This window comes from Aquimarina litoralis (assembly GCF_039523995.1).
Taxonomy (GTDB): Bacteria; Bacteroidota; Bacteroidia; order Flavobacteriales; family Flavobacteriaceae; genus Aquimarina; species Aquimarina litoralis.
On sequence record NZ_BAAAGE010000001.1, the window covers coordinates 1194713 to 1310055 of the forward strand.

A 115343-nucleotide genomic window follows, 5' to 3' on the forward strand; every position below is an offset into this window, starting at 1 on the left:
TACAATACAAGGATTGATCATAGCTAAAACTAGCATCATCAAGTTCAGTTATATTTACGTTTGCTTGACTGGAGTTAGGACAAGTTCCAGTTGTGGTATAGGTTACTACATAATCACCCGGATCACTGTTAGTGATATCAATAACTCCTGAATCAGGATCAATATTCAATCCAGTTGTACTAGCGAATACTCCGCCTGTTAATCCTGTAATAGCAGGTGTTGTTTCGGATTGATCTTTACAGTACAAGGATTGATCATAGCTAAAGCTAGCATCGTCGAGTTCAGTTATATTTACATTTACTTGACTGGAGTTAGGACAAGTTCCAGTTGTGGTATAGGTTACTGCATAATCTCCCGGATCACTATTTGTAATATCAATAACTCCTGAATCAGGATCAATATTCAATCCAGTTGTACTAGCGAATACTCCGCCTGTTAATCCTGTAATAGCAGGTGTTGCCTCAGATTGATCTTTACAATACAAGGATTGATCATAGCTAAAACTAGCATCATCCAGGGGATTCACGTTTATTGTAATGGTTAAGCAATTAGCTGTTGTTTCATCGATACAGCTAATGTTGCCATCTTCAGCTCTTATATAATAGGTGGTACTGGGTGCTGTTGGAATTACTTCAAATGCTGAAGTATTTGTTTTGGTAGTGCCCAATAAATTTCCTCCACAGGAATCAGTGTAAATAGACCAGGTAGAGGCAATGTTTAAGTCACCAGTTATAGTGATAGTAGTTGTTTCTCCTTCACATACTTCAGTAGCTGCAGAAATATTTGGTGTACTTGGAGCTATACATACAGGAATTTGTTTAAACCATGCAAATCTTGCTACATTGAAACTACCTAAAATAGCATCTTTTAAACCATCTCCATCCACATCTCCAAAGTCTATAGTAGGAAAACTTCCTATTTCACCACGAGTTAATTCTCCGTTGAAAGTATTTTGAATGGAGGCAAAGTTTGGAGCTGTAGGTGTTCCAGTATTTTCTAACCATCTAACAAAACCTGTATCAATCATAAAAAACATATCAAGATCCCCATCTTTATCAAAATCTTCGAATACAGGTATTGGAACATCCATATTATTAAACGCACTTTCGTCATCCCATGGACTATCCGCTTCGGATTGGCGTTCGAAGATAGGATTGTTTATGGTTCCGATATTTTTAAAATAAGTTAGTTTGTCGCTACCAAGTGCCACAAGATCTAAATCTAAATCATTATCAAGATCAACAAAACCTAAACCGGGAAATTCAGCTATCTCTTGATCATGGAGCCCTGGCAATCCATCGGGTATATATTCAAATACTGGAGTTTCTGGAGTTCCTATATTTCTGTAAAAAAGAACATCATTATTTCTATCTCGTTCATAATCATAATCAGTACCAATAAACAAGTCTAGATCTCCGTCGTCATCAATATCTGCAAGTTGCGGTCTGTTTTGATTTCTTACTGTAAGTGTTCTTTCTATCCAAATAGTATCTAAAGTAGGAATGGATGCTGATACCCAATTAGGGGTTGTAATTGTACCATTGTTTTCAAAATAATGTACGGTTCCTCCTTGACTACCAGAAATGAAATCTAAATCACCGTCATTATCCAAGTCACCCAATATAGCAGATCGTAGACGACCTCTGGTAATGGAAGTATTAGGTATTGTTGCTACATCTAGTCCGGCTGGCACGGGTCCTGGTCCAGTCGATGTTCCATCAGGGTTATTGAGAAGACTTCCTCCTCTAAATTCCCAACTTATATAATCTGCTTGGGAGAATAGTAATTGATTCCCCAATAAAAGAAGTAGATAGATAGAAATTAATTTTTTTATCATTTTATTCCAGATATAGCTGATTAGTTCTGTAAACAGAATTTAACCATAAAAGCTTTTTATACAATTTTTAAACAGTACTATTTTTACAAGTAATAATTATGTGCTATAAAGTTCATAATTGAGAATTGTTCTTATCTCATTATCTTGATTTAAAATAGTATTATAATTATCTAGAGGAGGGGATGTTAGATAATTTTTTCCTTTCTTACTTTTTGGCAAAACTAGTAATTAAGTTTTTCTCTGGCAACATAAAGTAATATTAATGACTTATATTAGAGTAATGTAGAATAGTGATTGAATTTTAATTAAATATTCTGATAAAAGCCTAATGATGAAGAAGATCATCAAACTAATACCAGTTCTTTATATCACAATATTGAGCTTACAATGTTGCAAAAAACAATTAGATCCCAAAGAGATTGTGTTAAAATCAATTGAAGCACATGGAGGTATTAATAAGTGGAAGTCTGCAAAAGAACTTTCTTATGTAAAAACAACTATTTTATATGATAGCCTGGGAAGAGTAGAGCAAAAAACTATTCAAACTCATAAGAATATATTTGGTGCTAAACTTACTGCCGAAATGAAATGGATAGAAGATAGTATTAGCAAAATCGTATTGCTTAAAAACGATAACATTTCGATCTATTTTAATGGCGTTGAACAAAAAGAACTAAAACTTAAAGAAAAATACCATAGTGCCATAACTGGAGCGAATTACGTGATTTGGCAGCCTTTTAAATTATTAGACGAAGGATTGTATCTATTTTATGAAGGAGAAGATGTTGTGGATAATAAAAATGTATATACTGTGAAGGTAATTTATTTTAAAGAAGATGGTTCTCCTGACAACATATGGTGGTATTATTTTGATCAGAGAACCTATAAACTTTTAAGTACTATGGTGCACCATGGTGATACTTATAGTTATATAGAAAATACCAAATATGAAACTGTAACAGGGTTATCCTTGAATAAGGAACGAAAAAGTTATAGAGTAGATAGCTTAAGAAATAAAAAGTTCTTAAGAGCCGATTATTTTTATAAAATTTTAGAATTCAATTGATTTCCTTTTTAAACTCTCTAGTTTATTAGGACAAACAATATCTTCCAGGTTCTGGCATGGCTGCTGTTGGTGGTACGTGAATAAAATTTTCACATTGTCCTGCACTATAATCTGTACCTCCATTTACTTTCGATAACTCTTGCCGAGTTAATTTTCTAAATTTTTTCAAAGTCTTCATTTTACTATGTTTTGGTTCTTTAATAAAGTTAATAAATTTTAGAATAGAGAGAAAAAAGAGTCTGTAAAAGATGAAAACCTATTTAAAAACAAAAAAATCGATTAGTATTTTCCAAGTTGTAGTTTTGTTTGTTATTTTCTAATTAAAATTTATTGATGAGTTCTAAATATTAAAAAGAAGATGTTGAAAGTAATTTCTAATCAATAGCCTTTCTTTCTTCCAGATATCGGTGTATTTGACTAATAGCCATAGAACCTTCTCCAACAGCTGAAGCAACTCTTTTTACGGAACCCTTTCGAACATCACCGACCGCAAAAAAACCTGGTACACTTGTTTCCAAGGATTGTGGTTTTCTTTGTTCAAAAATCGCACACTTAGTCAAAGCGTTTTCAGTAACATCTGATCCCGTATAAATAAAACCTTTTGAATCGGTTGCAATTACTTCTCCAAGCCATTCTGTGCAAGGTTTTGCTCCTATAAAAGTAAAAAGATTAGAAATGGATATAGTTTCCTTTTTACCATTAGTTTGCAGCGTAACGGATTCTAAATGATGTGTTCCATATAAGTCAACTACATTGGTTTCCTTATGCAGTATGATATTAGGCTCTGTAATTATTCTTTGTACTAAATAGTCGCTCATTTTCGCTCCAATATTAGTACCGCGAATTATGATATGAACTTCCTTTGCATGTTCAGCTAGAAAAAGAGCGGCTTGTCCGGCAGAATTACCTCCACCAACAACACCTACTATTTCATTTTTACAAGAAGAGGCGTTCATCACTGTTGCGGAATAGAAAACTCCGCTGCCTTCAAACTTTTCAATAGTATCTATAGGTAATTGTCGGTATTGTGCTCCTGTGGCTGCTATTACTGCTTTAGCTTTTATCGTCTTTCCATTGGTAGCACAAATAGTAAAGTAATTTTGATTGTATTCTAATGTCTTAGCTCGATGTGGAATAGAAATATTACATCCAAATTTTTGAGCCTGAATATAAGCCTTATTGGCTAGATCATTTCCTGAGATGCCTGTTGGAAATCCTAGATAATTTTCAATTTTTGAACTTTTTCCAGCTTGTCCTCCCGGAGCATTACTATCTATAGTTACTACGCTTAACCCTTCAGAAGCAGCATATACACTTGCCGCTAGTCCAGATGGGCCTGCTCCAACGATTAAAACATCATAAAGCTCATCGCCAAAGTCCATTAAAACACCTGCTTGCTTAGCAAGTTCTGGAATACTTGGTTTTCTGCAAATCTCTCCGGCAGGGTTTAACAGTATTGGTAATTCATTTTCCTTAACACCAAAGCTTTCTAATAACTGCTGTGCTTCTTCAGAAGTATCTATATTTAAAAAAGTACACCAAATATGGTTTTTTTCCATAAAATCACGAAGTGCATATGTTTCTTTAGAGGATAACGAACCAATTAATTTTATCCCTCCTTCGAATTCATGTAACATGGTTTCCTGTCGTTGAACAAAAGCACTTAAAAGAATGTCGCTAATATCGCTATGAGTTGAGATTACGTTACGAAGTTTATTGGCTTTTACACGTAATAAGGTAGAACCTTTTGAAGCATATCCATTGAATTGAGCTTTTCTATCAGACAGCATGCTATTATCTCCAGTAAATTCATTAATACCGTGAGTAACTATGATCTTTTCTGCTCCGCTTTCATCCTTTATATATACTTCTCCCTTAATAACAATGAAAAAATCATAATCCTTATCTCCAACGTTAAATATTGGTGTTTCGGTTTCAAAGTCTAGAAAGGTTCCATATTCTTTGAAAATATGAATTTGTTTTTGAGTTAATACAGGAAATCGTGAGTCGGTCATAAGCTGAGGTAAGTTTTTTTTAAGTTGTTTTTTATTGTATAATCATCAAGTAATTATATGCTGAAGACAAATGTCTAATAAATAATTTACTACTTGAAGGTTAATGCTCCCGATGGGCAAGCATTAATCTGATCTTTTAGTGCTTCTATTGATGCGTTTTCTGGTTTAATCCAAGGTCTATCCTTGGGATTATAAACCTTAGGTAAAGTTTTAACACAAATGCCTGAATGGATACACTTTTTAGGTTTCCATACGACTGTAAAATCTCCTTTCTTATATTCTTTTATTTTTTCCATAGTTAGGGTTTTAATACATCCTTGATATCATCGAGTTTTTTAAACATAGCATTAGCAAAGGGGCATAACGGAAGGATCTTTATATTCTTTTCTCTTGCCATTTCTACAATTTTATAAAGCAATTGCTTGCCAACACCTTTACCATTGTATTCTGGTTCTACCTCTGTATGATCGATAATTATGAAATCACTTCCTGGATCGGAATAGGTCATTAGCCCCGCTTTTTTATCGTTGTCTCGAGCAATAGCAAATCCCTTATTTTCACGTTCTTTGATTTGTATTTCCATTCGTTAGATTTTAAGATTCATATGGCATGTCTTGTATACCTAAAAGTAACTCTTTTAATTAAAAGTTTTTTTGAGAAGATTCTTAAAATACTCACAAGAATCATCAGATTTTGAATGTTCTTCAAATTGTACTTTAGATATTCTTATGTTCCGACTATTCGGATATGCTATGAGATTCTTTCGGCGTAAGAAGCGGGTTCAATTCCAGCGCCATATCGTGATGATAAAACTTTAGTAAACTCTGCACCAAAAAAAAGTATTAAACTAGAATAGGAAACCCATAATAAAATTAAAATTACAGATCCAGCTGCGCCGAAAGCAGATTGTGGGTTTACAGTTCCAAAATATATTCCTAATGCATACTTACCAATACTAAATAGCAATGTAGTTATAAATGCACCTAACCAAACATCTTTCCATTGTATCTTAACATCAGGTAAAACCTTAAATATCAATGCAAATAATACGGTAGTTAGTATAAAAGATAAAATGAAATTAATAAACTGGATAACGTAAATAATAAAGTTGGGAAAATGTTCTCCTATCCAGTCAGTAGTTGCGGTAATCAGAGCGGTTAGTACTAAAGATGTTAGAAGAAGAAAACCAATTACGAGAATTAAACCTAAAGAAAAGATACGATCTTTAATCATTTTTAGAAGCTCATTTTTTGGTTTAGGTTTTACTTTCCATATCGTATTTAGTGACTTTTGTAAGGCAATAAACATACCCGTTGCTCCGTATAATAAGGTAATAATTCCAATAATTATTACTAACGAGGTTTGTTCTATATCAATTGCATTTTGTAACATACTTTCTATGGTGCTTGCAGCGTCTCTGCCGAGAACTTCTGATATCTCTTTAATAATTTTGTTTTTAATTTGTTGCTTTTCATAAAAAATACCTGTCGTTTGAATGATGATGATAAGCAATGCTGGAAAAGAAAATAATGCATAATAGCTTACTGCAGCACTCATTTGAAAAGGTTCATTTGCATTCCAATTCTTAAAAGTTGTAATCAACGTTTTAAGAAATGACTGGATATGTTTAAATATTTTACTCACAATTTTAAAATTTATGAATCAAGAAGGTATAGCCCTTATGTAAATGAAGAAGGCTGTCCTGATTTTTTTTGCTTTGATAGTAAATATATTATTTGCCGAAGAATAATAATGCCCTGATCTCTATAAATATTAGCGCTTTAAGCGAAAGAGTTACCCTTTCTATCATATGCATCAAACTCTGGATCAAATCTGATATATCTTGCCATTATTCAAATTCGAATGTTATAAAAAGAATTAAAAAATATATCCTGCACCTAGTAGTGACATTAATACCAATAATGATTTTTTCACAAGAGATAATACATAAAAATAACAAGATAGTACCGGGCAATCTAAAGAATGAAATTCTTAAGGCGCTTTCGTATTATCCAGAGTTAAAAGAAGTAGCTATAGAGTTTAAAATACAGTCATCTCTTAATAAATCATTTATGAAGGCTCAACCAAAGTTGAGTTCATTTTTTCGATCTAAAAAAAACAGAAAATATGTAATACTAATTAGTAATTCATTTAGCCTAGATGAATTGGTATTAAAAATCGAAGATATTCCTTCTGAGGTTTTGATTGGTTGGTTTGGTCACGAACTAGGACATATAATTGATTATCAACAGAGAAGTTCAATAAACTTGGTGTGGTACGGCATTAGATATTTGTTGTCTCAAAATTACATACGAGAGGCTGAAAAAGCAGCTGATGTATATGCTTTAACCCATAATATGCAGCATTACATCCTACAGACCAAAAGATTTATTCTAGATAATGCAAGTTTACCCCAGAAATATAAGGATAGAATAAGAAGATTGTATTTATCACCAGATGAAATTCTGTTGTTGACTAAGGAGTTTGAGCAAAACTAATAGCGTTTACGCATCATCAAGGAATTTACTAACATGGAATCAATACTTAAAAAATCAGAAACATACATTTTTGAGCTCTTTAAAAAGGAGCTTTCACCTAGTTATTTGTATCATAATTATTTGCATACAAAAAGAGTAGTTACAGCTGCTTCAGAAATATTAGAGCATACTGATATTAAAGAAGAGCTGCACGAAATTGTATTGATTTCTGCTTGGTTTCATGACGCTGGCTATATAAAAGGTTCCAAAAATCACGAAGAAAGAAGTGCTGATTTAGCTAGAGACTTTTTGGAAAAGGAACAAATAAATTCAGAAAAGATCACTTTGATTACTGACTGCATTCTGGCAACAAGAATTGATCAACAACCTATCAACGAGTGTGAAGAGATTTTAAAAGATGCAGACACTTCTCATTTAGCCAAGAAATATTTTGATAAGGTTAGTAATTTATTGCTTCAGGAATTAAAATTAGAAGGCACTTATGAATATAGTACCGAAGAATGGAGAGAAGAAAATATAAAGTTGTTTACACAAGAGCATCGATATTATACAAAATATGCAGTAGAGCATTGGGAACCAGAGAAACACAAGAACTTATTATCAATTCTGAAGAAGAAAAAAAAGAGAATTAGAAAAAGAAATAAAGAAAAGCTAAAAGCAAAATTAAAAGTAAAGTATAAAAATGAAAGCCCTGAAAGAGGCATTCAAACACTATATAGAGTTACCCTTAGAAATCATATAAAGTTGAGTGATATAGCAGATACAAAAGCAAATATTCTTCTTTCTGTAAATGCGATTATTATTTCTCTTGCGTTGGCAAACTTGATTCCTAAGCTAGATGCACCTTCTAACCGACATTTAATGATTCCTAGTCTTATACTAATCTTGTTTAGTGTGGCATCCATTATTCTTTCTATAAGATCAACACAACCTAAAGTAACGGGCGGTGAGTTCACAAAAGAACAAGTGAAAAATAGAAAAGTGAACCTTTTGTTTTTTGGGAATTTTTTCAAAATGCCATATGACCGCTACCAAGAGGCTATAGATGAGGTGATTAATGATAAAAAATATGTCTATAAAATGCTCACAAAAGATCTCTACCTATTAGGGATTGTTTTAAAAAAGAAATACAGACTACTGAAGGTAACTTATATAGTATTTACAATCGGAATCATTCTTTCTGTTATCGCATTTATTGTGGCTTTTGCTGATATGAGTTTTGCGGAGCAGGTTGCTAAACCAATAATAACAAAATAGAAGTTTATGGAAATTGTAGGATCATTAATTAAAGGAGCCATTGATTTAAAAGGAGCATTATCAAATGAACCTAATCACATAGAATCCCAGAAAAAAGTACTCATCGATTTATTACGTAAGGCAGAAAAAACAGAATTTGGAGAAAAGTATGATTTTAATTCTCTAGCTAAATCAGAAGAGGTTCAGAAAGATTTTGCGAAAAGAGTTCCTTATAGTGATTATCATCAAATACATAATGATTTTTGGAAAAGAGTGGTAGAAGGAGAAGAGAATGTGACATGGCCGGGAAATCCAGATTATTTCGCATTAAGCTCTGGAACTACTGGTAAAAAAAGTAAGCGAATTCCTGTAACCGAAGATATGATTACTGCAATTCGTAAAGCAGGAATTAAGCAGGTAGAAGCACTTGCAAATTTTGATTTACCACCCGCTTTTTTTGAGAAAGAAATCTTGATGTTAGGAAGTTCCACAGATTTAAAACAGAAAGATGGTCATTTAGAAGGAGAAATTAGTGGAATTAGTGCTAGTAATATTCCTTTTTGGTTCGAAGGGTATTATAAACCAGGAAAAGAAATTGCTAGAATCGATGACTGGGACCAAAGGGTAAAACATATTGTCAAGCATGCAAAAGAATGGGATATAGGAGCGCTAAGTGGAATCCCTTCATGGATGGAGTTATTATTGCAGGAAATTATACGGTATTACAGGCTCAATAACATACACCAAATATGGCCAAATTTACAGGTGTATACCTCTGGAGGAGTAGCTTTTGGACCCTATGAAAAAAGCTTCAATAAATTACTTGCACAACCGATCACTGTTATTGACACTTATTTGGCTTCTGAAGGATTTATAGCCTACCAAGAGAGACCGGAAACCGATGCTATGAAGTTAATTACTGATAATGGTATTTATTTCGAATTTGTCCCGTTTAAACCCGAATATATCAATCCAGATGGATCCCTTAAACAGAATGCGCCTTCCATCACAATTAATGAGGTGGAAACAGATCAAGATTATGTGTTAATCATTAGTACGGTTTCTGGAGCATGGAGGTATATCATCGGCGATACTATTGAGTTTACAGATATTGACAGAGCTGAAATAAGAATCACAGGAAGAACTAAGTTTTTCTTAAATGTCGTGGGATCTCAGTTATCAGTCAACAAAATGAATACAGCACTTCGGGAGTTAGAAGAAAAATTTAATACAGAAATACCTGAATTTACTCTATCCGCAAAAAGAATTGATGGCGAATTTTATCACTGTTGGTATTTAGGTATAGAGACAGAGATTAATGATCAAGAGTTAGCTGAAGCTTTAGACCAATCTTTAAAAAATAGTAACAAAAACTATAAAGTTGCTAGAAGTAAATCTCTCAAAGGAGTCAAAGTTACAACAGTTCCTGTATCCATTTTCTCAGAATGGAGCGGAACTCAAAAGAAAAAAGGGGGACAGGTAAAAATGGAAAGAGTCATGTCTGAAGAGAAATTTTTGGAATGGGAATCCTTTGTCTCAGAAAAAATATCAAAATAGAAATCGTTTTATGAATTTTAAAAATACATGTTATAGTCTTATTCTTTTCATTGTTTGCAGTTGTGCAACATATGAGCCTAAATATCGAGAGCCTTTCGATGAATCTGGGGTTTTAGTTGCTGAAAAGACAGTAGACAAAACTTTTTATTTAATAGGTGATGCAGGATATGCTAAGCCCAATCAAAGTACCTTAGGATTAACAGCCTTAAAAAAGTACATAGCGGAGCATCCGCAAGAGGGAGATTACACAATTTTTTTAGGAGACAATATTTATCCAGAAGGAATGCCTGATAAAGAAAGCAAGAAAAGAAAGTTAGCAGAGCATAGACTGGACGCACAGATTGAAGCGGTAAAGGATTTCGGTGGTAAAGTATATTTTATCCCAGGGAATCATGATTGGTACAACAAAGGGCTTAAAGGATTAAAACGAGAAGAAGATTATATAGAGGATCAATTAGATGATAATAAACTTTTTAAACCAAAGACAGGATGCGCTTTAGAAAGTATTGAGATTAGTGAAAATGTACAATTGATATTATTTGATTCGCAATGGTTTTTAGAAGATTGGGACAAACATCCTACTATAAATGATAACTGCCCGGAAATTAAGACCAGAGAAGCATTGTTCTTGGAAATAGAAAGTGAATTCAAAAAAAATCAGAACAAAACTATTCTGTTTGCCCTACATCATCCTCTTTTCACAAACGGAGTCCATGGAGGTAATTTCGCTTTAGAAAAACATCTATTTCCTTCACAAAAGAAAATACCCTTACCAGGGTTAGCATCTTTATCATTGTTGATTAGAACCAGTGGAGGTGTTTCTAGTCAGGATAATTTAAATAAGCAATATAAACAACTGGTTAATCGATTAGAGACTTTAGCAAATGCAACGACTGCGGGAAATATCATATTTGCATCAGGTCATGAACATTCCTTGCAATATATAGAAGAAGGTAGTATAAAACAGATCGTATCAGGATCTGGATCTAAAAATTCATATGCAACGCTTAGAAACAATGGATTGTTTGCCTATGGAGCGCAAGGTTTTGCGAAGCTAAATATATACACGGATGGTTCATCAGAAGTGTCATTTTTTGTGAATAAAGATGGGAAACCAGAATTAGTATATACCAAAGAAATATTTCCTGCCAATAAAAAGTTCGATACTTCTTCTCTTAAACCAATTATAAATAATAAAATAAAAGCGTCAGTTTATAATCTGGAAGGGACTAGGCGCACCGAATTTTATAAAGGAATATGGGGAGATCATTATAGAAAATTATATGGGACTAAAATCGAAACACCCGTTGTTCAATTAGACACTCTTTATGGCGGTCTTACAGTAGTTAGAAGAGGTGGAGGTCATCAAACACGATCTTTACGATTGGTGGATAAGCAAGGTAGAGAATATAATATGCGAGCACTTAGAAAAAGTAGCGTGTTGTTTCTACAGTCTACTTTATTTAAAGATAACTACGTAGGTAATTCTCTAAAAAACACGGTTTCAGAAGACATTTTGCAAGATTTCTACACGGCTGCACATCCATTTGCCTTTCTGGCAATTCCAAAATTAGCAGATGCGGTAGGTGTTTTTCACACGAATCCAAAGCTTTATTATATACCCAAACAGGAAGCTTTAAAAGACTATAATAAGAGTTATGGAGACGAATTATATATGATAGAAGAACGTCCTGAAGAAGGTCATAAAGATTTGAAATCTTTTGGAGAACCTGATGATATAGAAAGTACAAATGACCTTTTCGAAAGATTACGTAGAGATGAAAAATACAAACTCGATGAATCTGCTTACATAAGAGCGCGATTATTTGATATGTTGATAGGAGATTGGGATAGACATGAGGATCAATGGAGATGGTCAGAATACAAACTAGAAAATGGGAATAGACTTTTTAAACCGATCCCGAGAGATCGAGACCAGGTGTTTTCTAATTTCGACGGAGCTTTTTTAGGAACACTTCGTGGCTTACTTGGCTTTGCAAACCAATTTCAGGTGTATGGCGATGATATCAAAGATGAAAAGTGGATGAATATATCCGCTCTTAGAATGGATAGGTCGCTATTGAACAATAGTAGTAAAGACAATTGGGTTCAACAAGCAACATACATAAAGAACAATTTAAGTGATCAAGATATAGAGGAAGCTTTTACTCACCTTCCTATTGAAGTGCAAAATGAAACAACGACTGACATCGTCACTAAATTAAAAGGACGTAGAGATAACTTGGTAAATATAGCAGAGCGCTACTATGAGTACTTGGCAAAATTAGCAATAGTTACAGGAACGGATAAAGATGATTATATAGAAATAGAAAGGCTCCCTAAGGGTAAAACTAAAATTACCATTTCCAGAATCAAGGATGGTGAAAAAGCAGATATTGTTAATGAGAAAATATACAGTAAAGAGTATACGAAGGAAATATGGATTTATGGTTTAGATGATGATGATGTTTTTGAGGTATCAGGAAAACCAGAAAACCCTATTAAAATTAGAATAATAGGAGGTCAAAATAATGATATATATAATATCAAGAAAGGAAGAAAAATTACGGTATATGATCATAAAACAAAACCAAATACAGTTAAGAAAAAAGGCGGTGCATCTTTTAGGTTTACCGATAATTATGAAGTAAATCATTTCAATAAGGATCAACGGATTTTCAATAGTAATTCAGTTGTTCCAACTGTTGGATTTAATCCAGATGATGGAGTCAGATTAGGATTATCAAATACATACACTTATAACGGTTTTTTTAGAAATCCGTTCACACGTCAGCATCAAATAAGACTTGGATATTATTTTGCGACGCAAAGTTTCGATATTGAATATACTGGAGAATTTGCTGGGCTTTTAGGAGATTATAATGTAGAAATCTCGGGATTGTATTCCAACCCGAATTTTGCTGTCAACTTTTTTGGATTTGGTAATGATAGTCAAAATAATCAGGACGAATTAGATTTCGATTATAATCGTGTTCGATTAAGTCGATATGGAGGCCATATTGGTGTAGTAAAACGAGGAAGATTCGGAAGTTATTTTAATCATCGTATTTCTATAGAAGGTGTTGAGGCCGAACAGACTCCTGACCGATTTATTTCTGAGTCCATTTTTACAGAAGGGAATAGCCGAGTTTTTGATCGTTTATGGTTTGCAGGAGCAGAGACTACATATCGATATGAAAGTTATGATGTAGATGTGAATCCTACTCAGGGAATGAAGTTTGAAGTGAAGGCAGGTGGTAAATTAAATTTAGAAGATTCTGAGAGAGCTTACGGTTATATCAAACCTTATTTAGGGTTCTACAATTCGATTATTAGAAACAGGAAACTAGTACTTAAAACTGCAGTTTTAGGACATTTTAATGTTGGACGAAACTATGAGTTCTATCAATCTGCTCAGATTGGTGGAGAAAATCTACTAAGAGGATATCGAAATCAACGTTTTTCTGGTCAGAGTGCTCTAGCAGGAAATGTAGACCTCAGGTATAGTTTCGATCAATTTAAGACGCGTCTTCTTCCGTTACAAATTGGAGTATTCCTAGGAACTGGAACGGGTAGAGTATGGTTAGAAGGTGCAGATATCACAAACACCTGGCATAGTGATTTTGGAGGTGGATTTTGGTTGAATAGTACGGATGCTATTCAGGGTACTCTAAATTTATTTACAGGTGAAGATGGGTTGAGGTTTTCATTTGGATTTTCATTTAATTTTTAAACAAAAAAATAAATCATATGATAGTTAGAACATTTACATTAATTCTATTAACTGTTTTTTGTACAGTAAATAGTTATTCGCAAAAGGATTCACCCTATGAAACCGACTTATGGGTTGATGGAGCTTGGACAACCTTAGGTGTGGCAGGATCCGTATACGGGTTTACGCTATTGGTTAATAAGGAAGGGATTAATGAGCAAGAGCTTAATGATCTTAGTAGAGATGATATACCTTCTTTTGATAGATGGGCAGCTGGCAATTATTCTGAAAGTATAAATAAAGTAAGTGATATTCCTTTCTATACATCTTTTGCTACTCCATTTTTATTCTTGTTAAATGGAGATACTAGAGGACATGCCGGTCAATTATCAATTATGCTTGTAGAAAGTATGGCTACTACGGGAGCACTTTTTACAATAACTGCAGGTTTAGTAAATAGGCCTAGACCTTTAGTGTATTCTGAAGAAGCTCCTTTGTCCGAACGATTATCAAAAGACTCTCAGAGATCCTTTTATAGTGGTCATGCTGCTGCATCAGCAACAGCAACGTTCTTTGCGGCGAAGGTTTTTAGTGATTTTTTCCCTGATTCTAAAGCAAAACCTTTTGTATGGGCTGGAGCTGCAATTATTCCTGCCGCAGTAGGATACTTTAGAATTCAATCTGGGAAACATTTTCTTTCAGATGTAATTCTAGGGTACACAATTGGTGCATTAACAGGAGTGTTAGTTCCAGAATTACATAAAAAAAAGAATAGAAACCTAAAGATAATGCCAAGCATAGGCTTTGGAGAACAAAATCTACGTATCTCGTATCGCTTCTAGAACTATTGTTTAATACTAAACTTTTAAAAATTTATGCATAGACTTTATATCCTTTTCTTTTTATGTTCATTTACGATGTATGGCCAACTTTCTGATTTGGCTAGGATAGAATACACCTATTTTCCGCAAAGAGATAGTGATAATTCTTTTAGAAGATTCAGGACATTTATAAAGTATCCGATCAAATTAAATGATAAGGGTAGCTACCTGATTCCTGGAATTGAATACAGAAATTTTAACTTTAGGTATCGTGATGAAGTGAATTTTGATAAAACAGATTTGGAACGATTCAGCTCGTTTGAAGCAAGTTTAGGATATACTTTTAAATTAAAAAATGATTGGAGATTTGCTGCCCAATTTGGAGGAATTGTAGCGTCAAATTTTGAAAATGGAGAAATTGACAAGGATGATATCTTATTTACCGGATCAGTTTTTTTCATAAAAGACCATACAAAAAAAGAGATCCCGAAACCTTGGAGGCTTATTTTAGGAATCCGTTATTCTACCACAGCAGGAAGACCATTTCCACTGCCTTTTATTAACTATTACAAAGAATTTAAACCTAATTGGTCTTTTGTTTTGGGAGTTCCTAAGTCTAATATCAAATATCGATTTAAGAAAAAGAATGCTGTTCAGGCTTTCGCTACCTTGGATGGATTTTTTGCCAATATTCAAAATAATAGAAACTTTAATGATAGTATTACTGCAGAAGAAAAAGTTGCTAATAATATATCAATGACAATTGTATTAGCAGGCTTAGGTTATGAACGATTTATTACCAAAAATCTTGTTTTTTATACGTATGGAGGATTTACAATTTTAAATGATATTAGACTTAGGGATGAAGATCAAGAAAATGTATTAACCTTAAACGATCAAAACAGTTTCTATATCCGTGGAGGTTTAAAATTGAAACTCTAAAAATTGTATTACAATAGTGGATTAAAAAATCTAGCAATACCTTCTAATAATTTCATTTTTAGAGGCCTGTTCTTAAAGGATTCATAGTCCAATTGAGTGCTCGTATCACAATCTTCAAGAAAATGCTTAGTTAGTTCCTTAGAAACGTTTTCATCATAAATTAGCACATTGGTTTCAAAATTATGTTCAAAACTTCTGTGGTCAAAGTTTCCGGATCCTACCGAGGCAATTTTATCATCTATAATAATTAATTTGCTGTGTAAGAAGTCTTCTTTTTGTTGATATACTTCAATCCCAAGGAAAAGCAATTCTTCTAAGAAAGAAAGTACACTGTATTTAGCTAACCAGGAATCTGATTTTCTAGGAATTAATAATTTAATCTTTACACCACTTAATGCTGCTATTCTCAGAGATTCCAGCATAGCACTATTAGGTATAAAGTATGGATTAGAAATATGGATGTACTCTTCGGCTAGGTTAATCATTGTGATATACTGCTGCATTATGGACGGATGATCAGAGTCTGGACCACTAGAGACTATCTGGACAGGAACATCATCCACCTTTTTTATTTTTGGAAGATAGTAATCTGTTAGAAGTAATTCCTTATCACTGGCGAAGTAATAGTCTTTTATAAAAACTCGATGCAAATGATCAACTGCGGGTCCGTTTAGATACAAATGTGTATCATCCCAAATACCCAAATCAGATTTAGGATTAATGTATTTATCAGAAATATTTACGCCTCCCGTAAAACCAATTTCACCATCAATGATTAGTATTTTTCGATGATTTCTATAGTTCAAAGTAAACAAAAAACTACCGTAATGCAATGGCATTATAGGGAATATCTTTACACCTATGTTTTTAAACTTCGAAATAGTATTTTTTTTCAGAGAATAGCTGCCAATGGCATCGTAGAGGATGCGGACTTCTACATTTTCTTGTATTTTTTCTTTTATTACTTTATATAATTTATCTACTAATTCACCTTCTTCTAGGATATAATATTGTAGATGAATAAATTTTTTCGCTTTTTCTAGTGCTGTAAAAATGGTATCAAATGTTGTTTGTCCATCTTGTAGTATGTTAATTTCATTTCCAGAAAGTGTAGTGAAGCCTGAACTTTTGTGCATCAATTGCGATAGTTTGGAGCATATTTTATCATCGAATTGGCTTTGGTATTCTTTTATAAGTTCTTGATTAAAACTTTCGTTATAAAGACGTCTTCGTACTGTTTGCTTTAATTTGAAAAACTTAAATTTTCTTCTGTTGATTCCAAAAATGATATAAAGAATAATCCCGATAAAGGGAAAAAGTATAATAATAAGTAACCAACTTAAGGATTTTGTCGGTCTTGATCCGTACAATATGATATGTAATGTCGCTAAAAAATTTAGAAGTCCATAAAGACATAAAATATATATCATATTAACAATTCGATCTTTTAGAATAGGTTATTTATGAATATTCTAACCTAAAATATTTTCAACGATAAGATAGTGCTATGTTAGCACTTTTATAAAGTAAAAACACATAAATAAAAATAGCACTATAAAAAAGTTTATAGTGTACTTTACAATTTTTTTTAGTGGAATATTGTTCATGAGTACGTTTTTAGAATTGGTTATTTTAAAAAACAGGCAATTACCATACCCCTAGAATCACCTGTTTTTTTCTTTACAATTAATATTTAAATATTAATTGTCATCAGTAGCATCTTCCACAGCATCTCCAACTTCATCAGCTGCGTCATCTACTGCATCCGTGGTTTCTTCTACTGCATCTTCAATTTTTTCTCCAGTGGTTTTCTTTTCTCTACAACTAGTGAATCCTATAAGTAGCAGGCACACTGTTGTTATGGTTATAAATATTTTTTTCATTGTATAATTATTTAAGGTTTGGATTGGTTAGGCTTTAAATCTTTTTCCAAATATTAAGGATACTAAAAAGAGTATAATAAATAGGAAAAATAATATCTTGGCGATACTAGCTGCTCCTGCAGCGATTCCTCCAAATCCAAATATTCCTGCAACTATTGCTAAAATGACAAAAATGACGGTCCAACGTAACATAATGTGTGTTTTTAATGATTTAACTTGCTCTGTGAAGAGTGGTTTGATTTTCAAACCTTAACTGGTGTAAAGGTCTTCAAATCAAGAGGAATTGTTTAACTGTATCACTTTAGATCTTAACTCCTTTACTTTTCGGTCATAGAATCTAAAAGACTTCGTTAAATTAGATTATCTTTATATTATACAACAAATCATCTAAGTGAAAAAAAAGATTTCAGTAAAGGATCAAAAGACTCAAAATATTGTCATTGGTATGGCCAATGATTTGGGAGTGGACTATGAACAAAATAACCGAGAATATTGTATACGTATACCAGAAGAATTGGGATCTGGGTACGTTCGATCTTTTGAATTTGACTTTGGAGTTGGAGTTGTAGAAACAGACTATTTATTAAAAAAAGAATTTCAATTTCATTTACAAAAGGGAGTAGTACACCCTTTAAAATTAATTTTTAATAGAGAATCTAGTATCTTTCATAAGTTTGAAGAAGAAGAGAAATTTCAAGAAATACGAAGGTTAGAAAACATTATTGTAGCGAGTACCCCTTCGAATAATCATATTTTTAAGGTGCCGTCGGGTAATCCAATTTGTATTTTTAGTTTAGAAATTAATAGAAAACTGTTTGAGGAAAAGATAGAATCTTTCCTTCCCGATATGCATGACGATCTCAGAATGCTATTTCGCGATGTGAATGGAATCAACACATTTTACAATAAAAATAATTATAGTCTAGACATCTCGAAACTTATTTCAGAATTTACAGAATGCGAGCTTTCTGGTTTTATGCGACAGGTATATTTAGAGGGGAAAGCATATGAAATATTAACATTACTCTTAAAACAGTATTTGGATGATTTAAAAGATCCAGATAAACGCCAAATAATAAGACAAGCTACTATCGAAGCTGTTGAAAATGCAGTCACAATTATAGAAGAAGAAATAGAAGGTATTGGCAATATTGTTAATCTTGCAAAAAGAGTTGGTCTTAATCAAAATACACTTCAGAGTGGTTTTAAAAAATTATATAACACATCGGTTAATGAGTTTATCAAAAACTTTAGGATCGAAAAAGCTAAAGATCTATTAGAAGAATCAGACCTTAATATAACCGAAATCACCTATAAGGTTGGTATTAATTCTAGAAGTTATTTTTCTAAATTATTTAAGAAGAAGTACGGTGTGACTCCAAAAAATTACTTAGATAAAGTGAGAGGCAATAAAGATGATTCTAAATCCGCATAAACTACTAATGTAGAACAACTTTATTCAGTACATATAGCTTCCAATCCCTTGTTATAATTATTTTTCCTTATGCAAAACTGACCAATAGTGTTAGTATAAGTTTCAAAATTGTTAATCTGTTTAGGCTAAATCTAATTTCTTTGTACAAAAGCTAAATTACAAGTTAGATTGAGTCAAAAAATGCAGAGAATCGAAATACGAAGTATTGATGGTGCGGAAATTTTACAACAACTTAATGAATTCTTAGAAGGTAATATCGTAGAACAGTGGGGAGAGTATGTTCTAGAGTTTGATAATAAATTTGGTAAAGGATCTATAAGAAGTATCGCCTTTGATTGGGGAATTACTTTAGTAGATTATAATGTCAACTTTACCGAAGACACTAAGATTATCTTTAGTGTTGGCAATGCAAGCCCTATAGAGTTTATTTTTATATCCGAGGGTAGTTTAGAGTACCAGAATAGCTCTAGAGAAGGATCATATTCTTTCGAACGTTATCAAAACATTATCATTTCTAGTGAAAAGTTATCTAAAGAGACTTATATTTTTCCAAATAATACTAGTGTAAAAGTAAACTTCATTTATGTGTTGCCAGGCAAGTTTATAAAGAGAAGAAATAACAACCTAACTTATTTGAGCAAAGGTTTACTTTCTTTATTTAATCAAGAAGAAGATGTCTTACCGTATAAGCATTTTGGCAATTACAATTTAAAAATTGCAGATCAGATCAGGCAATTACAGGAAAGTTACGATCATGGAATTGTTAGAACCCTTTCTATAGAAGGTCAGTTAAATTTGATCATGGCTATGCAAATGTTAGAGCATTATAATTATGAGAATAATTTGGGGCTTCCAGAATCATTATCCAGATATGATATAAAAAGGATTCATAATTTATCGGGATATATTATGGATAACATTTCAGAACCGTTATCCGTTAGTGCACTGGCTACACGAGCGGGAATGAGCCCTAAGAAACTACAATTGGGTTTTAAGGTGTTGTACTCAAAATCTGTTAACGAGTATATAAGACAATTAAAGCTAGAAATTTCTAGAGATTATATCAAAAATACCAACGATTCTATATCGGAAATCGTTTATAAAATAGGCTTAAAAAGTAGAAGTTATTTTTCTAAAATCTTCTTTGAGCGCTATGGAATTCTACCAACGGAGTACAGGAAAAAAGTAAGGAAAGAGTAATAGAAAGAGCTGTTTTTGGAATACTAATACAAATTCTAAATGCGAAACCCTATCTACTAAAATGTAGTAATTATTACATTTTAAAGGATAGATATTGTCCAAATCTTAATAAATATGACCTTAACACAAAAGGAAAGAACACTAGTAAATCTAAAATTTAAAACTACGTTGCCAATCGAAGAGCTGGAAAAGATCTCTACCGAACGGAAACGTATTTTAAAAAAAACAAAGGGGTTGATATCGTTTTTCTGCTATACAAATGATGAAACCAAAACCATTGGAGGTATTTTTATTTTTGAAAGTTTGATCCTTGCAAACCAATACGTCGGAAAATTCTTAACCGATGGCTTAGGTCCAAAATATGGAGTGATTCCCATGACGCTGAAAATAGATATAGGTTCTATTAAAGAAGAAATAATTGGAGAAAATTTTGATATCCAAAATATTAGGGAATAGGAATGTCGTTGTAATAAACTGGGGCTAGCATAGATTCAAAAGAAATATCATTTTTAAAAAACTCTTTGGCAATTGGATGTGCTGTTAATTCAGATGATGTTACATTGTCTAAAAGTTCGTTAGTTTCATTAAGTGTTAATTTTGAATTTAACCATGCTTTGTAGTCTTTGTTGGTTATAATAATAGGCATTGAATTGCGAAGATTTTGGATAGTTTTTACTATTCCAGTAGCTTTTGAGGTTAACATGCTACAAGTTATAAATCCATCATCAAGTGTGTTGTAAATTCCGGCTACTAAAAATGGTTTTCGATTTTTTTGATACACATAATACGGGTAAAGATTTCCATTTCGCAAATGATATATGTAAAAGCCTGTAATGATTATTACACAATGTCTTATACCAAATGAATTCTTTATTACTACGTTTGTATGTAGTTCATCTCTGTCTAGATAAAGAGTGTTGTAAACTTTCTGAAAATCAGACCATTCGTCTTGATAATTACTTGGCAACAGGCCCCAAATACCAAAGGATATATTTTTTTGATTTTCTGAAGTAATAATGGATACCGTTGATTCATTACCGCCGTCAATAACGGAGTATGGCGTGTAGAGTTTTGGAAACTTGTATTTGATTTTAAATTCAGTTTCTATTGTATCCTTATCTGCTATGTTTGCAATTTTTTTAAACATCTCTTTTTCTTACTGTTGCAAGTAAAACAAATATGCAAAACAAAGTTATCTCGTATCATTTAATTAATAACGCATTTAAACGCTTTTTAGAAATTATTAGTAGTCGTTTATTTTTTTATGCGATAGAGTCAATCAAAAATTCAATAAAGATAAAGATTTGTTTATTTGCGGATTAAATTTGCAAATAGCACAAAATGCTAAACTTCTAAAATTCAACAAGATAAATGTTGTACATGAATACATGAAAAGTGTAAAAATGAATACTTCAAATATTCCATCAGAGTTAAAAACTCTAAATGAACTTTTTCATGGAAGTGTTCAAACAAAGTATAATATTCATACACTTGTCATTGATTCATCTATAGGGGTTGGTCATATTAGATACACAAACTTACAGAAAGGTCTGTATACGTACGATTTTGATATCAAATTGTTCAAAGATTTGATGTTACCAATAAATTCTATTACAACTAATTCTATACAATTTTTATATTGTCTGAAAGGATATTATTATCACCGATCGGATGAGTTTATTGAACAATTAAAAATAGAACAATATCATACTGCAGTTGCACACAGTAATAACTTTTCAACTAATAAGATATATATAGAAAAGAATTGTTCATTTATGTTTAATATAATTTGTATTGATAAAAATGAATATTTCGATTACTCAAACCTTCAAAACAACCTTTTTGATAAGAAAATTCAAGATTTATTATTCAATGTAAAGAATACATCAAAGTGTTTTCATCTAGGAAACTATAATTTAAAAATAGCCGAACAACTAAAATTGTTATTTAGTATAGAACATAGTATTGAGTTTTCGGAATTACTTTCTCAAAAGGGGAGATATTATCTTATCCTGGCTAAACATATAGAGCAGTTTTATACAGAAATCGAAAATGAATCAAACACTACTGGTTTACTAAAAAACGAATTAACTTCTATTTCAGCATTAGGGGAATTCATTAGAAATCATCCAGAAATTCAACATAGTATTAAATCATTATGTCTTAAATCTGGTATTTCTCCTGCAAAATTACAAGAAGGGTTTAAGTTTATTTATGAAAGAACCGTATCTGATTTTGTACGCAATGTGCGGTTAGAAAAAGCCGCAAAACTTATAAGAAATACAGATTTATCGATTTCAGAAATTGTATACTCCGTTGGGCTCACAAGTAGGAGTTATTTTTGTAAGATATTTAAAAAAAAATATCTCTGTAGTCCAAAAGAATATAAACTAAAAAAAACATCATAATCATTACTCCTCCTAATAATAAAATTCCCTTTTTTAAAATTTTAATACCTTAATTAATATGTCAATAAATAAAGTCCCCCTTACAAACCTTCATGGGATAAAAGACTTATAAGAGGAACTTTTACAACTAATTAACAGGGAATCGTAGAATTAATTTAGGTCTTCCAATCTCTTTATATTAGATAAGCCGAGTTCTATTTTTTGTTTCTGTTTTGCTAAGATAGTTTGTGTACTTGGCGGTAGTGTAGTTTCTGCAAGAACATCTTCATATTCTTCTACAGAAGCTTTTTCTCCTCTTATGGCTTCTTCTAACATAGATTCTTCATTATTACCAGATACTAAAGATTTAACATCCATCCATGTTCTGTGTAAGTTTCCTGTTATACTTCCTCCTTTATCTACTTCTTGCCCAAAGGATTTGATTTCACTTTTTAGCTCATGACCGAATTCATAACGCTCTTGAGCTTTTTGATTGAAATAGTTCTTAAGAGACGAATGTTTTACGTTTTCTGCGGCCTTCTTAAAGCCTTTTTCTGCATCATACGTCTTCTCTAATAGATCATTTAATTTACTTCCTACCTTTTCAGAATATGTTTCCATATTTATACTAAATTTTAAGTTATACGGTATGTTGTTTTAAGATGATTACCGATAAATCATCTTATATTTCTAATTTTTCTCTTAGAAAAAATATATCTGATATTAATTTTGAGAAATCCTTTGAGGACAACCAAAATTATTCCTGTTGCAAATCCACATACAAAAATTAAAAGCGCTTCTAATATCATATCATCAGGTTCTTGCCACTAAATTATTTCTGATTTAGGAAAAAGAATGGTTCAAATAGAACAAAAGTTAACTCATATGATTTTTAACTTTTTTTTAAAGTGTGAATAGTTTCAAAGAATTGTTTTGGGTTAATAAAAATCCCGTTTGAATCAAATTATAATTTTTTAAAAAAGGAAATTGTCACCAAAAAAATGATACAAAAAGGAACAATAGTTAAATGGAAATGGGGCAATGGAACGGCTGAAGGTAAAGTAGTAGAAACCTATACTGATAAAATTACCAAAACCATCAAAGGAACTGAAGTTTCACGAAACGGTGAACAAGGAAATAAAGCTTTATATATTAAACAGGAAGATGGAGATCATGTACTAAAAAGTGAAGAAGAAGTTGAGAGAGTAGAATAGTAATTCTATATAAAATTTGAAACCATGATAGAAAAAGGAATGACGGTTAAATGGAATCAAGGAAGTAAAATTTTATCTGGTACTGTTGAAGGAATACATATGTATTCCATGGGGCGAGAAGTGAAAAAGAGTATCCTTAATACGTCAAAGAAAGCAAATCTAGCTTTATACATTCGAGTTGCTGATGGCACTCATGTTTTGAAAAATGACACACAAGTTTATCTAATTGAAAAATAAAACATTATGAAGTATAATGAAGAGTTACAAGTGGTTTTGAAATCAATGTTCATTGCGGAGAGAAAATATTTTGAGGCAACCCAAAAAGTACAGGTTTTGGATTTTTTGAGATTTTTAAATCATCAAAATATTATTAGAAATAGTTATATAAACAGACTAGTTGAGGTTTTTGAAAGAAAAAACATAGGGCTAAATATATTTGAAATAGAAAAGCGAAAGTATGCTTTGGATTCTAATGATAGAAATGTTGGATGGGATATAGAAAAATATGATCAAAAAGGCTCAGTAAAAGAATGCCTAGAGCAAGATCAAGAACTTATAAAACAATGCACTAATTGTATTAACAATATAGATATATCATTAGAGATTTTGGAAATATTAACGGAAATGTGCACTGCATTAATCTTTTATAATATAGATGGTCAAAACCTAATCAAAGAACATACTAAAAAATATTATGATCAACAGTCTCTTGTAAAAAGAGCCAAAAGTATGGTGTAAAAAGTTAAGAAACAGTTTAAGTTGTTTTTACAAATGATCTTGACCGGTATGATCTGATTGGCCATATTCGGATTTATAGATTTGAACAACAATTAGAAAAAGACTAATCAATAAAGGTCCGAAAATTAACCCTATAAATCCAAAAAGCGGAACACCTACTATCACTCCTATTAAAGTGATAATTGGGTGTACATTATCCAGTCTTTTTAATACAAATAAACGAACCAAATTATCAGAAGACCCAACTACTACTAATCCGTATACTAGAATTCCCCATGCCTGAAAAGTTTCTCCGTTAGATAGCATTATCATGAAGATCGGAATAATAGCAATTAGCGTTCCTATAAACGGAATCATAGAACCTACCGTTACAATCACAAACCAAAAAAGAGGATCTGGAATTCCAAAAATAAAAAAGCCAATTAGTGCCACCAATCCTTGGATAATGGCAACCAATGGAATCCCTATGGCATTAGATCGTACCATCTTTTGACTTTCGTCTCCTATAATTTTTAGATTTCCGTCATTGATAGGAATGTATTCAAAAAGGGATTCTCTTAATTTCTTGCGGTTTGTAAGCATATAATACAATAAGAAATACATGATTCCGATAGCTATAAACACATTAAAAGTTCCACCTGCCAAGTTTTGAAGATTTTCGGCAATCCATGAAGAAACGTTATCTGGGTCGATTTGAGAACTAATATCGTATCCAATCTGATATTCCCAGGTATCTAATTGCTTTTTAACGGCGCGTATAAACTTTTCTGAGTTTTCGGTTACATTTCCGATTTTATTGCTCAACATTAAAATAAGTCCAATAATCGGAACTAATATTCCAACAAATGATATTACTAATAATACACCAGCTGCAAGATCTGGATGCCATCCTTTTCTAACCAGAAGAACCATCCATTTGCGTAGTATTACGTATATGGTAATTGCTCCAAGTATACCCGATAAATAAGGTAATATTTCTCTAAATATTAGCCCTCCTAATAATAGGATTAGCAAGAGGATAAAAATCTGCCTGATAATATTTGGGCTTATGTTTTTCATATGTTCAATATAGTGATGTTTCTATTATTGGTTTTTAGATACATCCTTTTCGTTACCAATGGTAAACTCTTTCGGGAAATCTAATGTACGGATTGGGAATGGAATATTAATATCATTTTCGTCATAAGCATCTTTTAATAACATCATAGTTTCGCTTTTTGCTTTAGCTACTTCTAACGCAGAGGTAGAATTAATCCAAAATCGCAACTCGTAATTAATAGAGCTATCACCAAATTCTCTCCATAAAAACAAAACATCTTCTTTGTTTTCTACAGCGTCAAAATTATTAACAATAGTATCTATAGTAAGTTTTTTAACAAACCTAAGGTCTGATTCATAGCCTACTCCACATTCTAAAATAACTCTGGATTGCGATGTTGTAGAGTAGTTTTTAATCGGATTTTCTACCACTAATTTGTTTGGAATGTAAACCAGGTTGTTATCTACTTGTTTTATCGTTATTGCACGCAAATCAATATCTACAACCTCTCCTTCATAATCATTTGTTTCTATCCAATCACCAAACTTTAAATTCTTTATGTAAGAGAGTACAATCCCAGAATATGTATTTGCGAGTGCTCCTTGCAATGCTAAACCTACTGCCAAACCAGCTACTCCAGCACCAGCTAAAATAGTGTTAAGTGCTTTGCTAAGATTAAGTATCCCTAAAATTAAAAAAAGACCAATTGCGATTACCAAAATAGAAATGATTTTGGATATCAAATTCTTCATAGAAGGTCTTAAGTTACTTTTATTAAGAACTCGTAATATTAATTTACTTATATACTTAGAGGCGATCAATGATAATATGAAGACGAATATAGCTATTAAGACATTAGGAAGATTAACTACAATTGTATCCATCCAAGATCCTAATTTTTCAATCATTTTATCCCAGGCGTCTATGAATTTTTTTTCCATTATTGTTATTTTTTTTGTTTTGAAATCGTTTTTATGAAGTTGGGGGTATAATTCCTAATTAAGGAGAGCATATAGTATTCAGAGGTAGAGAAATGGTCTCTAGCAATAGTACATTCATGAATCTTATCGAAATATTGATGGATAGATCCATTTTCATAAGCTGATACTAAAATTGGATGTACATAGTGTTTTTTGCATACATTCCTGGAGTTGCCCAAACCCGTTGCAGCCGCATCATAAGCTTTCAGAATATTTTTTTTGACTTGTTTTTCTTTATTAGCAATACCTAAATCTAGGAGCTCTCCAAAAAACAATTTGTTGGCAGACCAAGTCCTAAAATCCTTTGCTGTAAACATGCTTCCAGAAATATCGTGCAAGTAATTATTCACCATGCTGCTGTCTACTGTATGTTTTATTCCTTTTTGGTCATAGAATTTGAATAATTCCCATCCAGGAATTTCTTCACATCGATTTACCAATCGGATTAATTTTTTGTTTCGCAAGGTGATAGAGTGTTTTTTGCCTTTTTTACCTGTAAATTCAAATTTTAACTTATCCTTTTCTATCTGTAGGTGGCGAGATCTCATAGTAGATAATCCATATGTTTTGTTACGTTTAGCATATTGAGTATTACCTATACGGATATGAGTCTCCTCCATGAGTCTTATAATGAGTGCTAAAACCTTTTGTCGAGGCCATTCTTTTAGTTCCAGATCTTTATCTACTTGTTTACGAATTTTAGGAAGTTGTTCTCCAAAATCCGACATTTTGTAGAACTTTGTTTGACTTCGGATTTCTTTCCAAAGTGGATGATAACGGTACTGTTTTCTGTGCTTTTGATCTCTACCAGTAGCTTGTAAATGACCATTTTTTATAGAAGTTATTCGTACATTCTTCCAATTAGGCGGGATTTTAAGGTTTTCAATTCTAAGGAGTTCATTTTTTTCAGATATAAGCTCGCCAGATCTTTTGTATAGAAACCTATTCCCGTCCTTATGACGGAAAATATCTAAATCACGGTCGTTTACATACAAGAGATTAAATTTATCAATCACTTGTTCCGGATGCTTTATTAGCTGTTGTATAGAAGAGGTATTTGTAATTACTTCCTGCATAAATGAATACTATAAATCTTGGAACTATGGGTAAAAAGGGTAGGAGCATATTTTTTAAACAAAAAATGACCTCTAATTATTTATTTAATAAAAGAGATCATTTTTTGATTAACCCTAATTATAATCTATCTCGTGTAAATCACTTTTGTATTGTCTAAAGTAGATTTAAATTCAGCGATATCTTTTACATATTTATATTGATCATTAAACACTTCATCAGGCTTTTCTCCAGCAATAATATGTTTTACATTTAGATCAGGAGCGTTTAAAATTACTCTATCAGAAACGCGCATTGTTTTGTCTCCTATTTTTTGATCAGTTTCATTTAGCTCAGAAATAACATATAAATTATTATTTGTAGCTACGATTTCCTGAATTTCGATAGTATGTTCTTTATCACTTACTTCAGCTTCAACAGTTAATGTTAGTTCTTCTTTTTCTCCAGAGTTTGGCATGTCTACATCTACATAAGGTACTTCTACCTCTACTTCTTCCATCGCAATAACTACCTTAGGAACTTTTACTGTTTTGGTTTTGGTACCTACGTTTACGTCAGCCCAATCCACATCAAAAGTTGGTAATTGTCCTGATTCGGTTTCCACATCTACATCCACTTCAGGCAACTTGGCCTCTTTTTTTTGTTGTACATCACAACTACTCATTAAAAGGATAATCATAAATATCCCTATAAAATTTTTCATAATAAAAATGTTTAAAGATTAGAAATTTAAAAAAGCTATCTAGTAAGTTACATATCACATTTGCTCTAAAAATGTTTTTTTGAATTTTATATTATGGATAGCTCAATTTTATAGTTACAAAATTATAATGTGTATACGCTAAAGGTGTGCGCATTTACGATTATGATTAACTGTTTTGAAAAAGTGCACTTTTAAAATTTTTCAGAATATGTTTTGGGTTAAAAATTGTGGCGATCGCATCTAAATGGGTGAAAATGATTAGAGAAATTATGAGGCTATAATTTAAAAAAGAATATATAATGAGCGAAAAGAAAACGATGGACTATTCATCGCTAAAAGCAATCTATATCAATTGCACCTTAAAAGATTCTTCGAAGCAAAGCCATACCGAAGGTCTTATGAAAGTATCTATGGATATTATGAAATCAGAAAATGTATCGGTAGAGTATTTGCGATTGGTGGATTATGAAATAGCTTATGGATTGATGCCAGATATGAAGGAAGAAGGAAAAGAAAAGGACGATTGGCCAGAAATTTATCAAAAAATAATGGAAGCAGATATCGTCGTTATAGGAACCCCCATCTGGTTAGGAGAAAAATCATCTGTTGCAACTAAATTAATTGAAAGATTATATGGAATGAGTGGAGAAATGAATGATAAAGGGCAATATATATATTATGGTAAAGTAGGAGGATGTGTTATCACTGGAAACGAAGATGGAATTAAGCATTGTGCAATGGGAATTTTATATGCTCTGCAACATTTAGGGTTTTCAATTCCACCACAGGCGGATTGTGGATGGATAGGAGAAGCAGGCCCTGGACCAAGTTATCTAGATGAGGAGTCGAATGCAAAGAATAATGAATTTACAAATAGGAATACCACATTTATGACCTATAATCTATTAAATCTAGCCTATATTTTGAACAAAGAAAATGGATTTCCGGCTTATGGCAATTCTAGAAAAGACTGGGATAATGGTAATAGATGGAGTTTTGATAATCCCGAATACCGTTAAGAACAATTGAGATGGTATTATGAAATCTACATTAAAGTTTTTTAAAAGAATAAAGAGTACTATATTTCATAGTATTGCATTTTATCCTGTGTTGATTAGTACTGGGTTTTTGTTTCTTGCAATTGCGCTATTATTTGCAGAAAATTTAGAAGTCATCAATTCTTTTAAAAAAAAAGTTCCCTATCTTTTAGTGCAAGATAATGAGACGGCTAGAACAATTCTTTCTACCTTATTTGGTGGCATATTGTCACTAACAGTATTTAGTTTTACCATGGTAATGGTAGTTCTTAACCAAGCTTCTTCTAATTTTTCACCAAGACTGCTGCCTGGATTAATCTCCAACAAAAAACATCAAATTATTTTAGGTTTCTATATTGGAACAATTTTGTATACAATAATTGTGTTAATGTCCATGGGAGCATATGGCTCATCATCAAACTTGGTTGGTTTTTCGGTGATGGTTGCAGCGGTATTGGGAACATTTTGTATCGGGTTGTTTGTATATTTTATTCATAGCATATCACAAGCTATACAAATACATAACATTATTGATAAAATTTATATATCTAGTTCCAAATTACTAAGAAAAGAAAAAACAGAACAAGAGGATAACCTTGTTAAAAGCCACAATATATCAGATAAATATTGGAAAGTTGTATACAGTAATAAAACTGGTTATTACCGATCTTTCGATATTGAACTACTAAAAGATTCCCTAAAAAGTAAAGAAAATATAATTGAAATTATTCCATATCCAGATCAACATATCTGGAAAGGAGATCCAGTGCTTATTATCAAAGAACCTATTTCTAAAGAAGAATTAGAATCTTTACACATTTGTTTATATATTCTATCTAATCGTCACGAAGATGATAGTGGTGTGGGTGGGATGATAAAATTAACAGAAGTAGCGGTAAAAGCCTTGTCTCCAGGAATTAATGACCCTGGAACTGCTATTAATGCTATTTCTAAGTTAGGACAATTGGTAGAAAAAGCATTAAAAATTAAACCAAAAACCTTTTTTTGTGTACCTAACTGTGACATTACTGTTGTACATAATAAAATAAGCGCTTCAGAATTAATGCGTGTGGTGATCCAACCGATTCGTATGTATGCAAAAGCAGATAGTTCAGTTTCTTATGAGCTTTTAAATGCTTTGGTTTTTATAAGAGATAGTAAAGAGATTTATACAGGCTATGTAGCAGCCATACAAAATGAAATTATCTCATTAGTTAACGATTTAAACAATAATATCAGCAATGATAAGGATCTAAAACGTATCTTAGAGTTGTTATAAAATAGAACAATTCCATGCAGGCAGAACCAACATTAATTTGTATTCCGGATATCAGCGGATTTACACAATTTATGAGTACAACTGATATAGAATTAGGTTCAAAAGTAATACCTGCGCTACTAAATAGAGTGATTTATGCTAATAAATTAGATCTTAGAGTTTCAGAAATTGAAGGAGATGCAATTTTGTTTTATAAAACAGGACCATTGCCTACATTTACTGAGCTTGTCTATCAATGTCGATTGTTTTACACAGAATTCTACGAACAACTAAAAATACTTCACAAAAAGTACAAAAATGATAAGCAAGGTAAAAGCATTCCTGATATGCTTGGTCTTAAAATTGTTTTACATTATGGCCGTGAGGTAAGTTCGGTTCCTATAGGTAAAAATATAAAACTAATGGGGGAAGATGTGATTATTGCACATAGATTATTAAAAAATAAAGTGCCAATAGATGAATATATATTACTTTCAGAAAACTTACGCTCTCAATACAAAGAGAGCACCATCGAACGTAATTTTGGTTGGGGAGAACTTCACGATCGCGAAACTGAATATAAACATATAGGTGAAATTAATTATAGTTATATCGATCTGCGACCTTTATAATTAAAATACTAAGATTTTAAGATGGTCTATCTATTTTATAATTGAATTGGTATTATTTACATTTTTAAATTAAATCTTCTCAACTACTACATCACGATAATATTTCTTGTCTTACAATAGAGTTAAGATAAATGGTATATGAGCAAAAGAACCGTGCTTATACCCAATATCTTTGTACTGAGAGTAATAAGAAAGACTTATACTCACTTAAATATTACTAATTAATAATAAAATAAGACTATGAATTATTTGAATATAGAAGAAAAAAAATTGTTGCCAGTAGTACTAGAATTAAATGTTCTATTAGCAGACTATAATTTATATTATCAAAAATTAAGAGGGTTTCATTGGAATATCCTAGGAAAAAACTTTTTTGATTTGCACGTAAAATTCGAAGAGTTGTATAATGACGCGAAAACGAAAATCGACGAAATAGCAGAACGTATCTTAACATTACAACACCATCCTGCGAGTAGATTACAAGAATATTTGAAATTATCAGATATCGAAGAAGTATCCTCTTCCTCAATGAAGGATACAGAAATGATAGAAGAACTTCTAAAAGATCATGTGAAGATTCTTACACAAATGAAAGTAATATTGAAACATTCAGAAGAAGCTGGTGATGAGGGAACGATTGATATGATTGGAGCTTATATAAGAGAACTGGAGAAATTTAGTTGGATGTTAAATGCTTGGTCAAAAAGTACTTCAGATAATTTAGATACTAGTCTTATTAAGTAAGAACTAACACAACAAAATAGAATAATAATAACTAAAAATCTCAAAACATGAATATTTTAAAAACATTGATGATAGTTGTCATAAGTTTTTCTATGACAAATATGATCGCACAGAGTAACTCACAAACTGTAGAAACAAAAACAACCAAAACGTTTGAGTTTAAAAAAGACGGAAAAACGATTCCATACAGAGTAACAGTGTATAGAACAAGTAATACGCCTCTTAAACTAAAGAAGACAGATAAGAGTAAGTTGAATCAGGAAAGAAAGAGCATGAATGAGCAAGTAACTAAGCTAATTTATGTTGATAATGATCAATGGGATGATTATGACAAGTATATTGTTTTACGTTACGAAAAAGATCCTAATGATAGCTTCGAATTAAAGCCAACTGATAAAGGTTTTAAAGTGGTAGTGGATCAAAAAAATGTGGAGTACATTTTTGGAGAAGGTCTATATTTTGTAAACAATGAAGACAAAGACTTCTTTTTTGTAGACGAATTTGATACCATCTAGGAGATCATGACATATAAAAACTAATTTAAAGACTCTCGTCAATCGAGAGTCTTTAGTCGTTTTGCTAAAAAAAAGATTTTTTTATTTAACAAATATTTACAACCTTACTCTAAAATGTAAGTAAGATCGTTTGTTATTTTTGTTAAAAATGTAAACAAACCATAAAGTTCTTTCTAAATAACCCCTATTATGTATAGTTATTCTAACCAGGCATTAGAAATTAATGTCACAGCTAAAGATACTGCAGGTACTGTTAAACAAATTCAAGAAGTTATTGGAGGTACCATCGAAGAGCGATGGGGAGAGTTTACACTTACCGTAAATAACCTTAATGCCCACGGTTCTATACGATTCATTACATTTGATTGGGGAGTTAGTTTGTTAGAATATGATATTATCTTCCATAAAGAGGTTGTTCTTATTATGGATGCCTCTGAATATAATCCAATTCATTTTGCATATTGCCTCACTGGATTTTGTGGTCATCGTTTTGGTTATCAGAAGGAGATACATACGCTCGAGAAATTTCAGTCAGTTATCATAACCAGTAGAGATGGTGGTTACAACTATGGATACTTTCCTAAAGAAGAAAAGCTGGAAATTAATGTCATACAAATAGCTAGAAAAAAATACCTGAAGAAGAAGCTTAATAATGTTTCTCAATTAAACGAGAAACTATATCAGGTTTTTATGGATGAGGATCATGAAAAAGCTTTTGCCTATTTCGGCACCTATAATCTTAGATTAGCAGATAAAATATCAGCTTTGAGAAAGATAAAGCAAAAAGGGATGATTCGAATTTTGCAAATCGAAGGAATGGTATATCAAATTCTTTCAATGCATATACAGCAGCATGATAGAGCTATGAAAAAAGAGGTGTTACCTACTACCTTATTAAGAAGAGAGTTGACTATTATTCGCAGGCTCGCTAAGAAAATTATTAATAATGTATCGAAGGATTATTCTTTAGAACAATTATCCGAAGAAAGTGGATTGTCCCAGGCAAAATTACAAGAAGGTTTTAAAGTGTTATATACGAGAACAGTGACAGAATATATTCGTCACGTTCGGTTAGAAGTAGCTAGAGATCTTATTAGATCTACGGATATGAATATCTCGGAAGTTGTGTATTCTATTGGTTTTAGTAGTAGAAGTTATTTCTCTAAAATTTTTAAAGAGAAGTATAATATCAGTCCTAATGATTTTAAAAATAGTGTAGAAAGGCCAGTTGAACAAATTATGGCAAGCTAAACGCTGTTATTTAAAAATCTTACGGATTAAATATAATATTCCGTACTTTTTAACAGCACTAAGTATTGTAGAAACCCATTGATTTGGCAGTAAATCTTGTTTTAATTGATCTTTTGTTACTTTCATTTCCTCAATACAAATTTGTCGTTGTAGATTGAGAACTTTCAAGTCTTTTTGGATTTCGCTAAATGAAGTATATTCTTTTCTCATAATTTTTAGTCAAAAAATTCTTTACCTATTTTCTTGATTACTTTTTTATCGATTGATTTTCGTAGTAAGTAGCTTATTCCAGTCATGATAAAAAGGAATGTTGCTACAAGAAGACATGAAAGACTATAGCTTTCTAAAATTTCTCCTAACCATAGTACAGAAGCAACCAGTAAAAAAATAAATCCTAGAAATAGCAAGCTGCCTATGATGGCAAGCTTGCTTAAATAGGAAAATGTTCGTGTTAGTTGCTGAAATATCTTCAGTTTGAAGTATTTTTCAGAAACTTCTACATACGTTTTACTAGTATCTAAAACAGTGCTGGCACTGTTATTAATGGAATCAAAAACGCTCATTATGATGTTTTTTGTAATTTTTGAGTTTTTGATTTCAATCTTTCTAATTTCTTTTCTAAAGAGGTAATTAAATCTTCGGCCTTATGACTTGCATCAGAAACAATTAATTCTAATTGATCATCTAATGTTTCTTTCTTTGAGGATAAGGTCGTATTTATTTTATCTTGGAGCGAAATAGCCTCATTTGCGATTCTATCTTTAGCAGCGGTTGTTTCTTTTGCAATTTTTTGTCTTGTATTTGATCCTTTATCAGGAGCAAATAAAATTCCTAAGGTAGTTCCTATTACTGTACCAGCTAGAACGCCTAATATGGTATTACTTGAATTACTCATTTTAATCTTTTTTAAAGGTTAATATTTCTTTATTACAAAGATCTTCAATCAAATAAGATTGTATTAACTCAAATCATGGAGATGTTAACGGATATCAACTTTAGTAAAAGGATCAAGATTTGATGTAAATGCGTTCATACTTTACATCTTCTCCATTTAATTTTGATTCGATCTTAGAAAGTAATAGCTCATTATACCAAGAAGTAAATGAGTTTAGATTTCATTTTCACGATGTAATGAACTCTTAAAAGAATATAAAATGAAAAACAAAATTCAAACAAATTTCCCTTTTACAGGAGAAGTTTTAAATACATATGATCTTTTTACAGATGATCAAATAGAAAATGCCTTAGAAAAGTCAGCTGAGACTTTTACCTCTTGGAGAAAAGTTACTCTAAAAGAAAAAGTAGAGATGCTTGCGCGATTATCTGATATTTTAGAAGAGAATAAAAAGGTATGTGCCAATCTAATTACTTTAGAAATGGGAAAACCTTTTAAGCAAAGCATTGCAGAAATAGATAAGTGTATTTGGCTGATTGATTTTTATGCAAAAAATGCAGAACAATTTTTATCAGATGAACTTATCGAAACTGATGCAGAAGAAAGTTTTATCAGCAAGGATCCTTTGGGAATCATATTTGGAATCATGCCTTGGAATTATCCTTTTTGGCAAGCTTTACGATTTGCTATACCTACGATAACAGCAGGAAATACCATTGTACTAAAACATGCTAATAATGTTTTAGGATCTGCTTTGATGATTGAAGATATTTTTAGAAAAGCAGGATATCCTGAATATTGTTTTCAAACCATAATTGCCACTCACGACCAAGTTGAAGATATCATAGCTGATGATCGTATAAAAGGAGTAAGCTTTACTGGTAGCGAAAAGGCAGGGAAGAAAATTGCGGAGCTTGCAGGAAAATATCTTAAAAAAATAGTTCTTGAACTTGGAGGAAGTAATGCCTGTATCATATCAGAAGATGCGGATTTAGATAAGTATATAGATACCATTGTTAAAGCTAGACTTCAGAATACCGGACAAAGTTGTATCGCAGCTAAACGATATATCGTAGAAGAAAAAATTTATGATAAGTTTTTAGAATATTACAATAATGGAATTCAAAAATTAAAGTTTGGAGACCCACTACATCATGAAACAGATATTGCTACTATGGCAAGAGAAGATCTTGCAGAAGAAGTGGAACAACAGATTACTGAATCCGTAAATAAAGGAGCAAAAATTTTGATTGGTGGTAAACGAGATAAAGCTTACATAGAACCTACTATTCTAACAGATGTTACTCCTGATATGCCAGTTTTTAATGAAGAGGTATTTGGTCCGGTAGCATCGATAATCAAAGCAGAAAACCTAAAGCATGCGATACAATTAGCATCGAATTCTAAATACGGCTTAGGTACAATGGTTTTTACCGAAGACCAGCAAAAAGTAAGAGAATTAATTAGTGAGATTCCCGATGGAGCGCTATTCGTTAATGAAATGGTTAAATCGGACCCTCGATTACCTTTTGGTGGTACTAAAGCCTCTGGTTATGGTAGAGAACTTTCCAAAGAAGGAATATTAGAGTTTGTAAATAAAAAGACAGTTTATATAAAATAATTTAAAAAAGAAAAATACCTATATGAAATTTATAAAAGACGAAAATGAAGAAAGAAGAGATTACATTTTTCAAAAAAATAAGAAAACAAAACTGGGAGCTAAGTTCATACTTCTTGTATTAGCATTCTTAATTGTAGGAGTAGTTGCCTCTGGAATTTTTTTAGAATACTTGTAGTAGATTAAAATTTTCAAATGCGTCAATGTTGCTATGAAATAAGATAACATACCCTGTTTAGTCGTAGTATTTTTGATGTGAAGTTAAATGATATTGAATTTTAAAAATAAAAAATGATCAAGAAAATAATATATATGTTTTTACTAAGTCCGATGATGATGTTAGCACAGAAGACTACGGTAGAACTCGCAGCGTTTGATGAGTTAAAAGTGTATGATGCTATCAATGTTACATTAATTAAAGCGGCAGAGAATAAAGCTGTCATTACTGGTGATGATGTTGACCAAGTAGCAATAGTTTCCAAAAATGGTAGAGTAAAAGTAAAAATGGAGATTGATAATATTCTCGATGGGAAAGATACCAACATTACCATTTACCATACAGAAGATCTTGCCCTTATTGATGCAAATGAAAATTCGGTGATTACTTCAAATAGTACTATAGAATCAAAATATATAACTATTAGAGCCCAGGAAGGTGCCGAAATAGATTTAAAAGTTAATGCGAAAAACTTGGATTCGAAAGCAGTATCTGGAGGAAAGATTAGTATTTCGGGTGATGTACCAAACCAGGATGTCTTAGTACGAACAGGAGGAAAATATTTTGCAAAGAAATTATCCGCAGAACAAACAGATGTTACAGTTCTTGCTGGAGGAAAAGCTTATATAAATAGTGATGAGTACGTGGATGCGAGTGTAACCGCTGGAGGCATCATTGAAATCTATGGAAATCCCGAAAAAGTAAAACAAGATAAGACCTTAGGTGGATCGATTGTGATCCGTAAGTAATTGTGTATGTTGATTCATAATTAAGTTTGATTGATGATGATTAAAGGGAGATTGAATTTGGGGTATTCATCTCCCTTTTTTCTTGAAAAGAAGAATAATAAGGTTTATAAAGAATAAAAAAATGGCAAAAATAATAGAAGTTAAAATAGACAGAATACCAGATTTTATTGAAGTTGATGATGATAAAACAAATGAGGTGCTTATTCATACAGAACTTGAATTTCATCCACTAGATATAGAAACAAATATGGAGTATATATTACATCTTTTTGTATACGATGTACATGGTAAGAAAGATGTTCCAGTATTGATTTCTAATTGGGATGATACAAAGGTCTTAAGAGTGGCTAGAGATGATAGAAGAGATGATTTCTTATGTAAAGAGAGTGTGCTTATCAGATCAAGCGAAATCAATAAAAAAAGTGTAACCATAAAGACGCCAATGATTTTGAAATTAGGGAAACTGCAAGAAAATACTTCGGTATATACCAGAAAATTTGAAGTATTTGCGACCATGATACCTGCTGTTGACCGTGTGTCTAATTGGTCTAAACCATTTGAGTCTCAATTAGTATTTAAAAGCAAATAATAAGAATATGAACGTTTCGGAACAACTTTTATCGATATTACAAAATGAAGGAGTAAGACATATTTTTGGTGTGGCCGGAGATGCCCTAAATCCATTAGTTGATGCTATAGCAAAACAAGATGTGGTACAATGGGTAGGTGTTAATCATGAAGGAAATGGCTCATATGCAGCTTTTGCACAAGGAGAACTTGGTAATAATTTTGGAGTGTGTGCAAGTACTGTAGGACCTGGAGCATTACACCTTATTAATGGGTTGTATAATGCAAAAAAGGAGAGAACACCAGTAATTGCTATAACAGGTCAGGTTCCTGTAGAGTTCTTAGGAACAAATTATCATCAGGAAGCAGATTTACAGAAAATATTTGATGATGTATGCGAGTATCAAGCAATCGTACGATCACCAGAAGAGGCTCCAAGAGTGATTCTGAGAGCAATTAAAATTGCTATTAATCATAATTGTGTTTGCAGAATCGAACTTCCTGGTGATATAGCTCAAATGAAAGCTAAAAATCACGATTATATCCATAAAATTTTTAGATCCAAAAGTAATATCATACCACAAAATGATGAATTGATCGAAGCCGTAAATTTAATTAATGAAGCATCTACAGTAGGGATATTAGCTGGAGCGGGATGTAGAGATGCGAAGCAAGAAGTGTTAGCATTATCCAAAAAGCTAAAAGCACCAATTACCCATTCATTAAGAGCGTCTGATATTTTTGATCATTCTACACAAAATGTAGTAGGATTAACAGGCTTGATTGGAAATCCTTCGGGATATAAAGCAGTGATAGATTGTGACTTACTTTTAATGCTAGGTACCGATTTTCCATATAGCGATTTCTTACCCGAAAACACCAAAATCATTCAGGTGGATATAAGACCAGAAAATTTAGGAAATAGATGTCCTATTAATCTTGGTCTTCATGGCGATATTAAATCTACGGTAGCAAGTCTTTTACTAAATACAACTGATAAAGAAGATGATACCTTCTTAAAAAAATTGAAACAACAATTTGAAGAGTGGAAAGAAGGAAATAGAGATAAAGCAGATCCATCACGAGATATGGAACCATTACATCCACAAATATTTGCGAAAGCAATAAATGATACAGCATCTGATGATGCAATTTTTACTATAGATACAGGAACGGCGGCAATTTGGGCTTCAAACTTTATGAATTTTGATGCAGAAAGACGAGTGATAGGATCATTTAATCATGGTTCTATGGCCGTAGGATTGCCCTCAGCAATAGGAGCACAGCTTTTACATACCGATCGAGAAGTATGGAGTCTTGTTGGAGATGGAGCTTTTAATATGTCATTACAAGATTTTTCTACAGCAGTACATAATAATCTTCCTGTTAAAATTATAGTTTTTAATAATTCGCAATTGGGGTTTGTAAAAATAGAAATGGAAGAAGCAGGATTAGCTCCTAACATGGACGCATTAAAAGTCAATAACTTTAATTTTGCTGAGTATGCTAAACTATGTGGAGGAGACGGTATTAGAGTAGAAAAAGCGAAAGATATTCTTGCTGCAGTCGCATTAGCGAAAAAATCAAGTAAGCCATTTGTGATAGATGCTGTAGTTACAAATGCAGAGCTGTCATTACCACCTAAAATAGGTTTTGATGAAGTAAAAGGCTTTGGCATGTCAAAGATAAAAGAAGTGCTAAGAGCGTTTAATGGAGAAAAAGAACAATGGGAAAATATCAAAGAGGAGGTTGAAGCATATTTTGATTAAATCGATAAAAAATAAAAAATTACAGACATATGGATATAGAGAATTTGGGGTTAACAAAAGAAAATTGGGAATATTTCTTAAAATGGGTTTGGGATTTCGTGCCGAGTCTTCTATCTGCTATTGTAATTTTCTTTATAGGTATATGGGTTATTAACCTTTTTAGTAAAGGATTAAGGAAGTTTTTTCAGAAAAGAGATTATGATGAAACCTTAGAACGATTTTTATATGATCTAATTAATTTAGGCTTAAAAGTATTATTAATCATACTAGTAATAACTCAGTTAGGAGTCCAGACATCGTCTCTGGTTGCAATTTTGGGAGCTGCTGGTTTGGCTGTTGGATTAGCGCTGCAAGGTTCTCTGGCAAACTTTGCCGGTGGCGTGTTAATTTTGTTTTTTAAACCTTTTAAAATAGGTGATTTTATAGAAGCGCAAGGAACATCAGGAACAGTGAAAGAGATTACTATTTTCACTACTAAACTAAATACCTTTGGGAATCAATTAGTCATAATTCCAAACGGAAAATTATCCAATGACAACATCACAAACTATTCAGCAGAAAATAAAAGACGAAATAAAATAGACATCGGAATTTCTTATAGTAGTAATATTAAACAGGCAAAGGATATACTGTTAGAGCTGGTGAATGAGCAAGAAGCGGTAATCAAAGATCCCTTACCCGAAGTAGTAGTTTCTTCTTTAGGGGACAGTTCGGTGTCTTTATCCATACGTTATTGGGCATCAAATGAGGATTTTTGGGCGATACATTTTTACACTATGGAGCAAGCTAAAAAGAGACTTGAAGAAAATGGAATTTCTATACCTTTCCCACAACGTGAAGTTAGAATCCTGAGTACTACAGCTAATGAAATAAAATAAAAACTTTAAAATATAGTATGATGAGTGATAGACCAAGAATTAAAAACGAGGCACAGTATGAGGCGCTGCGCGAAAAAGGATATAGTAAAGAAAAATCAGCTAGAATTGCAAACACTCCAGATAGTGGTACAAAAGGAGGAAAAGCAACAAATTATGAAGACCGAACAAAAGATGAGTTATATGAACAAGCAAAGGATATCGGTATTGAAGGAAGATCAAAAATGAACAAGGAAGAACTTATTGATGCATTACGAAATAATTAAACTTGGTTTTCTATTGGAAAGAAAAACATAAGTAGAATATTTAAATTTATAGATCAGAGTTTATCTGTTATACTCTGTCCAATAGGAAATTACTTTTGGTAATTTCTCCTTCAGATCTAAATAATTTTTAGGTTTTGTAATATAGCTATTGCCTCCTAATAAATATGTTTCCTTAATCTCTTCGGGTCTTTCAGAAGAGCTTAGAATTATAACAGGTACATTTTTTATCTGTTTTTTGTTTCTTAGGTAATTCAAAACTTCTAAACCATTCATTTTAGGTAGTTTTATGTCCATAAGAATACATTTTGGAGGATGGGTAATAAATTCTGAGGACTCAAAAAACTGAATTGCAGATTCACCATCTTCTAGGTATTTTATCTCACAATCCTTCATTTCTTTTTCGACAACACGTCTCATTAATTCTATATCAGTTCGGCTATCTTCTACGGAGACTATATAAGGTCTATTCATTTTCATAACATTTTTACAAGACAGGAAGTAACATTTATTTCCTTTCTTATCATATTCTCCAAGAATTATATATTTAGTTTCCTGGATTTGATGTAATTCAATTTGGTTAAAAATACCAAAAAATATGATTTTAAAGTTTTTGATATTTCCTTACAAATAGTAACAACAAAAATAAGTAAGACTTTCTCTAATGTTATTGTAAAAAATATAGATGTTAGCTTGATTGCTAATTGTTTGTAATTGGGAAATATAATTTGAATTCTGAACCGACTCCTTTTTCGCTCATTGCGGATATAGAACCATGATGTGTTTGCATGATTTTATGGCAAATCGCTAGACCTATACCTGTTCCTTTATATTGTGTTTTTTCATGAAGACGGTGAAATAGCTTAAAAATAGACTCTTTGTGTTTTGGGTCAAAACCTATACCATTGTCTTTAAAAGTGATTTCTAAGAAATGAGATGATGAATTCTCTAGATTTTCGGATAAATTATGATGTATCCAAAGTTCAGGAATAGCATTAGTTTTTCTATATTTTATAGCATTAGAAATCAGATTTACAAATACTTGTTTGATTAGAAACGGTATTCCATATATTTCTGGAAAATTAATAGTATGAATTTGCACCTGATGTTTATTAATTTCTTCTTCTAGTTCTATGAATGCATCTTGAAGAATGGTATTCAAATCAATTTTTTCAAAAGGAAGCTGCTTTTTTCCGATGCTAGAATAGTCTAGAAGATGAAGAATAAGTTGCTGCATTCTCTCCGAAGAATCGTTTATTTTATCTAGATAGTTAAGAATTTTATCAGGAATCGTTTCTTGATCTACGTTAAGTATGCGTGAAATGAACATTCTTATTTTTCGTAACGGTTCTTGTAGGTCATGACTAGCAATATGGTTAAAAGAATCTAGTTCTTCATTTATGGTGAGAAGCTCTTGATTTTTTTCCTTTAGTAGTTTTTTGGATTTGATTTCTTCGGTAACATTTCGAATAACCCCAAGCATCATTTGGCCGTCTCTTGAAGGAATAAAATGAGCATTTAAAGAAAAATATAAAAGCGTATTATCGTTTTGTATAGAAAATTCAAACGGAGGTAATACATCCTCATACTGCAAAGTCTCAATTTGTAAACGAAGTTTAGCACTTTTTTGTTCATCCAAAAAGCAAAATACACCTTCATTTTGAAGGCATTTCGCATCAATTGTGTCTTTAAAAAGTTCTCTTATGTTTTCTGAGAAGACCCAAATGTTTTTGTTGATATTCCACCTAAAACTAGCAGTTTTTGATATCTGTTCTGAGTCATTAAGGATCGTATTTTGAAACTCTAAATGACGTAAAGAATCTCTTAATTGAGCTTCCACTTTTTTTAGTTTGCTGATATCTTTAGAGGTAACAATAATACCATTGTTTTGTTTGATCACCTTACCTTCTAACCAAACAGTCTTTTCTTCAAATTCAAATTCTCGTTCATAAGTTATCTCAAAATTTTCCTTATTGTAACAGGCAGTATATATTTCGAAAAGACCGTTTTCAAAAATTACAGGAAAAATTTCTGAAGCACTCTTGTTAATTAATAAATCAATACTTGATTTTATATATTTTTCAAAATTATTGGTGATATACACTAATTTAAAATCAACAAGTTGTTCTTGTTCAAAAATTGGGGTAAAATAACTTATAATACTTTCTGAGCGATCAATAAGTGATTGTAAAAATTCTGTAGATTCTACGTCTATAGTAAGTGCAATATGATCATTTTTATGAGTCAAAAACGTATGATTTTATGAAGCTAAAATTAATTTTAAAAAGAAGAGAACAAATTACAACATTATCGCCTAATAGTGATAAAGTTTATGTCTAAATTTTGAAGATCAGCTTTTTAAAAACATCATATTTATGCTTGATTTAGGTAAAGAAAATAAATTGACTCAATAATGATATGAATTACCTCAATACAGTTAAATATTAATCTGCAAAATATGGAATGATTAGTTATATTTGTTTAATCATTTATATTTATAGTTAAACGTTTGGCAACAAAATTAATGTTCTAATTCATGAAATTTTATCTAAAATACGATATGGATGTAATTTTCAGAAAAACTTTAGAACAACAGCTAAACAATTTGCAGGTGGCTTATAAGATCAATGGTTTAGGTGAGATAGAGTTTTTGCAATCATTGAGTGCAGAAAAGGTAAAAGAGCTTACGGTTTTACTTTCGGTTTATGGAATAGAAATCATCAATGATCATAAGAGTGAAATTGTCCAAAGAATTAAAGATGCGATTTCGGAAATGGTACTAGATACTTCTTCCGAAAAAAATCATAAGTTATCAGAGTATTTGCCGAACAAATTAGGATATTCTTATACTTATTTGTCTAGCTTATTTTCAGAAAGTACCTATACTTCTTTAGAAAATTTTTTAATTATAAAACGTATCGATAGAGTAAAGCAAATGTTGGTTCATGAAAAGTTAACACTTTCACAGATAGCATTTGAGTTAGGTTATAGCAGTAATGCTCATGTATCAGCTCAATTTAAAAAAATAACAGGATTGACTCCCACGGTTTTTCAAAAAATTATTAAAAAACGATCTGAGAACAAAACATCTTTTAAGCAATCTTAATTTTTAGTAAAATGTATCTAGATAGACTCCATATAGCATTAGTAGAAGATGACGAGGACGATAGAATGTTTTTTAAGGATGCTATAGACGAGATCCAAATGAAGACAAATCTTTTGCTTTTTGGGAATGGACAAGAGTTCTTGGATCATATTTTACTTCCTGGTCAATCTCTACCTCATTTGGTGTTTTTGGATCTCAATATGCCTATAAAAAACGGGATAGAATGTTTAGAAGAATTAAGAGCTCAAGAGCGATTCAAAAATTTATCTATAGCGATCTATTCTACTTCCTCTTCTGATCAAGATATAGAGGACACTTTTATCAAAGGTGCCAATATATATATCAATAAACCAAATGACTTTAATAAACTGAAATCTGTCATTTCAGAGGTTTTAAAGATTAATTGGCAATATCATACTTCTAATTTAAGTCGAGAAAACTTTCTTTTAAGAGTTTAATCTTTTGACTGTAAGTTGTTTATTCTTTTTGTAGTGGTAATTATATAACATTTTCCAAAAATTATATAATATTATTTTTTGTGTTGTTTAAGAAATTTACATAAAAAATAAACAAGATTCCTATGAAGACTAAACATTATGCAAGGGTAAGCAGAATCTTTAAAGATTTAAAAAATTATCCAAACAGCTCTGTTATAAATAGTGATAACAGTTCATATGATAGAACATCAGTTAAATCCGTAAAAGTCGATTTTTTATCTCATCCTGGGATTTGAATCATCTTTTTTAGAAACTCTTAAACACAATCAATCTTAAAAATTTCGAAACGTTATGAAAGCTTCAGAAAATAAATCAATCATTTCTAGTAAATATCTGGATGCGTTGGCTTCTACTTTAAACATAGATTTTCCGGGTGATCAAAATGATGTTGTATTGCCCATACATTCAGAAAAAGCATTCGGGCATGTTAATTTTTTCTCCTCTGGAAATTATAAATGGTATACTGAAATAAATATTAATTGTCATGTAGATATTAAGGTTCCGCTACTGGAGGATAGTTTAGGGTTGATTCATTTTATATATTGTTCCAAAGGAAGTGTTACACATGAATTAGATGGAAATAAGCAGATGTTGAACGAATTTCAAACAGCCATCATATACGATAAGAAATTGTCTTATCTTTCGTTCACCGAAGGTGAGGAGGCAAAGGTTGTTATCATATCAGTAGCAAAGCCTAGTAGTGTTTTGTTTTCGAATATTGCCAGGGATATTCATAACTTATTCGAAGGCAAATTGGTAAATGAAAAGTTTAGTTATTATGGATCCTCTAATCTTAAAATTTCCGAAGAGGTCGCAAAGATAAATACTACCAATAAAAAAGGGCTTGTAAAAAAATTATATGTTGAAAGTATCATCCAGATGATTTTGGCAATGGAAATTCAGCATCATCAAAAAGATTTAGATTCTCAAAATGAATTATACGGAGTGTTAACCCTTAGAGAACAAAAGATCGTTAAAGAAGTTGCAAAAGAAATACGTGAAAATTGTGATTATCCTTTCTCTATCAAATACCTAATGGATCAAACAGGACTTTCTGCTGCTAAACTACAAGATGGATTTAAGATGTTATATAATCGAACTGTTACTGATTATGTGAAAAATACGAGAATAGAAAAAGCTGAAAACTTAATAAAGACAACAGATCTCAATATATCGGAAATTGTTTATAGCATAGGATTTACGAGCAGAAGCTATTTTTCTAAAATTTTTAAAGAAAAATACAATTGTAGTCCGCGACATTATCAAGAGAGATCTAGAGATTACTCCTTTTCGAGAATTGCATAAACCATAAAGCTTATTCCAACAAAATGACCGCATGAAGATGCGGTCATTTTGTTGTATTGGACGTTAGCTAGTTAACTAGTAAGCTTTCATTCCTTCTTTTCTTCTTTCCAGTTGATCTTTTAAATCTCGTATTGTTTCATTGATAGCATCGATAAAATTATTTTCATCGGAGGAGGCATAAATTCTTGGTCCGGGAGCACTTAGTCGTATACCACAATGATGAGCTTTTTCATTATTGGAAGCATTCGTTTTCTTGAAAAAGATATCTGCTCTAATCACAAAAGGAAATTTTTCTTCGATCATATCGAGCTTATCTTTTACCTGTGTTTCTAGGCGGTCACTAGCACTAATATTAGTATATTCAAAAATGGTTTTCATTATATTATTTTTTGTAGATTATCTATTTATCTCATGATTTACTAAAGATTAGGAATTAATCATTTAGATTTTTAAGAGGCTGATCATTGTTTTGTTCTAAACCATTTTCAGATGAATATAGCCCATTAGTTATGGTGCCGTAGTTCCCATTAAACGTAAACTCTCGTTGTAACATTCGAGTTCGTTTAGAAGGATCTTCCTGATCTCTTAAATCTTCAGGAAGATCATCTGGATTTCCTCCATAATATCCCAGAGCAATGGCGGTAGCTATGTGATACTCATCAGGAAAATTAAATTCCTTTTTCGCTTTTTCATAATTTACACCTGCCATTTGGTGTAATCCTATTCCCAAATGTTGAGCCTGAGCTGTAATGTTTCCAACAAAAAGACCTAGATCATGTAGCGCATGAAAGTTCTCTTCGCCTTCATCTGTTGTTTTTTTGAAGGCAGTTAATAAAAGTACTGGCGCATTTGTTGCCCATGATTTATTAAAATCACTAAGACAGGCTTCTATTCTTTTGTAAGTTGAACTGCCTTTAATGGCCCAAATGATTCTCCATGGTTGTCTGTTATACGAACTAGGAGCCCATCTTCCTGCTTCAAAAAGAGTTCTTAATTCCAATTCGGATACCGGAGTTTCTGAGAAAACTCTTGGTGAATAGCGCTCTTTTAATATTGGTAGTATGTCAAATTTTGTTTCTTTTTCTTCTGCAATTATGTTTCCCATATGTAATGTTTTAAAATTATGTGTAACCTAGAATGGTTACGACGAGTAGTGAAGTAATAAGCCGTGTAAGAAAGGTCAAATAGCTTGATCTTTCTTACACTTATATGCTTATAAAATATGATTACAACTTTCTCGCGAGTGTTCTGTTGTTATGCATTAACAACTTGTTCTTCATGTTTACCTTCGCATAGTTCTTCGATAACTTTATCGATAAAAGCTGGTAAATCATTAGGATTTCGGCTAGTGGTAAGACCACTGTCTACAACTACAGCTTCATCTTTCCATGTAGCACCTGCATTGATAACATCATCTTTAATAGAATGGTAGGAAGTAACTTCTCTGTTTTCAATTACTCCTGCACTAATTAATAGCCAAGGAGCATGACATATAGCTGCCACTGGTTTCCCGCTTTTAAAGAAAGACCTAATAAATTCTAATGCATCATTATTTGTTCTTAAGATATCTGGATTTATAACACCACCCGGTAAAACTAGCGTATGATAATGTGATGAATTTACATCAGCTAATGTTTTATCCACTTTAATGGATTTTCCCCAATTACCGTCTTCCCAACTTTTTATCTCTCCATTCGTATCAGATATGATATGTACTTCAGCTCCTTCTTTTTTTAAAGCGTTATAAGGCTCAAATAACTCCGAAGCTTCAAATCCATTTGTAGCAAGAATAGCTACGTTTTTGTTTTCTAATTTCATAGGTTTTAATTTTTTACAGTTTATGCTATTTTCTGTAAAGGTACTTGTAACCTATTGTTATCGGGTGCTTAAAAAAGAGAGAAGTTAACTCATATGCTGGTAAGGTAATTTTTAGGTCAGATATATTTGATTTTTGAATTCAGTAAAGTGTAGGTAAGATTTTTTAAAAAATCATTACCAATAAAAATGATACTCCATATAGTATTATGGAACCTATTAGTAATAGGAATAAAGATTTAGTTAGTTTCTTTTTGAAATTGATTTTGTTCGGCATGTAAATTTTATAATTGTGGTTAACCAGTTATTACAAATAATAACCTAACGCATAATAACTTCTTTTACTGCTAGAGTCAAGAGTTTTAACAGGGTTTAACCATTTTTTGTTATAATTATGAGAATGGCTTAGTACTACTTGATTTAGAATAAAAAATGTATGACTCTTCCTTTTTTAGATGAATTAGAATTTTAGTGTCAACATAATTAATCTTTATACATCAAAATTTGATCTTAATCAATAATTACTAGGATTGATGTAGTACAGGAAACTTATCTAAAACAAAAAAGTCCAACATTTCTGTTGGACTTTTGCTCCCCCTCTTGGGCTCGAACCAAGGACCCTTTGATTAACAGTCAAATGCTCTAACCAACTGAGCTAAGGAGGAATATGCTTTTGCAAATGTAGAGTGTTTTTCTCTTTTGCGAGTGCAAATATATACTAATTTTTGATACTCAAAAAGTTTTTTTTAATTTTTTATCATTTTCCGAAAATTGCACGATAAATATCGTTACCATTTGCGAAAAGAAGTAAAGCGATTAAGATTACAAAACCTACTAGTTGCGCATACTCCATAAATTTGTCATTTGGCTTTCTTCCTGCTATGATTTCATATAATAAAAACATTACATGTCCACCATCCAAAGCAGGAATTGGCAGAATATTCATAAATGCTAAAATAATCGAAATAAAAGCGGTTGTACTCCAAAAAGCTGCCCAATCCCAAACAGGAGGGAATAAATTACCGATAGCAGCGAAACCACCTATTTGCGTAGCTCCTTTTTTTGTAAATACATATTTAAATTGTGCGATATAGTCATGTAATTTCCAATAACTATAATCGAATCCTTTTCCAATACTTTCTACAAAAGAATATTGTTCTCTATTAATTTTATAAAAAACGGGTAGAACACCAATTGTTCCTTCTTCATCAGTTTTAACAGAAATTGTTTGCTCAGATCCATCTCTAAGAAAAGCAATTTTAATTTCTTGTTCTTTTTTTGGCTTTACTTCATTCTGAAATTCATGCCACCAAGTAATTTTCTTATCATTTACAGACAATATTTGATCTCCATTTCTCAGACCTGCTTCATAGGCTGGTCTATCTGCCACTACCGTATCAAGTATAGGTTTAAGTCTAATTCCAAAAGGTTCCATAACTCCCTCCTGGAACATGGTTTTACCAATATCTTCAGGAAGATCGATAGTTTTGGTGCTTCCATCTGCTGATAAAACAGTTATGTTTTGTACATCTCTTAAGAAGAGATACATATTAATATCCGTAGCGTCTTTAAAATCTTCACCATTTACTTTTAAAATTCTATCTCCATCTTGAAAACCATATCCTTTAAAAATTTCAGCTACTTCATAACCATCAGGAATATCTTCTGTAGAAACATAAGAAGTTCCCCAAGTAAATATGATAGCCATATAGATTAAGAATCCTAGAATAATATTTACCGTTACTCCACCAAGCATTATGATCAAACGTTGCCAAGCTGGTTTAGATCTAAATTCCCAAGGTTGCGGAGGACCAGCCATTTGCTCTTTATCCATGCTCTCATCGATCATTCCGGAAATTTTAACATATCCACCTAAAGGCAGCCATCCAATACCATAAACGGTTTCACCAATTTTTTTCTTGAATAATGAATACTTTACATCAAAAAACAAGTAGAATTTTTCTACTCGAGTTTTGAATAATTTAGCAGGAATAAAGTGTCCTAATTCGTGTAAAACGATTAAAATAGACAAACTTAATAATAGCTGTAATGCTTTTACAATTATTGGACTCATAGGGTCTAATTCAAAATTAAATCACGCAAAAGTAACCTTTTAGACCTGTTTATAAAAGAAATCAGGTCTACAGATGTAGGTTTTAGTATTTTTTTAGCGAAAACAATAATTTCTTATACGATAAACCTCGTAATTTTGTTGTTCTTAAAAAAACAGGTATGCTTCGCTTTTTTTCCAAGTACAAATTCTTTGCCATTGTACTATTTGTATTATCTGCAATTATAATTTCCATTATTTATTCTATTCTAAAACCTAAACGCGTTCTTAGAGTGTATGAACCAGATATGGTAGCTACTGAATTAGTAGATAGCACCGTACAGCACGTTCGTAAATATCATAAAATTGCAGATTTTAGTTTATGGAATCAAAATGGTAAGAATGTTACACAAGATGATTATCATAATAAAATTTATGTAGCAGATTTCTTTTTTACAACCTGTCAGACAATTTGTCCAATTATGACAGATCACATGAAGTTAATTCAGAATAGATTAAAAAAAGACTCTGAAGTAAAACTATTATCGCATACCGTAATTCCAGAAACAGATGATGTGCCGCAATTGAAGGAGTATGCAAAACGAAAAGGTGTTGATGATACCAGATGGAACCTAGTTACCGGAGATAAAAAGCAAATTTATGATCTGGCGCGCAAATCTTACTTAGTTGCCAAATCATATGGAGATGGTGGACCTTATGATATGATTCATACCGAAAACTTTGTATTGGTTGACAAAAAGAAGCGAATAAGAGGGTTTTATGATGGTACAGATTTAGAGGAAATAGAACGTTTGTTAGAAGATATAGAGGTTTTAAAAGAAGAAAACGTAAAATAACACAGCCGCCATATGTTATTGGTAAGCCTGACAGCTGTGTTTCTAGGGATTATTTTAAGTTTTAGGAAATGCATACGCTTGCATACTTAAGACAGTGATGGTAGCAGATTTCTGTCATTACCATTCTGGTTCTAAACCAATAGTGAATGAAGTAGGAGTGCATCTAGTATATGAAACAAGAACCCCATCTTCATTTACATAACAGATTAGTTTTTCATCCCAACCATCAGGGCAATCTGGTCTCCAAGGTGGTAAATTTCCTGCAGTGGGGATGACTAGTTTGTCGAAGACATCAACCCTTCCATCTACCGAAGAAATTGTAAAACTTGTAATAAAAGCATTACGCAATCTATAAGATAGTTTACTTCCTGTTTTTTCGTTTTTAGCTACGAGGTATTCACCATCTTTCTTTGGTATTCTAACAGTATATTCATCATACTTCTCAATTTTGTTGGTTTTATCATCATTTAATAAATTGATATTTTCTGAATCCGCACTATTCTTTTCACAGGAAGAGATAACTACAACGAAGCAAATTGAGAATGCTTGAAGTAATAGATTTTTAAGATTTTTCATTGTTATAGGTTTTAATTACGAATAGAATTTTTTCTTACTCTATTGAAGGCTTTTCAGTTTCCGCCTGTTTCTAAATTTAGATAGGTTGAAAGTAATTTCGATTTTTCGAATCAGTGTCCGAGAATTTTGAATTTCAAGGATTTCGGACTGTTTTTGGGGTAATACACCTTTTTCTAATAGGATATAGACCCTTTAATGAAAGTATTCCAAAAAATATCATAAAACCTTATATTAATTATCAGCATAGTTTTTTCAATAGAGTTTTTTCCATTACTTTTGCCTTGTTTAAAATTATTCTAAATAAAGCTTGAAAGTCACCATAGCACATCTCAAAAAAGGTCAACGAGGATTGATTAAAGAAATTACTTCGGATATGATTCCTCTTAAGTTGCTGGAAATGGGTTGTTTGCCTGGTAACGAAGTGCAGTTGGTTCAAACAGCTCCCTTTCAATGCCCAATGTATCTTACAATTAATGGTAGTCACCTAGCCATTCGAAAAGAGATCGCTTCACAAATAGAAATTGAAATTATTTAACCAGATTACTTTTTATGGCTAAGCAGATTAAAGTTTCACTTATAGGAAACCCTAATACGGGTAAAACTTCTGTTTTTAATTTGCTTACAGGGTTAAACCAACAAGTTGGTAATTATCCGGGTATCACAGTTGAAAAAAAAGAAGGGATTTGTAAACTACCAAGAGGAGTAAAAGCTCATATCTTAGATTTACCTGGTACTTATAGTCTTAATGCATCTTCTTTAGATGAGAATGTGGTGATAGAAATATTACTCAATAGAAAGGACAAAGATTTTCCTGATGTAGCCGTCGTAGTAACTGATGTAGAAAACCTGAAAAGAAATTTATTGCTATTTACTCAAATTAAGGATTTAGAAATCCCAACGATTCTGGTCATTAATATGGCAGATCGTATGAGTAAAACAGGTATTTCCTTGGATATTCCATTGTTAGAAAAAGAGTTGAATACAAAGATTGCATTAATAAGTGCTAGAAAAAATCAAGGTATAGATGAGCTTAAGGAATTAATTTTATCTTATAAAACACTCCCTGTAAAACCTTGTCTAAATGCCTTAAGTTTTGATCCGGATTATTTTGGAAGACTTCAGAAGGCATTTCCAGATCAGTCTTTGTATAAACTATGGTTGGTAATTACTCAGGATGTAAATTTCAGGAAAGTAGAAAAAAAGAAACTATCTATATCTCCAGATTTTGAAATTAAATCAGAGAGTGAATTAAAACGGTTTCAGCAAAAAGAAACTATAAAGAGATATCAGTTTATTAATCAGGTGCTTAAAAAGGGTCTTTTTGTAGATGAAAAATCAGCTACTGGATTACGTGCTCGACTGGATAGAGTGCTAACGCACAGATTTTGGGGTTATTTTATATTTTTTGCAATACTATTACTAATATTTCAAGCTATCTATGATTGGTCTTCTTATCCAATGGATCTAATAGATGAGGGATTTGCTTGGTTAAGTGAGAGTACTAAATCTTTATTACCAGCAGGACCTTTTGTAGATCTTATTACAGATGGGATTATTCCGGGATTAGGGGGAATTGTCATTTTCATTCCGCAAATAGCATTTTTATTTCTCTTTATTTCCATTTTGGAGGAAAGTGGTTACATGAGTCGTGTTGTTTTTCTTATGGATAGAGTAATGCGAAAATTTGGACTCAGTGGAAAAAGTGTTGTCCCCTTAGTATCGGGAACGGCTTGTGCAATTCCGGCCGTTATGGCAACAAGAAATATTGAAAACTGGAAAGAAAGATTAATAACCATTTTGGTTGTCCCATTTACAACCTGTTCAGCGAGATTACCAGTTTATCTAATTATTATTTCGTTGGTAATTCCTGATAAAAAAGTAGGATGGGTGTTTAGTTATCAAAGCTTAACGCTTATGTTATTGTATTTTATTGGATTTGGAGGAGCTGTAGGAGCAGCCTGGATATTGAATAAGGTGCTTAAAACAAAAAGTAAAAACTACTTTGTAATAGAAATGCCTAGTTACAAAGTACCTTTATTAAAGAATGTACTTATTAACGTTGTAGAAAAGACGAAAGCATTTGTTTTTGGTGCTGGAAAGATCATTATGGCACTTTCTATTATTCTATGGGTATTTGCGAGTTTTGGGCCTAATGATCAATTTAGTAATGCAGAAGAAATTGTTACAGCTGAATATCCAAACTTATCCCAAGAAGAATTAGATCAGAAAATTGCAGCTCACAAACTAGAATATTCATTTATAGGTTATGCTGGAAAGGCTATTGAACCTATTGTAGCGCCTTTAGGGTATGATTGGAAAATAGGTATTGGAATTATTAGTTCTTTTGCGGCTCGTGAAGTTTTTGTGGGAACACTAGCTACTATTTATAGTGTAGGAAGTGATGAAGATGAAACTATAAAAAATAGAATGGCTGCCGAGGTACATCCCGTTACTGGTACTCCATTATTTAATTTAGCAAGTGGAATTTCATTATTATTATTCTATGCCTTTGCGATGCAATGTATGAGTACTTTAGCAATTGTAAAAAGGGAAACTAACGGTTGGAAATGGCCAATGACACAGTTGGTCTTCATGAGTGTCTTAGCATATAGCATTGCACTTATTGCATATCAAGTATTAAAATAGTGTATTTTCTGCTAGATTAACCGAATTTCAGATATGAAGACGATAAGTTTTTGTATTTTTAAACGACTAAAAAACTATGAATTTACTCATTCAAAATATACTAGTGATTATTATTGTTGCTTTGGCAATAGGTTTTTTGGTGAAAAAGTTCTTTTGGAAGCCTCAAACCTCTTCAGTAAGTAAAAAATCTAGTGCTTGTGGTAATAATGGTTGTGGTTGTCATTAGAAAGATTACCACGTATCTGATATGCCAAGAACAATTTTCAAAAATATCGTAATACAACATTTTGAAAAAGTGACCACGTTGGCATTTTGCCAATATACTCCTATTCGATTTTTTGAAATATTATGTATCAAGGAAGGTTCAGGTACACTTGTTATTAATAAACATAGAGTTACATATCAGAAGAATCAAATTTTTATTTTGATACCAAACGATCGTTATAATTTTGAAATAGAAAAACCAACGACAGTTTCTGCAATAAAATTCCTTAACAGTTTTTTTGGTGATATGTTATCCGATGAATATGAGATTCAACGGAAACAATGGTTCAAGAAGGTAGAAACCATATTACATGGTGCTGATAGAACTTCCAATTTAAATTTTAAATCGGAAACAGATGAGAGTAGTGTATATCTATTATTTACTGTTTTAAGAAATGAATATAGTGATGATAATTTGGTTAGTGAAGCTGTCTTAAAATCTACTTTGCATTCCATACTCGATATTATTTCAAGAAATATAAACTTTGTTCATACTCCAGTTAACGACTCTAAGATTCAGAATATTATTAATTATATCCATTACCATATTCATGATTCCGAAAAACTGTCAAAAAAAGCATTATCTGATAATTTTTTTATTTCCGAAAATTACATCAGTCAATATTTTAAAAGTCAAATGGGTATTGGGCTGAAAAAATATATTCTTAACTACAAATTAAAGTTGGCAGAAACACGTCTCAAATACACTAATTTGACCGTTTCTGAAATTGCTCAAGAGTTAGGTTTTACCGATAGTAGTCATTTGGATAAAACATTTATGTCATATAAAGGAATGGCTGCGAGAACATTTCAAACAAACCTAAAAGGCTCTAAATAATTTTTCCTCGTTTTTTACTAAAACCTCTTTTTTTCTTACCGAATAATAGATCGCTTTCCAAAATAACTTTGCAGTGTAAAGTTTAACAAACATCTATTATGAAAAACCCTCAACATGTGTTTGAAAGCCATATAAAGGCTGTAGATACGTTAGATCCGATTGAAGTACTGGAAGATTATGCAGATGATGCATTGTTTATTACTCCAGATCTCACCTATAAAGGATATTAAGAAATATTGGGCTTTTATAAAGAATTTCTTCCAAAGTTCGAAAACTTTGAATTTAAAACTATCAATCAACAGACCAATGATAATATCGTTTATTTCGTTTGGAACGGAAGAAACGAAAACATTCATGTGCAGTTAGCAACAGACACTTATGTCATAGTTGATGGAAAAATAAAACAACACACTTTCGCAGGAATCATTAATTAAAAATTTAAATACATCATGGATTACAAGAATTTTCAAACGTTCACAGCAGAACAAAAAGGAGGAATTTTATACGTAACAATTAATTTCGGACCGGTAAATGTGCAAGGGCAAGAAATGTTGGCAGATCTAAGTAGTCTTTGTTTGCGTTTGGAGCGTGACCGAAGTGTAAAAGTAGTAGTGTTTCAATCTTCTAATGAAGGATATTGGGTATGCCACTATGATACAAATCTATTAAGAGATATGTCTCAAGAAGCTGTAGCGAGAAACGAGGTTAAACTCCTAGATTTACAAGCTGTTCTAGAAAGATTAAGTAACGTACCGCAAGCTACGATTGCAAAAATTGAAGGTTTTGCAAGAGGAGGAGGACATGAAATGGCGCTAGCTTTAGACATGCGTTTTGCAGCTAGGGGAAAGGCAAAATTTATGCAAATGGAAGTTGGAATGGGAATTTTACCCTGTGGAGGAGGAGCTTCTCGTATGGCTAGACAAGCAGGATTGGGTAAAGCTCTAGAAATCATTTTAGGGGCACGAGATTGGGATGCCGATGAAGCAGAAAAATTTGGAACTATAAATAAAGCATTAGATGCGGACGAGATAGGAGCTTATGTAGATGCTCTTGCTGAGCGTATTGCAAAGTTTCCGGCAGAGTCGATAGAAGCATGCAAAAGAGCAGTATATGCTTCTATTGATTTACCGATTAAAGAAGCACTAACAGAAGAAGCATATCAGTTATATCAGGCTACTAGTAAAACACCAGCAATAAAGCGTTTTACCGTGGCAGACGAAAATGGAGCTCAATTTGATCACAAAAACCAAAAAAATTGGGAGAATATGTTAATGGATATTCAAGACATTAAATAAAATTTGATATACTTGAAAAAGATGCTCTTCTTATGTTGAGCATCTTTTCGGTTGTTAGAAATATTATCGTTTGATAACTGATGTATTCAAATTCTTTATGTCTGAATTACTTTTTTCTACGCAAAGAAGGGTTACTACTAATTAAATATACTCCTACAAAAATAAATGCACAACATAGTAATTTTGGGAGTGTGATATCTCCCTTGTATTGACTATCGGCAATGAAGTATGCTATACTACCCACTAATAACATAGCTACAGCAGGCTGTACATAGATATAACTGCTGGATACTGTAGGTTTCACATATTGTAGCGCAAACATATTAAGCAGGTATGCTAAAAATGTTGGCCCGATAATTACATAAAATAAGGATGTCCAATTGCTAGCGGTATATGTAGTAAAGTCTGTTTCTAGTAATTGGCCAATACAAAATGGAAACATGAAAATGAAACCAAAAAAGAAAGTCCATACGATTACCGTTAGTGGTTGGTATTTAACCATCATTGGTTTTATCAGAACAAGGTAAAAGGCAAATGATAAGGCGTTTAAGCCAATAAATATGTTTCCTTTTAACGAACCTGTTCCTATTCCCGAATTGCCCAAGTAAATTAATAAAATAGCCCCACTACCTCCTATAAAGATTCCGAGAATTCTGGACAATGTCAAAGGTTCTTTTAATAAAAAATAACTAATAACTACTGTAAATATTGGCATTGCAGTAACAATAATAGCTGCATCAACAGGAGAGGTTAGACTAAGACCATTCATGGAAAAGTATTGGTTCGTTGCCACTCCTAAAATACCACAGAGTAATAATCTGGGTATATCTTTTTTTTCCACTTTTTCTTTTACGAAGGACTTTAGAAGTAGGAATAATAGCCCAGCTCCACTAATTCTCAAAAATACAAGCGCAGATGCTCCAATTTTATTGGGCATTAATCCCTTTGCTATTAGGTAGTTCGCTCCATAGATCATATTGAGACTGAGCAAAGCAATATGAGCTTTAGCTTTGTTTGAAACCATTGAATAAAGAAACTAAATATAAATTGATTATTTTACAAGTAATTCTAAATAATAACTAGAAGGATCAATTTTCTGCCCGTTTGCTGGATAAGGACTTAAGTTGTAACCAAAAATCGTTTTTTTATCCGATTGTAATAGTTCTTGTGGTTTTATGGGATTAATTCCACTGGCGCTTATGATATATTCTTTTTCTTCTACCAAGATGTCATTTTCATAAATTCCTATAATCACCTTTGCTTGCCCAGCCCAGACACAACTTACACCTGTTGGACATCGCGAGTCTTCCACTACATTTATAAAGTGAATACTCTTATTTCCAAACAAAGCTTTTTTACCAGCTTTTAGTTTTGTTATGATCTGTGGAGATTCTTTCTTCTCCTGAGAACTTTGAGCATCAATTTTTGAAAAAGAAAAGAATAGGAATAAAAAAATCAAAAGGTATTTCATCATAAAAGCTTTAAGGTTAAAGGTATGTGAAAACTTATTATTAATTACCGAATTTATGAACAGTTTATAAATTTTCATAATATCTTTATGCTCTTATATGTCCAAAAAAAAAGTCATCATTATTGGATCTGGAATAGCTGGATTGGCTGCGGCTATACGCTTGAGCAATCAGGGGTATGAAGTAGTAGTTTTTGAAACCAATTCATATCCTGGCGGAAAGCTCACAGAAATTTATGAAAATGGCTATCGATTTGATTGTGGTCCATCTCTTTTTACAATGCCGCAGTTTGTAGAGACGCTTTTTGAAATCTCTAATAAAAATATTTCCGGATATTTTGATTATACAAAGAAAGATGTTGTTTGTAACTATTTCTATGAAGATGGAACAAAATTCACCGCATTATCAGATATACATAAATTTGCTCAAGAAGCAGCACAAATTTTTGATGTGAAGAGCGATCAGATTCTCAAATATTTTAAACGAAGTAAACTGAAATATGATCTCACATCTTCCTTATTTCTGGAAAAATCATTACATAAGTTATCTACATACTTGTCGAAAGATACATTGATAGCTATTGCAAGAATTAATAGTTTAGGAATTAATAAAAAACTGCATGACCAAAATACTGAGGTGTTTAAAGATCCAAGATTAGTTCAGTTTTTTGATAGGTTTGCTACCTACAATGGATCATCACCTTATCTTACACCAGGGATAATGTCTATGATTCCTCACCTAGAACAGCATTATGGAACCTTTTTTCCAAAAGGAGGGATGCATAGTATTACAAAAGCATTGTATCAGTTATCAGTAGATTTAGGAGTTCTATTTCATTTTGATACGAAAGTAGAAGAAATCTTAATCGAAAATAATATGGCAGTAGGTGTAATAGCAAACAACAATAGAGTGTCTGGCGATATTGTTATATCTAATATGGATGTTGTGCCAACATACAAGAAGTTATTACCACATCAAAAAGCACCTGGTAAAACCCTAAAACAACCAAGATCTAGTAGTGCCTTAATTTTTTATTGGGGGATCAAAAAAGAATTCCCAGAGTTAGATTTACATAACATCTTTTTTTCTGAAAATTATAAAGAGGAGTTTGAACATATTTTTGAAAAAAAAGATGTCTATAAAGACCCTACTATTTATGTAAATATAACTGCAAAAAATGAACCTAATGATGCTCCAAAAGGATGTGAAAATTGGTTTGTGATGATCAATGTTCCAGGTAATGAAGGACAGAACTGGGATGCAATTATAAAGCGTTCTAGAAAACAAATTATAGAAAAGCTTACAAGATTATTGAATGTACCAATTAAGGATTATATAGAAACTGAAATAATTTTAGATCCTAGAAGCATAGAAACAAAAACACAATCATATCAGGGATCTTTATATGGATCTAGTAGTAATAATAAGTTTGCAGCGTTTTTGAGACATCCTAATTTTTCTAAAAAAATTAAAAATCTGTTTTTCTGTGGAGGAAGTGTACATCCTGGAGGAGGTATTCCATTATGTTTATTGTCTGGAAAGATAGTTGCCGAATTAATTCAAAAAGAGCACAAACATTGATAAACTATGATAGTGGAAAGAAAGCAAATTATATCATTTGTTGTAATCTGGTTATTTACTGTTTCTGGGATTATTGGTATTCTATGTGGTTACGAAGATTGGTTCTTACCTCTCACTCCATTGAATTTGTCAGTTTATACCGTGCTGATCTTTTGGATGTCTAAAACAAGAAAACAATTAATTATTGCAATGTTAATTCCTTTTTCTATTGGTATGATAACGGAATATCTAGGAGTTAATCATGGATTGATTTTTGGAAATTATCAATATGGTAATAATCTAGGTAGTAAAATTTTAGGTGTTCCCTGGATAATAGGGGTTAATTGGGCTCTTTTAGTGTATACTTCTGCAGCAATTGCAAAAAAAATACATTCTAATATATTTATTACCTCAAGTTTGGGGGCATTACTCATGGTGGCACTGGACGTAATTATAGAGGTTTCTGCTCCAAGGTTTGATTTCTGGGAGTTTGATAAAGGTGTAGTGCCTGTACAAAATTATACAGGTTGGCTGGTTACTGCATTTATTGCTCAAGTTTTGTTTCAAAAAACCTATAAAACCTTGGAATACGCATTGTCAATTCATATTTTCATAGCGATATTTATATTTTTTACTACATTTTTGTTTTTCTAGATGCAAAGATATGATTACATCATAATGGGTTCTGGAGCTTCCGGATTAATGCTTGCTTATCATATGGCAATGGATCCGTTTTTTGAAAAAAAACAGATTCTCCTAATCGATAAAGAAGAAAAAAATCAAAATGACCGTACTTGGTGTTTTTGGGAAAAGGATGGTGGTATTTGGGATGCGATAGTTAGCAAAAAATGGGAAAAGGTTTTTTTTGGGAGTACACATTTTTCGGATACGATTAAAATCACACCGTATATCTATAAATTGATAAGAAGTAAGGATTTTTATCAGTTCGTGTTCTCATTTTTGAAAAATAAACCGAATATAGAAATAGTATTGGAAACCGTTGAAGGGTTTTTGGATGAAGGAGATATCGTTGAAGTAGAAACAGATCAAGGATTTTATTTAGGTTCCACAGTTTTTAATAGTATCCTTTTCTCTGAAGAGTATAAAAATCAAAACAAGTATCCGTTGTTAAATCAGCATTTTATAGGTTGGTTTGTAAAAATCGATACACCCGAATTTGATCATTCAACTGCTACATTTATGGATTTCGAGGTAGAACAGAAAGGAAATACTAGATTTATGTATGTTTTACCATTTTCTAAAACTGAAGCTTTATTTGAATATACTCTTTTTTCAAAAGACCTTCTTTCCGATTCCGCGTATGAAAAAGAAATAGAATTATATCTAAAAGAAAAGGGAATTCAGACATATGAGATTATCGAGAAAGAAAAAGGGTGTATTCCGATGACCTGTTATCGGTTTAACAAACAAAACTCCAGGAATGTGATTCATATTGGAACCGCTGGTGGATGGACCAAGGCGAGTACCGGTTTTACATTTCGAAATACAGAAAAAAAAGTCAGTCAATTAATCAGAAATATAAAAGCTGGAAGAGAACTATCTAAATTTGATAAGCGAACTAAGTTCTGGTACTATGATTTGTTACTTTTAGGGGTTTTGTCAAAAGAAAATCATAAAGGTTCTGAGTTGTTTTCTAGATTATTCAGAAAAAATGATACGGAAAAGATTTTCAAATTTTTAGATGAAGAAACTTCGTTCCTAGAAGATTTGAAAATAATGTCTTCTATGCCTTCCGGAAAGTTTTTAAAAACAATCTGGACTCGATTAACTTCTTAATTAAAATCCTTTGCAATTTTAAAACCTACCATAGGAATTTCATTTATAAATACTATAAGTTCCTTTGGATTAGGTTCTGAAATAGTTACTTCAAACCGAATTATTCCATTTTCAGGTTTGATATTACCTTGGTAATTAAACTGTCGGTTATTTATCGTGTAAATAATTGAATTTATAGCTTCATTATATGTTATTTCAAATTTTACTTTTTGAGAAGTATTAACATCTAGAATTCCAGTTGATGGAGAAATTAAACCAAAATCTTTTGCTTTTTCATGTTGATAGAAAAGCGGAGCATCCAAAAATTCTTTTTTACTGATCGTTTCCGGCAATAAGCTGTTTTCGTAGAAATCTGGATAATGACCTTTTATAAAAAGTTCCGCAGACATACCGAAATAATCATAATTTGTTTCCTCTATAAACTCTTGTTTTTGGACATTATAATAACCTGTGCTGCCCCAAGTGGCATCAATGAGATATTTTTTGAAATCAATTTCTATAATATTCCAGGCATGATCAACACGATAATCTCTTCCTATATGCGGTATTTGGTTTTTAGCAGTTCCCAATACATAAAAGCAAGTAATACCAAGGTGGTCACAAATATCCTTAAAGAGTTGTGTATATCCTTCACAAACAGCAATTCCCGTAGAAATAACTCTTTTCGAAATTTTCTTGCGATATTTTCTCTCTGTTTTTAGATGTTTTTTAGAACCAGATTTGGTTTTGTCATATTCTATGTAATTAGACGATCTAAAACTTGGAAAAGGATTATAACTTACAGATTTATACGAGTTAGCATAATCAGCATAAAACTTTCCTGATTCATTATAATCATAGGAGATATTCTTTGTAATCCAGGAGTAAATAGCTTTTGCCTGATCTAGTTCTGTACTAAAGTCTTTTGCTATTAGATCAGCAAGTTTTTTAGGGGTTTTGAATGTAGTAGGGTATTTATGTACTATAGCCTCTATTTTGTCAAAATCCTGACCATAGATATTAATCGCCGAAAATAGGCTTAGTAGGAAGAAAATTAGTGGCTTATACATACAATAAATGTAGCATCAAAAATTAAACCAATTAAAATACAATTATTCATTATATTTTAAAAGAGATTGTTTAATTATGTTAGGCCTCGTTCTTTTTGGATTTGTTCGTAGGCTTTTTGTACTTCTTTAAACTTTTCTTCTGCGCCTTTTATATGCACTGGATCCATATGCTGTACTTTGTCTGGATGATATTTTTTTACCATGGTTCTGTAAGCCTTTTTTACTTCGGCATCCGTTGCATTCTTATCAATTTCTAAAATTTTGTACGCATGATTACCTGTTTTAAAAAACATGGCTTTAATGCTTTCAAAATCACTAAAATTAATCCGCATAAAACCAGCCATTTTCTGAATTTCTCTGGCTTCGGCTTCGCTTACATTACCATCAGCATTGGCAATTCCAAAAAGAAAATGAAGAATTTGTAATCGTGCCGCATAACGAGTGCGTTGCGTTAAAAACATACAAATACGCTGAGCAGAAATCTCTCTGTTCTTAATGATTTCATTAAATGTTCTAAACGTAGCATTAGCACGTTCTTTTCCGTAGGCACTAACGAAATATTGACGAACGTAATCTAATTCTGTTTGATTTACACGACCATCGGCTTTGATTACAATCGAAGAAAGAGAAAGTAAATTAAGTTCAAAATCTCCCGGGCTAACTTGTTTGTCTTGGGTAAAAACATTTGTAAAACTCCCTGTACTTTTACTGGTTCTTCCATCCAAAAGACTACCTAGTATAAAACCAAGTATGGCTCCGGGAACTTTAAAAAATATTCCTCCTAATATAGCCGCAAACCATTTAATCATTCATGAAAAATTTAGGTGTGTAAAGATAGTTGAATTATTTACACGATTTTTAAGTATACACTATTAGTATTACCACGGAGAATTTTGTTACGAAAAGTTAGTTTTTGTTTGCTTTTCCGACTACTTGGCAGTCATAGAGATATGGTACATTATTTGTATCTTTGTCTTAAATTTTAAAATAAAAAATAGTAAAGAAATATGTATCCAGCAGATTTAGTAAAGCCAATGCGCGAAGACCTAACTAATATAGGTTTTGATGAATTACAAACGGCTGCAGATGTTGATGCCGCGATAGCAAAAGAAGGTACTACATTAGTAGTAGTAAATTCTGTTTGTGGTTGTGCAGCTGCAAATGCAAGACCAGGTGCAAAAGCATCTTTGGCAAATGATAAAAAACCTGATAATTTAGTAACAGTATTTGCAGGAGTGGATAGAGAAGCCACTGATAAGGCTCGTGGATATATGATTCCATTTCCTCCATCTTCTCCGTCAATGGCATTGTTCAAAAATGGAGAATTGGTGCATATGCTAGAACGACATCATATAGAAGGAAGACCTGCAGAGATGATTGCAGAAAATCTTAAAGATGCTTACAACGAGCACTGTTAAGAGTTAGGTATATAAAATCAAAGAAAACCGTCTGTATAGCAGACGGTTTTCTTTTTAAGGGGTATTTTTTTGGAATAATTTTCTAGAATTTTAGACATCGTAATTTTATGCGTTAAAGAATTGGCGGTCTAAAAATAATATCAGACCTTGCACAACTGTAACACAAATCAAAATCATTAATTGCTAAGAGAAGTTATGGGGGCATTAAAAAGGATCGTTTCGTATCCGCTTTCAGTAGTTTTCTATCTGTTTTTTGGACTTACCCTATTAGTTTTCCAACCACTACAATGGTTAGGACTTAAACTTGGAGGGGCAAAAGGACATAGAGGAGTTGTCAATCTAATGAATCTTTGTTTATTGAGGTGTTTACACTTTTTAGGAGTAACATTTAGTTTTAAGAATATACATAAGTTACCAGAAGATCGTTCTTTAATTATTGTTTCTAACCATCAGAGTATGTTTGATATTCCGTTAATATCTTGGTACCTGCGTAGACATAAACCAAAATTTATTTCGAAAATTGAACTAGGAAAAGGAATACCAAGTATTTCTTTTAATTTGAAATATGGTGGTCATGCATTGATAGATCGGAAAAATGCAAAACAGTCGATTCCAGAGATTTCAAGATTTGGTAAGGCTATTGCTAAAAATAAATTTGCTGCCGTTATTTTTCCAGAAGGTACAAGAAGTAGAACTGGGAAACCCAAAGAGTTTGCATCTACTGGATTAAAAATATTGTTCAAAAATGCACCAGATGCGTTAGTGGTTCCAGTGACTATTAACAATAGCTGGAGATTAGTAGAGCATGGTAATTTTCCGATGGGAATAGGTTTACATCTTACGTTAGAAGTAAAAGAACCTGTTGCTGAAGAAGGATTGACAAAAGAAGAAATATTAGATATTACTGAAAAAAGAGTAATCTCTACGATAAAAACCCAAATAACATAATCATGGCTATAGATAATATTAGATTAGAAGTGATGCAATTATTGGAAAAAAAGATAGAATCTTTTATAGATACTTATCTAATTCCAATTGATCAGGTATGGCAGCCTACAGACTTTTTGCCTGATTCTCAGAATGAGGACACCTTTTTTGATGAGGTAAAAGAGTTAAGAGAATTGGCGAAAGAACTTCCATATGATTTTTGGGTAGTTTTGGTAGGAGATACTATTACTGAAGAAGCGCTTCCGACTTATGAGTCTTGGTTAATGGATGTAGAAGGAATTAATCAACACGAAGGAGAAGGTGGAAATGGTTGGTCTCGTTGGGTGCGTTATTGGACAAGTGAAGAAAATCGTCATGGAGACGTACTGAATAAATATTTGTATTTATCAGGAAGAGTAAATATGATTGAAGTCGAACGTACAACTCAGCATTTAATAAACGATGGTTTTGATATCGGAACGGATAGAGATCCTTATAAGAACTTTATCTACACTAGTTTTCAGGAATTGGCAACCAATATTTCTCATAGTCGTGTAGCTAAAATTGCCAAAGGCTATTCTAACAAGTCTTTAGCTAGAATGTGCAAGATTATTGCAGGAGATGAGATGCGTCATTTTAATGCTTACAGTGATTTTGTGAAAAATATATTTGAGGTAGATCCTAGTCAGATGATGGTGGCGTTTAAAGATATGATGAAGCATAAAATTGTAATGCCAGCAGTATTTTTAAGAGAATCTGGAAATTCTATTGGTAGTGCTTTTGAGGAATTTTCGAATGCGGCTCAGAGATTAGGAGTATATACTTCTCAGGATTATATAGATATTATGCAACGTTTAATCAATAAATGGGAGATTGATAAATTAGTAGATCTAACGGATGAAGCTGAAAAAGCACGTGATTTTGTGATGAGGTTACCTGCTCGTATGCAACGTATCAATGAAAGATTGGTAGTTCCTGAAGAAGTATTTAAATTTAAATGGGTAGAACCAGCTATGGTAAAATAAGATAGCGTATGAATAATGATGAAATTATACAGAAAACTGTTGATTTTGTAAAACATACACTGCGTAATGCCGAAGGAGGCCATGACTGGTTCCACATAGAACGAGTTTTTAAAACATCTACAACCATAGCTAAATCTGAAAATGTGGATGTTTTGGTGGTTTCCTTAGGTGCTTTATTACATGATATTGCCGATTCTAAGTTTTATAATGGCGATGAAACTATAGGACCAAGAGTAGCAAAAGATTTTTTAGAAAGTATAAACGTAGATAAAAGCGTTACTGATCATGTGATCAATATTATCGAAAACATCTCTTTTAAAGGAGGAAACGTAATACAAAAATTTAAATCTCCAGAATTAGATGTAGTTCAGGATGCTGATCGTTTAGATGCTATTGGTGCAATTGGTGTTGCACGATGCTTTAATTATGGAGGTTTTAAAAATCGAGCACTTTACAATCCTGATATTAAACCAAATCTTCAGATGAGCAAAGAGGAATATAAAAAATCCGAAGCTCCGACTATTAATCATTTTTACGAAAAATTATTATTACTTAAAGATCGAATGAATACTGAAACAGGTAAAAAGATGGCAGAAAAGAGGCATCTTTTTATGGAACAGTTTTTAGATCAGTTTTATCTGGAGTGGGAAGGTAAATCTTAAGTTGTACTCTAAAAAAGAGTCTAAATATTGCTATTTAGACTCATCATTGTACAATAGTTTAAAGCTTGTTATTGCTTTAGGGTTTGGTTATTATTTTTTGAATATTTTTATCCTTTTTTGAACATTATCTTTTTCTAGTTGTAGAATATAAAAACCGGTATTTAGGTTCGGCGCAAGAATTTTTATGTCGTCTCCATCCCTATTGGTTTTGACTTTTTGAATTTTTCCATCAGTTCCAAAGAGTTTTATAGAACGTACTGCTTGTTTAGAGCTAATTCCTTTAACAATAATTTCATCTTTAAAAGGAATAGGATATACCTTAATTCCTTCAAAATTATAAGCATCTACTATTGGTGGAGTAGGGGCCGTATTAGCTGTATTATATGTTGTTGGAGTATTGTTAGTAGCAGAGGGAAGGTATCTCACCGTAAGTTCGGCAACGGAAGCCCAACGTTTCTCATCGACTTCAGAAAGTGCTCTAAAATAGATATAACGAGTGTTAAAAGAATCAAATTCTACGGTTTGTTTTAAGCTTGATTTTTGAAAACTTCCAGCAGAGAGCTCCTTCCAGTCATTGCCATCCCAACCAAATAATATATAATCTTTTACCATCCCGGTAGTTCCGGTTTGTCTTCCTTGATAGGAAAATCCTACTAATTCTTTTGCTTGTCCTAAGTCTATGGCAATAAAATGAGGGTGTGATGTATTGTCATCGTACCAGTTGCTATGCCAATAAGTGTTTGGATCTCCGTCGGTAGCTTTTTCTTTGGAATGATCTGCATTAGTAGTTTCTTCACTATTGGTATCATAGACAATACAGCCTTTACAATCTTCGACTACATCATTAATTGCTATTGCAACAGTATTTGAAAACTCAGAATAACTGTCCGCATCGTAGGCTCTAACACGATAAGAATAGGAACCATTGGGAACGTTTTGATCTGTAAATGTCTCTACTCCGGATCCAACAAAGTCGATACGTTCAAATCCATTACCATCATTTCTTTGAATGGTAAACCCATTTTCATTATTCGAGTTATCTTTCCAGTTTAGCGTAACATCATTTTGATTTGCTTGAGCAGTGAGATCACTTGGTGGAGTAATTTCATCGGGATCTGTATTTCCTATTGTTACCGTAGCAACATTAGAAAATTCAGAATAGTTGTTGGCATCATATGCTCTTACACGATAAGAATACGATCCATCTTGGAGGTTTTTATCTGTATAAGTTTCTATTCCGGTTCCAACAAAATCAATCCGTTCAAAACCGTTTCCATCATTTCTTTGGATAGTAAATCCATTCTCATTATTAGAATTATCTTCCCAAGTCAGAGTAACATCTGTTTGATTTGCTAGTGAAGTAAGATTTGTAGGCGGGTTAATTTCATTAGGATTAGAGTCTTCATTATAAAGATCAGATTCCCAAATTCCACGGCCATATGTGGATACTCGTATTTTTCTTGTAGGATAATGGATTTCGAGTTCTGTGGTTTGTACTCTAGGAAGATTGGTAGAAAAAGGAACCCAGGAATTAAGATTATCGTTTGTATAATACACTCCGGATTGCATCCCTACATACAGACCATTTGCACTGGTATCATCAAAAACAAGACATTGTGCTGCTATTTGAGGAAGATTTCCTCTAATATTTGTCCAAGAACTTCCTGCATTGTTAGAGACGTAGACTCTAGAACCTGTTGCAGCTAGCGCCACTCGTTCAGGATTGTTTGGATCTACAGCGATGAAATTTACATTTCCGCTAAAATTGCTTACTTCAGTCCAATTTGGAGTGTTACTTTGACCGTTTTTGGTTCTCCATACTCTTCCTTCTTGCGCAATGTAGATATAGTTGTTGTTGGATGCAGCTATTGCCATCTCATCAAGATTACCTCCAACATTTATGCTCGAAGTAACATTTCTCCAACTTCCATTGCTGCCACCGTTGTTACTTCTATACAGATTTCTGTAACCTACATAGATTTTGTTATTATTAATTGGATCCATCATGAATGGAGTAACCCATTCACCACTAAAGTTTCCTGGTTTACTAATATTTCCTATGCTATTCCCTCCATTGGTACTTTTATATAAAGATCCAAATTGAACAGTTCCGTAAACAATATTTTTGTTTTTATGGTCTATAAAACACTCCATACCATCTGCTCCAAGCCATTCTTTAAATTGTCGATTTGCTCCATTCATGATATTGGTACCATTGTCTTGTGCTCCTCCAACGATCATGTTAGCATCGGTAAAGGCACCTCCAAATCGATAATATTGTCTAATTGCGAGTCCACCTTGAGTAAGATCTGCCATATTGTTTCCCCGATCTCTACTTCTAAAAATTCCACCATCACTACCAACATAAATAGTTCCATCTACATATTGCATTACTTCGATGTCGGCATGGACATAAGATCGATCTCCTGGATTACTCCATGTTGCTAGTGTAGAAAATGTGACTCCACCGTCTAAAGATCTAGAATAATTCATACCTCCTACATGCACCTCATTAGCATTAGTGTCTGACACAGCAATAGCCATATCACGCGAAGCCTGAGTGAAGTATACTTGATTGGTACTGCTAGATGTTGCTCGAGTAGTAAAACTAGAACCTCCATTTAAGGAACGATATAGGTTACCAAAACCACTTCCTCTTTTTTGTACGAGATATATAGCATTTGGATTTGCAGGAGTTACAGCCATTTTCATTCGTTCACTTCTATCTATACCATTAGTAATTCTGCTAAATGAACTACCTCCATTGGTTGATCGGTAAAAGCTGTTTCCACAGCTATATACAATATCCGTATTACCAGGTTTAAATTCTACATCTTCGGCTCTGGTATTTAGTACGATACTAAAACTTGATCCACTGTTGTTAGATCTGTACAAAGCTTTAGTGGTACCTACAAATATTCTGCTACTATTAGGGTGAATAAGAATCCTTCTTGGAGTTCCACTTACTCTTTGAATTTCTGACCAGGAAGATCCTCCGTTTGTTGATTTTAGAATTTGACCAGCAGAATTTCCAAGATATACAATATTCGAGTTGTTGGGGTCAATAGCAATGGACCAAATAGACATACTAAACATTTGATCTCCTATTGGATTCCAGCTTTGTCCAGCGTTTGTGGATTTCCAGATTCCTCCTCCTGGAGATCCTGCATACATTAGTTTTTGCTGAGAAGGTTCGACTGCAAATGCAGTTACCCTCCCTAAACCCGGAGTCCAGCTTGAGGTGCGTGTCCAATTAAAAGGTCCAAGTTCCTGCCAACCACTGTTTCTCTGATTATTTTGGATGCTGGTTTTAGAATTATTCTGAAAGGATTCATAGAATTTTCGGGATTCATCAAGAACTTTAGCATCACTAATAATTCGTCCTTTGGAATCTGCATTTCTTTTTGCCCAGTATAGGCTTCGCATGTATAATTTATATCCACTTCCTTTACCTTTGTCCTTATTCCTATAATATGTATTACCTATACGTTCTAGTTTGGATACTTTAAGGTTTTCTTCTTCAAGAAGTTCATAAAATTCTTGAGCAGAACTTTGATAAAATACAGTGTTAATAATTAGAAATACTAATATGTATTTCCATTGTTGTAAAATGAATGAGTTACTTAGTTGAGTCATTTTTTTGGGTTTTAAGAAGAGGTGTTTGATGGTATATCAAACACCTCAGAATTTGTTGAATAGATTTTATTGTACTTCGAGTTTTTTAGTGGTTATTTCGCCTCCGCTAATAATTTGTATAAAATATACACCAGTGTTTAGAGTATCAATATTGATTGTCTCCTTTAAGTGTTGGATGGACGATTTTTGTTGAATAGTTTTTGTGAAAACGTTTCTTCCTTGTAAACTGTTAATGTTAATTTTAATAAGATTGTTTTTAGGTCTTTTTATTTCTAGGGTAATAAAACCCTTTGCCGGATTCGGATAGATTAACATTTCATCTATTGAAGATATTCCTGGTTTTTCTACAGTTTGGTTTGTAGATGGATCTTCGGCACAAGTTGCAATTTCTACCCATTCTGATCCATTCCATTCAAAGGCTTTTCCTTGATATACTACTTGGTCTCCAGAACTGTAATTAGTGTTTTCAGACCATGGGTCAATTCCAAAACATGGATCGTTAATATTGATATCACAGTTTAACAATTCCCAGTCGTTACTTTCTGTTCGTAACCATACATTGCCTTGGTAAATGACAACATCTCCAGGATTATAATCTGTATTATCTGTCCATGGTATTGCTCGAGAACAAGGATCTGAAATACATTCGCCTAGATCAATCCAACTACTATTAGTGGTTCGTTCGAATAATCTGCCTTGATAGGTAACTTGATCACCAGCAACATAGTTAACGTTACCTGACCAAGCGTCAATTCCAGTACAATCCACTTGATCTCCATCTCCTCCATTGTCTCCATCATTATCACAGCTACCCACACAGTCTGCTCTTCTTATATTACTTCTAATAAGATCGCCTGGTTGCGGACCGAAACCTTTTCTAAGATTCGTTCCAGCATTGGTTAAATGGCAATAACTCATAATGGTCCCTCCGTTTGATGGTATTCCTGGTCTTCCACAACTTCCTTCTGAAGAATAACAACCATCTATTGCGGTATTATTTCCATTCCAAACACAAGAATGAGTGTGGTTAGATCCAAAGTTGTGACCTAATTCATGAGCTATAGTGGAGATGTTCCAGGAGTAGGTAGGTACATTTTGATAGCTTCTATTAATACCTGTTAGTCCGTATCTATACGAACCACAAAGAGCATTTAACCAGGCAACTCCGCCAGAATAATTATAAGTAACAAAGTGTGCCAGATCTCCATTAAACCCATTTTGATTTCGATAATTTCGATAACTATCAAGGCTATTAAAGGGATTAGATGTGGTCCATGAGGTAAGACCAGACAATTTTATTTTTATATCTTCATTAGCATAAAGTATTGCGACTTGGTTAAACATAGCCTCAACAAAGTTTGCTGCCGACTGACTTCCTCCTTTGTCACGTACTACATCATTAGCAATATCAAAAAAGATTTCAGGACATTTTACTTGATTTGCCGCTGGAGGCTCATTATAGGAATTTGTATTGACCTTATTTTTTTGATGTATATCGGTAATTTGGCAAATAAAATCATTAAGATGGCTTATATCTTTATCCTCATAAAGAATATGGTCTGTACTATTATCTAATTTGCCTAGAACGAGATCACTTTGACTTCCTTCTACGCTAATAATTCCAGAGACTTCACCATCATATATACTAATAGCGGCAATCGAGTTAGGACTGTTTTTGACAATGCCTTGATAATGGACAATGTTCTTTTCTGGTGAGATCACTTTTTTTGAGGGCATTTCCGTGATGTAAAAGTCATCCGTCTGGATATTGGTTTTTACCAATTCCAGTAGCATCGATGACTTTTTTCCAGGTAGCATTAAATTGATAGCTTCTGGAGATGAAGAAATCACTTTTTTGCTAAATTCAGTATTTATAGAAAGAATAGAATAGTTCTTGAATTCCTTTGGGAGCTTAGTATTTGATTTTTCGGTTTTTAAGTTTAGTAATGATACAGTGTTAAAGAATGTGCCTGATGATTTTGCATTTTGTACACGAGTTTTTGGATTATGGTTTTGGGCAAAAAAAGATGTGGTGATACTTAACATCACAAAAAGGGTAAAAATACCTTTCATAGATTTTGGTTTTTAAGAGTTAAATATTGAGTATTAGGTAACTTCTAATCATGTAATCGGAATACATGATTTTTCAAAAAAGAGATAATGGTTTAGCCTTTCCTTCTTATTTGAAACTTATTTAGACCTAAGGATACATTTATACAAATGATCTAAGTCTATTTGATGTTAGTTTAACGTTGTTTCAGATAAATTGGAAAAGATTAAAACTGGTCTTTTTTTATTTTTTGTTAAGTAAGATCAACAGGTGTTGATGACAACTGTCTTGATGATTAGATAAATTTTCATTTTGAGGTTTTAAGGTTATTTAGTAAGAGTTTCTTTTTGAAGCGTTTGAAATATTGGTTAACCAAAATTACAACTTTTTTCTATAATATTAAATCGATGAGGTTAAATGTATATTAACTGTTTTGGCCTTAGAAATGTTTAAAAGAGGATTTTTATCTAAAGATATTTAAAAAACAAAGGACAGACGATGATGAGTCGTCTGCCCTTGGTATGACAAAGTTCGTTTTTTGATTGAAAGATTGATTGTTCGTTTTTTGATTATGCGAAAATGCTAACTACAAATTCTACCACGAATAGAAAGTAGTTTAGTATGAAATCGATCAACAGTTTTGTAAGTGCTATCATGATTAATAATTTATGTTCCCGTTATTGATTGTTACTAGTTTTGAAGAGTTTTGATCAACAAACTCTAAAGTAAATCTGTCAATTTCTTTATAACCATCTACTTTTTTTAATAATAATTGGTTAATTCTGTAGGCTTCCGATTTGAGATCAGTGTATTTACAATTCTTTAGTTCATATTCAGCTGTTTCTGTCGAAATTTCTTTTTTGGAAGTGGCTAAACCTTTTACATATAGAAATTGTTTTATCTGATCACATTCACAATTAGATTCTAAAACCTTTAAAATAGCATTTGATTTATCTTCAACTTTATTTCCGGTGATAATTGCATAAGTAACTACTCCAGCGAGGATACCAATTGAAAATAAAAAAAAATGCTTTTTCATTTATTAATCTATTTGATGAACTAAGAAATTAATTGATAAATCAAATTACTCTCAAAAAAAGCGTAATAACAAGAGAGTGTACCCTATTTTAAAGAAAAAGGGTCATCTTTTTATGTGTTAAAATGCTGAAAATCAATTTTTTAATTTGGTTTTATGTGCGTATTGTTAGAAATTACGGGAAAGCCCTATATTTATGAATTTAGGGTGTCCTTGAAGATGTTTTTAAGCTTATAAATTGGGAATCTACTTTTTAGTTTTCAATTGTTTTATGTAAAACGAAGGGAGTAGTCCAGTATGAATTTTAAAGTATTTAGAAAATGAATCAGCACTTTTATATCCTACTTCTTTTGCAATTGATTTTATCGAATACGATCGGAATTTAGAATCATTTTTTAATCTTACAATCGCGTAGTTTATTCTTAAGTCATTGATGTACGTATTAAAATTCTTATTAAAATGAACATTAATGACTTTCGACAGGTAAGAGGTATTTGTATTGATTTTTTTGGCTACATTATACAAATTACATTCAGTTTTTAAGTAGTATTCCTGACCCTCTACTTTTTTAAGTCCATTTAGAATCTGATCGTATAACTCTTGATTAATATCTAATTCATTAGATTGAGAATCTAATTTGCGATCTTTTGTATCGATTACTCCTTGATTAATAGCGATAGATTTATTAATAACCTCACTGGAATTCTCTACTTGTTCCCTTTCCTCAATTTGGGCAAATAAAGCTTCGAATTTCTTTTTATTTTTCTTTTTTACTTTTTGAAATAATAATAAAATAACTAATAAGCTCATACCGAATATCACTAGACCAATCTGAGAATAAGTAAGCCTATTTTTTTGTCGTTTTTTTTGATTCTCGAGATTATCTATTTCACTTTGATACCCTTTCATTGTAATATCCTGAACTTTTCTAGAAGCTATAGACTTTTTATTATTTAGTTTGCTTAAACTTAAAATATGTTTTTCATAATATTCATTAGATTTCGCTAAGTCACCATTTTTTTTATAAGATTGGCCTAAGAGCTTATAACATATACTCAGTTCGTCAGAATTAGAATATTTTTCGGTAAGTATTTTTAAAGATTCCTGAAGTACATCAATACTTTCATCATATTTTTGTTGTTCCAGTTTACAGTTACCAATCAAGTTTAAAATTTTACCTAAAAACACGATATCATTAGCCTGATAGCAGAGAGCTTTTGCTTTATCTAAATAAAAAAGACTTTTCTCATAATTCTCCCTTTGTTTATAGATAATTCCTCTATGCATCAATAGATCAATATGTATATTATCTATTTTTACTTTTTCGGCAAACTTTAGGCCTTCATCGTTATAATATAATGCTGAGTCTAAAAGATTTAGTTTGATATAGGCTTCACATATTCTTGCTTTGTTGAGCATAGGAACGTGTTTGGCAAACTCCCCTTCTCCAATAGCCAGAATTTCATCACTTATCTTAAGTTCTTCTAACGCTTGTCTAGGGTCTCCAGAACGTAATTTAACGAATCCCAAATTTGTTTGTAAAGCCCATAGTGCGTAAGGATAATCAATTTCTTTTGCAATGTTTAAAGATTCATAGTATGAGTTCGCTGCATTGTCATACTCTTCTATGTCGAAATAATGGTTTCCTTTTAGCTTTATGAGGTCTACAATGGTTTTTTTATTAATATCGTATTGCTTTGCTAGAATAATAGCTTTATCCAAATATTCAATGGCGGCATTATTATTTCCTTCATTTAGATTAGCTACACTTAGGTTTTCTAAAGCAAGTATCATGTGTATGACATCTTCACTTTCTAAAGCGGTTTTATACAAAAGATTACTTATGGAAATAATTTCATCGATATTATTTTCTTCCAAAGCTTCTAACTGAAAACGAATATCGTCAATACTTTTATCGACTAAAATTTCATCAATCTGGGCTGTGATTTGATTAAAAATCAGTAAGGTGTAAACGATAAAGAAATGATGAAATCTCATAAAGAATGGCCCAAACCTTTGAGTTATGCTCCAAAAATAACCAAAATAGCTTCAAAATAGCTTTAATTGCCCATCTTTATGTTGCCGATGCAATTCGCAATTTAAATTAGATCGTTGATGTTGACTAAAATATTTTTTTCTTGCAATAGTAAATAGTTGATGAATTTGTTCAGCGATTTTTCCACTTCCTTTCATTCTTCTTCCGTATTCACTATCATTTAGGTTGCCGTTATGGCATTCCATAATTTGATGTAGAATTTTATCCTTTCTATCTGGAAGTTTGTGTTCTAGCCATTTTGTGAATATTTTTCCAATTGCTCCATTTAATCTAACAATCGTGTAACCAATATTCTTAGCTCCTCTTAGAGAAATTTCCTTAGATAGATCCAAAATTTCATGACTGTTAATAGAAGGAATGATGGGTGCCATCATTACATCTGTGGGAATCCCCAAAGTATTTAGTTTTTCTAGAGTTTCTAATCTCTTTTTAATGCTTGCGGTTCTGGGTTCTAAGATTTGTCTTGTTTGCTCATTAAGAGAGGTAATAGACAAAAAAATGGAGACTAAATCATCTTTGGCAAGTTCTTGCAGGATATCAATATCTCTCTGAATTAGAGAGTTTTTTGTAATGATCCCGACGGGATGTTTGTACTTTAAGAAGGTTTCTAAAAGTTGTCGGGTAATTTTTAGTTCTTTTTCAATCGGTTGATAGCAATCTGTATTCCCAGATAGTGCAATCGGATATGCCTCCCAATGTTTACTTCTTAGTTTTTTTTCAAGGAGTTTAGGAGCATTTTTTTTAACCAATATTTTAGTTTCAAAATCTAATCCCGCTCCATATCCCCAATATTCGTGAGAATTTCTGGCATAACAATAAATACATCCATGTTCGCAACCTTGATACGGATTTAAAGAATACAACATTCCAACATCTGGACTATTTACCTTATTTACAATAGACTTCGGATAGGTTTCAATAAAAGTGGTTTTCGGATTTAGAATAGTTTCTCCTTCTTTGGCTAGATAATTCAAAAAATCATCCCTTAGTTCATGTTCATCTTCTAAGAAGCGATTATGGACTTTTTCTTGTGCTCCTCTTCCTTTTATGTTCTGTTTCGGTTTCAAAAGGTATCTTTTTTACGGTTTAAAAGTAAAACTTTTGTTGGAATATTTCCAATAAAAAATGGAATATTTCCAAATAAAGAAAGTAATTTTGTAATAGTCGGATTTAGGTAAAAAAATAGTCAGTGATGAAGAATAGAAGTTATGAATATGATGTGGCTTTATCCTTTGCAGGAGAGAATAGAGCGTATGTAGAGAAGGTGGCAAATAGTCTAAATAAAAAGGGTATTAAGGTATTTTATGACTTATTTGAAGAAGCAAATTTATGGGGAAAAAATTTATATGAATACTTATCAGAGATTTATCAAAGTAAAGCAAGGTACACCGTATTATTTGTATCCAGTTTTTACAATAAAAAATTATGGACGAATCATGAGAGAGTTTCGATGCAAGCAAGAGCATTTCAGGAAAGCAGGGAATATATTTTACCTGCAAGATTTGATGATACAGAAATCCCTGGAATTCTTAAAACGATCGGTTATATTAATCTGGAAAACAGAACTCCTGAAGAATTAGCCATTTTAATCGAAAATAAATTAAAAAAGGATCAAACGTTTTTCAGAAATCGATGGTCGAAACTCTCTACCATGATCAACCCAAAACCGTTTATTTTTACTTTAAAAATAATAAATGAGAAAGAAGAGTTTATTAAACACGCCAAAGTGGTATTGATGGCCAATAACTCTACTTATTTGGAAGGTTTTACAGATGAGAATGGGTTAGCACATTTTGTGATAAGGACCCGAAAGTTATACACTGTTTTAGTAGCGCACTCAGATTATCCAGCTGTAGTTTTTCATAATGTCAATCCAAAGGATGATATAGAGGTGACTATTGAGAAATCTGAAAACACCGGTTCGTTGATCATTAATAAGTCGGGACAAATCCCTGGACTAACAGGCAAAGTTGAACCAGCAATTAGTACAGATGATAGGTTGTCAATATATGCCGATAATATTGCAATAGAAGGAGGTAAAAATCAACCTTATAATATGGATTTGGATGAATCAGTTACTTTAGAAGATAAGGAAGGAAATATTATTTCGTTGATATTTCGGTTTTTTCAAGGAAGAATTGCTCTAATCGATTATTACAAGAAAAGTACGGTAAGACAATTTTCATAAAAATAAATACCAATATTTTTGTAGTTATTTCAGGATGGTTTTAATACAATGTTAAAAATGTATAAAATACGTTAAAACCATAATTTTAACATTTTTTTAAGACATAAAAACTAGCTAAACCTGTTTTAGTACTATGAGAAAAATGTTAATGGTGCTATTTGTATTAGGTTTAATGCAAAGTGTAAAAGCACAGTTTATTGAGGTTTTAGATACTAATGAAAATCTAAAAACAGATGTTAAGAGTGATTTTGTATGGATTCAGGCTAATGAAAGTAATCAGGTAATGAAGGGTATAGAAGTTGCTGGAATTAGAGAGGATGAAATCAAGCAACGATTAAAAAGTAAACCGATCTCCTTAATCATGTATTGGAGATATGATTTAGTTTCGGATGGTAGGTCAGATAAGAATCAATTAGCAGGTGTTGATTCCTACACTTCTGAGTATGAAATGACTGATTTAGGAAAAAAATTAGTTACACTAGGTCTCATTAATACTATTATCGAATAGAAGGAATTTAATAAATTTAGGTGTAAACGATATTTAAAAGTCTGGTTACTACCAGACTTTTTTTGTTCTTTAAGGTAACAAAAGTTGGCATTATTGTACTAAGGCTTAGGTAGTATATGTTTTTTTGTAAGTTCATGAATTACAGTTTGATTCTTATAGAGTACATAAAAATTTATCTTACTTTTATACAAACAACTTAAACCTTTAGATATGCGTCTTTCTCGTATTTTATCACTCTTCTTATTATTAATTTTTGTTTTTTCTTGTAAAAAGAAAGATGCTAAATCCATGGCAGAGGCAAATGCTTCTGAACTTAATAAATATCAAGAATATATTTCTGATTTATCAACAGGAGTTATTTCTGTATTAGATAATGTATATGTGGTGCTTCAAACACCAGTGGAAGGTTGGGATGATAATCAGGAGCTTTCTGATGAAGTGTTATCGGTTTCTCCAAAAGTAAAAGGAAGAGTATTCGTTGTGAATAATCAAACAATAGCTTTTCAGCCAGAGGAAGGTTTTAAAGAAGATACGGAGTATACTTTTACTCTACATCTAGAAGATTTAGTTAAAGATTTAAATGATGATTTGGATGATGAGTTCGTTTTTAGTGTTAAAACTTTAAAACAGCAATTTTCGATAATTACAGATAATCTTCAATCCTATAGCAAAGATTGGCAATATTTAAATGGTACTCTTACTGCTAGTGATTTAATGAAGCTTGAAACTGCAAAAGAATTAATCAAGGCATCTCAAAAGGGAAAGGATGTGCCGATTAAATTTGGAGAATCACTAGATAAAAGTCGTCAGTTTAGTTTTAAAATAGATAGTATTCAACGTTTCGATGATGATTCGGAAGTAGAGATAAAATGGTCTGGGAAACCCTATGATATAGATACGGAAGGAGAAGATGTATTACAAGTGCCAGGTAAAAATAACTTTTCGGTAATTAGTGTTTCTGTTTCCAATTTTAACGGACAATATGTAGAGGTGAATTTTTCAGATCCGTTGAAGAAAAATCAAAATTTTGATGGTCTGGTCACAATTTCAGGAGCCAAAGATGTCAAGTATACTGTGCAAGGACAAAATTTAAAGGTATACCCAAAACAAGAGTTAAAAGGAACTTCGCAGGTTACTATTTTTGAAGGAATAAAAAGTATCGATGGTTATAAATTAAAGCAAACGTATTCGGAAAATATTTCTTTTCAACAACCAAAACCCGAAATACGATTATTACAAAGTGGAGTGATTCTACCTACTTCGGGAAATTTGAAATTTAATTTTGAAGCAATAAACCTAAGAGCAGTTGAAGTACAGGTGGTGAAGGTTTTTGAGAATAATGTTCTTCAATTTTTACAAAATAATAATCTTGATGGATCGAGTAACTTAAGAAGAGTAGCGAGACCTATCGCTAAAAAACTAATCAATCTACAAGAAAATACATCACTAAATTTGAGTAAATGGAATGCTTTTGCAATCGATCTAAACGAACTTATTTCTCCAGATCCAGGTTCTATTTACCGAGTTGAGTTAAATTATAGAAAAGCATATTCATTGTACAAATGTGATGGTGCTGCCATAGATGACACTCCGCTAGAAGAATTAGCAGATAATTATGATACCGAAGAAGAATCTAGTTTCTGGGATAGTTCTCAATATTATTATGATGATTATTATGATTATGATTGGAATGAGAGAGATAATCCTTGTAGTAATTCTTTTTATAGAAATAAAAAGGTAGCAGCTAATGTATTGGCCACTAATTTGGGAGTGGTGGTTAAAAAAGGGTTGAATAATTCTTATTCGGTAATCGTAAATGATATTATGACTACTAACCCTGTATCGAATGCGAAAGTTACCTTTTACAATTACCAACAACAAGAAATAGGTATAACCACCACGGACGCAGAAGGAATGACTGGTTTTGATGCTGATAAACCCGCCTTTTTTGCAATTGTTTCCTCAGGGAAACAACAAACCTATGTAAAACTTAATGACGGAAATGCATTATCCGTAAGTAAATTTGATGTTGCTGGAGTTAGATTACAAAGAGGAATAAAGGGCTATATATATGGAGAGCGAGGAGTTTGGCGTCCTGGAGATACATTGTTTTTATCCTTTATGCTTAATGATAATGCGAATAAATTACCTAAAGGGCATCCAGTTAAGTTCGAATTGAAAGATCCGTATGGAAAGGTTGTGCATCAAGAAACAAAAACAGAAGGAATAGGTAATTTTTATAATTTCGAGGTAACCACTTCTCAGGAAGCTCCAACCGGTAACTGGCAAGCGAAAGTAAATGTAGGAGGAGCGAACTTTTCAAAATCTTTGAAAATTGAAACGATAAAACCCAATCGTTTAAAGATAAAGACAAGCTTTGATGATGAGATTCTAGGAGTAAATAAAAGTATTAATGGGAATTTGGAAGTTTTATGGCTTCACGGTGCGGTTGCTAAGAATTTACAAACTGATGTAAACGTTCGTTTTAATGCTAAAAAGACTAGTTTTAAAACTTTTCCTGGATTTATTTTCGACGACCCATCCCGAAGATTTGGGACAGATGAGCAGGAAGTATTTACGGGTAAACTTTCCTCAGAAGGAAAAGCAAGTTTTTCTATAAAACCTAAATTAGAAAACAAAGCAGCAGGAATGCTAAAAGCTTCATTTATTACGAAAGTATATGAAAATGGAGGAGATTTTAGTACCGATGTGATTTCCAAGGATTTTTCTCCATATGATACCTATATTGGATTAAATGTTCCCAAAGGCGACAAAGCGAGAGGAATGTTACTAACGGATACCCAGCATAATTTTGAGGTAGTTTCTGTAGATAAAAATGGAAAACCCAAATCGGTAAAAAATCTCGAAGTGTACGTTTATAAAGTGAGTTGGAGATGGTGGTGGGATACATCAGAAGATAACCTCTCTTCGTATAACAGAAGTTCCTATAGGAATGAAATATTTAAGACAAAAGTTTCTACAAACAGTAAAGGTCAAGCCAACTTTAATTTTGAAATAAAACATCCAGAATGGGGAAGATATTTGGTTAGAGTAGTGGATCCTAATGGAGGGCATGCAACTGGGAAAACAATTTATGTAGATTGGCCAGGCTGGGCTGGAAGAGCTAATAAGAATGATCCATCGGCAGCTACGATGCTCATGTTTTCTTCAGATAAGAAAATTTATGATGTTGGAGAAACAGCAACTATTACCTTTCCATCAAGTGATGGAGGAAGAGCTTTAGTAACCGTAGAAAATGGTACCGAGGTATTAACGTCTATGTGGGTTACTCCTCAGAAAGGAGAAACTAAATTCGAATTGCCAATAGAAGATTTATATACTCCTAATGTTTATATTCATATTACGTTACTACAATCACACAATTCTACAGCTAATGATTTACCTATTCGTTTATATGGTGTTATACCGATTTCTGTGGAAAATCCAGCAACCAGAATTAAACCTGTAGTAAAAATGCCGGATGTCTTGCGACCAGAGGAAACCATAAATGTAAAGATTAGCGAAACAGAAGGAAAGGCTATGACATATTCAATAGCTATTGTAGATGAAGGGCTACTTGATCTTACTCGATTTAAAACGCCAAATCCATGGACTACTTTTTATGCCCGAGAAGCACTAGGTGTAAAAACCTGGGATGTTTATGACGACGTTATCGGAGCTTATGGAGGTAGTATTAATCAAATTTTCAGTATTGGTGGTGATGCCGAAGCAGGAGGAGGAAAAGCCAAAAAAGCAAATCGCTTTAAACCAATGGTGGTTTATAAAGGACCTTTTGAATTGGAAAAAGGAGAAACCAAATCCCATTCGATTAAGATTCCTAAGTATATCGGTTCTGTAAGAACGATGATCGTAGGATCAGATGCAGAAAATGCTGCATACGGAAATACAGAAAAAACTACACCTGTTAGAAAACCATTAATGGTATTAACATCGATTCCTAGAAAAATTACTCCAGGTGAGAAAGTAACGATTCCTGTTACTGTTTTTGCCATGGAGAATAAAGTTAAGAATGTAAACGTTACGCTAAAACCAAATAAAGGATTTACTGTTACAGGCGAAACAACGAAGCAACTTTCATTCTCTCAACCAGATGAAAAAATGGTTTATTTTGATATCGAGGTACTGGAAGGAGCATCGATCACGGATATTGAGGTGATAGCTAGTGGTAATGGTGAGAAAGCTTCTTATAGCATTCCTATTGATATAATGAATCCAAATCCGATGACTACAGAGATCACCTCTATAGTTCTGGAACCTAATAGCGAACAAGAGATTGATTTCGCTTCTTTTGGAGTAGATGGAAGTAATACAACTACCATAGAACTGTCTTCATTGCCTCCAATGAATTTTGAAGGAAGATTAAAATATTTAATCCGTTATCCACATGGATGTGTTGAGCAAACGACTTCAGGAGCATTTCCTCAATTATATTTAAATGATGTGTTTACGCTGCCTTCCGATAAGAAAGCCAAGATACAGCGTCATATGGAAGCAGCTATTTACAGATTGAAGAGCTTTATACAACCAAACGGCGGAATGTCATATTGGCCAGGTTATAGTAACGCAAATGATTGGGGAACAACTTATGCCGGACATTTTCTGTTAGAAGCCAATAAAAAAGGATATGTATTGCCAATAGGATTTAAGAGTAATTGGATCAACTATCAGCAGCAACAGGCAAAACGTTGGAGAAGTGGAGGTAGCGATTTAGCGCAAGCATATAGACTTTATACTTTGGCATTAGCAGGAAGTCCAGATTTATCATCTATGAATAGATTAAGAGAAACTTCTAATCTTTCTAATAACGCCAAATTAAGGTTAGCGGCTGCATATGGATTGGTAGGACAGAAAACCGCAGCAGAAAAACTAATGAATACGGCAAATATTGATTTTCAACCTAGGAAAGGTGGTTATTATTATACCTATGGTTCTACGAATAGAAATCGAGCGATGGCATTGGAAACATTGGTGCTATTAGATCAAAAAGTAAAAGCACAGAAGTTAGCAAAAGAACTTGCCAAAGAATTATCCTCTAAAACATGGATGAGTACTCAAACGACATCATATGCTTTAATGGCAATGGCAAAATATGCTGCATATGTTGGAGGAAAGGGAATTGATGTAGAGTATTCGTTAAATGGAACCTCTAAGATGGCAAAAACTGATAAAACCCTGCAATCATCAGGAGAGTTGGCCATTACAAAAGCTAATAAACTGAAGCTAAAAAACAATAAGGATAATACCATTTTTGTACAACTAGCAACGAGTGGTATTTTACCAGTAGGACAGGAAAAAGTGATCCAAAGTAACTTTAAGGCAGTTGTTGATTATAAAAATAGAGATGGAAAAATAATTGATGTTACTCAACTTACACAAGGAACTGATTTTGTAGCCGAAGTAACCATAACAAATACTTCAGGTAGTAAAGTGAAAGATATTGCTTTAACAGAGATCTTTCCATCTGGTTGGGAAGTAGTAAATACACGTTTTACCGATTTTGGTTCTTTTAGAACTAATAAAGTAACACATACAGATATCGGAGATGATCGAGTGAATTTCTATTTTGATTTAAAACCGAGAGAAAGTAAAACAGTTACCTTATTATTGAATGCATCTTATTTAGGAAAGTACTACTTACCAGGAATCCAATGTGAGGCAATGTATGATAATGATTATTTGGTACGTACAAAAGGGAAGTGGATACAAGTGGTGAAATAGAGTTAAATGAGATGCAATATATTGTAAGTACAACTAAGCTTCCGGATACAGAAGAGCTGAAAATTTTTTTTTTGCAAACCAGTTGGGCAAAAGATAGAACCATTGAAAGCATCCAAAAGTTATTGAAGCATACTAAAATATTTGTGGTAATTCGAAATGAAGATACGAATCAACTTATTGGATTTGGACGTGCAATTTCGGATGGAGTCTTTAGAGCTTTATTAGATGATATCGTCATTGATACAAAGTATAGAGGAAACGGGTTGGGGAAACAAATAATACGAGAGCTTTTAAAAGAACTAGACGAGGTAGAACAAATATTTTTGAATACAAAACCAGCGTTAGAAGAGTTTTATAAACAATTTGGATTTACAAAACCTAAAGCTATAACGATGAGTTTATAATATGTAATCTAGATGAATGATATTAGAACAAGCAATACTGAATATAAAACCAGAGGAATCTATTGTATTTGAAAAAGCTTTTGCAGAAGCCCAAAAAATTATTAGTTCGATGCCAGGTTTTGTGAATTTAGATCTTTTGAAGTGCATAGAAGAAACGGATAAATATCTTTTGTTAGTAAAATGGGAGTCAATAGAGGACCATACAATAGGATTTAGGCAATCTGAAAAGTATAATGAATGGAAACAATTACTACACCATTTTTATGACCCGTTTCCCGTGGTGGAGCATTATGAAACAGTAATTTCTATATAAATGTAGATGACCAAAACATAAAAAAGCATAAGTTTAATGATCTTATGCTTTTTTTAGTGTTTTGTATATTTTGGATAACTAATAGTTTACACTTTTTTCCTTTGGTAATATGTAACTATACTAGCTTTTGCTATAGTATTGTTCCATAAATAGTATCCTACTACTGCAGGGTTTGTATCTGCATTCAATCCAAGTTTATCGGTTTTTAAAGCATATACAGTAATGATGTATTGGTGCAATCCGTGTCCTTCGGGAGGACAAGGACCGCCATATCCTGGAACACCATAATCTGTTATACTTTGGATCGCACCTTGGGGTATTGTACTTGATCCTTTATTACCAGCACCAGATGGTAATTCTGTACTATTTTTTGGGATATCGAAGACTACCCAATGCCACCATCCACTTCCTGTTGGAGCATCTGGATCATACATGGTTATAGCAAAACTCTTAGTTTCCTTAGGCGCGTTTTTCCAAGATAGTTGTGGAGATTGGTTTTTTCCAGTGCAACCAAAACCATTAAATTCCTCATTGATTGTAGCTTCGCCACCCAAATTATTACTAGTTAAGGTAAAAGTATTTTGTCCAAAAATTGAACTTGTAAAAGCGATAGCAATTGCTATGATAAAATTCCTCTGTTTCATGTTATTTGTCATTTAATTACTGTGACAAATTTATGTTGGATATGAAGAAATTGAACAAGGTTTTTGGGCCAAAAAGTATTGCTAAAAGTTCAACTTGATTGATATTGTTTTGGAGTAACTCCAAATTTATTTTTAAATGCCTGAATAAAATTTGAAAGACTTTCATACCCAATTTCTTCAAAAATGTCTGATGGTCTTTTTGATTCATTTTTTAATAAAAAAGCAGAGTGTTCTAGTCTTTTTTCCTGAAACCATTTGCTAGGTGAAGTATCGAAGTGTTTTTCAAATTCTCGTTTAAACGTAGAAACACTCATATTAGATAAAAAAGATAGTTCTTTTAAGGTTAATTTATTTAATCGATTACTTTCTACAGTTTGTATAAATTTTTGCGATTGATTATCAATATTTTTTGTTAAAGCATATAGAAAATCAACACCTTTTAATTCTGTAAGATACAGCATGATCTCCTCGAACTTCGTAACTAATAGCTTTTTTTGAGTAGAAGGGGAAAGTTTTATGATATCCAAAAGACTGTCTACAAACCTTTTAATAAAGTCATCGTACGTAAAGGAATAGGTAGAATAAGGAGTAGTATTTTTTGAAGGTTGTAATTCAAACTTTCTAATAAAATTTAATAGGTTTTCATTTGTGAAGAAGAAGAGAATACTGTGGTAATATTCTGAAACATTCGATAGTTTTTCTGTCATTAAACAATGACCAGATTTCATTAATAAGAATTGACTGCTATCGATAGCATAAGACGAATTGTCAAAAAACACTTCCTTGAAACCTTGTTGTAGGAAACTAAAAGCATTCGTATTAAGTAAAATTTGTTGGCGTGCAATTTCCTGATGACTTTCATAATTAAAAACAGTAATAGAACTGGAATCATTTAAATTTAATTCATCTGGTAATACAATGGTTTTCATACAGGTTTTTTGTTATTAGCACTAATTTAATACAACAACATCACAATGTAGAAATTAGAATGTTTGCATCAAAACAAATTATATAAACAACTTATTTTGAATTTTCGGGCAAGATTGCCGGATCTTGACAATAGACTATAATAGAAAGGACTATTTATTTAATAGTTTTAGTTTAGTAAGCGCATTTTGATTTTGTGGATTTAGGGCTAAAGATTTTTCGAAATTGATAATGGCATTTTTCTCATCTTTATGAAGTAAATATGCTTCTGCTAAACTATCATAGAGATTGGCAGAATTAGGATAAATATGTAAAGCCAACAAAAATACCTGAATACCTTGCTCTATTTTATTTGGATCAAAAGATAACCGTAAGCCTAAGGTATTGAGCATTCCTTCTTCCAAAATGAGTGTTGGATGCTTCTTTTTTTCGGTTTGATATAATGGAATAAGGTCCTGAAAATTCTGATGCAAGGCCAAATCGTTAAAATCCTTATAAGTAAAGGTCTTTTTCAATCCGTTTTTTGTTTTTAGAGAGACTAGTTTATTATCAGTTTCTAGTAATTCTGCAAACCTGTTTTTACTACTTTTTTCTTTTAAATAGAAATTCAAAAATTGTAAAGTATATTGAGACAATAAACGATAAGATTTCATAATCTCAACATCACTTTTATCTTGTCTTTTATCTCTATTGGCAAATAAAACTCCGAAAGAACTAAAATAAGAATGCGTTAAATCATGGAACTTAAAACTATGAGATTCACTATACTGTAATGAATCATATAGTTTAAACTGGTAATTCAATTCAGATGGAATTTTATCACTAATCATTACTTCTTTAGGAATATCCTTTTGAGCAAAATGGATATATGGAATATCAAACCTTTTTATATCAAAATATGGTGATTTCTCTAATACCTTGTAATTATATCTTTCAGAACCATCTAAGCTTACCAATGCTTTTACATTAGAGTTTTTCATCGATGTGATTACATTAGATAAACCACCAAAACTATATCCCATTAGAGCAATTTTGTCTGTAGCGACGTTACCGAATTTATGAACTTCTTTTAGAATAAACTCCGTATCTCTAGATTGTGCTTCTGCAGCTCTAGGAGTTGCGCCTTCTAGTTCTTTAGTAATTGCTCCTCTTGATGGATTTGAAATAACTACATAACCATGACTTGCTAAATATTCGAATAAAGCAAAATTTTCAATAGAAGTAGCTTCATAACTAGAAGCATATACAATTACTGGAAATTTTTCTTCTAGCATTGGAGCATTATAAACTGCCTTTACCTTTTCGGAGAGATGCGCTTTATTTTGAGGAGTATTCCATAGATAATGAAACCAATCTAATAAGTACTCATCCGGTAAGTTTTTCCATTCTTCCTCTTCTTTTAAGATATGTAAATAGTCTAATACAGTTAGTTGTTTATCATTTTTTGTTTTAATGTTAGATGGATACCATATGCTGATTGGGATTGGTCGGTCTATTAATCGGTTATTAAACTCGTTTTTAATACGGTACGTTCTTGTACCATCAATTAAAGTATAGTGCTTAAAACCTACTTTGTAATCTCCATATGGAAGATTTATTTCTTCTAACGAAGTTTGGCAAAAAACGAATTGTATTTGGAGACATATAAGAATTAGTAAAGTACGTATTCGCATCATCTTAGAAATATAGGTTCTTTTCTAAAGATTCATGTGGTTAGTATTTGTTACAGTTTTTTGATTTTTAATTAATTAAATAGAGGAATAATAATAAAATCAAAAATATTATTCCGAAAACTATCTTTAAAGGAAATTGTGCCACACCAAACGTAAAATTCATAATTTTTTCTAATCCTAAAGTTGCGTTTGAGATAGAGTTCGTGTAAATTTTTATGGCGTTAGGTTCATCATTTTGTTTGTTAAGCTCTTCCTTTAATTTGATTTCGTCGAATTTAATTGTATTAGAAACCAGTGTTAGAATTTTTTTAACGATTCGATTTACTATTCCTCCAACAAAGGGAACTTTATCTGATACTATTTTGGAAACCATGGGAATTGTAACAATATGAATAATTCCTTTAAAAAGTAATCCAAGAACATCTTTTCTATTATCTTTATTTACCTGATTATTTACTTGATTAATATCGGTCACTGCTGATTTCATAATGTCTAGGGAATAACTAATTATACCCCACATATCAGACTTCATCTTCCAAATAAGAAATAACAAGCCTATTAATAACCCTGAAATTAAAAATAAAATTAACCCGATGATTGTATAAATAACATACTCTACATGTACTAAATCAAGCACGTAGAAACCAAAAATAAAAAACAATAGTGACAGTAAAATAGGGCGAATTACCCAATTGATTACATATTTTGGAAAAACTAAAAGTTCTACGAAATTTTCAACAACCTCTTCATTTCTATATTTTCTAACATCAATTCCTAATTCGTTTTTTATCTTGTTATCTAGTTTTTCAACATCCTTTTTAGTTCTAATTTTCATATTATGATTTGATTTTTGATCGATGATTCAATTGGCTTTTAGTTCGTACAATATATACTATTATTTCCCAGTGTCTTTATGGTCTACAATGTTACGAAGATTTCTCTGGCTTTTTGAAAATAAAAAAAACCGATTACGTAAAGACATAACCGGTTGTATCAAATTATAACACATTATTTGTTATCTATAATCATTATTATAGTTGAGATTATTCGAAATTTCGGCAAACATTTTATCCGGAATATTCATAGCAAGTTGATTTGCAAAATTAGAAAGCACTTTTGCAGCTATATTGGTGATCACGTCTAATGCTTGCGGTTTCGTATATCCCGCATCAAAGAAGTTTTGTAAACTCGCATCACTCACTCTTCCTTTTTTGTTGTAAATATCCTTAGTAAACTCATGCAACACATTAAACTTTTCATTAGAAAGTTTTTGTTTGTTAATAATCTCATTAAGATCATCTGGGTTAGAATTGAATAATACTTCGCCAGCAAAAGTATGACCACCAGCACAATAAGCACAAGCATTTTCTACAGCAATTGTCATCTGTACGATATTGTTTTCTTCGGGTGATAGTGTGCCAAATTCTGCTAAATAATTCTGAGTATCTACATAAGATAATAATGTAGCCGGAGCGGATTCTAATAATCGTCCTAAATTAGGTACGGTATTAAATTTTTCTTGATACCAATTTATTCTTTCAGCAACTTCTGGTATTGGATTTTCATTTAATTCTAGGCTAAAATCTCTTGCAGTTGTTTTCATTTTTATATGATTTATAATTACAATACAAAAATGAAAAGAAGGTTTAATTTGATGTTTTATAATCAGTTCAATGATTTACTAAAATGGGTCATTTTATAATTCGTTGGAGAAACACCGTAAAAAGATTTAAAGGTTTTAGAGAAATGGGAAACATTTGCAAACCCACAATCATATGCTATATCGGTAGCTCTTAGATCTGTAGTACCCAGTAATTGAATGGATTTTTCTAATTTTTTCTCTCTGAGATAAGAAGCAGGAGATGTTCTATAGATTCTTTTGAATTCTCTCTTAAAAGTAGAAAGACTTTTATTGGTTAAATGGGCTAATTGATCTAAGGTGATATTAGAAAAATGATGTGCTTCGATAACTTCTCTAAATGTATAAGAGGTAGGATGAAATAAATTAGAAAGTATGGAACGAATGGCTGGCGCATTTTTGGTTTGGTTTAGTAATAGAATAATTTCTTTAATCTTTAAAGTCAAGATTTCTTCATTTACCAAATCTGGATTTTCAAAATAAAATAGAATACTCTCTATATATTTCTTTACCAAAATATCACTTTGTAATTTAGACATTCCAATATCGGAAGGCTGTCGGTTTTTGAGAAAGTTAGGTAGCTTATTTTCATACACCTTTTGTAACACTTCTGGATGAAAGTGAACAGCAAGTGCTTGATATTCTTCGGATGATTTAGAGGGTAACATATTACAAGAATAGTTACCACATTTCATAAGAACAGACTCTTCTGCATTAACTTTTAGCTTTTCTCTTTCAGAGATAGAATCATATTCTCCTTTGATTATGTATAAAAAACAAGCCTCATCGTGCATGAGATTTGGTTTTTTATGCGGTGGTTTTAGAATAACCGTTTCGAATACTATTTTCCCAAATAGATCAATCTTTTTATAATCGAGGATCATTTCTTTTTAAGTAAAGATAACTTTTAGAATGTTCATAGTTTTGTATAATTAGGTCAATTTTTGTTGTCAATTTAGGTCAGATTTATAGAGTAAAAAATATGAACTAAGTTTTCTATTTCACTAATTAGTTTTATTTAAGAATTCAATTCTCGGTATTGACCATGATTAATGTTTGCAATTCTTTTTTCAAATTCATCGATGAGATTTTTATACAATGCTATTATTGGTTCTATAACTTGTGTCCAATCGTCAAATTCTAGATGATATTTGCAAACAATGCTCCAATAACCATCCAAACTACAAACAACTAAGGGACGAAAATCTTCTTTATCCGCAATTTCACTTAGAAGGTTTAAGGCATTATTAGTTTTTAAAAAATGAAGTACATTTTGGTTTTCAGATTTTAAAACGAATCTACTTTTTCTTCGTAAGAATAGATTCTTTAAATGAGAAATAGTATCTATTTCAAAAGGGATTGGTTGTAGATCGTCAGATAATTTACAGCTTGTAGTTCCAACATAATTAGTTCCTGTTTGATTAATGATCGTAAATTGATTGGATTTGTATTCAAATTTTATTTTAAAAATAACATTTGGACTTCTCGTTCCATCTCCAAACGATATGTCCTTATCATGGAGATACAATTTACCGTTTTCATTTTTAGCAATTTCCTTAAAGAATTCTATTAGCATTTTCATATATCAGTAGTCTTATCCTACTAATAAGTACTAAAATTGTATAAATTGTTACTAGGTAATTCATTTAGATATAGTAAATGAGATTGTTCTAATATTTTAAAGGATAGATCAGACTTTTTAAAAACTATTCATTTAAGTACTCAATGCAATGTTTCTTTCGATAGCGTATTGTAGATCTTTTTTGTTCAGTGGTTTGTTGATGAGATCGTTCATACCAGCTTTTTTACAATCATCTGAAACTTCACTTAATTCAGAAGCTGTAAGGGCGATAATAGGTATTGAAGTATTAAACTCACGGATTTCTATAGTGGCACGCATACCATCCATAACTGGCATATTGATATCCATAAGAACAAGATCGAATGTGTCCTTTTTTACAGCTTGCACAGCTTCGATACCATTAGCAACGATAGTACATTCACATCCAATGTTTTTGAGTAAATTTTTGGTAACCAGTTGATTTATTTTATTGTCTTCTGCTACTAGGATATTGGCAGAGATCGAATCCTGCTCAGACGATTCCTCATCTTTGTCTGGGATTTCTAAACTCTCAGGAATGTCTGTGTCGAGCTCGAAATAAAACATCGAGCCGACCCCTTTTTTACTTTCAAAATAAATTTGACTTCCCATAACCTCAATAAGATTCTTTACTATAGATAACCCTAATCCAGTACCTTGTTTATTATCGTATACACTTCCTATTTGTGAGAATTCTTCAAAAATATACTCTTTTTGATCTTCTGGAACACCCATTCCAGTATCTTCAACTTCAAAGCGTAAGATTACTTTAGAGCTCTCTTTAGAAATTAGTTTAATTCTTAACCAAATTTTTCCTTGCTCTGTGAATTTAATGGCATTTCCAAGAAGATTAATGAGTACCTCGGAGGTTCGCAATGCATCTATATTAAGTAATTTAGGAATGCTGGGATTAAATTTTAAAATAAGTTCGTTTCCTTTCTTTTGTGCTTGATATTCGAAAGATTGGAGTATGTTTTGGGTTAAAGAATGAACATCCGTTGGTGTTTTAATAAGTTCCTTTTCTTCAGAATCAATTTTACTTACTTTAAGAACATTGTTTACCAAATCCAATAAATAGTCTGCAGAAAATTTTAAAGAATTTAGCAGTTTTTTGTCCTTATCGGATTGTTTTTCGTTTTCTAAAAGAATTGATGAAATACCTACTACGCCATATAAGGGAGTTCTGAGCTCATGACTAATAGTGGAAATAAACTGAGATTTAATTTTACTTAGTTTTTCCGCCTGCGATTTTGCTTCGTACAATTCAGAATTTTTTATCTCAAGAATTTCGGTAACTTTCTTTTTAGATTGATATCCGCGATAGTAAAAGAAAAAAGCTACTGCCAGTAATAAAAGTGCTGCTGTAGAGATAAAAATGATAAGCTTATTATTTTTGTCAAGGTCTACAAGTAAATCCTTTTCTCTTTCTGCCAATGCTAATTTTTTTTCATATCGATCAACTTTAGATCTAAAGTTAACGGTCTCATTTCCCTTAGATCTTGCATTTTCAAAAACTTTACGCTCATTAGCTTGAAGTAACTTTAGATCAGCTAAGGCTCTTGGGTAATCACCAATGTTTTCATACATCTCTGCTCGATACTGATAAAAATAACTTTTTCCTTTTGGCCAATAGGATTCGTCTTGTAAATAATCAAAAGATTTGTCAAAATATTCTTCAGCTCTTGCAATATTTCCTTGATGGGAATAGTTTCTCGCTCTTAGAAGGTACAACGAACTTCGATCCACAAGAATACTATCTGGAATGTTAGCATCTATGCTATCTGCTTCTTTAAGGTATACGGAAGCTTCATCATATCTATCTAAATCCATATAAGTCCAAATCAAATTATGTAAAGGGACTTGATATTGCTCTATATGCGAACTTTTCTTTGCAAGTTTTACTGCTCTTTGGTAATAATCTAAAGCACTTTCAAAATCATTGTTACCATCGTAGTATATATTTCCCAAACTATGCAGAATATATGGTAAAAGTAATTTGTCTTTGGTCTTTTCTGTATATTCTAAAGCTTTAAGGTAGTTTTTAGTAGCATTTTCATAATCAATAATCTCGTATTGAACAGTTCCCATTAAAAAGTAACCATGAGATATATAATGATCATTTTTAAGTTCTATACCGTAATCAACTGCCTTAAAGGCGTACTCTAAGGATTCGTACATCTTATTAGCAACACGTAATTCTTCCGATTTTCTTATGAGATTAAAGAGGCTATCATTGTATTTGTAAGAAGGTTTTTCTTGAGAAAACGTACATAAAGTGCATAAAACAGCAATTATATAGAGGGTATTTTTTTTCAATTCTAAACAATTTTATTAAAAATGAACACATCTAAGTATATGATCATCGGATGTATTACACTGTTTAATTTTTCATTATAAGCCCCATTGTTTTTAATTTATTGGAAGATGCAGTGGTCGTTAGTCGCATTAAAACTGTCATAATTTAATAAAATTAAAGGGTTTATTTATGATTTTTTTAAGAAAACTCAGGATGCAAACGCTGGCTAAATTAGAATTTTGGGGAATTTTCCTCTTAACAGATAGAGGGTGGTGAGTGTACTGTTTTGGTCCTAAATTCAGTTTTCAAATTAATTTTTATCAAGTTTCATAAGTTATCTAAATACATTTACATAAATTTCACAGATATTGAACTATTTAATATTGGAGGGAAATCATTATTGTGTTTACAAGGATCTTAAATTTTGTGAAGAAACATCCAATAAAATTCATTTTGATTGGAGTTGCATCTATTTGGTACTATTTTTCTTTACCATCTCCATTATTTGATGATCCCACCGCTACAGTTATCGAAACAAAAAGTGGTGAACTACTTGGTGCGAAAATAGCAAAGGATGGGCAATGGCGTTTCCCAGAAACAGACAGTGTTCCTTACAAATTTAAGGATTGTATTATTGCATTTGAAGATCAACAATTTTATAAGCATTTAGGATTTAATCCTGTTGCTATGTTTGAAGCAATTGGTGAAAATTTAGAAGCAGGTAAAGTTGTAAGAGGTGGCAGTACCATTACACAACAAGTAATACGGCTTTCTCGAAAAGGACAAAAAAGAACGTACTACGAAAAGGTGATCGAGCTTATTTTAGCCACACGATTAGAATTAGGAAAATCTAAAGAAGATATTTTAAAATTATATGCTTCTTACGCTCCTTTTGGGGGTAATGTAGTCGGAATCGATATGGCCTCATGGAGATACTTTGGATTGCCAGCACATCAATTATCTTGGTCAGAAAGTGCTACCTTAGCAGTGTTGCCCAATGCACCGTCTTTAATTTATCCAGGTAAAAATCAAATCCAGTTATTAAAAAAGAGAAATAGATTACTAAAAACATTACTAGAACAAGAGAAAATAGATTCTATTACCTACCAATTATCTGTAAGTGAATCATTACCTCAGAAACCATATAAATTACCGCAAGATGCATCACATTTATTAGATCGATTGGCTCGAGATAATAAAGGTGAACGTATGCAAACAACAATTAATCGAACGTTACAGCAACAAATAAATAAATTAGCTGAGCGCCATCATGGCATATTGAAGCAAAATGAAGTGCATAATCTAGCGGTATTGGTTTTGGATGTTCGTACCAGAGAAGTACTAAGTTATGTGGGAAACGCTCCAACAGACAAAGCGCACCAAAAAGACGTGGATATTATAAGAGCTGCTCGAAGTACGGGAAGTACTTTAAAACCTCTTTTATATGCAGCAATGATGGATAAAGGAGAGTTACTCCCAGAACAGTTGGTTTCTGATATACCAACTGTGATTGCAGGTTATACTCCTATGAATTATGATGAAAGTTTTAACGGTGCTGTACCTGCTAATAAAGCTTTGGCAAGATCTTTAAATATACCAGCAGTAAGGTTATTACAACAATATGGATTGCAACGTTTTAGAGATGAATTAAATATATTTAAAATTAAGGATCTTAAATATACTGCGGATCACTATGGATTATCACTCATTGTAGGTGGAGCAGAAGGGAACCTTTGGGATTTGTGTAAAACATATGCTGGTCTCGCTGGCACACTTAATCATTATGAAGAATCCTCTAGCGAATATTATAGTAATGAGTTCGCAGAACCAATTGTTTTGGCCAATCAAAGTGTTGATTTTGGTAAGCTCGAACAAGAAAAACCTATGTATGGTTCTGGAAGTATATGGTTAACTTTTGAAGCAATGAAAAAGGTAAATCGTCCCGAAGGCGATGAAGCATGGGAGTTTTATGATTCTGCTCGAGAAATAGCATGGAAAACAGGAACTAGTTTCGGCAATAGAGATGCTTGGGCGATTGGTGCAAGTAGAGATTATGTAGTAGGAGTATGGATAGGAAATGCAGATGGCGAAGGAAGACCTGAACTAACTGGATTAAATTCTGCAGCACCATTGCTATTTGATGTTGTAAATTTATTGCCGAATTCTAATTGGTTTCCGGCGCCTTATGATGATTTGGTAGAAGCTGAGGTATGCGCACTGAGCGGTTTTTTAGCTTCTGGAGAGTGCACTTCTAAAAAAATGTTGATTCCTTCGGCAGGAATTAAAACAAAACCTTGTCCTTATCATAAGTTAATTCATTTAGATCCTTCGCGAGAATTTCGTGTGAATTCTTCTTGTGAATCTGTAGATACAATGATTCATGTACCATGGTTTGTGTTGCCGCCTTTACAGGCATATTATTTTAAGGGTAAACACGCTAGTTATAAAAATTTGCCTCCCTACAGATCAGATTGTGTAAAGGAACTTACGGGTAATATGGATTTTATTTTCCCGAAAGGGAATAGCAGTGTATACCTACCTAAAGGCTTTGATGGAAAAACTAATGATGTGATATTAAAAATAGCTCATACCATTCCAGAAACAAGAGTGTTTTGGTATATAGATGATAATTTTATAGGAGTTACGAAACAGTTTCATGAAATGCCAGTAAAACCATCACCAGGAAAACATATTATTACGGTAATTGATGAAAAAGGGAATGAGTTAAAGAAGAGAATCGAAATTAAAGAGTAAGACTATATCCCAATAATTCACTTATCGGGATATAGTCTTAAGATTTTAAAGAGGCTTATATACTAAACCAAAAGAAAATGAAGTTTCTTTGCTAAAGTTACGACCATCTATATTTTGATTATAGGCGGTAGAAACACCAATTTCGTTTTTATATACTGGGATATATAAGTTTACATTAATATTCGTGTAATCAACTTCGGTTTGTGGAAGTGCTCTCGGTCCTCCGGCTTCAGCAAATTCTGGTGTTCCAATATCAAGTCCATCCATCGAATCTTGTACCGCTAATTGTACATGTGTATAAAAATAGTTGTTAAAATACCCCAGCTTTATACCGTATACTTGCGCATTAGGAACATCAAAATCACTGTTGTCCTTTAAACTGTATCCATACTGTACTTCTGTGAAAAAATTAACTTTTGTTGTTAACTGAGCCATAACATTTGCATTAAAAGCATTCGCATTGTTTCCCAATGATAGAACACCTTCTGCTTCATAATTACCAATAGGAATACTGGCTCCAACGGCAGCACCGACACCAAGTTTTCCTAAGGAATTGATGTTCTTTTCTAAGATTCTTCCTTTTAGAAATACACTTAAGTCCTGAATACCTTCTACGCTTGATGTTCCTTGTACTGGATCCGGTTCTCCCGTTTCACTTTCTATGAAAATATAGGGTATATTAAGGGACGCAGATAACCAATTTGTGATTCCGTATTCACCATAAAGATTCACTATATAGGAGGATATCGAACCTAAACCAGCAGGGTTACCTTCTGTAAGCTCAGTGCCTCTATAAAACCTGTCATATTGTTTGAAAGAATAACTCGGAGCTATTGTAAGTTCATTCTTTTGTGGATAAAAACCACTTACTTCTGTTTGAGCTACTAAAGGAGCAGAAAAACATAGTAATACCATAGCCCCTAAAAAGGACTTCTTAGATTTGTGTAACATGATAATTTTTTAAAAAGGTTAATAAGTCTCCTTAGACGGGGAATATTCACCTATAATTACAAACCAAAATGTTACAGATTTGTTAATTGAAAAATCCTCAGATTTTGAAGGTTTTTTTACCAATTTCGGAATGGAAGCTTGCTTAATTGAGAATTATAATATTTGGGATCACCTGTTACTTCATCTCCTAACCAATTTGGTTTATCAAAAGCTTCATTTTCGTCTTGTAATTCTATTTCTGCAATGATTAATCCTTGGTTTTCATCAAAAAATTCATCGACTTCAAATACATGATCTCCAGACGGTATTTCATACCTAATTTTTTTGATGACTCCTTGTTCACAAATTTCAATTAAATTTTTAGCATCCTCTACAGGAATGTTTTTTTCCCATTCAAAACGAGAGGTGCCTGTGTCATTACTCTTACCTTTAACAGTAATAAAAGCTTGTTCGCCCTTGATCCTTATTCTTACAGTTCTATTTGGATCAGTATTTAAAAATCCTTGAATAATATGTATGCTCTTATTTGCCGATTGCTTATATGCATTTGATTTTACCAAAAATTTACGTTCAATTTCAATCATTGTAATATTGTATAGAAATTATAATTTTCTAACACTTTTTATTAGATGTTATATCCAGATTTGAAGATCAAAAAAATCATTTTTGATCTTCAAATCTGGATATTAATTTAGTTTGCCTAAAAGATATTATTTATCTAGACCATTTTTCAATAAATTTTTCATTTAACCTAATAAAATCTTTGTTCTTTGCTTTTTTAGATAATTCTAAAGACTTTTTTGCAGCAGAGACGGCTTCGGTTTTTCGGTTGAGATCCGCAAGAATGAGTGCTTCTCTATATACCTGGAAAAACAGTGGCTTTTCGGACTTAGTTGCTTTTTGAATATAAACTAGTGCTTTGTCCAGATCTTTTCCTGTTTCATGTAAATAAAGTGCTGCTTGAAAATAATCAAAATTAGATGGTCCGGCTAATGCCTTTTCTATATTAGCCATCGCTTTAGTGTGTGTATTTAATTTTAGCGGTACGGCGATTTTACTTTGATCCCAAGCTATTACAAGATCAGTACTGTTTAGTGTGATTTGATCAAAGTATATTAGTAAAGTTTCCTGTGGGTCTTTTAATTTCTCTGATTTTACCTGAAAACTAGCAGTAGGTTCTTTTTCTACATATGTGCTCCAGTTTCCAGATTGATAGATGTATAAATTAACATCCCAATATTCAGAGTTAGGTTTGGTTAAAATTGCATAAGACCCTTTTTTTATTGGGATATTATGAATTGTTAAATCTTCACTAAAAGTAATTTTTGTGGCGGCATTTGCACCAGTTCTCCATAACTCTCCGAACGGTATAATTCCATTTTCTCCAAAAATAACTCTATCTCTTTTACTAGGTCTGGAATATTGAATTTCTATATCTGCTAAACCAACAGTTTGAGTTATTTTTGATAATGGACTTAATGCCGGAATTGAAAGTTGGGCATTAGTAGTAGCTACAGTGAGTAATACACTGATGAAAAATATTTTGAACATAATTTTTTAATTTAATAGTATTAGAGATTTGAGAAGTACTCTTTGGGAGTTGTACCCATTAGATCTTTAAAAGATTTGTTGAAGGTGGTTTTTGAGTTAAAGCCTGCTTCTTGAGCTAAACCAAAAAAGGTTATATTTTTTGCCTGATCTGTCTTTGCTAAATCGATAAATTCCTTTATACGATAATAATTTACGTATTCGAAAAAATTCATTCCGATACGCTCATTAAGTAAACGAGCTATTTCTGGGTTGCTTACACCTAACATTTCCGCTAATTCTGATTTAAGTAGTTTCCGGTTTAAATAAGGTTTTTTCTCAATCATTAAATGATCTAATTGCGATTTTAAATCATCTAATTGGTTATGCGATAATTTTGATTGTACGTATTTTTTGGGTTTTATGATATTAGAAACCTTGAATAAATCAGGTTCTTTCATCCCGTAAAAAGTGATAAATAAAATAATGAGTGCAATACTGATCCAGATTACTTGCCAACTTACTCGATTGAATAATTCATAATCTAATAGCCAATTAAGAAACATTAGAAACCAGCAGAGTAAACATATACCAATCGCAATTAGAAAATTTAGAAAAAATTGAGATTTGATATAATAGCTTATCTCATTCTGAATATCTTTTTTAAATTTTAGGAATATCATTAAACTTTTGATCCAATAAGTAATATTAAAAGCCAATCCTATTGCAATAAAAATCAGTGTAATTCTAAATTGAAGTCCACTTTGAATTCTAGTTTTTAAGATATCATCAGAAGGAATAATAAAAGCTATAGTAACCCCAAGATTGTATATTACAGCTGGCAGATAATGAACCAATTCTTTCCTTGAAAAAGGTTTATTCAATAGGCTGGATCTAGTAAATAGATAAATGGTAGCTCCAAATAATAAAGTAGAGAACTCAGAAAAAGTAACCCAACGATAATTATCACCAAAGAACCCTGATATGTATAAAACCCGTCCCGTAAGTCCAATGGAAAGGACTAGGACTAGGAATGCTATATATTTATTTATGCTCTTCCTTTTTTTTGGAGAAAAAACGTAAATAAAAAGCAAAAATAGGCTTTGAAAATACCCAAAATAAACAAGTTGATTCAGGAATGATTGCATAGCAGCTTGATCTTTTCGGCTTTAATATACTAGTTTAAAACAAATTGATTTACATGTAGCACACCATTGTGATTCATTTTTAGATTTTCTTTATAAAAAGCATCGAACTCTTCTTTGGTATTCCATTGAGTAATAACTAATAAATCAGGATTGTGGTAATAACCTAGTGGTGATTTTCCATTAGTAAGTTCCAAAATTTTTGTTCCTCCTTTGGATGTTGTTTTTTGTTGCCAAAGATTTATAAATTTTTCAAATCGTGTATCATCTTTCTTCCAATAAGAAGTTGCTACGGTATATTTATTTTTATCAATTTTAAAAGAAATGTCTTTTGGCATTTCATAATAGGTTAAGTTAAATACAGACCATAAATCTCTTCGTTGTTGATGAAAATCGGGCACTATTCCTTCAATCTCGGAAAGAAACTCCTCTCTGTTTTTTAGATCTTTCCACTTACCAAAAATAAAACTAGTAGGTTGGATATTTCCTTGAATTGTTTTGCTGATCTTAAAACCGGGTAATGGCTGATAGGTTTTTTTTATCCCAATTGGAAAAATAGTTTGCTTGTACCTTTCGAAGTTTTGTTTAGTATCAGGTTTAGTGGTTAATAATAGAATATCTAGAATTTCTCCTTTTTTGAAAGAGAAAGATTTAATATCTGATTGTGCAAAGAGACCTGTTGTCAATAAAAATGTTATTACAAACAGAATACGATTTTTAAATGGCTTTGTCATTTGTCAAATTTTAAAGGTTTATAATTTTATTGACAAATGTAGAGGCTTCACTAAATAATTAGTAAAATCAGGGGTTAAGAAAGATACGGATACGGTATGCGAACCAATTAACGTACGTAATTCGCATAAATCTTTTCAATTTCATTAGAAAGTATTCTTTGTTTTTCAGAAAAATTATTCGCGAGCCATATCATTGAAGAAACGATTATTTTTGGATGTATGGATCTATACTTTTTAAGAGAACCGATTAACAAGGGATTGATCAATTTCATTAAAAGTTTGAAAAAAGATTCTCCACTTCTCTTTTCTTTTCTTTTGCCACTAATTAAAGAAGGCTGTAAAATATGAAGTTTTGGTATTTTAAAATCCAAAACCGTTTCTTCCATTTCACCTTTGGTGCGATTGTAGAATATTTTGCTTTTAGGATTTGCTCCTAAAGCAGAAATTACAATAAATGTCTTTATCTGGTTTTGTTCACATAGCTTTGCTGCTGTCACAGGAATACCGTAGTCTATTGAACGGTATAATCTTTTATCAGGGGTTTTGGCATTAGTAGTTCCTATACAACAAAATACTTCGTCTCCACGAAAATCATTGCTGCAGGATTCTAATTGTAGCATGTTGACTAGGTGTTCCTCAATTTTAGGATGTGATATGCCGATCGTTTTTCTTGAAAATAGTTTTATTTTATCATAACGAGTATCCACAAGTAATCGATCAAGGAGCATCCTTCCTGTCAATCCTGTAGCACCAAGTATAATTGCTGTTTTGCTCATTTATTATAGATTTTATGTAAATATAATGAGCAATACTACTATGTAACTTCAAAGTACTATGAATATTCGTGGTTGTTAATATATAATAATACGTATTTATAGTACTTTTTAAAAAGAACTTAGAATATTATGATAATCTTTAGTAGATCTATTAGAAATAGGAATAATGTTATTTCTGCTCTAACATTACCCCACTTTCTGGAATACAATTTTCATTGCTGTCATCTTCTGTAGTAGAGATTAGATTGACGGCAGCTTTGTCTTTAGCTTTAGCATCGATCTGTAAAATAATATCAAAACCTTGTTTCGTATCCTTGTATTTATCTACTTCTACAGATTTTCCATTATGACTTATAGCAAAAGGCTCTCCATTTGCTTTCACGATTGTGGCTTTACCTCCAACAGTTTTATTACAAGCACCACTACTATAAGTTAGAGTATATTGTATTGTAGTATCCGATACCCATTGAATGGAAAGATTTTGACTAAAATTACCTCCATTTTTTTTGGAACTCTCTCCTTTTTTTGCAGAACTAGTTCCTTGTATAGAATATGTTCTTGGATTCGTGTTGTTAGTGGTAATAATATCGCTTACATTTTCAGAATTAGCAAGATTATTACTAACCGTAGTTTCGTTTGGAGATTTGCTTTCTGATTTACAGCAAATTAATGCAAATAGAAATAGTAGGGCATAATTTTTCATCAGTATTCTGTATTAATTAGTTCAATTTGATAGGGTCTTAATAAGGCAAGATAGGATTTTTATTTGATAAATCTAAATCATAGAGATAGAAACCGTTACGTCATAATTATTAATTTTATAATGTTTCTATAAAATAGACCATTCTATATATCTAAAAAGTACATTAATAAAAGCGGTTTCTATTATTTTTGTGTAGTAATGAAATTGAATAGCGATAGAAAGATCATACACGTGGATATGGATGCATTTTATGCTTCCGTAGAGCAGATGGATAATCCTGAATTAAAGGGTAAACCATTAGCAGTGGGAGGTGGAGGTAAAAGAGGTGTGGTTAGTGCTGCTAGTTATGAAGCACGAAAATTTGGTGTTCGATCGGCAATGCCCGGTTTTACCGCAAGAAAATTGTGTCCGGATTTGTTGTTTGTGAGACCAAGATTTGATAGATATCAAGAAATTTCTAAACAAATTCGAAAGATCTTCTTTGAGTTTACTGATTTAGTAGAGCCACTGTCTTTGGATGAGGCTTATTTGGATGTAACTGTAAATAAAAAGGGTAATCCTAGTGCTTCATTAATAGCCCAAGAAATAAGACAACGAATTTTTGATGAAGTCGGCCTAACAGCATCTGCTGGAATCTCTATCAATAAATTTATTGCTAAGGTAGCTAGTGATTATAACAAACCTAATGGTCAAAAAACTGTAAATCCAGAAGAAGTTTTAGAATTTTTAGAAAACTTGGACGTAAAAAAGTTTTATGGAGTAGGTAAAGTAACTCAAGCTAAGATGTATCAAATGGGAATTTATACGGGTAAAGACTTAAAGGCTAAGTCCGAGGAGTTTTTGGTGGAACATTTTGGAAAATCTGGAGGACACTATTATCGTATTGTTAGGGGAATTCATTTAAGTGAAGTAAAACCTAATAGAGAAAGAAAATCACTTGCCGCAGAGAGAACTTTTAGTGAGAACATTTCTTCTGAAATATATATGTTAGAAAGGCTAGAGAATATCGCAGAAGAACTTCAAAAAAGGTTACAAAGAAGTAAGGTGGCAGGTAGAACAGTTACTTTAAAAATTAAGTATAGCGATTTTACTTTACAAACAAGAAGCAAGACATTACCCTATTATGTAAGTGATGCAGCAATATTATTAGAAACAGCTAAAGAATTGTTGTATCAAGAAAAAATGAGAGATTCTGTAAGACTATTGGGAATTTCATTATCAAACCTGAATACATCTAGCGGTCAGAAAAAGAAAGAAAAGGAGCTGAAGGAGTTTGAAGTAATACAACTGAAATTCGATTTTTAAATAAAAAAAGTCAGTTGAATTACTGACTTTTTAATCTTTTTTATAGTTGAACAATAAAAGTTCTTATTCGTACATGTAAGTAAATGTTCCTTCAGTGATATTGAAATCAATGGGTGATGAAGGGTCAGAAGTTCCATCTGCTGTGGTAAATGAGAAAGTTCCGGTTACAATCTTCGTTGAGGTATTTACCTCTGTTATCTCAATGGTACCATTTCTTGTGGATTCATCTATTTCATTTGTAAGGTCTAAGAAGTCAATAAAATGAGAAGGAGTGGTGTCGAAAATTTCCGGCCCCGTTTCATAAGTACCAACTACGATATCACTCTTTTTTAACCAGATTTTGATTTCTCTAGCACCAACAAGGCCTCCTTGTCGACCAATTAGTAATACAAAGTCTTCTTCTGGAAAGTAGTTAAAAATTGTTGTACTCGATGGTTCGTTATTTCCGAAAGGATTATTCGCTTTGAAATCTTCTCCATTAATTTTAGCAGTCATTGCATAATTAGAATTCTCTGTTGTATCGTCATCATCTGAGGAACAAGATAAGATGGCTAACATTGCAATGATAAGTAAGGTAAATCTAATTTTCATAAAGTTTTTTTACAATTGGTTATGACAAATTTATGTTCAAAAATGATTTTGAACTGTACATTAGTATCATTAGCTATTAAAATGTTACTATCAATTGGTTTTTAGTTTTGAGGTTTTGATTTAGTTAGATTTTGCATAATATTTCAGCAGCACGTTTTAAAGTATCGGCTGTTTTGGCAAAACAAAAGCGTAATACTTTGTCATCTTGTTGGTTCAGATTAAAAACAGACACAGGAATGGAGGCAATTTTATAGTCTTTAGTTAATCTTTCGGAAAAGAGAACATCGCTTTCATCTGTAATCGAATTAAAATTTAATAATTGAAAATACGTTCCAGAAGCGGGTGTAAATGTAAATCTTGATTCTTCTACGAGAGATAAAAACAAATCTCTTTTACTTTGGTAAAAACTTGGCAATTCTTGATAATTTTTTGGTGTTTTTAAATATTCTGCCAAAGCATATTGCATTGGATGATTACTACAGAAGACATTGAATTGATGAACTTTTCTAAATGCTGACATAAGATCTTTTGGAGCTAAACAGTATCCCATTTTCCAGCCAGTTGTATGAAATGTTTTTCCAAATGATGCAGTTATAAAAGAGCGCATTCTTAAATCAGAAAATCTTGCGGCACTCTGATGTTCTTTGTGATCAAAAATGATATGCTCATAGACTTCATCACTTAATAGAATAATATCAGTTCCTTTTAGAAGCCCTTCTAATTGGAGCATATCTTTTTTAGATAAAATGGTTCCCGAAGGATTATGAGGAGTATTTATAATAACCATCTTTGTTTTAGAAGTAATTTTAGAAGCAACTTCTTTCCAATTAATGCTAAAATTTGGAGCTGATAATTGGATGGGCACTACGACTCCTCCAAATAATTCTATAGACGGTTCATAAGAATCATATGCAGGTTTAAAGACAAGGACTTCATCTCCTGGTTGTATAAAAGCGGCAATGATCGTAAATATTGCCTGAGTTGCACCAGAAGTAACCGTTACCTCTGTTTCTGGATGATAAGTACTGCCGTATAAACCATTGGTCTTTTCTGCAATAATATCTCTTAAGGATAATAGACCAGGCATCGGAGCGTATTGGTTATATCCTTTTTGCATAGCCTTAGTAACCAAGCTGGTAAGCTTATGGTCTGCTTCAAAATTCGGAAAACCTTGTGATAGATTAATGGCTTCATACTCATTTGCCATCTTACTCATAATAGTAAAAATGGTAGTAGTAACATTAGGGAGTTTAGTAGGTATGTTTTTCATCTGCAAATCAAAAAGTGAAGGTATAAAAAAACCCTGAAATTTTCAGGGTTGTGATATTACATTGTGAAGTTAGATGTCTAAAAAATATGACAATATCCTTGGTTACATCTGTCTGAAAAATCACCCGAAAAATCCCAACAATCTTGTGACGTTTGACAAGGAATGTTGGTTCTACAATAGTACCCTCCATTAATGGATTGCTTTGCAGCTTTATTTAGTTTTTTAACTTCTTTTAATTCTAAAATTTTTGATAACATAATTTGGTGTTTTTTTAAGTTATAATATTTATCACCTACTCTGTTAAAGGTTTTCGGTTCATCCCTTAAAATCAAACATTAGCTAATACGATTCTGTACTCAAGATATATCAAAATGAACCCTCAGAAAAACAATACATCCGTATTTTTCGAAAAATACGGATGCAAAAAGAGTTGCAAAATAGATACAAGAATTCTCTTGCTTATTTAAAGTATATTGTTGCAGTCGCACATGGTATGATGCGATCCCGTATCTGGTTTTGTAGGATCACAATCACCTCCTTTTATTTTTATCAAAGCATTTTGATTAATCTTAGCAATAGTTAGCTTTTTGAACGAAATCCTGTTTTCTTGTTTTGTTTTCATAATACTAAATTTTAAAATTAGTTATACAATAATATATTCCAATGAAATCTTATATCAAGGTACTTTTATTCAGTTTTAATTCATAGAACAGGTGCCGTATTTTAAAGAAATTAAGGTAAAGTTTAATCGGCTTTTAATGGTGTATATTAAAAGAAGAAAAATTGATATTGGTTATTTTGAATCTCTAGAATTTTTCGTTTTGAAGCTCTATTTTTTTGATATAGTAGGAAGGATTCAATCCAGTTTTAGATTTAAAATGTTTAGTAAAAGAATTGTCAGTTTTATAGCCAATCTCTAATGCTATAGATTTAACGGAAAAGGATCTGAATTTTTTGTCATTTTTTAATCTTTTTAAGGCGTATTCAATCCTTAATTCATTGATGTAATCATTAAAATTGGTTGCTTTATGTTTTTTGATAATCTTTGATAAGTAGGTAGTATTGGTTTTTACTTTTTTAGCCATTGATCTCAGATCACAATCGGTTTGTAGGAAATATTCTTGTTTTTCCAATTTCTCTAAACCATTCAAAACATCTTTTACTTTTTTGTCATCAATTACAAAATCTTTTGTGTCATTGTTTTCTCTAGACTCTAACTGGTTTATTTTTTCTATTAATTGATTAAATTTTAGATTGTTCTTTTTTTGTTTTTGAAAATACTTAAGGACAAAAAAGAGTAAAATCAAACAAACAACTATCAAAATGAAGAACATCATTTTTTTATGGTACGCTTGTTTTATTTCTTCATTCTTAAGTTGATCAATCTGACCTTTTAATTTATCAATGTCCTGATTATAAATTTTTGATATAGTTTGTTGTTTTGCTTCCTGAAATTGATCTCGTAATTTATTTAATTTTTGATACCAGTACGAGGCCTTGTTTGTTTCTCCGATTTCAGTGTAACATTCTGCTAAAAGAATATAAGTTTCAAGAACTCTAATATTTCCCGTATCTTTTTCTTCAAGAATAGATATACTATTGTTTAGATAGGAGATGGCTTGATCGTATTTTTTTTCTTCACGAAAAGTACTTGCAAAAAAGTAATTAAGATTTAGTATTGACTTTTTTTGGGAAATGTCTTTGGTAATAATGATTTCTTCTGCTTTGCGAAAATATTGTAGTGCCTTAGCTCTTTCTTGTGTTTTTAGCGCAACAATTCCTTTTTTGGTATATAAATCAATGGATCCTATCGCATAATCTAAAGGTTCACTAATTGCCAATCCATTGTCGGCGTAATATATTGCAGAATCATACTTTTCTAGATCTAAATGAATCTCACTGATTATAGTATATAATCTAACATGATTTGCAGTGTGTTTATCCTTTGATTTTTTTATAAGTTTTAGTGCATCATCGCATACGTCAAGTGCTCTGTTAAGCTCATTCATTCTTTTTAGAATGATTGCTATTCCAGAATTAGCAGAATATTGATGTTTAATGTTTTTGTATTTGGCAGCAATATTTAATGCATCGTTATAATAGTCTAATGATTTTTGATTTTCCCAATCCTTTAGGTAGGTGTTACCAATTGCTATAAAGTATTTACTTAAAATTGAGTCATTTCCAACAGTTTTAGCGCTACTCACTGCTTTGTTTAAATAATACCTACTGCGATCTGTTTTTCCTTTGTTATAAAAAAAGGTATCTGAAATATCATAATAATACTCTGCTAGAATTGATAGATCTGTAATTCGGTTAGAAATTGCGGTTTCTAATATGATACTTTCTTCGACAGTAGAAGATTCTATATATTTACTAATTTCATTAGCCGATTTGGTTTGTAAACTATCAGGTGTATTAGATTGATTTATTGTCATTAATGTATTTCCAAAACCTAATATGGGTGTTGAAAGCATACAAATAAAAAGTATATATCTTATCAATGAATTAATATATTAAGAGTCTGATCATTTTTTTCAAAAGTACTGTTTTTAGGATTTTGTATTTAGAAGAATTGATGGTCTACTAAATTAGGAATGGTTTTACCATGTTTATTTTGTTAAAATATACTTTTTGATTAAGACTTGATTATTGTTTGTTTAAAGTTACGACCATATTTCAAACGATTTCGTAATGAATACTGAACAAAATTTCGAATCTATTTTAAATTCATTATAAATACTGCATTCCTGTATCAAAATGTTGTTAAAAAGATGTTTGAGCCTTATTTTTGCTAATCAAAAATTTTAAACATTTTTTATAATGAGTGGATTGATAAAATCTTCAATAGCTAGAAAGGTTGCGATGGCACTTTCGGGACTTTTCTTAGTATTTTTCTTATTACAACATTTTACCATCAATTTTACTTCTATTTTTAGCCCAGACACATTCAATGAGTTATCTCATTTTATGGGTACAAATCCGGTGGTTCAGTTTGCTTTGCAACCTGTATTAATTTTTGGAGTGGTTTTCCATTTTATAATAGGATTTGTTCTTGAGTTAAAAAATAGAAATGCAAGAGCAGTTAAGTATGCTAAATATAGTGGTGGAGCTAATTCTTCTTGGATGTCTAGAAATATGATCCTTTCGGGATTAGTGATTTTAGCTTTCTTAGGGTTACATTTCTATGACTTTTGGATTCCAGAAATGGTTCATAAATATGTAGAATTTGCACCAGAAGACCCTACGCGTTACTATCATGAATTGCTAGAAAAATTCGTAAGTCCGGTTAGGACTGGATTATACGTGCTTTCATTCGTGTTTTTAGCATTGCATTTGTGGCACGGGTTTGCTTCTTCATTCCAATCAGTTGGATTTAATAATAAATTTTCTGTTGGAGCAACTAAATTTGCTAAAGTATTCGCTGTTGTAATTCCGTTAGGTTTTATCATCATTTCATTAGTACTTCATTTTAATCATAATCACTAAAAACCACTATTATGTCAATTTTAGACTCTAAAATACCAGAAGGTCCACTGGCAGATAAGTGGACAAAACATAAAAATACAATTAACCTGGTAAATCCTGCCAATAAGCGTAATATCGATGTTATCGTTGTGGGTACAGGACTAGCAGGAGGAAGTGCTGCTGCTACTTTAGCAGAACTAGGATATAATGTAAAGACATTTTGTTATCAGGATTCTCCAAGACGAGCGCACTCTATCGCAGCACAAGGAGGTATCAATGCTGCAAAAAATTATCAAGGTGATGGAGATTCTAATTATCGTCTTTTTTATGATACCATAAAAGGAGGTGATTATAGATCTCGAGAAGCAAATGTATATAGATTAGCAGAAGTTTCTGCGAATATTATAGATCAGTGTGTGGCACAAGGAGTTCCTTTTGCCAGAGAATATGGAGGTTTGTTAGATAACAGATCATTTGGTGGAGTACTTGTTTCTCGTACATTTTATGCTAAAGGACAAACAGGACAGCAACTTTTATTAGGAGCGTATTCTGCGATGAACCGCCAAATAAATAGAGGAAAGATACAAGCATTTAATCGTCATGAAATGCTTGATCTTGTTAAAATAGATGGTAAGGCAAGAGGAATTATTGCCAGAAATCTTGTAACAGGAGAGATAGAACGTCATTCTGCACATGCAGTTGTATTGGCAACAGGAGGATATGGAAATGTATTCTTTTTAAGTACGAACGCAATGGGTAGTAACGTTATGGCTGCATGGAGAGCACATAGGAGAGGTGCTTTCTTTGCAAATCCTTGTTATACTCAAATTCATCCAACTTGTATTCCAGTTTCAGGAGATCATCAATCTAAATTAACATTGATGTCAGAATCTCTTCGTAATGATGGAAGAATTTGGGTTCCAAAGAGGAAAGAAGATGCAGAAGCGATACGTGCAGGTAAATTAAAACCAACACAATTATCTGAAGAGGAGAGAGACTATTACTTAGAGCGTAGATATCCTGCTTTTGGTAATTTAGTGCCTCGTGATGTTGCTTCTAGGGCTGCTAAGGAAAGATGTGATGCTGGTTTTGGAGTGAATAAAACTGGAGAAGCAGTATACCTTGATTTTGCCTCTGCAATACAAAGATATGGTAAAGAAAAAGCATTGACTTCTGGAATTCATAATCCAACTGCTCAACAAATTTTGGAATTTGGAGAAAAGGTTATAGAGAATAAGTACGGTAACTTATTCCAGATGTATGAAAAAATCGTTGATGAGAATCCTTATAAAACTCCAATGATGATTTATCCGGCTGTACATTATACGATGGGTGGTCTTTGGGTAGATTATAATTTGCAAACTACAGTTCCTGGTTGTTATGCGGCTGGAGAAGCTAATTTCTCTGATCACGGAGCAAATAGATTAGGAGCTTCTGCATTAATGCAAGGTCTTGCAGATGGTTATTTTGTATTACCGTATACAATAGGAGACTATCTTTCTCATGATATTAGAACTGGTAAAATTCCAACGGATACACCAGAATTTGATCAAGCAGAGAAAGATGTAAAGGAAAGAATTGAAAAATTAATGTCTGGGTCAGGAGAGCATTCTGTAGATTATTACCATAAAAAATTAGGTAAAATCATGTGGAACAAATGTGGAATGTCTCGTAATGAAAGTGGGCTAAAGGAAGCGATTGACGAAATATCTGCTTTAAGAGCGGATTTCTGGAAAAATGTAAAAGTACCGGGTACTGCTAATAGTATGAATCCTGAATTAGAAAAAGCAGGTAGAGTTGCTGATTTCTTAGAACTAGGAGAATTATTTGCTAAAGATGCTTTGGATAGAAATGAATCTTGTGGAGGACATTTTAGAGAGGAATCTGTAGAACAGTCTGGTGAACAAAAAGGAGAGGCATTAAGAGATGATAAAAACTTTAAGTACGTATCTGCTTGGGAGTATAAAGGAGAACCAAAAGACGCTGTACTTCATAAGGAGGATCTTGTATTTGAAAATATTGAATTAAAAACACGTTCTTATAAATAATAAAAAAGCTATGAATCTTACATTAAAAATATGGCGTCAAAAAGACGCTCAATCCAAAGGAAAGATAGTAGAATATCCAATTTCAGGTATTGAAGGAGACATGTCTTTTTTAGAAATGCTAGACGTGTTAAATGAAGAGTTAATTAATAAAGGAGAAGAGCCTGTGGTATTTGATCATGATTGTAGAGAAGGTATTTGTGGATCTTGTTCTTTACAGATAAATGGAGAACCACACGGACCAGATCGTTTGATTACGACTTGCCAGCTACATATGAGAAAGTTTAATGATGGTGATACGATCTTTATTGAACCATTTAGAGCTAATGCTTTTCCTGTGGTAAAAGATCTTATGGTAGATAGAAGTGCTTTTGATAGAATTCAGCATGCGGGTGGATATATCTCTGTAAATACTTCAGGAAATACGATAGATGCTAATGCTATTCCGGTTAATAAAGAAAATGCAGACGATGCATTTGCTGCAGCTACTTGTATTGGATGTGGTGCTTGTGTAGCAGCCTGTAAAAATGCTTCTGCAATGTTGTTTACTTCGGCAAAAGTCTCTCAGTATGCATTATTGCCACAAGGACAGGTGGAGGCCACTGAGCGTGTATTAGCAATGGTAAATCAAATGGATGAAGAAGGTTTTGGTAACTGTACTAATACGGGTGCTTGCGAAATCGAATGTCCGAAAGGAATATCTTTAGAGAATATTGCACGTATGAATCGTGAGTATTTAAAAGCAAGTGTGAAAGGATAAACTTCAGTCATATAAACATAAAAAATCCCAAATCAGAAGAGATTTGGGATTTTTTTATGGTAACATTTTTATGTATCGTAACATTAATAAAACGTAACAATTAATTATTAAATCAATTTATGAAACACTTATGTCTATTAATAGTATTTGTTTTTTGTATAAACTGTACGAAAGACTCTAAAGGCGAAGAAAAAGCTTTTCGATATCCTGAAGCGCCTTCTATTCCAGTCAAAGAAACGTATTTTGACACCATTATCAATGATGAATTTCGAAATCTAGAGGATTTGAAGGATTCTACGGTGCAAAAATGGTTTCGGGAAGAAGGTGAGTTTGCTGATAATATTCTAAACAAGATTTCGGGGAAGAAAGAGTTGATAAAAAAAATGATAGAGTACGATAGTAGAAAATCATATAAAGTATCTAATATTCAAATTACTGAAAAAGATGAGTATATATTTTTGAAACAAAGAGCGGATGAAGATATCGCACGGTTGTATTATCGAAGAAGTTTTGATAGTGAAGATGAGTTGCTTTATGATCCTAAAAATTTTAAGCCTGATCTGGGAAATACGTATGTAATTAATTACATAAAACCGAGCTGGGATGGATCTCATTTAGTTGTTGCTATGACTCATAGTGGAGCTGAGATTTCTGAGATGATTATTATTGATATGAATACTAGAGAATCTCTACCGCAAGTTATTGATCATTGTTGGCCATCTGATGGAGGAGGTGTTAGTTGGCTTCCTGATAATAGTGGTTTTATGTATTTATATTATCCTGAAATAGATCATACGTCAGATAAGTTTTTAAAAGATATGAAATCGGTTCTATATAAACTTGGAGACGATCCAAAAGATCTAAATATAGTTTTGAGTAGAGAAACTAATCCAGAATTAAAATTATCACCTGAAGATTTTCCAATTGCTTCCATTCAATCTAAAAATGATAAATATGTATTTGGATATATTGGTGGAGCGACTGCCTATCAGGATTGTTATTTTGCAGAAATGATAGATTTGGATAAGGGTAGATTTGAATGGAAACCTCTTTATAAAAAGGAGGATAAAGTAGGAGAAGGAGTATTCAGTGGAGATGATTTTATCTTTATGTCTGCTAAAAACAAACCTAATTTTAGACTGTTAAAGACCTCTATGAATAATATAGATCTTAAAAATTCGAAAGAGTTAGTAAAACAAAAAGATGACGAAGTTTTAAGCAGCTTCGGAATAACTTCTGATGGATTGTATTATACTACAATTAAAAATGGAGTGCAAGGGAAGTTATACTTTAAAAATAATAATAAGGATATTGAAATCAAATTACCAGAAACAGCAGGTCGTTTAAATATAGATTTTAAAGGAGTTAATTCTTCTGAAATTTGGGTCACCTCCATGGGATGGAAAAATGATAATACTCGTTATAAATTTGAAGCAAAGACAAAACAGTTTACAAAAGAAAATCTGGCAGAAGAGGCCGAATATCCAGAGTTTAAAGATTTTGTTGTAAAGGAAGTAATGGTTACTGGGCATGATGGAGAAGAGATACCTTTATCTATAATACATAAAAAGGATATTCAATTAAATGGAAAGCATCCAACTTTATTATTAGGGTACGGTTCATATGGGATTTCTTATCGACCGTTTTTTTCTCCAACCAGACTAACTTGGGTAGAAGAAGGAGGTATTTTTTGTATTGCCCACGTAAGAGGTGGAAGAGAGAAGGGAGACAAGTGGTACCAAGGAGGTAAAAAGCTTACGAAACCTAATACTTGGAAGGATTTAATTTCTTGTACAGAATATATGATCCAAGAAGGGTATACCTCTAAAGATAAGACAATTATTCATGGAAGGAGTGCTGGAGGTATTCTTATTGGAAGGGCTATGACGGAAAGACCAGATTTGTTTGCTGTGGCAGTTCCTCAGGTAGGTATGATGAATCCATTAAGAAATGAAGTGACTCCTAACGGTCCAAATAATACAAAAGAGTTCGGAACTAGTAAAAAACAAGTTGAATGCAAGGCCTTGATAGCAATGGATGCTTATTTACATCTTAAGAAAGAAACAAAATATCCTGCAACCTTGATTACTACAGGAATGAATGATCCGAGAGTAATTGCTTGGCAGCCAGGTAAGTTTGCGGCAAAATTACAGGCTTTCAATACTTCAGACAAACCAATTGTTTTTCATGTTGATTATGGATCCGGACATGGGATAAATGATACAAAATCAAAACAATTTGAGCAAATGGCAAATGTATTTGCCTTTGCTTTTTGGCAAGTTGGACATCCAAATTATCAATTGCAAAAGGATTAGTATTTTTTAGGGTAACATTTATGGCATTAATGATATAAACTTATAGTTAAGAGACAGTCATAGATGGTTTAGAAATAATTCTCTTACTATAAGACTTATAAAAACTATTTTTTGTTAAACGCTAGATAACTCCAAACCAACTTTGGTTTGGAGTTTTTAACCCCTAAATAATTGCCTTATGATAAGAATATTGTTTTGTTTAGTTATACTTTTTACTATAAGTATAGGTTGCGGCCAAAAAGACGTTATCAATCCAGATTTGGTGAAAGATATTATTGCATTACATTCAGATGAGGAAAAAAGAATTTTTCTTGAAGAAATGCGTATTTCCAATCAAAAATTGCGAAATAATATAAAACATATCGAGTCCGTTTATGGTTATAATAGTAAAGAGAGATCAAAAGCACTTAGAGAAAAAATTAAAGAGGATAAGATTAACTTGCAAAAAATAGAACTATACTTAGAAAAGTATGGGCATCCATCTCCTGAATTACATGGAGAGCTAGCAGTTAAGACTCCTTATATAATTTTATATGATTGTAGTAACCTAGAATCTAAACAGAAAAATTTCGAATATTTATATAGAGCCTATAAGAAAGGTGATCTAATGCCTAATAGTTTTGCAATGTTTCTAAGTAGTTATTACAATGATCAATTCGACGAAAAACATTACCTGCCGTAGTGACTACAATGACACATCGCTTTTCTTTTGAAGTTATTATAGTAAACTATAAATGAACTTCAAGCCATATATTGTACAAAAAACAGTAATTTTCTTTATATTAATTTTAGTTTTCAGCGGTTGTAAAGAAGCACGTGTCTCTTCTGAAAAAGATTTTGCAAAAGAAGTAAAAAGCTTAAGTGCTATTGATCTCCAAAAAGAATTTCTGGAGGAAATATATAAAACCGATCAAGAAACTAGAAATGCATTGAATGATGCTAGACTCACATATGGATATGATAGTGCTGAAAAAAAAGAGGTACAACAAATAATGGTGAATAATGATCGAAATAATTTTCAAAAGATAGAATTGTACCTACAAAAATACGGACACCCAAGTATAGCCGAACATGGAGAGAAAGCGTCTAGAGCACCTTGGATTGTAATTCATCATACCAGCGATATAGCATCCAAAGAAAGAAATTTCACCTATTTATACGAAGCATACAGAAAAGGAAACCTAGAATCTGGTAGTTTTTCCTTGTATCTTGGAAGATTACATCGCACAAAATTTGGAAATCGATTTACTTTGCCCAACCCATATAGAGAGGAACAATTGATTGACTCACTGATAACAAGGCTTGGTTTGGTAGCTAAAGAGTATTAAGTTTAGATTTCTATTTCTTCCATAATTTTTCCTCTACAACCGTTTTTAACACTTGATCTCGGTAATTTCTACTTAACGGAATAGAGGTATTCTGAATTTGAATTTCATGGCTAATTACAGTATCAATTTTTGTAATAGCTATAATATATGATTTGTGAACTCTAATAAAATGTTGCGGATTTAATTTTTCTTCAATGTCCTTTAGGTTTAGCAATGTTATATGTTTTCCTTTGGTCGTATGAATGGCTACATAATTCTGTAGACCTTGTATATAAAGGATATCGTTACAATATATTTTTTCGTATTTATGCTCGCATTTTACAAAGAAGTAAGAATCTTCAGTATTCTTTTTATTAGACTTTAAAATAAATTGTTCTTTAGCCTTTTGTACAGCCTGTACAAACCGATCAAATGTGATAGGCTTTAATAGGTAATCCAAAACATTTAGACGAAATCCCTCTATAGCATAACTTGGGTATGCTGTGGTGATAATTACCATGGGTAAGTTTTTAGTAATTTTCAAAAAATCTATACCACTCATTTTAGACATCTGAATGTCTAAGAATATCAAATCGATCGTCTGTTGATCCAATATTTCCGACAATTCCAACGGATTTTCGCAAGTGTCAACGATCGTTAAAAAATCAACTTCTTTTGCATAATTAGAGAGTCCTTCTCTAGCTAATGGTTCATCATCAACAATAACTGTTTTTATCATAGTGTTTTTTTTATGAAACCATATTTCTGTTTTGTACCACCTGATCGTTCATAATCAATTCTTCTAAGGTAATTCTTAAGCTAATACTAAATCGGGTTTTTTGATGATCAATTTTTAAATCATATTTTTTGGGATATAGTAAATCTAACCTTCTAGTCACATTTTCTAGTCCAATTCCACCGTAAGTGGAAATCTTTTCAAAGTTATTTTTGTTCTCAATACTATTATCAACATAAAAATGTAGGCAATTATCATTGTCTAATTGCGCTCTTATTTCAATCCAATTAAGCATGTCTTTAGAATTAGACACATGCTTAAAAGCATTTTCTACAAAAGTGACTAGAATAAAGGGGGCGATTCC

At 32.1% G+C, this 115343-nt stretch carries 114 protein-coding genes and 1 tRNA gene (1 of these 115 cut by a window edge); 58 read left to right on the plus strand and 57 right to left on the minus strand.

Translation table 11 applies throughout. The features are described from left to right. Positions 1-1837, minus strand: a 1837-nt coding sequence (locus ABD077_RS04755) for an FG-GAP-like repeat-containing protein (protein WP_343910985.1), incomplete at its 3' end; no start/stop codon positions are given. A gap of 331 nt (positions 1838-2168) precedes the next feature. Here ABD077_RS04755 and ABD077_RS04760 point away from each other — a divergent pair. Continuing rightward, a complete protein-coding gene (locus ABD077_RS04760) occupies positions 2169-2903 on the plus strand; it encodes a DUF6503 family protein (RefSeq protein WP_343910987.1) in 735 nt (244 codons plus the stop codon). A gap of 25 nt (positions 2904-2928) precedes the next feature. Here the strand turns inward: ABD077_RS04760 and ABD077_RS04765 are convergent, their stop codons facing one another. From ABD077_RS04765 to ABD077_RS04785, 5 genes are all read right to left on the minus strand, one after another. After that, complete coding sequence (locus tag ABD077_RS04765; protein WP_343910989.1) at positions 2929-3081, minus strand: hypothetical protein; 153 nt, start codon at positions 3079-3081, stop codon at positions 2929-2931. Positions 3082-3277: 196 nt separating this feature from the next. Then, the gene (locus ABD077_RS04770) at positions 3278-4918 is read right to left on the minus strand and encodes an FAD-dependent oxidoreductase (protein ID WP_343910991.1); all 1641 of its coding nucleotides are present in this window, start codon (positions 4916-4918) and stop codon (positions 3278-3280) included. A gap of 89 nt (positions 4919-5007) precedes the next feature. Beyond that, a complete protein-coding gene (locus ABD077_RS04775) occupies positions 5008-5214 on the minus strand; it encodes a (4Fe-4S)-binding protein (RefSeq protein ID WP_343910993.1) in 207 nt (68 codons plus the stop codon). Positions 5215-5216: 2 nt separating this feature from the next. Next, a complete protein-coding gene (locus ABD077_RS04780; protein ID WP_343910995.1) occupies positions 5217-5501 on the minus strand; it encodes a GNAT family N-acetyltransferase in 285 nt (94 codons plus the stop codon). Positions 5502-5668: 167 nt separating this feature from the next. Further along, positions 5669-6562 (minus strand): YihY/virulence factor BrkB family protein, encoded by an 894-nt coding sequence (locus ABD077_RS04785; protein ID WP_343910997.1) that lies wholly within the window; start codon positions 6560-6562, stop codon positions 5669-5671. Positions 6563-6840: 278 nt separating this feature from the next. Here ABD077_RS04785 and ABD077_RS04790 point away from each other — a divergent pair, with 278 nt between their 5' ends. From ABD077_RS04790 to ABD077_RS04815, 6 genes are read left to right on the plus strand one after another with little or no spacing between them, the layout of a single operon-like run. Then, complete coding sequence (locus ABD077_RS04790) at positions 6841-7416, plus strand: hypothetical protein (RefSeq protein WP_343911000.1); 576 nt, start codon at positions 6841-6843, stop codon at positions 7414-7416. Between the two features lie 33 nt (positions 7417-7449). Then, the gene (locus tag ABD077_RS04795; RefSeq protein ID WP_343911002.1) at positions 7450-8673 is read left to right on the plus strand and encodes a Pycsar system effector family protein; all 1224 of its coding nucleotides are present in this window, start codon (positions 7450-7452) and stop codon (positions 8671-8673) included. 6 nt (positions 8674-8679) lie between these two features. Continuing rightward, complete coding sequence (locus tag ABD077_RS04800; RefSeq protein WP_343911004.1) at positions 8680-10209, plus strand: GH3 family acyl-acid amido synthetase; 1530 nt, start codon at positions 8680-8682, stop codon at positions 10207-10209. A 10-nt stretch (positions 10210-10219) separates the two neighbouring features. Then, positions 10220-13942, plus strand: coding sequence for a metallophosphoesterase (locus ABD077_RS04805; protein WP_343911006.1), 3723 nt, complete (start codon positions 10220-10222; stop codon positions 13940-13942). Between the two features lie 17 nt (positions 13943-13959). Then, positions 13960-14763 carry a phosphatase PAP2 family protein gene (locus tag ABD077_RS04810; protein ID WP_343911008.1) on the plus strand — a complete coding sequence of 268 codons (804 nt, stop codon included), beginning with the start codon at positions 13960-13962 and terminating at the stop codon, positions 14761-14763. Between the two features lie 33 nt (positions 14764-14796). After that, entirely contained in the window at positions 14797-15684 is an 888-nt protein-coding gene (locus ABD077_RS04815; protein WP_343911010.1) for a DUF6268 family outer membrane beta-barrel protein, read from the plus strand. 8 nt (positions 15685-15692) lie between these two features. On the opposite strand, the gene cls is transcribed toward ABD077_RS04815, so the two are convergent. From cls to ABD077_RS04830, 3 genes are all read right to left on the minus strand, one after another. After that, on the minus strand, positions 15693-17114 hold the full coding sequence (gene cls / locus ABD077_RS04820; RefSeq protein ID WP_343911012.1) for a cardiolipin synthase: 1422 nt from the start codon (positions 17112-17114) through the stop codon (positions 15693-15695). Positions 17115-17384: 270 nt separating this feature from the next. Next, entirely contained in the window at positions 17385-17567 is a 183-nt protein-coding gene (locus tag ABD077_RS04825) for a hypothetical protein (protein WP_343911014.1), read from the minus strand. Positions 17568-17594: 27 nt separating this feature from the next. After that, positions 17595-17759: a DUF1328 family protein gene (locus ABD077_RS04830; RefSeq protein ID WP_299604601.1), complete on the minus strand. Its 165-nt coding sequence runs from the start codon at positions 17757-17759 to the stop codon at positions 17595-17597. A 199-nt stretch (positions 17760-17958) separates the two neighbouring features. Between ABD077_RS04830 and ABD077_RS04835 the strand changes: the two genes are divergently transcribed. From ABD077_RS04835 to ABD077_RS04845, 3 genes are all read left to right on the plus strand, one after another. Then, a complete protein-coding gene (locus ABD077_RS04835) occupies positions 17959-19002 on the plus strand; it encodes a helix-turn-helix domain-containing protein (RefSeq protein ID WP_343911017.1) in 1044 nt (347 codons plus the stop codon). Between the two features lie 180 nt (positions 19003-19182). After that, positions 19183-20202: an AraC family transcriptional regulator gene (locus ABD077_RS04840; protein WP_343911019.1), complete on the plus strand. Its 1020-nt coding sequence runs from the start codon at positions 19183-19185 to the stop codon at positions 20200-20202. 114 nt (positions 20203-20316) lie between these two features. Continuing rightward, a complete protein-coding gene (locus tag ABD077_RS04845; RefSeq protein ID WP_343911021.1) occupies positions 20317-20658 on the plus strand; it encodes a hypothetical protein in 342 nt (113 codons plus the stop codon). On the opposite strand, the gene ABD077_RS04850 is transcribed toward ABD077_RS04845, so the two are convergent. Continuing rightward, positions 20648-21349, minus strand: a complete 702-nt coding sequence (locus ABD077_RS04850; RefSeq protein ID WP_343911023.1) for an SOS response-associated peptidase — start codon at positions 21347-21349, stop codon at positions 20648-20650. The genes ABD077_RS04845 and ABD077_RS04850 overlap by 11 nt on opposite strands. A gap of 256 nt (positions 21350-21605) precedes the next feature. Between ABD077_RS04850 and ABD077_RS04855 the strand changes: the two genes are divergently transcribed. Then, on the plus strand, positions 21606-22610 hold the full coding sequence (locus ABD077_RS04855; protein WP_343911025.1) for a helix-turn-helix transcriptional regulator: 1005 nt from the start codon (positions 21606-21608) through the stop codon (positions 22608-22610). 150 nt (positions 22611-22760) lie between these two features. On the opposite strand, the gene ABD077_RS04860 is transcribed toward ABD077_RS04855, so the two are convergent. Further along, complete coding sequence (locus ABD077_RS04860) at positions 22761-23210, minus strand: ferritin-like domain-containing protein (protein WP_299604584.1); 450 nt, start codon at positions 23208-23210, stop codon at positions 22761-22763. A gap of 380 nt (positions 23211-23590) precedes the next feature. Here ABD077_RS04860 and ABD077_RS04865 point away from each other — a divergent pair, with 380 nt between their 5' ends. Genes ABD077_RS04865 through ABD077_RS04875 form a run of 3 tightly spaced genes read left to right on the plus strand, consistent with a single transcriptional unit; the run spans position 23591 to position 24541 of the window. Continuing rightward, entirely contained in the window at positions 23591-23803 is a 213-nt protein-coding gene (locus tag ABD077_RS04865; protein WP_343911029.1) for a hypervirulence associated TUDOR domain-containing protein, read from the plus strand. A 24-nt stretch (positions 23804-23827) separates the two neighbouring features. Further along, positions 23828-24040 (plus strand): hypothetical protein, encoded by a 213-nt coding sequence (locus tag ABD077_RS04870; RefSeq protein ID WP_343911031.1) that lies wholly within the window; start codon positions 23828-23830, stop codon positions 24038-24040. A gap of 6 nt (positions 24041-24046) precedes the next feature. Continuing rightward, a complete protein-coding gene (locus ABD077_RS04875) occupies positions 24047-24541 on the plus strand; it encodes a hypothetical protein (protein WP_343911032.1) in 495 nt (164 codons plus the stop codon). A gap of 27 nt (positions 24542-24568) precedes the next feature. Here the strand turns inward: ABD077_RS04875 and ABD077_RS04880 are convergent, their stop codons facing one another. The 4 genes from ABD077_RS04880 to ABD077_RS04895 all read right to left on the minus strand — a co-directional run bounded on the left by ABD077_RS04880 (position 24569) and on the right by ABD077_RS04895 (position 28337). Then, a complete protein-coding gene (locus ABD077_RS04880) occupies positions 24569-25600 on the minus strand; it encodes an AI-2E family transporter (protein WP_343911034.1) in 1032 nt (343 codons plus the stop codon). A 24-nt stretch (positions 25601-25624) separates the two neighbouring features. Further along, positions 25625-26521, minus strand: a complete 897-nt coding sequence (locus ABD077_RS04885; RefSeq protein ID WP_299604570.1) for a mechanosensitive ion channel family protein — start codon at positions 26519-26521, stop codon at positions 25625-25627. 5 nt (positions 26522-26526) lie between these two features. After that, positions 26527-27636 (minus strand): DNA topoisomerase IB, encoded by a 1110-nt coding sequence (locus ABD077_RS04890; protein ID WP_343911037.1) that lies wholly within the window; start codon positions 27634-27636, stop codon positions 26527-26529. Between the two features lie 125 nt (positions 27637-27761). Further along, positions 27762-28337: a hypothetical protein gene (locus ABD077_RS04895; protein WP_299604565.1), complete on the minus strand. Its 576-nt coding sequence runs from the start codon at positions 28335-28337 to the stop codon at positions 27762-27764. A 299-nt stretch (positions 28338-28636) separates the two neighbouring features. On the opposite strand from ABD077_RS04895, the gene ABD077_RS04900 reads away from it, so the two are divergent. The 6 genes from ABD077_RS04900 (at position 28637) to ABD077_RS04925 (ending at position 33774) form a co-directional block, all read left to right on the plus strand. After that, positions 28637-29356, plus strand: coding sequence for a flavodoxin family protein (locus ABD077_RS04900; RefSeq protein WP_343911040.1), 720 nt, complete (start codon positions 28637-28639; stop codon positions 29354-29356). Between the two features lie 19 nt (positions 29357-29375). Further along, on the plus strand, positions 29376-30653 hold the full coding sequence (locus ABD077_RS04905; protein ID WP_343911042.1) for a DUF2254 domain-containing protein: 1278 nt from the start codon (positions 29376-29378) through the stop codon (positions 30651-30653). A 14-nt stretch (positions 30654-30667) separates the two neighbouring features. Further along, positions 30668-31264 carry a DUF2652 domain-containing protein gene (locus ABD077_RS04910; RefSeq protein WP_343911044.1) on the plus strand — a complete coding sequence of 199 codons (597 nt, stop codon included), beginning with the start codon at positions 30668-30670 and terminating at the stop codon, positions 31262-31264. Positions 31265-31504: 240 nt separating this feature from the next. After that, complete coding sequence (locus tag ABD077_RS04915; RefSeq protein WP_299604554.1) at positions 31505-32008, plus strand: Dps family protein; 504 nt, start codon at positions 31505-31507, stop codon at positions 32006-32008. A gap of 47 nt (positions 32009-32055) precedes the next feature. Further along, positions 32056-32523: a hypothetical protein gene (locus ABD077_RS04920; protein ID WP_343911047.1), complete on the plus strand. Its 468-nt coding sequence runs from the start codon at positions 32056-32058 to the stop codon at positions 32521-32523. A gap of 189 nt (positions 32524-32712) precedes the next feature. Continuing rightward, on the plus strand, positions 32713-33774 hold the full coding sequence (locus tag ABD077_RS04925; RefSeq protein ID WP_343911049.1) for a helix-turn-helix domain-containing protein: 1062 nt from the start codon (positions 32713-32715) through the stop codon (positions 33772-33774). A 6-nt stretch (positions 33775-33780) separates the two neighbouring features. Here ABD077_RS04925 and ABD077_RS04930 read toward each other — a convergent pair whose 3' ends face one another. From ABD077_RS04930 to ABD077_RS04940, 3 genes are read right to left on the minus strand one after another with little or no spacing between them, the layout of a single operon-like run. Then, on the minus strand, positions 33781-33984 hold the full coding sequence (locus tag ABD077_RS04930; protein ID WP_299604549.1) for a DUF6327 family protein: 204 nt from the start codon (positions 33982-33984) through the stop codon (positions 33781-33783). Positions 33985-33989: 5 nt separating this feature from the next. Continuing rightward, on the minus strand, positions 33990-34337 hold the full coding sequence (locus ABD077_RS04935) for a phage holin family protein (RefSeq protein ID WP_299604546.1): 348 nt from the start codon (positions 34335-34337) through the stop codon (positions 33990-33992). Beyond that, positions 34337-34669 (minus strand): YtxH domain-containing protein, encoded by a 333-nt coding sequence (locus ABD077_RS04940; RefSeq protein WP_299604543.1) that lies wholly within the window; start codon positions 34667-34669, stop codon positions 34337-34339. Before ABD077_RS04940 ends, ABD077_RS04935 begins: the two co-directional genes overlap by 1 nt. Positions 34670-34928: 259 nt before the next feature. On the opposite strand from ABD077_RS04940, the gene ABD077_RS04945 reads away from it, so the two are divergent. From ABD077_RS04945 to ABD077_RS04975, 7 genes are all read left to right on the plus strand, one after another. Next, positions 34929-36290 carry an NAD-dependent succinate-semialdehyde dehydrogenase gene (locus ABD077_RS04945; RefSeq protein ID WP_343911054.1) on the plus strand — a complete coding sequence of 454 codons (1362 nt, stop codon included), beginning with the start codon at positions 34929-34931 and terminating at the stop codon, positions 36288-36290. Positions 36291-36312: 22 nt separating this feature from the next. Beyond that, positions 36313-36465: a hypothetical protein gene (locus ABD077_RS04950; RefSeq protein WP_299604537.1), complete on the plus strand. Its 153-nt coding sequence runs from the start codon at positions 36313-36315 to the stop codon at positions 36463-36465. Between the two features lie 113 nt (positions 36466-36578). Beyond that, positions 36579-37253 carry a head GIN domain-containing protein gene (locus ABD077_RS04955; RefSeq protein ID WP_343911056.1) on the plus strand — a complete coding sequence of 225 codons (675 nt, stop codon included), beginning with the start codon at positions 36579-36581 and terminating at the stop codon, positions 37251-37253. Between the two features lie 121 nt (positions 37254-37374). Beyond that, positions 37375-37842, plus strand: coding sequence for a hypothetical protein (locus ABD077_RS04960; protein ID WP_299604533.1), 468 nt, complete (start codon positions 37375-37377; stop codon positions 37840-37842). Positions 37843-37849: 7 nt separating this feature from the next. Beyond that, the gene (locus ABD077_RS04965) at positions 37850-39589 is read left to right on the plus strand and encodes a thiamine pyrophosphate-dependent enzyme (protein ID WP_343911059.1); all 1740 of its coding nucleotides are present in this window, start codon (positions 37850-37852) and stop codon (positions 39587-39589) included. A 29-nt stretch (positions 39590-39618) separates the two neighbouring features. Beyond that, positions 39619-40467 carry a mechanosensitive ion channel family protein gene (locus tag ABD077_RS04970; RefSeq protein ID WP_343911061.1) on the plus strand — a complete coding sequence of 283 codons (849 nt, stop codon included), beginning with the start codon at positions 39619-39621 and terminating at the stop codon, positions 40465-40467. Positions 40468-40484: 17 nt separating this feature from the next. Beyond that, positions 40485-40730, plus strand: coding sequence for a DUF7218 family protein (locus ABD077_RS04975; protein WP_425545854.1), 246 nt, complete (start codon positions 40485-40487; stop codon positions 40728-40730). A 60-nt stretch (positions 40731-40790) separates the two neighbouring features. Here the strand turns inward: ABD077_RS04975 and ABD077_RS04980 are convergent, their stop codons facing one another. Next, entirely contained in the window at positions 40791-41201 is a 411-nt protein-coding gene (locus tag ABD077_RS04980) for a response regulator (RefSeq protein ID WP_299604525.1), read from the minus strand. Positions 41202-41427: 226 nt separating this feature from the next. Further along, complete coding sequence (locus ABD077_RS04985) at positions 41428-42975, minus strand: sensor histidine kinase (RefSeq protein WP_343911065.1); 1548 nt, start codon at positions 42973-42975, stop codon at positions 41428-41430. Between the two features lie 288 nt (positions 42976-43263). Here ABD077_RS04985 and ABD077_RS04990 point away from each other — a divergent pair, with 288 nt between their 5' ends. The 3 genes from ABD077_RS04990 to ABD077_RS05000 all read left to right on the plus strand — a co-directional run bounded on the left by ABD077_RS04990 (position 43264) and on the right by ABD077_RS05000 (position 45635). After that, positions 43264-43833 carry an AraC family transcriptional regulator gene (locus tag ABD077_RS04990; RefSeq protein WP_343911067.1) on the plus strand — a complete coding sequence of 190 codons (570 nt, stop codon included), beginning with the start codon at positions 43264-43266 and terminating at the stop codon, positions 43831-43833. An 11-nt stretch (positions 43834-43844) separates the two neighbouring features. Further along, positions 43845-44291, plus strand: coding sequence for a response regulator (locus ABD077_RS04995; protein WP_299604518.1), 447 nt, complete (start codon positions 43845-43847; stop codon positions 44289-44291). A gap of 330 nt (positions 44292-44621) precedes the next feature. Next, positions 44622-45635 carry a helix-turn-helix domain-containing protein gene (locus ABD077_RS05000; RefSeq protein ID WP_299894242.1) on the plus strand — a complete coding sequence of 338 codons (1014 nt, stop codon included), beginning with the start codon at positions 44622-44624 and terminating at the stop codon, positions 45633-45635. Positions 45636-45710: 75 nt separating this feature from the next. On the opposite strand, the gene ABD077_RS05005 is transcribed toward ABD077_RS05000, so the two are convergent. The 5 genes from ABD077_RS05005 to rseP form a co-directional block, all read right to left on the minus strand. Further along, positions 45711-46013: an HPF/RaiA family ribosome-associated protein gene (locus ABD077_RS05005; RefSeq protein WP_299894244.1), complete on the minus strand. Its 303-nt coding sequence runs from the start codon at positions 46011-46013 to the stop codon at positions 45711-45713. A 55-nt stretch (positions 46014-46068) separates the two neighbouring features. Further along, the gene (locus ABD077_RS05010) at positions 46069-46740 is read right to left on the minus strand and encodes a nitroreductase family protein (RefSeq protein WP_343911072.1); all 672 of its coding nucleotides are present in this window, start codon (positions 46738-46740) and stop codon (positions 46069-46071) included. Between the two features lie 149 nt (positions 46741-46889). Next, entirely contained in the window at positions 46890-47453 is a 564-nt protein-coding gene (locus tag ABD077_RS05015; protein WP_343911074.1) for a type 1 glutamine amidotransferase domain-containing protein, read from the minus strand. A gap of 588 nt (positions 47454-48041) precedes the next feature. Further along, a tRNA-Asn gene (locus ABD077_RS05020) sits at positions 48042-48115 on the minus strand. 92 nt (positions 48116-48207) lie between these two features. Further along, positions 48208-49524 (minus strand): RIP metalloprotease RseP, encoded by a 1317-nt coding sequence (rseP, locus tag ABD077_RS05025; RefSeq protein WP_343911076.1) that lies wholly within the window; start codon positions 49522-49524, stop codon positions 48208-48210. A 158-nt stretch (positions 49525-49682) separates the two neighbouring features. Between rseP and ABD077_RS05030 the strand changes: the two genes are divergently transcribed. Next, positions 49683-50357, plus strand: a complete 675-nt coding sequence (locus tag ABD077_RS05030; RefSeq protein ID WP_343911078.1) for an SCO family protein — start codon at positions 49683-49685, stop codon at positions 50355-50357. A 117-nt stretch (positions 50358-50474) separates the two neighbouring features. On the opposite strand, the gene ABD077_RS05035 is transcribed toward ABD077_RS05030, so the two are convergent. Then, positions 50475-50933, minus strand: a complete 459-nt coding sequence (locus tag ABD077_RS05035) for a hypothetical protein (RefSeq protein ID WP_343911080.1) — start codon at positions 50931-50933, stop codon at positions 50475-50477. Between the two features lie 307 nt (positions 50934-51240). Here ABD077_RS05035 and ABD077_RS05040 point away from each other — a divergent pair, with 307 nt between their 5' ends. The 7 genes from ABD077_RS05040 to ABD077_RS05070 all read left to right on the plus strand — a co-directional run bounded on the left by ABD077_RS05040 (position 51241) and on the right by ABD077_RS05070 (position 55976). After that, on the plus strand, positions 51241-51468 hold the full coding sequence (locus ABD077_RS05040) for a FeoA family protein (protein WP_343911082.1): 228 nt from the start codon (positions 51241-51243) through the stop codon (positions 51466-51468). 14 nt (positions 51469-51482) lie between these two features. Continuing rightward, entirely contained in the window at positions 51483-53579 is a 2097-nt protein-coding gene (feoB, locus tag ABD077_RS05045; RefSeq protein WP_343911084.1) for a ferrous iron transport protein B, read from the plus strand. A 76-nt stretch (positions 53580-53655) separates the two neighbouring features. Further along, entirely contained in the window at positions 53656-53805 is a 150-nt protein-coding gene (locus tag ABD077_RS05050; RefSeq protein WP_343911086.1) for a FeoB-associated Cys-rich membrane protein, read from the plus strand. A 21-nt stretch (positions 53806-53826) separates the two neighbouring features. Further along, positions 53827-54681 (plus strand): AraC family transcriptional regulator, encoded by an 855-nt coding sequence (locus ABD077_RS05055; RefSeq protein WP_343911088.1) that lies wholly within the window; start codon positions 53827-53829, stop codon positions 54679-54681. Between the two features lie 98 nt (positions 54682-54779). After that, complete coding sequence (locus tag ABD077_RS05060; RefSeq protein WP_343911090.1) at positions 54780-54911, plus strand: hypothetical protein; 132 nt, start codon at positions 54780-54782, stop codon at positions 54909-54911. 6 nt (positions 54912-54917) lie between these two features. Beyond that, positions 54918-55115, plus strand: a complete 198-nt coding sequence (locus tag ABD077_RS05065; RefSeq protein WP_343911092.1) for a hypothetical protein — start codon at positions 54918-54920, stop codon at positions 55113-55115. A 15-nt stretch (positions 55116-55130) separates the two neighbouring features. Continuing rightward, a complete protein-coding gene (locus ABD077_RS05070; protein ID WP_343911094.1) occupies positions 55131-55976 on the plus strand; it encodes an enoyl-CoA hydratase/isomerase family protein in 846 nt (281 codons plus the stop codon). A 106-nt stretch (positions 55977-56082) separates the two neighbouring features. On the opposite strand, the gene ABD077_RS05075 is transcribed toward ABD077_RS05070, so the two are convergent. Both ABD077_RS05075 and ABD077_RS05080 read right to left on the minus strand, forming a co-directional pair. After that, positions 56083-57000, minus strand: coding sequence for a DMT family transporter (locus ABD077_RS05075; RefSeq protein ID WP_343911096.1), 918 nt, complete (start codon positions 56998-57000; stop codon positions 56083-56085). Between the two features lie 27 nt (positions 57001-57027). Beyond that, positions 57028-57447, minus strand: coding sequence for a hypothetical protein (locus ABD077_RS05080; protein ID WP_343911098.1), 420 nt, complete (start codon positions 57445-57447; stop codon positions 57028-57030). Positions 57448-57544: 97 nt separating this feature from the next. On the opposite strand from ABD077_RS05080, the gene crtD reads away from it, so the two are divergent. The 3 genes from crtD to ABD077_RS05095 are packed head-to-tail and all read left to right on the plus strand — an operon-like array spanning position 57545 to position 60802. Beyond that, entirely contained in the window at positions 57545-59026 is a 1482-nt protein-coding gene (gene crtD, locus ABD077_RS05085) for a 1-hydroxycarotenoid 3,4-desaturase CrtD (RefSeq protein WP_343911100.1), read from the plus strand. Positions 59027-59038: 12 nt separating this feature from the next. Further along, positions 59039-59659: a carotenoid biosynthesis protein gene (locus tag ABD077_RS05090; RefSeq protein WP_343911102.1), complete on the plus strand. Its 621-nt coding sequence runs from the start codon at positions 59039-59041 to the stop codon at positions 59657-59659. Next, a complete protein-coding gene (locus ABD077_RS05095) occupies positions 59660-60802 on the plus strand; it encodes a lycopene cyclase family protein (protein ID WP_343911104.1) in 1143 nt (380 codons plus the stop codon). On the opposite strand, the gene ABD077_RS05100 is transcribed toward ABD077_RS05095, so the two are convergent. Both ABD077_RS05100 and ABD077_RS05105 read right to left on the minus strand, forming a co-directional pair. Then, positions 60799-61851 carry a transglutaminase domain-containing protein gene (locus ABD077_RS05100; protein WP_343911105.1) on the minus strand — a complete coding sequence of 351 codons (1053 nt, stop codon included), beginning with the start codon at positions 61849-61851 and terminating at the stop codon, positions 60799-60801. The two genes, ABD077_RS05095 and ABD077_RS05100, sit on opposite strands and share 4 nt — an antisense overlap. A 74-nt stretch (positions 61852-61925) precedes the next feature. Next, on the minus strand, positions 61926-62660 hold the full coding sequence (locus ABD077_RS05105; protein WP_343911108.1) for a TerB family tellurite resistance protein: 735 nt from the start codon (positions 62658-62660) through the stop codon (positions 61926-61928). A gap of 198 nt (positions 62661-62858) precedes the next feature. Between ABD077_RS05105 and ABD077_RS05110 the strand changes: the two genes are divergently transcribed. The 4 genes from ABD077_RS05110 to ABD077_RS05125 all read left to right on the plus strand — a co-directional run bounded on the left by ABD077_RS05110 (position 62859) and on the right by ABD077_RS05125 (position 65883). Continuing rightward, entirely contained in the window at positions 62859-63269 is a 411-nt protein-coding gene (locus tag ABD077_RS05110; protein WP_299604466.1) for a BrxA/BrxB family bacilliredoxin, read from the plus strand. Positions 63270-63449: 180 nt separating this feature from the next. Continuing rightward, positions 63450-64217, plus strand: coding sequence for a lysophospholipid acyltransferase family protein (locus ABD077_RS05115; RefSeq protein WP_343911112.1), 768 nt, complete (start codon positions 63450-63452; stop codon positions 64215-64217). 2 nt (positions 64218-64219) lie between these two features. Beyond that, positions 64220-65221: an acyl-ACP desaturase gene (locus ABD077_RS05120; RefSeq protein WP_343911114.1), complete on the plus strand. Its 1002-nt coding sequence runs from the start codon at positions 64220-64222 to the stop codon at positions 65219-65221. An 8-nt stretch (positions 65222-65229) separates the two neighbouring features. Then, positions 65230-65883 (plus strand): HD domain-containing protein, encoded by a 654-nt coding sequence (locus ABD077_RS05125; RefSeq protein ID WP_343911115.1) that lies wholly within the window; start codon positions 65230-65232, stop codon positions 65881-65883. A gap of 90 nt (positions 65884-65973) precedes the next feature. Here the strand turns inward: ABD077_RS05125 and ABD077_RS05130 are convergent, their stop codons facing one another. The 5 genes from ABD077_RS05130 to ABD077_RS05150 form a co-directional block, all read right to left on the minus strand. Further along, a complete protein-coding gene (locus tag ABD077_RS05130) occupies positions 65974-69519 on the minus strand; it encodes a discoidin domain-containing protein (protein WP_343911117.1) in 3546 nt (1181 codons plus the stop codon). Positions 69520-69585: 66 nt separating this feature from the next. Beyond that, positions 69586-71592: a M12 family metallo-peptidase gene (locus ABD077_RS05135; RefSeq protein WP_343911119.1), complete on the minus strand. Its 2007-nt coding sequence runs from the start codon at positions 71590-71592 to the stop codon at positions 69586-69588. Positions 71593-72227: 635 nt separating this feature from the next. After that, positions 72228-72608, minus strand: a complete 381-nt coding sequence (locus ABD077_RS05140) for a hypothetical protein (RefSeq protein WP_343911121.1) — start codon at positions 72606-72608, stop codon at positions 72228-72230. A 243-nt stretch (positions 72609-72851) separates the two neighbouring features. Further along, positions 72852-74603, minus strand: a complete 1752-nt coding sequence (locus ABD077_RS05145) for a tetratricopeptide repeat protein (RefSeq protein ID WP_343911123.1) — start codon at positions 74601-74603, stop codon at positions 72852-72854. A gap of 51 nt (positions 74604-74654) precedes the next feature. Next, positions 74655-75728 carry a PA0069 family radical SAM protein gene (locus ABD077_RS05150; RefSeq protein WP_343911125.1) on the minus strand — a complete coding sequence of 358 codons (1074 nt, stop codon included), beginning with the start codon at positions 75726-75728 and terminating at the stop codon, positions 74655-74657. Positions 75729-75853: 125 nt separating this feature from the next. Here ABD077_RS05150 and ABD077_RS05155 point away from each other — a divergent pair, with 125 nt between their 5' ends. From ABD077_RS05155 to ABD077_RS05175, 5 genes are all read left to right on the plus strand, one after another. Beyond that, complete coding sequence (locus ABD077_RS05155; protein ID WP_343911127.1) at positions 75854-76849, plus strand: TIR domain-containing protein; 996 nt, start codon at positions 75854-75856, stop codon at positions 76847-76849. A gap of 133 nt (positions 76850-76982) precedes the next feature. Next, on the plus strand, positions 76983-77357 hold the full coding sequence (locus ABD077_RS05160) for a hypothetical protein (protein ID WP_343911129.1): 375 nt from the start codon (positions 76983-76985) through the stop codon (positions 77355-77357). A 210-nt stretch (positions 77358-77567) separates the two neighbouring features. Beyond that, the gene (locus ABD077_RS05165) at positions 77568-83096 is read left to right on the plus strand and encodes an alpha-2-macroglobulin family protein (protein WP_343911131.1); all 5529 of its coding nucleotides are present in this window, start codon (positions 77568-77570) and stop codon (positions 83094-83096) included. An 11-nt stretch (positions 83097-83107) separates the two neighbouring features. Next, complete coding sequence (locus ABD077_RS05170; RefSeq protein ID WP_343911133.1) at positions 83108-83500, plus strand: GNAT family N-acetyltransferase; 393 nt, start codon at positions 83108-83110, stop codon at positions 83498-83500. 16 nt (positions 83501-83516) lie between these two features. Beyond that, the gene (locus tag ABD077_RS05175) at positions 83517-83813 is read left to right on the plus strand and encodes an antibiotic biosynthesis monooxygenase family protein (protein ID WP_343911135.1); all 297 of its coding nucleotides are present in this window, start codon (positions 83517-83519) and stop codon (positions 83811-83813) included. Positions 83814-83899: 86 nt separating this feature from the next. On the opposite strand, the gene ABD077_RS05180 is transcribed toward ABD077_RS05175, so the two are convergent. The 8 genes from ABD077_RS05180 to ABD077_RS05215 all read right to left on the minus strand — a co-directional run bounded on the left by ABD077_RS05180 (position 83900) and on the right by ABD077_RS05215 (position 92612). Beyond that, complete coding sequence (locus ABD077_RS05180) at positions 83900-84457, minus strand: YbhB/YbcL family Raf kinase inhibitor-like protein (protein WP_299894298.1); 558 nt, start codon at positions 84455-84457, stop codon at positions 83900-83902. A gap of 89 nt (positions 84458-84546) precedes the next feature. Continuing rightward, positions 84547-85386, minus strand: a complete 840-nt coding sequence (locus ABD077_RS05185) for a helix-turn-helix transcriptional regulator (RefSeq protein WP_343911138.1) — start codon at positions 85384-85386, stop codon at positions 84547-84549. Between the two features lie 150 nt (positions 85387-85536). Continuing rightward, a complete protein-coding gene (locus ABD077_RS05190) occupies positions 85537-87060 on the minus strand; it encodes a CocE/NonD family hydrolase (protein ID WP_343911140.1) in 1524 nt (507 codons plus the stop codon). A 64-nt stretch (positions 87061-87124) separates the two neighbouring features. Next, entirely contained in the window at positions 87125-87892 is a 768-nt protein-coding gene (locus ABD077_RS05195; RefSeq protein ID WP_343911142.1) for a hypothetical protein, read from the minus strand. Positions 87893-88072: 180 nt separating this feature from the next. Continuing rightward, complete coding sequence (locus ABD077_RS05200) at positions 88073-88660, minus strand: carboxymuconolactone decarboxylase family protein (protein WP_343911144.1); 588 nt, start codon at positions 88658-88660, stop codon at positions 88073-88075. A 62-nt stretch (positions 88661-88722) separates the two neighbouring features. Next, positions 88723-89580 (minus strand): helix-turn-helix domain-containing protein, encoded by an 858-nt coding sequence (locus ABD077_RS05205; protein WP_343911146.1) that lies wholly within the window; start codon positions 89578-89580, stop codon positions 88723-88725. A gap of 134 nt (positions 89581-89714) precedes the next feature. Then, entirely contained in the window at positions 89715-90278 is a 564-nt protein-coding gene (locus tag ABD077_RS05210) for a hypothetical protein (protein ID WP_343911148.1), read from the minus strand. 132 nt (positions 90279-90410) lie between these two features. Continuing rightward, positions 90411-92612 carry a response regulator gene (locus tag ABD077_RS05215; RefSeq protein WP_343911150.1) on the minus strand — a complete coding sequence of 734 codons (2202 nt, stop codon included), beginning with the start codon at positions 92610-92612 and terminating at the stop codon, positions 90411-90413. Between the two features lie 406 nt (positions 92613-93018). Between ABD077_RS05215 and pbpC the strand changes: the two genes are divergently transcribed. Next, the gene (pbpC, locus tag ABD077_RS05220; protein WP_343911152.1) at positions 93019-95346 is read left to right on the plus strand and encodes a penicillin-binding protein 1C; all 2328 of its coding nucleotides are present in this window, start codon (positions 93019-93021) and stop codon (positions 95344-95346) included. Positions 95347-95391: 45 nt separating this feature from the next. Here the strand turns inward: pbpC and ABD077_RS05225 are convergent, their stop codons facing one another. From ABD077_RS05225 to ABD077_RS05255, 7 genes are all read right to left on the minus strand, one after another. Then, positions 95392-96297: a transporter gene (locus ABD077_RS05225; RefSeq protein WP_343911154.1), complete on the minus strand. Its 906-nt coding sequence runs from the start codon at positions 96295-96297 to the stop codon at positions 95392-95394. A gap of 116 nt (positions 96298-96413) precedes the next feature. Continuing rightward, entirely contained in the window at positions 96414-96881 is a 468-nt protein-coding gene (locus ABD077_RS05230) for a CYTH domain-containing protein (RefSeq protein WP_343911156.1), read from the minus strand. Positions 96882-97011: 130 nt separating this feature from the next. After that, entirely contained in the window at positions 97012-97848 is an 837-nt protein-coding gene (locus ABD077_RS05235; protein ID WP_343911158.1) for a DUF2911 domain-containing protein, read from the minus strand. 20 nt (positions 97849-97868) lie between these two features. Beyond that, positions 97869-98918 (minus strand): AraC family transcriptional regulator, encoded by a 1050-nt coding sequence (locus tag ABD077_RS05240; RefSeq protein WP_343911160.1) that lies wholly within the window; start codon positions 98916-98918, stop codon positions 97869-97871. An 83-nt stretch (positions 98919-99001) separates the two neighbouring features. Further along, positions 99002-99703 (minus strand): hypothetical protein, encoded by a 702-nt coding sequence (locus ABD077_RS05245; protein WP_343911162.1) that lies wholly within the window; start codon positions 99701-99703, stop codon positions 99002-99004. A gap of 107 nt (positions 99704-99810) precedes the next feature. Further along, the gene (locus ABD077_RS05250; protein ID WP_343911164.1) at positions 99811-100479 is read right to left on the minus strand and encodes an NAD(P)H-binding protein; all 669 of its coding nucleotides are present in this window, start codon (positions 100477-100479) and stop codon (positions 99811-99813) included. A 169-nt stretch (positions 100480-100648) separates the two neighbouring features. Next, the gene (locus ABD077_RS05255) at positions 100649-101182 is read right to left on the minus strand and encodes a hypothetical protein (RefSeq protein ID WP_343911166.1); all 534 of its coding nucleotides are present in this window, start codon (positions 101180-101182) and stop codon (positions 100649-100651) included. Between the two features lie 198 nt (positions 101183-101380). On the opposite strand from ABD077_RS05255, the gene dinB reads away from it, so the two are divergent. Then, positions 101381-102487 (plus strand): DNA polymerase IV, encoded by a 1107-nt coding sequence (dinB, locus tag ABD077_RS05260; RefSeq protein WP_343911168.1) that lies wholly within the window; start codon positions 101381-101383, stop codon positions 102485-102487. Positions 102488-102550: 63 nt separating this feature from the next. Here the strand turns inward: dinB and ABD077_RS05265 are convergent, their stop codons facing one another. From ABD077_RS05265 to ABD077_RS05285, 5 genes are all read right to left on the minus strand, one after another. After that, positions 102551-103078: a Riean_0653 family protein gene (locus tag ABD077_RS05265; protein ID WP_343911170.1), complete on the minus strand. Its 528-nt coding sequence runs from the start codon at positions 103076-103078 to the stop codon at positions 102551-102553. Between the two features lie 124 nt (positions 103079-103202). Next, complete coding sequence (locus ABD077_RS05270; protein ID WP_343911172.1) at positions 103203-104348, minus strand: methionine aminotransferase; 1146 nt, start codon at positions 104346-104348, stop codon at positions 103203-103205. A 77-nt stretch (positions 104349-104425) separates the two neighbouring features. Further along, positions 104426-104605, minus strand: a complete 180-nt coding sequence (locus ABD077_RS05275; protein WP_343911174.1) for a hypothetical protein — start codon at positions 104603-104605, stop codon at positions 104426-104428. Positions 104606-104811: 206 nt separating this feature from the next. Beyond that, complete coding sequence (locus ABD077_RS05280) at positions 104812-104970, minus strand: hypothetical protein (RefSeq protein WP_343911176.1); 159 nt, start codon at positions 104968-104970, stop codon at positions 104812-104814. Between the two features lie 184 nt (positions 104971-105154). Further along, on the minus strand, positions 105155-106825 hold the full coding sequence (locus ABD077_RS05285) for a tetratricopeptide repeat protein (protein ID WP_343911178.1): 1671 nt from the start codon (positions 106823-106825) through the stop codon (positions 105155-105157). A gap of 346 nt (positions 106826-107171) precedes the next feature. Here ABD077_RS05285 and ABD077_RS05290 point away from each other — a divergent pair, with 346 nt between their 5' ends. The 6 genes from ABD077_RS05290 to ABD077_RS05315 all read left to right on the plus strand — a co-directional run bounded on the left by ABD077_RS05290 (position 107172) and on the right by ABD077_RS05315 (position 114264). Beyond that, a complete protein-coding gene (locus ABD077_RS05290) occupies positions 107172-107837 on the plus strand; it encodes a succinate dehydrogenase cytochrome b subunit (protein ID WP_343911180.1) in 666 nt (221 codons plus the stop codon). 11 nt (positions 107838-107848) lie between these two features. Further along, positions 107849-109864, plus strand: a complete 2016-nt coding sequence (locus ABD077_RS05295; RefSeq protein ID WP_343911182.1) for a fumarate reductase/succinate dehydrogenase flavoprotein subunit — start codon at positions 107849-107851, stop codon at positions 109862-109864. A gap of 10 nt (positions 109865-109874) precedes the next feature. Then, a complete protein-coding gene (locus tag ABD077_RS05300; RefSeq protein WP_343911184.1) occupies positions 109875-110621 on the plus strand; it encodes a succinate dehydrogenase/fumarate reductase iron-sulfur subunit in 747 nt (248 codons plus the stop codon). Positions 110622-110740: 119 nt separating this feature from the next. Then, entirely contained in the window at positions 110741-112936 is a 2196-nt protein-coding gene (locus ABD077_RS05305; RefSeq protein WP_343911186.1) for a prolyl oligopeptidase family serine peptidase, read from the plus strand. A gap of 178 nt (positions 112937-113114) precedes the next feature. After that, on the plus strand, positions 113115-113618 hold the full coding sequence (locus ABD077_RS05310; protein ID WP_343911188.1) for a holo-ACP synthase: 504 nt from the start codon (positions 113115-113117) through the stop codon (positions 113616-113618). 52 nt (positions 113619-113670) lie between these two features. Next, positions 113671-114264 carry a hypothetical protein gene (locus ABD077_RS05315; RefSeq protein WP_343911190.1) on the plus strand — a complete coding sequence of 198 codons (594 nt, stop codon included), beginning with the start codon at positions 113671-113673 and terminating at the stop codon, positions 114262-114264. A gap of 10 nt (positions 114265-114274) precedes the next feature. Here ABD077_RS05315 and ABD077_RS05320 read toward each other — a convergent pair whose 3' ends face one another. Both ABD077_RS05320 and ABD077_RS05325 read right to left on the minus strand, forming a co-directional pair. Further along, a complete protein-coding gene (locus tag ABD077_RS05320; protein ID WP_343911192.1) occupies positions 114275-114982 on the minus strand; it encodes a LytR/AlgR family response regulator transcription factor in 708 nt (235 codons plus the stop codon). 10 nt (positions 114983-114992) lie between these two features. After that, a protein-coding gene (locus ABD077_RS05325; protein ID WP_343911194.1) for a sensor histidine kinase crosses the window boundary here: on the minus strand, positions 114993-115343 show its final stretch. 798 nt of this gene lie beyond the right edge of the window; only the last 351 of its 1149 coding nucleotides appear in the window; its start codon lies beyond the right edge, outside the window; it ends in the stop codon at positions 114993-114995.

Coding starts and splice junctions, on each gene's coding strand:
- ABD077_RS04760 (WP_343910987.1), top strand. CDS start 2,169: ATGAAGAAGATCATCAAACTAATACCAGTTCTTTATATCACAATATTG.
- ABD077_RS04765 (WP_343910989.1), bottom strand. CDS start 3,081: ATGAAGACTTTGAAAAAATTTAGAAAATTAACTCGGCAAGAGTTATCG.
- ABD077_RS04770 (WP_343910991.1), bottom strand. CDS start 4,918: ATGACCGACTCACGATTTCCTGTATTAACTCAAAAACAAATTCATATT.
- ABD077_RS04775 (WP_343910993.1), bottom strand. CDS start 5,214: ATGGAAAAAATAAAAGAATATAAGAAAGGAGATTTTACAGTCGTATGG.
- ABD077_RS04780 (WP_343910995.1), bottom strand. CDS start 5,501: ATGGAAATACAAATCAAAGAACGTGAAAATAAGGGATTTGCTATTGCT.
- ABD077_RS04790 (WP_343911000.1), top strand. CDS start 6,841: ATGATTTTTTCACAAGAGATAATACATAAAAATAACAAGATAGTACCG.
- ABD077_RS04795 (WP_343911002.1), top strand. CDS start 7,450: ATGGAATCAATACTTAAAAAATCAGAAACATACATTTTTGAGCTCTTT.
- ABD077_RS04800 (WP_343911004.1), top strand. CDS start 8,680: ATGGAAATTGTAGGATCATTAATTAAAGGAGCCATTGATTTAAAAGGA.
- ABD077_RS04805 (WP_343911006.1), top strand. CDS start 10,220: ATGAATTTTAAAAATACATGTTATAGTCTTATTCTTTTCATTGTTTGC.
- ABD077_RS04810 (WP_343911008.1), top strand. CDS start 13,960: ATGATAGTTAGAACATTTACATTAATTCTATTAACTGTTTTTTGTACA.
- ABD077_RS04815 (WP_343911010.1), top strand. CDS start 14,797: ATGCATAGACTTTATATCCTTTTCTTTTTATGTTCATTTACGATGTAT.
- cls (WP_343911012.1), bottom strand. CDS start 17,114: ATGATATATATTTTATGTCTTTATGGACTTCTAAATTTTTTAGCGACA.
- ABD077_RS04825 (WP_343911014.1), bottom strand. CDS start 17,567: ATGAAAAAAATATTTATAACCATAACAACAGTGTGCCTGCTACTTATA.
- ABD077_RS04830 (WP_299604601.1), bottom strand. CDS start 17,759: ATGTTACGTTGGACCGTCATTTTTGTCATTTTAGCAATAGTTGCAGGA.
- ABD077_RS04840 (WP_343911019.1), top strand. CDS start 19,183: ATGCAGAGAATCGAAATACGAAGTATTGATGGTGCGGAAATTTTACAA.
- ABD077_RS04845 (WP_343911021.1), top strand. CDS start 20,317: ATGACCTTAACACAAAAGGAAAGAACACTAGTAAATCTAAAATTTAAA.
- ABD077_RS04850 (WP_343911023.1), bottom strand. CDS start 21,349: ATGTTTAAAAAAATTGCAAACATAGCAGATAAGGATACAATAGAAACT.
- ABD077_RS04855 (WP_343911025.1), top strand. CDS start 21,606: ATGAATACTTCAAATATTCCATCAGAGTTAAAAACTCTAAATGAACTT.
- ABD077_RS04860 (WP_299604584.1), bottom strand. CDS start 23,210: ATGGAAACATATTCTGAAAAGGTAGGAAGTAAATTAAATGATCTATTA.
- ABD077_RS04865 (WP_343911029.1), top strand. CDS start 23,591: ATGATACAAAAAGGAACAATAGTTAAATGGAAATGGGGCAATGGAACG.
- ABD077_RS04870 (WP_343911031.1), top strand. CDS start 23,828: ATGATAGAAAAAGGAATGACGGTTAAATGGAATCAAGGAAGTAAAATT.
- ABD077_RS04875 (WP_343911032.1), top strand. CDS start 24,047: ATGAAGTATAATGAAGAGTTACAAGTGGTTTTGAAATCAATGTTCATT.
- ABD077_RS04880 (WP_343911034.1), bottom strand. CDS start 25,600: ATGAAAAACATAAGCCCAAATATTATCAGGCAGATTTTTATCCTCTTG.
- ABD077_RS04885 (WP_299604570.1), bottom strand. CDS start 26,521: ATGGAAAAAAAATTCATAGACGCCTGGGATAAAATGATTGAAAAATTA.
- ABD077_RS04890 (WP_343911037.1), bottom strand. CDS start 27,636: ATGCAGGAAGTAATTACAAATACCTCTTCTATACAACAGCTAATAAAG.
- ABD077_RS04895 (WP_299604565.1), bottom strand. CDS start 28,337: ATGAAAAATTTTATAGGGATATTTATGATTATCCTTTTAATGAGTAGT.
- ABD077_RS04900 (WP_343911040.1), top strand. CDS start 28,637: ATGAGCGAAAAGAAAACGATGGACTATTCATCGCTAAAAGCAATCTAT.
- ABD077_RS04905 (WP_343911042.1), top strand. CDS start 29,376: ATGAAATCTACATTAAAGTTTTTTAAAAGAATAAAGAGTACTATATTT.
- ABD077_RS04910 (WP_343911044.1), top strand. CDS start 30,668: ATGCAGGCAGAACCAACATTAATTTGTATTCCGGATATCAGCGGATTT.
- ABD077_RS04915 (WP_299604554.1), top strand. CDS start 31,505: ATGAATTATTTGAATATAGAAGAAAAAAAATTGTTGCCAGTAGTACTA.
- ABD077_RS04920 (WP_343911047.1), top strand. CDS start 32,056: ATGAATATTTTAAAAACATTGATGATAGTTGTCATAAGTTTTTCTATG.
- ABD077_RS04925 (WP_343911049.1), top strand. CDS start 32,713: ATGTATAGTTATTCTAACCAGGCATTAGAAATTAATGTCACAGCTAAA.
- ABD077_RS04930 (WP_299604549.1), bottom strand. CDS start 33,984: ATGAGAAAAGAATATACTTCATTTAGCGAAATCCAAAAAGACTTGAAA.
- ABD077_RS04935 (WP_299604546.1), bottom strand. CDS start 34,337: ATGAGCGTTTTTGATTCCATTAATAACAGTGCCAGCACTGTTTTAGAT.
- ABD077_RS04940 (WP_299604543.1), bottom strand. CDS start 34,669: ATGAGTAATTCAAGTAATACCATATTAGGCGTTCTAGCTGGTACAGTA.
- ABD077_RS04945 (WP_343911054.1), top strand. CDS start 34,929: ATGAAAAACAAAATTCAAACAAATTTCCCTTTTACAGGAGAAGTTTTA.
- ABD077_RS04950 (WP_299604537.1), top strand. CDS start 36,313: ATGAAATTTATAAAAGACGAAAATGAAGAAAGAAGAGATTACATTTTT.
- ABD077_RS04955 (WP_343911056.1), top strand. CDS start 36,579: ATGATCAAGAAAATAATATATATGTTTTTACTAAGTCCGATGATGATG.
- ABD077_RS04960 (WP_299604533.1), top strand. CDS start 37,375: ATGGCAAAAATAATAGAAGTTAAAATAGACAGAATACCAGATTTTATT.
- ABD077_RS04965 (WP_343911059.1), top strand. CDS start 37,850: ATGAACGTTTCGGAACAACTTTTATCGATATTACAAAATGAAGGAGTA.
- ABD077_RS04970 (WP_343911061.1), top strand. CDS start 39,619: ATGGATATAGAGAATTTGGGGTTAACAAAAGAAAATTGGGAATATTTC.
- ABD077_RS04975 (WP_425545854.1), top strand. CDS start 40,485: ATGATGAGTGATAGACCAAGAATTAAAAACGAGGCACAGTATGAGGCG.
- ABD077_RS04980 (WP_299604525.1), bottom strand. CDS start 41,201: ATGAATAGACCTTATATAGTCTCCGTAGAAGATAGCCGAACTGATATA.
- ABD077_RS04990 (WP_343911067.1), top strand. CDS start 43,264: ATGAAATTTTATCTAAAATACGATATGGATGTAATTTTCAGAAAAACT.
- ABD077_RS04995 (WP_299604518.1), top strand. CDS start 43,845: ATGTATCTAGATAGACTCCATATAGCATTAGTAGAAGATGACGAGGAC.
- ABD077_RS05000 (WP_299894242.1), top strand. CDS start 44,622: ATGAAAGCTTCAGAAAATAAATCAATCATTTCTAGTAAATATCTGGAT.
- ABD077_RS05005 (WP_299894244.1), bottom strand. CDS start 46,013: ATGAAAACCATTTTTGAATATACTAATATTAGTGCTAGTGACCGCCTA.
- ABD077_RS05010 (WP_343911072.1), bottom strand. CDS start 46,740: ATGGGAAACATAATTGCAGAAGAAAAAGAAACAAAATTTGACATACTA.
- ABD077_RS05015 (WP_343911074.1), bottom strand. CDS start 47,453: ATGAAATTAGAAAACAAAAACGTAGCTATTCTTGCTACAAATGGATTT.
- rseP (WP_343911076.1), bottom strand. CDS start 49,524: ATGAGTCCAATAATTGTAAAAGCATTACAGCTATTATTAAGTTTGTCT.
- ABD077_RS05030 (WP_343911078.1), top strand. CDS start 49,683: ATGCTTCGCTTTTTTTCCAAGTACAAATTCTTTGCCATTGTACTATTT.
- ABD077_RS05035 (WP_343911080.1), bottom strand. CDS start 50,933: ATGAAAAATCTTAAAAATCTATTACTTCAAGCATTCTCAATTTGCTTC.
- feoB (WP_343911084.1), top strand. CDS start 51,483: ATGGCTAAGCAGATTAAAGTTTCACTTATAGGAAACCCTAATACGGGT.
- ABD077_RS05050 (WP_343911086.1), top strand. CDS start 53,656: ATGAATTTACTCATTCAAAATATACTAGTGATTATTATTGTTGCTTTG.
- ABD077_RS05055 (WP_343911088.1), top strand. CDS start 53,827: ATGCCAAGAACAATTTTCAAAAATATCGTAATACAACATTTTGAAAAA.
- ABD077_RS05060 (WP_343911090.1), top strand. CDS start 54,780: ATGAAAAACCCTCAACATGTGTTTGAAAGCCATATAAAGGCTGTAGAT.
- ABD077_RS05070 (WP_343911094.1), top strand. CDS start 55,131: ATGGATTACAAGAATTTTCAAACGTTCACAGCAGAACAAAAAGGAGGA.
- ABD077_RS05075 (WP_343911096.1), bottom strand. CDS start 57,000: ATGGTTTCAAACAAAGCTAAAGCTCATATTGCTTTGCTCAGTCTCAAT.
- ABD077_RS05080 (WP_343911098.1), bottom strand. CDS start 57,447: ATGAAATACCTTTTGATTTTTTTATTCCTATTCTTTTCTTTTTCAAAA.
- crtD (WP_343911100.1), top strand. CDS start 57,545: ATGTCCAAAAAAAAAGTCATCATTATTGGATCTGGAATAGCTGGATTG.
- ABD077_RS05095 (WP_343911104.1), top strand. CDS start 59,660: ATGCAAAGATATGATTACATCATAATGGGTTCTGGAGCTTCCGGATTA.
- ABD077_RS05100 (WP_343911105.1), bottom strand. CDS start 61,851: ATGTATAAGCCACTAATTTTCTTCCTACTAAGCCTATTTTCGGCGATT.
- ABD077_RS05105 (WP_343911108.1), bottom strand. CDS start 62,660: ATGATTAAATGGTTTGCGGCTATATTAGGAGGAATATTTTTTAAAGTT.
- ABD077_RS05110 (WP_299604466.1), top strand. CDS start 62,859: ATGTATCCAGCAGATTTAGTAAAGCCAATGCGCGAAGACCTAACTAAT.
- ABD077_RS05120 (WP_343911114.1), top strand. CDS start 64,220: ATGGCTATAGATAATATTAGATTAGAAGTGATGCAATTATTGGAAAAA.
- ABD077_RS05125 (WP_343911115.1), top strand. CDS start 65,230: ATGAATAATGATGAAATTATACAGAAAACTGTTGATTTTGTAAAACAT.
- ABD077_RS05130 (WP_343911117.1), bottom strand. CDS start 69,519: ATGACTCAACTAAGTAACTCATTCATTTTACAACAATGGAAATACATA.
- ABD077_RS05135 (WP_343911119.1), bottom strand. CDS start 71,592: ATGAAAGGTATTTTTACCCTTTTTGTGATGTTAAGTATCACCACATCT.
- ABD077_RS05140 (WP_343911121.1), bottom strand. CDS start 72,608: ATGAAAAAGCATTTTTTTTTATTTTCAATTGGTATCCTCGCTGGAGTA.
- ABD077_RS05145 (WP_343911123.1), bottom strand. CDS start 74,603: ATGAGATTTCATCATTTCTTTATCGTTTACACCTTACTGATTTTTAAT.
- ABD077_RS05155 (WP_343911127.1), top strand. CDS start 75,854: ATGAAGAATAGAAGTTATGAATATGATGTGGCTTTATCCTTTGCAGGA.
- ABD077_RS05160 (WP_343911129.1), top strand. CDS start 76,983: ATGAGAAAAATGTTAATGGTGCTATTTGTATTAGGTTTAATGCAAAGT.
- ABD077_RS05165 (WP_343911131.1), top strand. CDS start 77,568: ATGCGTCTTTCTCGTATTTTATCACTCTTCTTATTATTAATTTTTGTT.
- ABD077_RS05170 (WP_343911133.1), top strand. CDS start 83,108: ATGCAATATATTGTAAGTACAACTAAGCTTCCGGATACAGAAGAGCTG.
- ABD077_RS05175 (WP_343911135.1), top strand. CDS start 83,517: ATGATATTAGAACAAGCAATACTGAATATAAAACCAGAGGAATCTATT.
- ABD077_RS05180 (WP_299894298.1), bottom strand. CDS start 84,457: ATGAAACAGAGGAATTTTATCATAGCAATTGCTATCGCTTTTACAAGT.
- ABD077_RS05185 (WP_343911138.1), bottom strand. CDS start 85,386: ATGAAAACCATTGTATTACCAGATGAATTAAATTTAAATGATTCCAGT.
- ABD077_RS05190 (WP_343911140.1), bottom strand. CDS start 87,060: ATGATGCGAATACGTACTTTACTAATTCTTATATGTCTCCAAATACAA.
- ABD077_RS05195 (WP_343911142.1), bottom strand. CDS start 87,892: ATGAAAATTAGAACTAAAAAGGATGTTGAAAAACTAGATAACAAGATA.
- ABD077_RS05200 (WP_343911144.1), bottom strand. CDS start 88,660: ATGAAAACAACTGCAAGAGATTTTAGCCTAGAATTAAATGAAAATCCA.
- ABD077_RS05205 (WP_343911146.1), bottom strand. CDS start 89,580: ATGATCCTCGATTATAAAAAGATTGATCTATTTGGGAAAATAGTATTC.
- ABD077_RS05210 (WP_343911148.1), bottom strand. CDS start 90,278: ATGAAAATGCTAATAGAATTCTTTAAGGAAATTGCTAAAAATGAAAAC.
- ABD077_RS05225 (WP_343911154.1), bottom strand. CDS start 96,297: ATGTTACACAAATCTAAGAAGTCCTTTTTAGGGGCTATGGTATTACTA.
- ABD077_RS05230 (WP_343911156.1), bottom strand. CDS start 96,881: ATGATTGAAATTGAACGTAAATTTTTGGTAAAATCAAATGCATATAAG.
- ABD077_RS05235 (WP_343911158.1), bottom strand. CDS start 97,848: ATGTTCAAAATATTTTTCATCAGTGTATTACTCACTGTAGCTACTACT.
- ABD077_RS05245 (WP_343911162.1), bottom strand. CDS start 99,703: ATGACAAAGCCATTTAAAAATCGTATTCTGTTTGTAATAACATTTTTA.
- ABD077_RS05250 (WP_343911164.1), bottom strand. CDS start 100,479: ATGAGCAAAACAGCAATTATACTTGGTGCTACAGGATTGACAGGAAGG.
- ABD077_RS05255 (WP_343911166.1), bottom strand. CDS start 101,182: ATGAAAAATTATGCCCTACTATTTCTATTTGCATTAATTTGCTGTAAA.
- dinB (WP_343911168.1), top strand. CDS start 101,381: ATGAAATTGAATAGCGATAGAAAGATCATACACGTGGATATGGATGCA.
- ABD077_RS05265 (WP_343911170.1), bottom strand. CDS start 103,078: ATGAAAATTAGATTTACCTTACTTATCATTGCAATGTTAGCCATCTTA.
- ABD077_RS05270 (WP_343911172.1), bottom strand. CDS start 104,348: ATGAAAAACATACCTACTAAACTCCCTAATGTTACTACTACCATTTTT.
- ABD077_RS05275 (WP_343911174.1), bottom strand. CDS start 104,605: ATGTTATCAAAAATTTTAGAATTAAAAGAAGTTAAAAAACTAAATAAA.
- ABD077_RS05280 (WP_343911176.1), bottom strand. CDS start 104,970: ATGAAAACAAAACAAGAAAACAGGATTTCGTTCAAAAAGCTAACTATT.
- ABD077_RS05285 (WP_343911178.1), bottom strand. CDS start 106,825: ATGCTTTCAACACCCATATTAGGTTTTGGAAATACATTAATGACAATA.
- ABD077_RS05290 (WP_343911180.1), top strand. CDS start 107,172: ATGAGTGGATTGATAAAATCTTCAATAGCTAGAAAGGTTGCGATGGCA.
- ABD077_RS05295 (WP_343911182.1), top strand. CDS start 107,849: ATGTCAATTTTAGACTCTAAAATACCAGAAGGTCCACTGGCAGATAAG.
- ABD077_RS05300 (WP_343911184.1), top strand. CDS start 109,875: ATGAATCTTACATTAAAAATATGGCGTCAAAAAGACGCTCAATCCAAA.
- ABD077_RS05305 (WP_343911186.1), top strand. CDS start 110,741: ATGAAACACTTATGTCTATTAATAGTATTTGTTTTTTGTATAAACTGT.
- ABD077_RS05310 (WP_343911188.1), top strand. CDS start 113,115: ATGATAAGAATATTGTTTTGTTTAGTTATACTTTTTACTATAAGTATA.
- ABD077_RS05315 (WP_343911190.1), top strand. CDS start 113,671: ATGAACTTCAAGCCATATATTGTACAAAAAACAGTAATTTTCTTTATA.
- ABD077_RS05320 (WP_343911192.1), bottom strand. CDS start 114,982: ATGATAAAAACAGTTATTGTTGATGATGAACCATTAGCTAGAGAAGGA.